Genomic DNA, 111334 nt, shown 5'->3' on the forward strand with positions numbered 1-111334 from the left:
CAGCCGCGCCCCCGCGTACTCCACCCCCACCGCGACGGCCTCCTCCTCGGCTTCTCTCACCACGAGCGCTGGCGCCATGCCGCCCGTCCTACCGCGCTGCCGAGATGTGTTGGATCTTGAGAAACGTTCCGTCCACCGACTGTCCGCCCCCGGAGCGCCCCGCTGGGCACTGCCCCTCCGCGCTGGGCAGGCGCGACGGAGCACCGTCCCGCCTGGCGCTCCCCGGAGCCCCTGCACGTGCCCTTCGTCCGCCGCCCGACAGCCCGCGCGTTCTGCCGAAAGAACCGGTTGCCTGCAGGGCTTGCTGCCAGGCGTGGCGCTGCCCAGCTTCCCTGGCACCATGGCCCTTCGACTCCAGCTCTCTCCGCGTGCGGCCCGGGCGCTCTCCCTCTGCCCTCCCGCGCTGCGCGAGCGCCTCGAGCGCGAGCTCGCGCAGCTGCTGTGTGGACGTGCCCTGGCGCTGCCTCCGGTGAGCGCGGGAGACCCGGTACTGCTCGGCGCGGGCATCCGCCTGCGCTACCGGCTGGACCGGGCCGCCGGCCGGCTGCACCTGCTGGAGCTGGGCGGACCGTGGCTCTCGGCCGAGCCCACCGCGCAGCTTCACGCCTGAGGCGGCGCGAGCTGCAGCGCGCCCAGCGTGGCCACCAGCGCGTCCAGGTCCAGGGGTTTGGGCAGCGCGGCGCGGATGCCCTGAGGCAGGGGCCGGCTCGGTCCCGCGCCCGACACCACCACCACCGCGAGCTGCTGGCACGCGAGCACGGGCTCGTCCCGCACGTGCTCCATCAGCTCCCAGCCGGTGAGCCGCGGCATCATCAGGTCCAGCAGCACCACGTCCGGGCGAGGCCCCGCGCGCAGCCGGGCGAGCGCTTCCAGCCCGTGCAGGGCGACGTCCACCGCGTAGCCCTGCATCTCGAGGAAGTCGACGAGCAGCTCGCGGCTGTCGGCGTGGTCCTCGACCACCAGGACCCGCAGGGTCCCGTCACTGCGCGGGCTGTCCACGTCCATCGCCTCCTCTGCCTCCCTGCACTGCGCGTCCGCCCCATGCGGCCCCGCGCCGCGGTGACGTTGCCCGTGCGTCACCCGCTCTCCTCCGAGGTGGGGACGCGACCGGGCGCTGGGGAGCGACAGTGGGCAGAGCGAGTGTTTGCCTGTTCGCCCTCGCGTGGTTCGGCGGGCAGGGGGGCTTGTGCCCGGGGGGGCCCGCAGCCTCTCAATGCGGGGGGCGAGGCGCGGGGCGTCCGCGAGGGGGAGCGCCGCACATGAGCCGCACACGCTCGATGGGGAAGACGGGGGGGGCTCCGGCGCTGCCCTGCGGCGTCCTGCTGGCCGTCCTACTTGCCGCTGCGCCGCGGGCCGCGCTCGCCCAGGCCACGGTGGACGGGAACAGCTCCACCGTCGAGCCGCCCGCGCAGGCTGCAGGAGGCAGCAGCGGCGCCACCGCCGGGCTGTCGCCGCAGGACGCCGCGGACGCGGGCGGTGCTGCTGCCGAGCTGCCGCCGCAGAGCGCCGCGGACGCGGGCAGCGCCACCGTCGAGCTGCCCCTGCAGGCCGCGCCGGACGGGGGCACGGAGCTCGGCGTGGCGGCAGCGGACGGCGGCTCGGGTCCCGTCGTGGTGCCGCCCGCGCTGCTGCAGGACAGCCCGGCGCACTACCCGCCCGAGCTCGCGGCCCAGGGCGCGAGCGGCGTGGTGCAGCTGGAGCTGCTGGTGAATGCGCAGGGCGAGGTGGCCGAGGCCAAGGTCGCGCAGCCCGTGCAGCCGCTGCTGGACGAGGCCGCGCTGCAGGCCGCCACGGGCCTGCGCTTCAGCCCCGCCACGGTGGACGGCGTGCCCAGCCCGGTGCGCCTCACCTTCGAGTACCGCTTCGTCGCGCCGCAGCCCGCGCCCGAGGGCTCCGGCACCCTGAGCGCCGCGGAGGCCCCGCGCCCCGTGAGCCTCAGCGGCCAGGTGCGCGCCAAGGGCAACCGCCGCCCGCTCGCCGGCGCGGTGATCGTCGAGGTCCCCATCGAGGTTTCCAAGGAGCCGCCCGCCGCGGAGCAGCTGCTGGGGGAGTCCGGCGCGGACGGGCACTTCGAGGTGCGGCTCGCCCCCGGCGAGCACACCCTGCGCGTGACGGCGCCCGGCTACCGCCCCGGCGTCTTCCAGGAGCGCGTGCGCTCGGGCGAGGTGCTGCAGGTGCTCTACGCGCTCGAGCCGCTCGTGGTGAACCCCTACGAGACGGTGGTGCGCGCGGAGCGGCCGCGCACCGAGGTGAGCCGCGTCACGCTGCACGACCAGGAGCTGCGCGAGGTGCCCGGCACCATGGGCGACCCCTTCCGCGTGGTGATGCTGATGCCCGGCGTGGGCAGCATGCTGTCCGGCGTGGCCTACCCGGTGGTGCGCGGCGGGCAGCCCTCGAGCACGGGCTACTTCCTGGACGGCATCCGCGTCCCGCTCCTCTTCCACCTCTTCCTCGGTCCGGCCATCCTCCACCCGGACTTCATCGACACCATCGACTTCTACGCGGGCAACCCCCCGGCCCAGTACGGCCGGCAGATGGGCGGCGCCATCGACGGGCGCCTGAGCCGCCCGCACGACGACCGCGTGCACGGCAGCGCCTACGCGGACCTCATCAACGCGGGGCTCTTCATCGAGTACCCCTTCCAGTCCACCGGCACCAACGTCTCGCTCGCCGGGCGCTTCTCGTACACGCCCTGGCTGGTGGGGCTCGCCGCCACGAAGATGCAGGCGGCGCCCCCGCCGGGCCAGCTGCCGCAGAAGGTGGTGCTGGACTTCTACGACTACCAGGCGCGCGTGGAGCAGCGCATCCGCGGCGGCGGGCGCCTGCGCCTCTTCGCCTTCGGCTCCTCGGACGCAGTGGGGCTGAAGGCCCAGGACGCGCTGAGCGACACCGCGATGCAGACGGTGCTCTTCCACCGCGTGGACCTGCGCCACACGCAGCCCGTGGGCCGGGGCGAGCTCGAGCTGGGCGTCACCTGGGGCCTGGACCGCTTCGGCATCGACAACATCCGCCGCAGCGAGGCGCCGGACGCGGGCGACGCCATGGGCTCGCAGTTCGCGGTGGACCAGTACACCTACGCGGCGCGCCTCGGCTTCACGCACCCGCTCGCCCAGCGCCTCTCCCTGCGCAGCGGAGCGGACGTGGAGCAGCGGCGCGCCGCCGTCTCGCTCGACACGCTGGTGTCCACCGGCACGGGACGCGAGCCGCGCCGCGTGTCGGAGGAGCAGCCTCGCGAGCTCGCCACCTTCTCGGGCGTGTGGAGCGAACTGCTGTGGGAGCCCACCGCGCGCCTCACCCTCACCCCGGGCCTGCGCCTGGACAACTACCACCTGGTGAGCCACGGCGGCCTGAACGCGCTCGCGGTGGAGCCGCGCCTCAGCGCGCGCCTGCGCGCGAGCGACACCGTCACGCTCAAGGCGGGCGCGGGCATCTATCACCAGACGCCCACCACCCTCATCAGCCTGCCGGTGGTGGACCTCGCGGGGCTGCCGCAGGGCCTGCAGCGCGCGCTGCAGCTCTCCGGCGGCGTCGAGTACACGGGCTGGCGCCTCCTCAACCTCAGCGTGGACGCGTACGTGAACCCGCTGGTGCGCACCGTGGAGATGACGCCCTTCGCGGACGAGACGCTGCAGGACCGCGTGGACCGGCCCGACCCCGGCGACGGCCGGCCCAACGACATCCCGGAGCTGCCGGACCTCTCCTCGCACGGGCTCGCCTACGGCGTGGAGCTGATGCTGCGCCACCCGCTGGGCGGCAACTGGTTTGGCTGGCTCAGCTACTCGCTCAGCCGCAGCACCCGCTTCACCCGCTTCTACCGCTACGACGCGCGCGGCCGCGTGGTGGGCGAGGCGAGCGAGGACCTGCCCTTCGCCTTCGACCAGACGCACATCCTCAACCTCGTGCTCAGCCGCAAGTTCGCCCACAGCTTCACCCTGGGCGGCGTGTTCCACTTCAACACCGGGCGCCCGGAGAACGGCCTGCTCGGCGCCGGCCCCAGCCAGCCCGGCTTCGACTCGGAGGGCAGCCCCGAGTGGGTGCCGCTGGACCGCGACCGCGCCGAGCGCCTGCCCGGCTTCGTCCGCCTCGACGTGCGCATCGCCAAGAGCTGGGCCTACGACGCCTTCACGCTCGAGGCCTACCTGGACATGCTCAACGTCACGCTGAGCCGCGAGGTGACCGGCTTCGACTACAGCGTGAACGCGCTCACCGGGCAGTACTCGAAGCGCCCCTCGGCCATCCCCGTGGCCATCCCCATCCTCGGGGTGAAGGGGCGCTACTAGCCGCCGCGCGACTGGGCACGAGTGGACACGCGCGGCCCGCGCGCGGGGGCAGCGCTGTTGCCCCCGCGTCAGTCCCTGCCCCCCGCCGGCGCGCGCCCCTGCACGTGCTGCTATGGCGAGGCATGCGCTCGCTGCCGAGCTCCCCCCTCCACGGCTCCCTCCCGCCCCTCGCCGCGCCTGCGTCACCGGCCGCGGAGGCGCGGCTGCGCAGCCTGCTGGAGGCCACCACCGCGCTGGTGTGGACGGCGGATGCGCAGGGGGCGCTCGTCGCGGACAACCCGGGCTGGGCCCGCTTCACCGGCCAGGGGCGCGCGGCGTACGAGGGCTGGGGCTGGCTGGAGGCCGTCCACCCCGAGGACCGCGCCCAGGTGACCCACGCCTGGGCGCAGGCGCTGCAGCAGGGCGCCCCCTTCGGCTGCGAGTACCGGCTGCGGCGCGCGGACGGCGCCTGGCGCTGGCTGAGCGCGCGCGCGGTGCCGGTGCTGGAGCCGGACGGGCGCGTGCGCGAGTGGGTGGGCGCGAACACGGACGTCACCGCGCACCGGCGCGCCACCTCCGTGCTCGCCTTCCTCGCCGAGGCGAACGCCGCCCTCTCGGCCTCCTTGCGCGTGGACGCCACGCTCGCGGCGCTGGTGCGCACCGCGGTGCCCTTCTTCGCGGACTGGTGCCACATCTTCGTGCGCAGCGAGGAGGGCCCGGCGCGCCTGGTGGCCGTGCACCACAAGGACCCCGAGGGCCGCGCCCTGCTCGAGGAGCTGCACCAGCGCTTCCCCTTCCCGGAGGACTGCCCCGCCGGCTACCCCGTGGTGCTGCGCACCGGCCAGTCCCGCCTCGCGCAGGCGCTCTCCGAGGAGCAGCTGGGCGCGATGGCGAGCGGCGGCGAGGAGCACCTCGCGCTGCTGCGCCGGCTCTCGCCGTGCTCCGCCCTCTTCGTGCCGCTCTTCATCGGCGGCCGGCCGGAGGGCGTGGTCACCTTCGGGCTGATGGACGGCGCGCGCCACTACACGCCCGAGGACCTGCTCGTCGCCGAGGAGGTGGCGCGCCGCGCGGCCACCGCGCTCGAGCACGCGCGCCTCTACGAGCTCGCCCAGGCGGAGCGCCGCCGCGCCGAGGAGGCCAACCGCGCGAAGGACGAGTTCCTCGCCACGCTGAGCCACGAGCTGCGCACGCCGCTCACGGCGATCCTCGGCTGGACCCAGATGCTGCGCAGCGGGGTGCTCGGCCCCGCGAAGCAGGCGCGCGCGCTGGAGACGGTGGAGCGCAACGCGCGCGCGCAGACCCAGCTCATCGAGGACCTGCTGGACGTGAGCCGCATCATCACCGGCAAGATGCGCCTGCAGCTGCAGCCGGTGGCGCTCGCGCGCGTGGTGGACGCGGCGCTGGAGAGCGTGCGCCCCACCGCGGACGCGCGCGACATCGAGCTGGTGGCGGCGCTCGATGGGCTGGAGGACCAGGAGGCCCAGGTGAGCGGGGACGCGGACCGCCTGCAGCAGGTGACGTGGAACCTGCTCTCCAACGCGCTCAAGTTCACCCCGCCCGGCGGCCGCGTGGAGGTCTCCCTTTGCGAGGAGGAGGACGGCACGCGCTGTCTGCAGGTGAAGGACAGCGGCCAGGGCATCCGCGCGGACTTCCTCCCCTACGTCTTCGACCGCTTCCGCCAGCAGGACGGCGCCGCCACGCGCGCGCACGGCGGCCTGGGGCTGGGGCTCGCCATCGTGCGCCACCTGGTGGAGCTGCACGGCGGCAGCGTGGCGGTGCACAGCGCGGGCGAGGGGCAGGGCGCCACCTTCACCGTGCGCCTGCCCGCGCCCCCGCGCCCCTAGTCCTTCGTGCGCCGCGGTCCGCCCCGACCCGGGCGGGGCGCGGCGGACCACGCCCGCCGGCCAGGCAGGCCGCGCGCGACGCGTGGGGGCCGGAGCGTTACACTGCGACGTGTCGCGGGTCGGGCCGGTCCCGCCGCAGGGGAAGCGTACGTGAGCGGAGCCGCAGAAGACTCGAGGGTGACGGGCAGCCTCTTTCGCAGCTACGTCGCGGGGCTGGACGCGATGGGCCTGCGCGCGCCGGTGCGCGCCGCCGTCTCGGCGCGCGTGCAGGCGCTGATGGACACGCCGCCCACGCACCGCGAGTGGCTCGGGGGCAACGAGCTGGCGGAGATCTTCCGCGCGGTGGTGGGCCAGCGCGGCATCGAGGGCATCCGGCAGCTCGGCTACGAGGCCACGCGCCTGTCCACGCTGCAGCACCTGCGGCCCATGATCCAGGCCACCGCGGCGCTGCACGGCAACACGCCGGACGTGCTGTTCAGCCACCTGGACGCGCTCTGCAAGCCCTTCTTCCGCGGGCTGCGCTTCGAGTACGCCGCGGAGGGCCCGCGCACGGGCACCCTCACCATGCGCTCCACCTACCCCATGGGGGTGGTGCAGTTCGCCGCGTGGGAGGGCGCGCTGCGCCACATCTTCGAGGAGCTGAAGGTGAAGAGCGGCGTGCTCGAGCCCGCGCGCGTCGCGCCGGACGGCCACAGCGGCACCATGCGCGTGCGCTGGTAATGACCGCGCGCCGCTCCGCACGTCAGGCCCTCGTCCAGGAGGCGCGCAAGGGCGGCCTCACCCTGGTGCTGGGTGCCGGGGTGAGCCTCGCGCAGGGCGTGCCCAGCTGGCCCGCGCTCGTCGCGAGCCTCTGGCAGGACACCTTCCCCCGCGAGCCCCTGCCGGACGCCCACGCGCTGCCCAACCTGCTGCCGCTCGCGCTGGAGCGGGTGGCGCGCGCGCGCGGGCAGGAGGACTTCACCCGGGCGCTGCGCGCGCGCCTCTACCGCGACGTGCGCCTGCCCTCGCCCGCGGCGCTGCGCGGGGGAGGCGGCGGCACGCTGGGGGCGCTCGCGCGCGCGCTGGTGCAGGAGCACGGGCGCGGGAGCCTGCGGCGCGTGGTGCGCGCGGTGAGCTTCAACGTGGACGACCTGCTCGAGCAGGCGGTGCGCGCGCTGCAGCCCGCGGGAAGCGCCCCGGCCGTGAAGCCCCTGGTGCGCGCGAGCCACCACCCCGAGCGCGGCCTGGGCGAGCAGCCGCTCCCGCTCTACCACCTGCACGGCTTCCTGCCCTCGGGCCCGGGCATGCGCGAGCGGCGCGGCGCGCGCACGCCCCGCTGGCACGAGGAGGCGCCGGACGCGCTCGTCTTCACGGACGCGCAGTACTGGGCCAGCGTCGCCGAGCCGATGAGCTTCGCCAACCGGGTGATGTCCTTCGTGCTGCACGACAGCCGCTGCGTCTTCGTCGGGCTGTCCATGACGGACCTCAACCTGCTGCGCTGGCTCGCGCTGCGCGCGAACGAGGTGGAGGCGGACAAGGCGGCGCAGTTCGCGCGCGCCCGCGCCTCCGGGCCCCGCGTGCTGCGCGCCCAGCGCCAGGCGCTGTGCCGCCACTTCTGGGTGCGCGCGCCGCCCGCGCCCGGTGAGGACGCCACCGCCTTCCTCGCGCGCTACCTGGACCTGCGCGGCGTGCGCAGCGTGGAGCTGCCCGGGGGCTGGGCCGAGCTGCCCGCGCTGCTGCACGAGCTGCTGCCCGCTGTCTAGCCACCCCCCGGTCCAGGAGCCCGTCCCACCCCTGTCCCGCGGGGCAGGGTGGGGGGGCTTCCCTTGGAGCGCAAAGGGAGGGCAGGCTTGGAGGCGGGTGCACGCGCAGAGGGGGAAGCGCAGCATGAGTCTGTCCAGGGTGCCAGGGCCCGGGCCGAGCCTGGCCCGGAGCCTACACGTGGAGCGCGCCGCGCCCTGCCTGCACTTCGAGGCCGTGCGCAGCGAGGACGGGCTGCTGCGGGACTTCGCCGGCACCCACCTCAACGCCGCCGCCGAGGCGCTGGTGCGCGACTTCCGCCTCGGGCGCCTGCACCCGCTGTGGTCCACCCCCGAGGCCGCCGAGCGCGGGGCGCCCCCGGGACTGCTCGACTTCCACGCGCTCGCACGGGTGGTGGACACGGGCGAGCCCTACTCGCGCGACCTGCGGCTGCGCGCCCCGGGCTCGGGCGCGGGCTCGGGAGACGCGTGGTACCGCGCCACGGCGGTGAAGCACGAGGACGGCTTCGCGCTGTGGCTCGCCGCCGCCCCGCCGGTGCGCGAGACGGAAGGGGCGCTGCTCGAGGCGCTCGCCGAGGAGCGCGAGGCGCGCAAGGCCGCGGAGGGGGCGCTGCAGGTGTACGACGCGCTGCTCGCGGACGCGCCGGTGGGCATGGGCCTGCTCGACCTGGACCTGCAGCACACGCTGGTGAACCCCGCGCTCGCGCACATGGAGGGGCTGCAGGAGGGCGAGGCGCTGGGGGCGCAGCTCGCTCCGCACCTGCAGCCGGTGCTGGTGCCCCTGTGCCGGCTCGCGCTCGAGGTGGGCGGCCCCGTGGTGGCGGAGCTCACCCCGGAGACGTGGAGCGGGGTGCCGGTGGGCGGCGACTGGCAGGTGGTGGCCTTCCCGGTGGGGCGCCACGGGCCGGGCAGCCCCGCGCAGGGCGTGGGCCTCAGCCTCACGGACATCAGCGAGCGCAAGCGCGCCGAGCGCGTGCTCAGCGCGCGCGAGGAGCACCTGCGGCTCGCGCTGCAGACGGCCAACATGGTCGCCTGGGAGTGGACCTACGAGCACAAGCGGGTGACCTGGAGCCCGCGCGCCGAGGCCTTCTTCGGCCTGGAGCCCGGCGGGCTCGGCGACAGCCTGCAGCAGTTCCTCAGCTGCGTGCACCCGGAGGACGAGGAGATGGTGCGCGAGGCCATCTCGCGCGGGCAGGAGGCGCAGGGCGCGTACGCGTTCCGCTTCCGCGGCGTGTGGCCCAGCGGCCGGGTGCGCACCTACGAGACCACCGGGCAGACCTTCCACGACGAGGACGGGCGCCCCGCGCGCATGGTGGGCGTGGTGCTCGACTGCACCGAGCGCGAGCGCGCCGAGGAGGCGATGCGCGCGGCCGCCGAGCGCTACCGGCTCGCCTCCAGCGCCACCCACGACGTGCTCTGGGAGCTCAACCTCGCCACCGGCAACGTGTACTGGGGCGAGGCCGGCTCGGACGTGTTCGGCTACCGCGTGGAGCAGGTGGGCCACGACCTGGGCTGGTGGCGCCAGCAGGTGCACCCGGAGGACCGCGAGCGCGCGGCGGCGAGCCTCGAGAACCTCATCGCGAGCCGCTCGGACACCTGGCGCGAGGAGTACCGCTTCCGGCGCGCGGACGGCGAGTACATCGACGTGCTCGACCGCGGCACCGTGGTGCGCGACGAGCAGGGCAATCCCTTGCGCGTCATCGGCACCATGATGGACATCACCGAGCGCAAGCGCGCGCTCGAGCACATGGCGCAGGAGGCGGAGTTCCGCGAGCGCTTCATCGGCATCCTCGGCCACGACCTGAGAAACCCCCTCAACGCCATCAGCCTCTCGGCGAAGACGCTCGCGCGGCGCGCGGGGCTGCCGGCGAGCGAGCTGCGGCTCGCGCAGCGCATCGACGCGAGCGCGCACCGCATGGGGCAGATGATCTCGGACATCCTGGACCTCACCCGCGCGCGGCTCGCGGGCGGCATCCCGCTGCACCTCGCGCCGGTGGAGCTTCACCCGGTGTGCAAGCAGGTGGCGGAGGAGCTGGCCACGGTGCACCCGCAGCGCCGCATCCACCTGCAGCTGGAGGGGGACGGGCAGGGGGTGTGGGACGGCTCGCGCTTGAGCCAGCTGCTGAGCAACCTGCTGGGCAACGCGCTCGAGCACAGCGGCCCGGACGCCGAGGTCACCGTGCGCTGCGGCGAGAGCGAGGGCGGGCAGGTGCTGCTCCAGGTCCACAACCCGGGGCCGCCCATCCCCAACGAGCTGCTGCCCAGCATCTTCGACCCCTTCCGCCAGGCTCCCAGCCTGCGCGAGACGGGCACGCGCAGCAGCGGCCTGGGGCTGGGGCTCTTCGTGGTGCGCGAGATTGCGCGCGCCCACGGCGGCAGCGTGGAGGTGCACTCCACGCGCGAGCACGGCACCACCTTCCGCGTGCGCCTGCCGAGAGATGCACGCCGGCCGAGCAGCGACTCCGTGCTCGACGCCTAGACCATGTCGGCCGCGCGCACCGCGGGCCGCAGCGTGAAGAACGCCACCTCGGGCTCGCTGCCGCGGCGCAGGTAGGGCCCGCCGAACCCGAAGCCGAGGCCGCGGTTCACGTAGAGCTGGTTGCCGCGCACCGCGTAGTGGCCGCGGATGTAGGGCTGGCCTGCGCGCTTGAAGATGGCCTCGGTGAGGCCGCGCACGACGAACTGGCCGCCGTGGGTGTGGCCGCTGAACTGCACGAGGCCCTCGTGGGGCGGGAGCTTCTCGATGGTGGGCGGGGTGTGCGCGAGCACGAGCCGGGTGCCGCTCGTGGGCGCGCCGCGGAAGGTGGCCTCCACGTCGTCGCGGCCGGTGAGCCCGTCGTCGATGCCCAGCACGCACGCGGGCGCGCCGCGCACGTGCACCACGCGGTGCTCGTTCTGCAGCACGGTGTAGCCCACGCCCTCGAGGCCGCGGCGCAGGGTGTGCGGGTCCACCCAGTGGTCGTGGTTGCCGAGCACCACGAACACGGGGCCCTTGAGCCCCTGCAGCAGCACGGGCACGCGCGGGATGGGCTTGGGGCTGTGGGTGACGTAGTCGCCGGTGAGGAAGACGAGGTCCGGCTGGCGGGCGTTGATCTCCAGCACCGCGCGGCGGATGCGCATGTCCGGCGTCGCCTGGCCGATGTGGATGTCCGAGATCTGCGCGATGCGCAGGCCGTCGTGCGCGGGGTGCAGCCCGGGCACGTGCAGCTCGTTCTCGGTGAGGGTGAAGCCGTGGCGCTTGCGCAGCCGCGGGGGCAGCTCGGTGAGGAAGGGGTCCGGCTTGTCGTCCAGCGCCCTGTCCAGCGCCTCATTGCGGCGCCGCAGGAGGTTCAGCGCCCCGCGGCGGGCCTCGTTGCGTCCATTCAGTCCGTCACCGTGTCGGCCTTCATCCGTGACTGCCTGGGCAGTCATTCCGGCGACGAAGGGGAGGCGGGAGGGCTTGAGCGGCATGCGGGGAGGTCTCCTGGGAGAGCGACGGGGAGGGCGCGGAGGGGCACGCACGCCGCCCTCCTGGGCAGCCGGCCTTGCGTGCCCCGGCTCGACGTGAGCCGGGGACACTCAGAAGGCAGGCTGCGCGCGCGAAATTCCCGTGCCTTCCAGCCCGCACCGGAGCAGAGCTGCGCCGGATGTGCGTGCCGCGCTGCGCTGCGCGGCCGGGAGGAGCGGACGCCATGCGACCTGACCCGGAGCGGGGAGCGAAACGGGCCTCGAAGGTGGCCTCGGTGCGGCTGTGCCGGAGCGCAGCCCTGAGCCTCACGCTGCTGCTGCCCGGGAGCGGGCGCGCCCAGGAGCCCGCGGCCCCTTCGGCGGCTGAGACCCCACCGGTGCCTGCCTCCGAGCTGCGCTTCCGCCACGAGCTGTTTCGCGACGCGCGCGTCACGGCCTACCGCGTGGACCTGCCGCCCGGCAGCGCCACGCGGCTGCACCGCCACGATCGGGACCTGCTGCTGGTCTTCCTCGACGAGGGCCGCGTGGTCGGCGGCATCGTCGGAGGCATGCCCCTGACCGAGGTGCTCTCCCCAGGAGACGTGCGCTACCACCGCGCGGGCTTCACCCACTCCAACCGCAACACCGACACGCGGCTCCTGCGCACGGTGGTGCTGGAGTTCGCCGAGCCGCAGGGAGACGAGCTGCCCGAGCCGGAAGGACAGCCCGTGCACAGCTGCAACCCGGGCACCGCGGCCGCCTGCGTGGACGAGGAGCCCCTGCTGTGCACCCGCGGCTTCTGCGTGCACGACGTGCAGCTGGCGCCCAGCGCCGTGCGCACCCAGCCACAGAGTCGCGGGCAGCTGCTGGTCGCCGTGAACGACGCCGCGCTCGAGGTCGCGCCGGAGGGGTCGGGTGCTGCGCCCGAGCCGCTCAGGCTCGCGGCCGGCGAGGTCGCGCCGGTGAAGGGCACGCGCTGGAGGAACGCGGGCGAGGAGACCGCGCACCTCGTGCTCGTCATCTTCCGCTGAGGCACTGCCAGAACGCCAAGAAGGGCACGCAGTGGGGAGGGAGTGTGGCCCCACTGCGTGCCCCGGGCTTGGCGACGGCAAGGTACTGCGGGTTGGGCGCCGCGCGCGGTGAGTGCGCGGCGCGGAGTGCCGCGGCTAGTAGCCGCGGAGGACGTAGAGCGTGCCGCCCGAGAGCACGAGGAGCATGGAGGGCGTCACGGTCGGGTCGTAGACGAGGCGCTTGATGTCGCCGCCGAGGCCGGACACGCGGGTGATCTGCTTGTTCGCGTCCATCCGGTAGAGGCCGTCGCCGGCGCCGATGAAGAGCGAGCCGTCATCGGTGGCCGCGAGCGACTGGATGTTGCTGGGCGCGCCGGGGATGCGCTCGCCGTGGGCATCCGCGAGCCGGGCACCGTCAGACGCGTCCTTGAGCCGCCAGAGGCCGTAGTCCTTGCTGCCCAGGTAGTAGCGGCCATCCTTCGTCTGTTCGAAGCCGCGCCAGAAGTCGAAGTCCTCCTGGCTGTTCAGCTCGAGCACCTGGCGGTTCTTGATCTTCTCCGGGTTGAGCGTGGCGTCCGCCTCGCGGTCCCAGGTCTTCAGGTCGCCGATGGGGCTGACGGTCCCCACGCTCCAGTCGGTGGCCATCAGCACGTCGCCGTCCTGCGCGATGCCGATGCCGTACGCGTAGCCGGCGCGCTGAGACTTGTCCGCCGTGTACCAGATGGGGTGGCGGTGGCTGTTGTAGACGAGCCCGGAGATGCGCGTGTAGCCGTGGTTCGTGCCGATGAACACGTCGCCCTTGGCCGGGCCGCGCATCGCGCGCACACAGGAGTAGACCGAGCGGTCCTCGTCGAAGTGGTGGTCGTTCGTGTTGCGCAGCCCCGTGGCCTGCTTGAAGGGGTTGTTCGTCACGTTGCGCCAGATGTGCTCCTCGAGCTTCGGCGCGTTGTCCGTGCCCATGCGCACGATGTCGAGGTCGCCCTGCTGGTACTCCTGGAAGCGCTCGGCGCTGTAGCGGCTCGGGTCGCAGTTGGTGTAGCCGCCCTCGAAGTCGCAGCCATCCGGGCTGTAGATGAACTGGCCGCCGGGGATGTCGTTGTAGCTGGCGGCGTAGCCCACGTACGCGCGGCCGGGAGCGCCACCGCAGATGACCGTGGAACTGAAGCCGCGGCCCGCCTGGCCGAGCCCGCTCACCCAGTTGGGGCGCGTGTCGCCGGGGCGCAGCACGCCGACGCTGCCGCCGTTGAGCAGCCAGATGTTGTAGCCCTCGTCGATGCCCACGTCGCGCACCGTGCCGAGGCCGAACTTCTGCGTGTAGTTCACCTGCGCTTCGGTGGGCCACAGGCTGGGGTCGCCCACGCCCGTGGCGAAGCCACCGTCGGTGCCCGCATCGGTGCCACCGCCGGTCCCGCCGTCCGTGCCGGCATCCGTGCCGCCGTCGGTGCCCGCGTCCGTCCCACCGTCCGTGCCGGCGTCGGTGCCTGCATCGATACCCGCATCGACGCCTGCGTCCGTGCCCGCATCGACGCCCGCATCGAAGCCAGGCTGGGGCTGGATGGGCGTCGGGGTCTGGTCCACCCCGTCATCGCCACAGCCCCATGCCGCGCCTACGAGCACCGCCGCCGCCACCGCTCCCACCAGTCGTCGCGTCACCGCTGTCCTCCCTTGGGCGCTGAGGCGTGAGCAAGGGACGTACCCACACCGCAGTGGTCAGAAGGGGACAGCGCAGGGGGAGGAGTGGAAGAGGGTTTCCCACCTGCGGACAACGCGAGGGCACGGCAGCGCAAAAGCGCGCCGGACCTGGGAAGCAATGGCGCTCAGGAGAGGCCGCTAGGGCGCGCTGCCGCCCGCGTCCGCCTTGCCCGCGCTCGACTCCGGGGCCTTCTTGACGGCCTTGGCCTCGATGCGCAGCGCCACCGGCTCCTCGCCCTCGAGCTGGAACTTGGCGCGCACCTCGGCGCCCTCGGGCAGGTCCTTCACGTCCACCGGCTTACCGTCGAGCGTGACCTGGGTGCGGTCGCGCACGCTGAGGCTCGCCGCCGGGAGCCCCTCGCGCTGCACCGTGAGGAAGGCCGCGCTCGGGCTCTTCACCGTGCCCTTGAGGTCGAAGGCCTGCGAGAGCTCCTTGTCGCTCGGCGCCCCCTGGGCGCTGGCGCTGCCCCCGTCGGTGCCGCGCACCTTGCGCTCCAGCTCCTGGATCTTGTGCGTCCCGGTGTGCAGCGCCGCGCCGAGGTCCGTGCCCCCGTCGCTCTTCTTCGTCCCGCCGTCCTGCGCCAGCGCACCGGCGGACATGCCCAGCACCAGCGCCATCACGAGCTTCCTCATGGCCCCATTCCTCCTTGCAGGGTCATGAGTGAGGCGCGGGGCGGCCGGGTGCCAGCAGCGCCCGCGCCCTCGCCCGAGCTGCGTGCGACCGGCAGGCGGGCAGCTCAGGCCGAGGCGTGCGTCAGCCCCTGCGCGCCGCACAGCCGGTCCACCGTGCCCAGCAGGTCGTCCAGGTCCAGGGGCTTGCGCAGGTAGCCCGCCACCCCGAGCGAGCGCGCCGCCTGCGGCAGCGCCGGGTCCGCGCTCGCCAGGAGCACCGGGATGCTGCTCAGCGGCGGCTCGCGCCGCTGCACGTCCCGGAACTCGAAGCCGTTCATCCGCGGCATCATCAGGTCCAGCAGGATGAGGTTCGGGCACCAGCCCTCGCGCAGCTGCTCCAGCGCCTCCTGCCCGTCGGCCGCGAGGCGCACGCAGTAGCCCGCCTCCTCCAGCACGTCCTGGAGGGCGTCACGGATGTCGAGGTCGTCGTCGACGACGAGCAGCGTGCACTGAGGTTGCGCCAAGGTGTTCCCCTCCGCCGACTCCAGAGGCCGGTCGTCTCTCGCTGCCCCGTCCGGACCCGACACCCGAGCGCGCTGCTGGCGAGAGCCGCGCCGTTGTCGCCCAAGGGCGTTTTCCGGATCAACGGTGCACGCCCCCCTGCTCGTTCCCCGCGTCGCTGCCCGGACACCGGATTGGTACCGGGGGGATCCCGTACAGGGTTTGCCGAACCAGTAGTGGACAGTGAGGGCGGGCGGGGAGGCGAGGGCTCAGTGGTTGAGCAGGCGGGCGAGGAACTCGCGGGCGCGCGGATGCTGCGGCGCCCTGAGCACCTGCGAGGGCGGGCCCTCCTCCAGCACGCGGCCGCCGTCCATGAAGAGCACCCGGTGCGCCACGTCCGCGGCGAAGGCCATCTCGTGCGTCACCACGCACATGGTCATCCCGTCGCGCGCGAGCTCGCGCATCACCTCGAGCACCTCGCCCACCAGCTCCGGGTCCAGCGCGCTCGTCGGCTCGTCGAAGAGCATCAGCTCGGGGCGCATCGCGAGCGCCCGCGCAATCGCCACGCGCTGCTGCTGCCCGCCGCTGAGCTGCTGCGGGTACGCGTCCGCCTTCGCCCCCAGGTGCACGCGCTCGAGCAGCTCGCGCCCCGCGGCTTCCGCCTCCTTCGGGCTCTGCCCCAGCACCTGCACCGGCGCGAGCATCACGTTCTGCAGCGCCGTGAGGTGCGGGAAGAGGTGGAAGCGCTGGAACACCATCCCCACGCGCCGGCGCAGCGCCTGCAGCGCCTTGGGGTCCGGCAGCACCGGCAGCCCGCCCACCGTGACGCTGCCGGAGGTGGGCAGCTCGAGGCCGTTGAGGCAGCGCAGGAGCGTGCTCTTGCCGCAGCCCGAGGGGCCCACCAGCACCACCACCTCGCCCGCGTTCACGGTGAGGGAGAGCCCCTGCAGCACCTCGAGGGTGCCGAAGCGCTTGTGCAGGTCCTTCACTTCGACGAGTGACATGGGAGCGTGCCTCAGTGCTGGATGCGCAGGCGGCGCTCGAGCCCGCCGGCGAGCCGGGTGAGGGGGAAGGTGACCAGCAGGTAGAAGAGCGCGACAGCGGGCCACACCGCGAGCGGCGCGGCGAGCTGGCTCGCGAGCTCCTGGCCCGAGCGCGTGAGCTCCGCCATGCCGATGATGGACACGAGCGAGGAGTCCTTGAGCAGCGCGATGGCCTCGTTGGTGAGCGGCGGCAGCGCGTGGCGGAAGGCCTGCGGCAGCACCACGTGGCGCATCCCCTGCCAGCGGCTCAGGCCCAGCGCCTGCGCGGCCTCGAGCTGCCCCGCGTCCACCGCGCCGATGCCCGCGCGGAAGATCTCCGCCACGTACGCCGCGCAGTTGAGCGTGAGCGCGAGCACCGCGGCCGCGAAGGGCGCGAGGTCCAGCCCCACCAGCTGCGGCAGCGCGTAGTACACGAAGATGATCTGCACGAGCAGCGGCGTGCCGCGAAACAGCTCCACGTAGCTGCTCGCGACCGCGCGGATCCACCCGCGGCGGCTGAGGCGCGCGAGCGCGAGCGCGAGCCCCAGCGGCAGCCCCAGCACCAGCGAGAGGAGGGTGAGCGCCACCGTGAGCACGAGCCCGCGCAAGAGCGTGCGCGCCATGCGCGCCCAGGGCAGCTGCGCCGCTCCCTGCGCCTGGGCGGCCTCCGCGGCGGCCGCCTTGCCGAAGTACTTCTCCTCGAGCGCCGCGAACTTGCCGTTCGCGCGCAGCCGCGCGAGCGCCGCGTTCACCTCCTTGTGGAGGTCCGTGCGGCGCGGGTCCATGGCGATGCCGTAGTGCTCCTCGGTGAGCAGCGCGCCCACGGTGGAGAGCCGCCCGAAGCCGTGCGCGATGAAGTAGCGCAGCGTGGGCGCGTCGCCGACCACCGCGGCGAGGTTGCCGTTGGCCAGGTCCTGCAGCGCGAGGTCGATGGTGGGGTACTGCCGCACGGTGACGGCCGGGTGCTTCTGCAGCACGAGCGAGGCCGTGGTGTTGATCTGGATGCCGGCCGTCTTGCCGTCCAGGTCGTCGATGCTCTTGACCTGCTGCTCGCCCTCGCGCACCGCCACCACCTGGCCCGCGGTGTAGTAGGGCTCGGAGAAGGCGAGGCGCGCGCGGCGCTCGTCGGTGATGGTGACGGCGCTCATCACCAGGTCGAACTTGCCGCCCAGCAGCGCGGGGAAGACGCCGTCGAAGCTGGTGTTCACGAACTCCGCCCGCCCGCCCATCTCCTCGGCGAGCGCGCGGCCCAGCTCCACGTCGAAGCCGGTGAACTGCCCGTCCTGCACGGACTCGAAGGGCGGGTAGGTCGCATCCACGCCGATGCGCACCGTGCGCCCGGTGTCCTTCGCCCCGCCACAGCCAGGCAGGAGGACGGCGGCGAGAAGCGACAGCAGCAGGGCGAGGATGGCGGGACGGCGGACGGCGGGTGAGGCCACTGCTCCTCCAGAGCCCCCGCTGCGGGACGCAGCGTACAGGCAGAGCCCCCGCTGCAGCACCGCGCGGGGCGGCGCACCCTACTGGATGCGGGAGCCCGCAGGCGCGTGCTTTTCACAGGGCCCGGTGCCTCCGGGGCTGCAACCCGGCGCCCGGCTGGGCATCCTCAGGCCACATGGGCGCGAGCGAGCAGGCAGCGAGGAGCACAGTGGAGCACGTGGTCGTCGTGGGCGCGGGGCCCGGGGGGCTCGCCGCGGCGGTCAACCTGGCGGGGCGCGGCCTGCGGGTCACCGTGGTGGAGAAGGACCCGGTGCCGGGCGGGCGCATGAAGGGCCTGAGCCTCGGGGAGAAGGGCGAGTACCGGGTGGACACCGGGCCCTCCATCCTCCAGCTGCCCGGGGTGCTGGAGAAGATCTTCAGCCGGGCCGGCAAGCGGCTCGAGGACTACGTCACCCTCACCCCCGTGCACCCCAACACCCGGGTGCACTTCTGGGACGGCACCCACCTGGACACCCACCGCGATCCGGAGGCCCTGGCGCGCGAGCTCGCGCGCTTCGGAGCGGACAAGCCCGAGGCCATGCGCCGCTGGTTCGCGGAAGGCCAGGAGAAGTACGCCATCGCGTACGAGAAGTTCATCGCCACGAGTGCGGGGAGCCTCGGCTACTACAACCCGGTGCGGCTCGCGCCCACGCTGCGCTTCAAGCCCTGGCAGACGCTGTACCGGCAGCTCGACAGCCACTTCCACGACGACCGCATCACTTACGCGCTCGCCTATCCGTCGAAGTACCTGGGGCTACACCCCACCACCTGCTCCTCCGTCTTCAGCGTCATCCCCTTCATCGAGCTCGCCTTCGGCGTGTGGCACGTGCAGGGGGGCTTTCGCGAGCTCGCGCGCGGGATGCAGCGCTGCGCCGAGGACCTGGGGGCGACGTTCCGGCTCGGCACGCCCGTGGAGCAGGTGTGGGTGGAGGCGGGAAGGGTGCGCGGGGTGAGGCTCGCCGGAGGAGAGCGGCTCGAGGCGGACGCCGTCGTGGTGAACGCGGACCTCGCCTACGCGGCGACGAAGCTGGTGCCCGCCGAGGCCCGCGAGGGCAGCCGCCTCACCGACCGCGCCCTGGAGAAGGCGAAGTACTCGTGCAGCACCTTCATGGCCTACTACGGCCTGGCCCGCTCCTACGCGGAGCTGCCCCACCACCTCATCTACCTGTCCGAGGGCGCGCGGCGCACCGACCGCGACGCGCTCGAGGACCGCACGGTGGACCTGGACGACCCGCCCTTCTACGTGTGCAACCCGGGCGCCTCGGACCCCTCGGGTGCGCCCGCGGGCCACAGCACCCTCTACGTGCTGGTGCCCACCCCGAACACGGCGGCGGATGTGGACTGGAAGGCCACCGAGGCCGCCCTGCGCGAGCGCATCCCGAAGATGCTGGAGAAGGTCGGCCTGAAGGGGGTGCGCGAGCACGTGCGCGCCGAGCGCTACTTCACCGCCGAGACCTGGCGCGACGACTTCAACGTGTTCCGCGGCGCCGTCTTCAACCTGAGCCACACCTGGGCCCAGCTGGGGCCCCTGCGCCCCAAGGTGAAGAGCCGCGAGGTGGAGGGGCTCTACTTCGTGGGGGGCGGGACGCACCCGGGCAGCGGGCTGCTCACCATCATGGAGAGCGCGAACATCGCCGCCGACTACCTCTCCCGGGAGGCAGGCAAGGGGGCGCTGCCCGAGTGGCCGTACGTCCCGCCGCTGGAGGGAGCGCAGGCGCCCGCCGGCATGCAGGCGGGCAGGCGCAGCGCGCACGGAGCGTGATACACCCCGCCGCCGAATGCACGAAGCACTCGAGCTCCTCCTCGCCGATGGCGTGATCGAAGAAGTCGTCGCCCGCCTCAAGAGCGGCAAGGAGGCGGACGTGTACATCGTCAGCCACGGCGGCCAGCTGGTGGCGGCGAAGATCTACAAGGAGCGCAACCAGCGCAACTTCAAGAACAACGCCGGCTACAAGGAGGGCCGCACGGTGCGCAACAGCCGCACCGCGCGCGCCATCGCCAAGGGCAGCAAGTTCGGTCAGGCCGCGGCGGAGGATGCCTGGAAGGCCACCGAGTCCGAGGCCCTGAGCAAGCTGCACGCGGCCGGCGTGCGCGTGCCCGCGCCGGTGATGTTCTACGAGGGCGTGCTGCTGATGCAGCTCGTCACCGACGGCGCGGGCCAGCCCGCCGCCCGCATCGTGGATGCGCTGCTGGACGAGGCGAGCGCCGGCGCGCTCTACAAGGACCTGCGCGCCCAGGTCGTGAAGATGCTGTGCTGCGACATCATCCACGGCGACCTGAGCGCCTACAACATCCTGCTCAGCGACAACGGCCCCACGGTCATCGACTTCCCGCAGATCGTGGCCGCCGCGGCCAACAGCCAGGCCGAGTTCTTCTTCCGCCGCGACCTGGACAACCTGCGCCTCTTCTTCGCGGGCTACGACCGCAGCCTCCTCGCGCGCGAGGGTGACGCTGCGGAGATCTGGCGCGCGTACACGCGCCGCGAGCTCGCCCCGGACTTCGAGCCCAGCGGCCGCGGCGTGCCCGGCGGCGGCGGACGCGCAGCGCACACGCGCGGGCCCGGCCGCACGCAGCGGCCCCCGCAGGACGTGCAGCACCCCGCGCCCGTGCGCGAGGCGGAGCCTGCGCCGGCCGTCGAGGAGGACGAGTTCGCCATTCTTCGCCAGGGCGGCGGCGAGCGCCCCAAGGTGGCGCTGATGAAGCAGCAGCCGCAGGGGCGCGGCCCTCGCCGCGGCCCCGGTGGTGGCGGCGGCAGGAGTGGCGGCGGCTTCGGCGGTGGCAGGCCGGGCGGTCCGCCGAGGGGCCCTCAGCAGCAGCAAGGGGGAGGCCGTCCCGCGGGGGGCCCGCAGCAGGGGCACGGAGGCGCTCGCGCGCAGCCCGCGCACGGCGGCCAACCGCAGCAGCACGCAGGGCCTCGCGCGCAGCCCGCGCGTGGCGGTGGGCCGCAGCAGCAGTCGCACGGCGGGCCGCCCTCGTCACAGCAGGCTGCGCACGGGGGTCGGTCCTCCCATCCGCAACAGGCGCAGGGCGGTCGCCCTCCGCAGCAGCAGCACGGAGGCGCTCGCGCGCAGTCCACGCACGCAGGCGGCAGGCCGCCGCAGTCCTCTGCGCACGCAGACGCCCGGCCGCACGGCGCCCCGCAGCACGCGGGCTCCCACGGGCGGAACGGGGCCGGTGGCGCGCACCCGCCGCGCAGCGAGCCGCATGCCGCCACCCACGCGGCGAGCATGCACGCGCCCGGGCATGCGCCGCGTCACCCGCGCGCCGAGGGCGGAGCGCGCACTTCCGACTCTGCACCGCGCGGTGGGGGGCGCCCGCAGCAGGGCCCTCGCGCAGGCGGCCACGCGCCCCACGAGCGCCAGGGTCCCGCACGCCACGACGCCCGCGGTGAGCGGCCTCGAGGCGGCGCGCCGCGCGGGCAGCGACCGGCCGCCCCCGCGGTCTCCTACGTCGCACGCGCCGTGACGCCCTCGGGCTCGTCCTCCGACGAGAGCTGAGCCGGGCGCCGCCGAGCTAGCGCGCCCCGGGCTTCGCCTTCGCGTCCGGGGCGGCCGGAGGAGGCGGCGGTAGCTCCAGGCGCGCGAGGTGCGCGGCCGTCGCGTCCCCGAGCACGTCGCGCTGCAGCCGGCGCGGGTCCCCGAAGAAGGCCCTGGCGAGCGCGCGGTCGAAGCGCCGCGCGCCCACCAGCGCGAGTGCCTGGTCCACGTCCGCCACGTTCTCCGCGAAGGTGACGCGCTCCTCGAGCCCCTCGGGCTCGCCGAGGCGCTTCTGGAAGTACTGCATGCCGAGGCTGCGCTCGCGGGCCTGGTGCGCCCCGGCCACCACCACCTGCAGCGCGGCGCGCTCCTTCGGCGTCATCCCGGCGAGCAGCTCCTCCACCTGCGCGTGCAGGGCCTCCAGCTGCACGCGCGTGGCCTCGTCCACCAGCCGCAGCAGCGCGGGGCCCGTGGCATGCGCGTAGGCGGCGAGCGCCTCGCGCGACGTGCGCCCTGCCTCCAGCACCCGGTCGGTCTCGGCCCGCGTGGCCTCGAGGAGCGCGCGCAGCGGCCCGGCCGCGGAGGCCTCCGGCGCATCCCGCTCCACCTTGCCGAGAGACGCATCCACCTGCCCGCGCAGGCGCGCGAGGCGCTCGCAGACGGACGAATCGAGCGGCCCGTCCCCCACGCCGTGCAGAAGCGAGAAGAGGGCCACGGGCGCGTGCGCACCCGACTTGAGCGCATGGTGCACGGGCGGGGTGAAGGGATGCTCCGAGCGCCGTCCTGCGCGGTCCACCACCAGCACGTCCCCGAGCAGCACGAGCACCGGGGCGCGCTCCTCCGCGCTGCTGCGCGCACCGTCGTAGGCCTCGTGGAAGGCGGCGTTGACGTCGTCCAGCGGGCTCCCGATCTGCGGCCAGGGAGGGGTTTCGTCGGGCATGCGGAAACGCCTATCACGCGCCCGGGGGCTTGCGAGCCTCACTTGAAGTTCGACGGATATCGAATTAGACAAGCGTCGAACATGAGCAAGGGACCTTTCGAAGCGCTCGCCGACCCCACCCGCCGCGCCATCCTGCGCCGGCTGCGCCGCGGCGCGCTCGCCGCGGGCGAGGTGGGCGAGGCATTCCACCTGAGCAAGCCCACGCTCAGCCACCACCTCCGGGTGCTGCGGCTCGCGGGGCTGGTGCGGGCCGAGAAGCAGGGAACGCGCGTGGTGTACACGCTGCAGACGGGCGCGCTGGAGGACGTGGCGAGCGAGCTGCTCGAGTGGGCGCAGGGCGTGCGCGAGGTGGCGCGCGGGACGGGGCGGCGGAGCACGGCGGCGCGGCGAGGTGGGTCGTGAGCGCGCGCGGCGGGGGCGGGTGGGACCGCGCGGCGCTGGGCGTGTGGACGGCGTCCTTCGCGCTGCTGCTCGCGCTGTGGGGCCGGCTGCCCGAGCGGGTGCCGGTGCACTTCCGGCTCGACGGGACGCCGGACCGGCTGGGCGCGCGCGCCGAGCTGCTCGTCGTGCCTGCGGTGGCGCTCCTCTGCTGGGTGCTGGTGCGCTTCGCGGCGCGCGGGCGGCTGGGTTTGGGGCGCGCAAACGTGGGCCCGGCGCTCGGCTTCACGGTCATGGTGGCGCTCGCCGCCGTGCAGGTGCTCACCCTGCGCGCGGCGCTCGGCGACGGGCGCGTGCCGCCCGGCTGGACGTCGACGCTCGTCGGACTGCTGCTGGTGGCGTTCGGCCAGCTGCTGCCGCGCACCCGGCGCAACGCGTGGGTGGGGCTGCGGCTGCCCTGGACGCTCGCCTCCGATGCGGCGTGGGCGCGCACCCACCGCTGCGCATCGTGGTCGTTCACGCTCGGAGGCCTGGGCGCGGTGGTGCTCGGGCCGCTGTGGAGCGCGGGGGCCGCCGCCGCGCTCGCGCTCGCGCTCCTCGTGCCCGTGGCGGTGTCGCTCCGGGCGACCGCGGATGCGCGGCCCTGAGCATCCTTCGAACTCTGGAGGTCCTGACGTGACGACGACTCCCCCTGCGACTCCCCCCCTCGCCGAGCTCGAGCGCCCCGGGCGCGGCCTGGGTACCTTCCTCGCGGTGAGCTTCGGGCTCGCCTGGGCCGCGGCCGCGCTGCTGTGGGTGCGGGGCGTGCGCCTGGACACCACGGCGGGGCGCCTCGCGCTGGGCGCGACCATGTTCACCCCTGCGCTGGGCGCGCTCGCGGTGCTCGGGCACCTGCGCCCCTTCCGGGCGCTCGCGCGCGCGAGCGGACTCGGCTTCGGAGGCGCTCGCGGCGCGCGCTACGCCGCGCTCGCGTGGCTCGTGACGCCGGTGCTGGTGTTCGCCTCCATCGCGCTCGCGGTGGTGCTGGGGCGCTTCCCGCTCGACTGGCCGGGCGTGAGCGCCTTCCGCGCGATGCTGGAGGCGGCGCCCGGCGGGAAGGTGGCGCTCGCCCGGATGTCGCCCGCGACGCTGGTGGCGCTGCAGGTGGCGGTGGGCGTGGTGGCGGGGCCGGTGCTCAACGCGGTCGTGGCCCTCGGTGAGGAGTGGGGCTGGCGCGGCTACCTGCTGCCCCGCCTGCTGCCGTGGGGGACGTGGCGCGCGCTGCTCGCGCACGGCGCGCTCTGGGGGCTGTGGCACGCGCCGGTGGTGCTGCAGGGCTACAACTACCCGCAGCACCCGGTCGCGGGCGTGGGCTTCATGGTGGTGAGCTGCGTGCTGCTGGGCGTGCTCTTTGGCTGGCTGCGGCTGGCGAGCGGCAGTGTGTGGCCGTGCGTCATCGCCCACGGCTCGCTCAACGCGCTCGCGCCGGCGGTGATGCTGCTGCCGCGCGCGGGCGCGGCGTGGGACACCGCCGAGGTGGGCGTGCTCGGCTGGCCCGGCTGGCTGCTGATGGCCGCGGGCGTGTGCGCGCTGGTGCTCACGCGCCGGCTGCCCTCGCCCTTCGCGCGCCCCACGCAATCGCGCGCACACCCGGTGGTATAGGGCAGGGAAGGAGGGCCCTCCCGCCCATGGACGCTCCGCTCACCCCGGCGCCGCTGCGCCAGCTCCCCGTCACGCTGCGGCCGGACCCGAAGCTGCTCAAGTACTACTTCTTCACCGCGCTGCTCGCCGGCCCCGCCTTCCCGGTGGCGATGCTGGTGCTCTACTTCCGCTACCACACGCTGCGCTACGACGTGGACGCGGAGGGCCTCACCATGCGCTGGGGCATCCTCTTCCGGCGCGAGGTGTCGCTCACCTACGCGCGCCTGCAGGACATCCACCTCACCAGCAACGTGGTCGAGCGCTACCTGGGGCTCGCCAAGGTGCAGCTGCAGACGGCCTCCAGCAGCGCGCAGGCGGAGATGAACATCGAGGGGCTCACCTTCTTCGAGCCGATGCGCGACTTCCTCTACGCCCGCATGCGCGGGGCGCGCGAGGAGCACGGGCCGCACGCTCCTCCCGGTGCACCCGCGCTGCCCGCCGCGGTGCAGGAGGCACCGCTCGCGCAGGTGCTGCGCGAGGTGGCCGCCGAGGTGCGCAGCTTGCGCGCCGAGCTCGCAGAGGTCCGGAGGCGCGGCGATGCTTGAGTCCCTCGTGCTGCGCGTGCTGCGTGTGCCGCCGGAGCCCTCGCCTCCCGCGGGTGAGGCAGGCAGCCTGCGCGTCTTTCGCGCCTCTCCGCGCTACCTGCGCTACCGCCAGGCGGGCTGGGTGCTCAAGCAGCTGGGCGCGCTCGTGGCGCTGCTCTTCGGTCTCTTCTTCCTCGAGATGCTCGCGCCCGGGCTGAGGAGACAGGTCGTGCCGGGCTCGATGCAGCGCGCCGCGGAGGTCGTCACCTGGAGCGTGGAGGGGCTCGTCTGGGCCTTCTACGTGGTGCAGCTGCCCTTCAGCTACGCGGTGATGCAACTGGACTACCGCTTGCGCTGGTACATGGTCACCGACCGCAGCCTGCGCGTGCGCGAGGGCATCCTGTCCCTGCGCGAGAAGACGATGACCTTCGCCAACGTGCAGCAGCTCTCCGTGCAGCAGGGGCCGCTGCAGCGGCTGCTGGGCATCGCGGACGTGCACCTGCAGTCGGCGGGCGGCGGCGGCGCGGGGCAGTCTGCGAACAAGGGCGAGGCGGGGCTCGGCGAGAGCCCGCACGAGGCGCGCTTTCGCGGCGTGGACAACGCCGCCCAGCTGCGCGACCTCGTGCGCGAGCGCGTGCGGCGCTACCGCGACGCGGGGCTCGGAGACCACGGGGACCCGGCGCCGGTGGCCCTGCACCTGGCCGCGTCCCAGGAGCCTGCGCTCGCGGCGGCCCGCGAGCTGCTCACGGAGGTGCAGGGACTGCGCGCGGCGCTGGCTCCGTCGCGCACCTAGGGCTCCCCGCGCTTCAGAGCAGGCGAGCAGGCTCGGGCCCTGTGCGTCCCGGCACCCACCTCGCGCGCGGCGCCGCGGCCTGTCACACTGGCACGTCCCTTCCGGACTGCGAGGTGCCCCATGCCCTTCTTCCTTCCTGCACTGGCGCTCACGGCGCTGGGCCTGGGCGTGAAGCACGCCCTGGACGGAGACCTCGCCTTCGCGCCCTCGGACCTGCGCTGGCGGAGGGCCTGGCTCGAGCACCGCGAGGCCGTGCGGCGGCTGCGCGAGGCGCGCGGCCAGCTGCGCACCGAGGCGCTCGCGCTCGCCGAGCTGCAGCGGCGCGCGGTGGACGAGACGGCGCGCCCCTTCCTCGAGCTGATGGAGCGTCTCGAGCGCTGGGAGTGTCTCGCGCCTGCCGAGCGGCTCCCGCGCGACGTGCACGCGATGCTCGAGCAGCTCTCGCACGAGCCGCCCCCCGACCGCCGCGACCTGCAGGTGGGCGCGGCGCTCCGCGGCGCGGGCGGTGCGCTGCCGCCCGCGCTCACGCCGCTGCTCACCTGGCTCGAGCGGGGCTGGGTGCACGTGGAGGCCCCCGTGAGGGTCGCGGGCGTGAGCGTGTTCGAGGCGGTGGCCTGCGGCGACGTGGCGCCGCCTGCCCAGGAGGCGGGCACACACGCGGTGCAGCTCGAGGGCGCGCGCGCCGAGCTCGCCCGCGTGCACGCGTACGTGGAGGCGCTCACCGCGCGGCTGCGCGCGAGCGCCGCGGCGCTCGCGGACGTGCACGGCTGTGCGAGCGCGCAGCTGGCGTACCTCGACCCGCAGAGCTTCGAGCCCGGCTGTGTGGAGGCGGGCTCGGACGACCTGCCGCGCGCCCGCCTGCGCCGGCTCGGGGTGCTGGTGGCCGCGCTCGCACGCGCGCTGCAGCGGCCGCTGCTGGAGGGCGACGGCACGTTGCTGCCGGCAGGGAGCCTCGCCGAGCAGGCCCTCGCCGTGCAGCCGTGCGAGCAAGCGCTCGACACGTGAAGTCCCCCGCTGCGGTGACCAGATTGACCTCCAACAAGCCGCACCAACCCGTACCAAGGAGGCTCAAATGGGTGAGTGGACCGACAAGGCCAAGGGCAAGGTGAAGGAGACGGTGGGCACCGCGACGGGCGACCGCTCGCTCGAGGCCGAGGGCAAGACGGACACGGCCAAGGGCAACATCAAGGGCGCCTTCGAGGATGCGAAGCACGCCGTGAAGGACGCGCTCGACGGCGACAAGAACCCCGACCGCCGCTAGCACCGGCCCCGGAAACACCGAAGGCCGCCCGGGCACCCCGTGCCCGCGGCGGCCTTGCCGTCTTCGAAGCGCTCCGGGTCGCTAGCGCGGGTTGCGCTCGCAGCAGGCCACCTCGAGGAAGGTGGTGCTCTTGCCGCTCGCCAGCACCCAGAGGCAACGCACGAGGCAGCTCGCACCGAACTCCCGGTAGATGAGCCCCAGGTGGCCGAGCACCTCGCGCCCCGTGATCACTCCCCGCATCGCCCGTCCTCCCGCCCGTGTCCGCGCGGCCGCCGCGCGGCCTCGCCTCTGAGGGCGCTCCACTGCAAGCGCCTTGCCGGGGATGCGCTCCGCCCGGAGCACTCTGCGGTGTCCGCCAGCGCACGCGCCAAGGGCGCGAGACGGCAGGGACTCCGGCTGCCCGCACGGGCGGTGTCGAGGGAGCGCGGCCGGAGGCCCGTTGGAGCGGAACCGGAAAATCTACAGCAGGCCTGGGGGCGAGCGCCCTGCGGGCTGGGCCTGCCCGCGTTAGACGTCTCTCTCCGTGTCCCCACCGCCCCTCCCCAAGACGCCGCCCCTCACCCTGCGCCAGCGCCTCGCGAGCGCGGGCAGCCTGGTGCGCCAGCTGCCCGGCACCTTCCGCCTCTTCTGGGCCGCCTCGCCGCGCGGCGCGGTGGTGCTCGGGCTGCTCACGCTGGTGGCGGCGGTGCTGCCGGCGGCCATCGCATACGTGGGCAAGCTCATCGTGGACGGGGTGGTGCAGGCGGCGCGCACGGGGGACCCGGCGCTGCAGGCGGGCGTGGCGCGCCTGGTGGGGCTGGAGTTCGCGCTGATGGCGGTGTCGGCCGCGGTGGAGCGGGGGCTCTCGCTCACGCGCGAGCTGCTGCGCGCGAACCTGGGCAACCTCATCAACCTGCGCATCCTCGAGAAGGCGATGGCGCTGGAGCTGCGCCACTTCGAGGACTCGGACCTCTACGACAAGATGCAGAACGCGCGGCGCGAGGCGAGCAGCCGGCCGCTCTCGCTGGTGCTGGACGCGTTCAGCATCCTGCGCAACCTCATCACCCTCTCCACCTACGCGGCGCTGCTGGTGTCCCTCAGCCCGTGGAGCGTGGGGGTGCTGGTGCTCGCCTCCATCCCGGCCTTCATCGCCGAGGCGCGGCTCGCGGCCGCCGGCTTCCGGCTCAACACCTGGCGCGCGCCGGAGGGGCGCAAGCTCAACTACCTGGAGTGGATCCTCACGCGCGACAGCCACGTGAAGGAGGTGAAGCTCTTCGGCCTCGGGCCGCTCATCCTCGGCCGCTACAAGGAGCTGTTCCAGAAGTTCTACGCCGAGGACCGCCGGCTCGCGCTGCGGCGCATGGTGTGGGGGCTCGTGCTGGGGATGCTCAGCCTCGCGGCCTTCTACGGCTGCTACTGGATGGTGGCCGGAAGGGCCGCGAGCGGGCGCATCAGCGTGGGCGACATGGTGCTCTACCTCTCCGTGTTCCGGCAGGGGCAGGCGGCCTTCCAGGGCATCCTCGGCAGCGTGGGCACCATGTACGAGAGCGCCCTCTTCATGACCAACCTCTTCGCCTACCTGGACGTGCCCACGGGCGCGGAGGCGCCGCGGGTGCTGCCGGCGCGCACGGCGCCGCGCGGGCGGGGCAACGCGCTCGAGCTGCGCCACGTGTCCTTCCGCTACCCGGGGCGCGACGCGTGGGCGCTGAAGGACGTGTCCCTCACCCTGCGGCCCGGCGAGAAGCTGGGGCTGGTGGGGGAGAACGGCGCGGGCAAGAGCACGCTGGTGAAGCTGCTGCTGCGCCTCTACGAGCCGACGGAGGGGGAGATCCTCTACGGCGGCGTGAACCTGAAGGACATGGACCCCGAGGAGCTGCGCAGCCGCTTCGGCGCCGTGTTCCAGGACTTCGTGCGCTACCAGTTCAGCGCGGCGGAGAACATCGGGCTCGGCCACGTGCCGGCGCTGGAGGACCGGCAGCGCGTGCGCCAGGCCGCGGAGGAGGGCGGGGCGAGCGCGGTGGTGGAGGCGCTGCCGCAGGGTTACGACACCATGCTCGGCGGCTGGTTCGAGAAGGGCCAGGAGCTCAGCGCGGGGCAGTGGCAGAAGCTCGGCGTCGCGCGCGCCTTCATGCGGGATGCGGAGGTGCTCATCCTGGACGAGCCCACCGCGAGCATCGACGCGGAGGCCGAGCACGCCCTCTTCGAGCGCTTCCAGCGCCTCGCGGCCGACCGCATCGCCATCGTCATCAGCCACCGCTTCAGCACCGTGCGCATGGCGGACCGCATCGCGGTGCTGCACGACGGGCGCCTGCTGGAGCTCGGCAGCCACGAGGAGCTGATGCGCCAGGACGGGCGCTACGCGCACCTCTTCCGCCTGCAGGCGCGCGGCTACCTGGACTGAGGCATCCTCCCTCTCCCACTGGAAGAGGATCGGGGTGAGGGCTCAATTCAGGAAACGTGACAGCAGGTCTCCTGTGCTCGCGGCGGGGGGAACGCGCGGCGCGGGGACGAGCCAGCCCTCCGCCCGCAGCGCGTCCCACGCGGCCTGCAGGCGCCGCCGTGACTCGGCCTGGAGGCGCTCCACGTCCGCGTAGGTCTGCGGCGCCTCCTCGGGGCCCTGCAGCGCCGCCCAGCGCGCCTCCGCGTCCGGCACTCCCAGGCGCTCCATGAGCAGGTACAGGGCCTGCGAGACGTCGGAGGCCACCGCGCCCTCCGTGTCTGCGAGGAGCGTCTCCATCACCCCCACGGCGACACGGTCGAAGGCCGGGTGCGGTACGCCGCGCGCGAGCGTCAGCACGCCCACGTAGGCGTCATCCGTCGTCGGCTCCTGCCGGAAGCCATCCAGGACGGCCCAGCGCTGGGCGCGGGTCAGCTCCGAGTGCTCCGGCGATTCGTCCAGGGAGCGGGGCGCACTGCCGATGAGCAGCGCCTGCAGGGCGTGGCGGCGCGTCGCCCGGCGCATCGCGCAGCGCACCAGCCACTCGCGCTCCTCCTCCTTCGAGGCGCCGCGGGCGCGCAGTTGCTGCAGCTCGGCAATGCGGTCGGCGACGACGGAGGTGTCCTGCAGGTTCTCGAGCTCGAGCGTCTCGGCATCGAGCCTGGGCTCCTCGCCGGCCGGAGCCTTCGCCGACGTGGAGACGATGAAGATGCGGATGACGGGCTCCGGCTCCGGCGTGAAGGCGTGCTCCTCGTGCGCGGAGTCATCCGCGTAGCGCCGGAAGCGCTCGGGAGCGGAGCCCTTGAGGGGGCGCAGCACGCGCCAGTGCTCGACCCAGAGGTAGTGCGACACGCCTTCCCAGTCGACGCAGAGCAGCTCGGTGCTGCGTCCCTCCAGTTGTGCCACGAAGACCGCCTGCGTCGAGCTGACCTGTGCAGCGAGCGAAGTGGGCGGGCTCACCTCATCCGCCATGGCGCGCCGAACGGGCAGCGCGAGTGACAGGACCAGCAGGCAGCGGAGGGTGTTGCGCATGCGTTGGAGGCTAGGTCCGCCCCTCGGGCGCGGCCTTCAGCCACGCCGCACGACTTCTTCACGGTTCGCGCATGCCGCTACGAGCGGGACGCAATGGTTACCTCGTCCGCATGCGGGCGCGAGGCTACCTGGGATGCGTGCGCCCGCGCTCCCCGGGAGCCGGACGTGCCTGGCGCGCGCGCAGGAGCGCCTGAACGCAGAGCGCGACGAAGCCCAGAAGCACGAGCCACAGGGAATCCTTCGTCAGGTACTTGCTCCAGAACTCCGCCTCCCATCCGAGCTCCACTGCCAGAGGGGGCTTGCCGTCGAACTCCGGACTGGCGATGGCGATGCAGACCGCCGTGACACAGAGCACGAGCGCTACGACCGGCACGAGGGAGAGCGCTCCGACGAGCAGCGGTGCGCGCCGCAGGGTGCGCGCCCACAGCAAGCCCACGAGCAGGGCGAGCACGGCTGTGCCGGCGAGCTCGCGGAGAATCGACGTTGCGAAGATGAGGTGCCCGGCGGCGATGCGCCCTTCCGTCGTCGTGGGCTGAAGGATGTATCCCCACGGCAGTGAGGTTCCATCTCCGTAGCTGAGATACTCGTCTACGCCGGTGGCGCTGAACTCCGAGCTCACGGCGAAGAGGAGCACCATCCCGAGTGCCCACCAGAGCACTCGTCGGCCCTGCAAGAAGCTCATGACACGGTCGCCGCGCACCGAAGGAGCATGGCAGGTGCGGCCGCCGCTTTCACCGGCCCGGCCCCGGCTCGCGCCTCCCTGTACTGGCGGAAGCGCTCAGCGTATCCGCGCCTCGATGCGCCGGTCCGGCACCAGCCACAGCAGCGCCACCGCGAGGTACATCGACCCCGCGAGCCAGGGGCGCACGAAGGCGAGCGCGATGCCCAGCACGTAGCCGGCGATGGACACCTTGCCCTTGAGGTCGCGGCCCAGCGCGGTGCTCAGGATGGAGTCCCGGCCGTTCACCACCACGATCTGGTGCTGCAGGATGGGCCAGGCGAGCGAGCACGCGAGCAGCATCACGCCGTACACCACCACCGGCCAGAGCGCGAAGTGGGTCTCGCCCATCCACGCCGTGGTCGCCGGGACGAGCGAGAGCCAGAAGAGCAGGTGCAGGTTCGCCCAGAGCACCCCGCCGCTCACCCGCTGCGTGACGTGCAGCATGTGGTGGTGGTTGCTCCAGTAGATGCCCACATAGATGAAGCTGAGCACGTAGCTGAGCAGCACCGGGAAGAGCGGTCGCAGGTCCTCGAGATGGTCCCCGTGCGGCACCTTCAGCTCCAGCACCATGATGGTGATGATGATGGCGAGCACCCCGTCGCTGAACGCCTCGAGCCGTCCCTTGCCCATCCGTGCCTCCTGCACGCCTGCGCGCGTGAGGGAGCGAGCCTAGCGCTTCAGCGCGCCGTAGCGGGCGAGCAGCTTCTCCGTGAGCGGACGGCGCAGGGGCGCGAGCCGATCCGTGTTCCCCTTCGCGTCCAGCGTGAGGGTGGCGAACACGTACTGCGCCCCGTCCTGCTCCACCTCGCCGACGAGCCAGCCCACGGCGCGGCCTTGCTCTCGGCCCAGGCCCGTCTTGCCCCGCAGCGAGAAGCCGGGGCGCTGCTCGAGCACGATGAGCTGGCGCACCAGCGCCGCGTTCGCGGGCTTCACCGGCAGCGTGCCTGCCTGCAGGCGGCGCAGGAAGGCCACCTGCTCGCGCGGGGTGATGAGCAGGGGCCCCTCGAGCCAGAAGGTGTCCACATGCTCGCCCACCTGCGCGTTGCCGTAGCCCAGCGCCTGCACCTTCTCGCGCATGCGCTCGAGCCCCACCCGCCGCGCCACCTCCTGGTAGAACCACACCACCGAGTCGCGCATCGCCGTGGGCAGCGTGTGGTCGCGGTTCCACTGCGGGACGGAGCGCTTCGTGCCGTCCCACTTCAGCGCGAAGTCCAGGCCCGGGATGACGCCCGTCTCCAGCCCGACGAGCGTGTTGGGAATCTTGAAGGTGCTGCAGGGCAGGTGCGCGCGTGCCGCCTCCCCGGGGTTCACCACCGTGAGCACGTTGCGCTGCACGTCCAGCAGTACGAAGGCGCCCTGCACGCCGGCGTCGCGGAAGAGGGCCGCGCCTCCTGCGTCCACCTCGACGCGTGGGTTACCCGGGATGTCGGAAGCGGTCGAGGGCGCGGGCGGCGCGGCGTGCGCGAGCCCCGCGGCGAGCAGCAGCGGGAAGAGGAGGCGGACGGAGGGCAGGGGGCAGGGCGTCATGGTGTGCGCGCAGTGTGCAGCAGCCGTGCCGGGCGCGTGCGCCTGGCGGCCGCAGAGAGCCGCCGTGGGTGCGCGGCGGTGGGGACACAGCTCCTGAGGCCGCAGAGACACGCGGTCGCTCGAGCCTTTCGCCACACGGTCTGGAACGCCTCCGCCGACGTGCCCGAAGCGAGCCCTCAGGGTGCGCCACCATCGGCCGGAATCGGCGCCAATACCCCTGCATCGGGCGGGTCCTCGAGGACGATGTTGAAAGTGTAGGCGACCCGTACAGGCTTCCCGTCGACGACGACAGGCTCGTGCGCGTCGCGGGTGAGCCGATCCGCCACCTGCGCATCACGTGCCGGGTCACCCGAGGACCGGAGTACGGCGCAGTCCTCGGCACGTCCGACCTCGGTGAGGGTGCAACCGACCACCAGCCTGCGCTGCGGCTCATGCATGCTCCCTTCCTGGAGGAGAAGAGCGAAGTAGCACTCCGGGCGGCACCGCGACGCATCCACGTCACCTGGCGAGTTTTCGCATCGTGCTCGCGTGGCGGGTCAGGACGGAGTCGATGGCACGCGAAACCTGCTTCCTGCGTCCTCCCGAGCGCACAGGCTGGATGACGAGGCACTCACCATCGGTGAGCAGCTCCAGCTCCGTTTCCCGGTCGATGCCGAGCAGCTCCAGCAAGGGCTTGTCGAGCACCAGGCCGAGGCTGTTCCCGATGGGCGTGAGCTTCTTTTTCAGCATCGCAACGCCTCCTGGCTCGTCATGACGTCGTTATAACGACGTTCCATCGTTGCAGCCAGGCGTTCCAGGCTCACGCCACGCGCCGCCGCCCGCCGCCCAGCAGCCGCGCGGGCAGCATCAGCACCGCGCGCAGCAGGCCGAACACCGCGTCCACGCTGAGGCCCAGGAGCCGGAAGGGCAGGGCGAGCAGCCAGACGAGGGGGTAGAGCACCAGCGCCATCAGCGCGAGGGGCCAGCACACCACCAGCAGGACCAGCCACAGCAGGAAGCCCATCATCGTTCGCTCCGGCGCCCGGGAGAGGAGCAGGGCGCTCCCGGAGTACGCGCGGGGGCAGCGGCGATTGCCACCGCCCCGGCACGGCCCGAGCCTACCCGCCCGCTCAGGCGCGGCTCACGTCCGCGAGCGGCAGGCGCACGATGAAGCGCGCGCCGGCGTCCGGCTCGCTCGCCACGCTGAGCGAGCCGCCCTGCCTGCGCACCAGGTCTCGCGCGATGGAGAGCCCCAGCCCCGTGCCGCGCCCTGGCGCCTTGGTGGTGAAGAAGGGCTCGAAGATGCGCTCCAGGTGCTCGTGCGGGATGCCGGGGCCGGTGTCCGAGATCTCCACCACCGCCTCGTCGCCCTGCGCGCCGCCGCGCACGGTGAGGGTGCGGCGCGGCGGGGGCAGGGGCTCCATCGCCTGCGCGGCGTTCACCAGCAGGTTGATGAACACCTGGCTCAGCCGCCCCACGCTGCCGGTCACGTAGAGCCGCGGCTGCACCTGGGTGCGCACCTCGGTGCACACGCGCAGCGCGCTCGCGCTCACGCGCAGCGCCGAGCGCACCGCCTCCTCCAGGTCCACCAGCGCGAGCGCGTCCGTGTCCGCGCGCGCCAGGCCCATCAGGTCGCGCACCAGGTCGCGGATGCGCAGCGCGCCGTCGCGCGCGTCCTGCAGCGAGTCGCTCACGTCCGCGAGCGTGGGGTCCGCGCGTGCCGTCAGCTCCTCGTGCGCGTAGCCGAGGTTGCTCAGCACGTAGGCCACCGGGTTGTTGATCTCGTGCGCCACGCCGGCCACCAGCACGCCCATGCCGGCGAGCCGCTCGGAGGCCACGGTGTCGCGCAGCAGGCGCGCGTTCTCCAGCGCGAGCAGCACCTGCGAGCCCAGGACGCTCGCGCGCTCCAGGTCCAGCGCGCAGAAGGAGCGTCCGCTGCGGCGGCCCAGGTTGAGCACGCCCACCAGCCGCTCTCCGGCGAAGAGCGGGAACACGATGCTCGACTTCACCCGCCCGGGCTCCGTGAGGCCGGCGAGCTCCGGGTGCTCCGGGAGCCGCCCCTGGATGATGCGCGGCCGGCGCTCGGCCGCCACCCGCTGCGCCAGCTCCGCGGCGACCGCCGCGCCGATGGCCACCGGCAGGTTGGGCCCGTACGCCACCTGCAGCCGCCCCTCCGTGTCCGGCAGCAGCAGGGACACCTCGTCCGCCGCGAGCGCCGTGCGCGCGAACTCCACGATGCGCCGCGGCAGCTCCGCGGGCTCCTGCGCCTGCAGGATGGCCTGGCTGCTCGCGTACAGCGCCGTGGTGGCGCGAAAGCGCCGGTGCTCCATCGCGCGCTGGATGCTCAGCTGCATCTGCAGCGGCTCGAAGGGCTTGCGCACGAAGTCGAACGCGCCCGCGCGCAGCACCTCCACCGCGAGCTCGAAGTCGCCGTAGCCGGACATGATCACCACCTCCACGTCCGGCGCGCTCGCCTTCACCCGGCGCAGCACGTCCACCCCGCTCATCCCCTGCGAGAGCCGCACGTCCGTCACCACCACGTCCACGTCGTGGGCCTCGAGCAGCTGCAGTGCCTCGGGGCCGTGGCTCGCGGCCATCACCTGGAGGCCCGCGCGCTTCAGGGCCTCGCACAGCGCGTAGCGGAAGCCCGGGTCGTCCTCGATGACCAGCACGCTGGCCGCCGACGGCTCGGAGGAAGGTTCCATGTGCACCAAAGTACCAGCCGCGCCCGGGCACTCGTTTGTGGGCAAAAAACCCCCACGGGGAACACTGCTTCCGGGGTGTAATCGAGACAACACCGCAGTGCGCGGCCTCCGGGCGGGACGCACTGCCAGCGACTGCCCGCCCGGACGGAGAGCAGAGGACCCGCACGATGCCGCACACCGCAGGCACTCCCCCCGAGGCGAGCGAGGCCGCCGAGCCGCGCCGCTGCCCCTGGGCGGGCAGCGCGCCCGACTACCGCCAGTACCACGACGAGGAATGGGGGCGGCCGCGGCTCGAGGACACCGAGCTGCTCGAGCGGCTGAGCCTCGAGGCGTTCCAGTCGGGCCTGAGCTGGCTCACCATCCTGCGCAAGCGCGAGGCCTTCCGGAAGGCCTTCCACGGCTTCGAGCCCGAGCGCGTGGCGCGCTTCGGCCCGCGCGACGTGGAGCGGCTGCTGGGCGATGCGGGCATCGTGCGCAACCGCCAGAAGATCGAGGCCGCCGTGACGAACGCGCGCGCCACGCTCGCGCTGCAGCGCGGGGGCGGCTCGCTCGCGCAGCTCATCTGGTCCTTCGCACCGGCCCGGCGCCCCGCGCCGCGCAGCCCCGCGGACGTGCCCGCCTCGACGCCGGAGTCGCGCGCGCTCGCCCAGACGCTCAAGCGCGAGGGCTTCTGCTTCGTGGGGCCCACCACCGCGTACGCGCTGTTCCAGGCGGTAGGGGTGGTGAACGATCACCTCGCGGACTGTCACGTGCGCGCCGCCTGCGCGCGCGACCAGGCCGCGGCCCGTGCGAAGCTGAACCTCAAGGGTTGAGACGCACGTGAGGGTCCCCTCTTCCTCTGGGAGAGAGAAGAGGGCTCCCGCCGCGTCACCCGCAGAGAGCGAGCACCCGCGCATGGCGCACACGCCGCTGTTCCGTCACCTCACCCGCGCGCTGCGCCAGGCCCACGCCGCCGAGCGCACGGGCCTGCCCGTGGACGCGCTGCTCGAGCGCCCCCTCTCGCGCCGCCGCGTGCTGCAGGGCGCGGGGGCTCTCGCGGCCCTCTCCGCGCTCCCGGCCTGCACGCGCGCCTCGCAGCACCCCGCGTCCGACGACCCCGTGCTCATCGTGGGCGCGGGGCTCGCCGGCCTCACGGCGGCGTGGCGGCTGCGGCAGGCGGGCGTCCCCGTGCGGGTGGTGGATGCACAGGCGCGGGTGGGCGGGCGCATGCACAGCCTGCGCGGGCACTTCGCGCCCGGGCAGGTGGCGGAGCTGGGCGGCGAGCTCATCGACACCGACCACACGACCGTGCAGCGGCTCGCGCGCGAGGTGGGCCTCACGCTCGAGGACTACCAGGAGGACGACCCGCGGCTCGCGAAGGACCGCTGGTACTTCGGAGGCCGCCTGCGCAGCGAGGCCGAGCTGGTGGAGGCCTTCCGCCCGGTAGCGCGCGAGGTGCTGCGCGCGCGCGAGGAGCTGGGCACGGAGGGCTTCGACTACCGTAGCCCGGGGCGTGCCACGCGGCTGGACCGCCTGCCGCTCGCGCAGTGGCTCGAGGCGTGCGAGGCGGAGGGCTGGGTGCGGCAGCTCCTGGACGTGGCCTACGCCACCGAGTACGGCCGGGCCACCTCCGAGCAGAGCGCGCTGAACCTGCTGGTGATGCTCAGCCCGGAGTCGCCGCCCTTCCACCTCTACGGGGACAGCGACGAGCGCTTCCACCTCCGCGGCGGCAATGATGCGCTGCCGCGCGCGCTCGCCGAGCGGGTGCAGGATGCGCTCGTGCTGGAGACGCGGCTGGAGGCGGTGCGCGAGGGGAGCGCCGGCGGCTACACGTGCAGCTTCCGGCGCGGCGGCCGCAGCCACACGCTCTCCGCGCGCACGCTGGTGCTGGCGCTGCCCTTCAGCCTGCTGCGCGACGTGGCGCTGGAGGTGGAGCTGCCGGCGGTGAAGCGGCAGGCGATTGCGCACCTGCGCTACGGCACCAACGCGAAGCTGATGGTGGGCTTCTCCGCCAGGCCCTGGCGCGCGCAGCACGGCAGCAACGGCAGCACGCTCACCGACCTTGAATACCAGGTCACCTGGGAGACGAGCCGGCTGCAGCCCGGGGCCGCGGGCATCCTCACCAACTTCACCGGCGCGGCCGCGGGGCTCGCGCTGGGGGAGGGCACGGCCGCGGCGCAGGCGCAGCGCTTCACGGCGGAGCTGGAGCGGGTCTTCCCCGGCACCGCCGCGCTGCGCACGACGGAGGCGCGCTTCCACTGGCCGAGCCATCCCTTCACGCGCGGCTCCTACTCCTGCTACGGGCCCGGCGACTGGACGGGCTTCGGCGGCGCGGAGGGCGAGCGCGTGGGAGGCCTGCACTTCGCGGGCGAGCACTGCAGCCGCATCGCCCAGGGCTTCATGGAGGGCGCGGCCGAGACGGGCGAGGCCGTCGCCCGCGCCATCCTCCAGGAGCGCCAACTTCGCGCGCCAGGTTGACGGTCTCTACACCGCGGGCCCTGCGACGACCGCTGCCGTCCCGAGCTGTGCCTCGCGCAGCCGCCCGCCCGCCCACGCGCACGGCAGCGCGCAGAGGATGTTCGCGAGCGAGTACCAGGCGGGCCCCTTGTCCCACATGGCGATGGCGCCGGCGGTGGCGAGCACCATGCCCACGCCTCCGAGCACCAGCGCGTGCTTCAGCGGGCGGCGCGGTGCGATGCGCGCTGCGACGTAGGCACCGGCCGCGTTGAGCGGCAGGCGGTAGGCGAACGCGAGGACGAAGAGCGGGTCCGACATCCGCACGTCGAAGGGCGGGTAGATGCCGAGCGCGTGCATCGCCCCGTCCACGGCGGTGGTGACGGCGAAGGTGAAGAGCAGGCCGGCGAAGACGGCGCCGATGCTGCGGCCGGTGCGCGGGGGAGCGGAGGAGGTCGAGGAGGTCATTGTCGGAGTCCTCGAAGGGCCTACTGCTGCGCGTGCACGTGGCTGGGGTCCATCCAGAAGATCTCCCAGTGGTGCCCGTCCAGGTCCTTGAAGCTGCGCTGGTACATGAAGCCGTGGTCCATGGGGTCCGCGGGCGTGGTGGCGCCGGCCTTCGCGGCCTTGTCGGCGAGCGCGTCGACCTCTGCCCGGCTGTCCACGCTGAGGGCGATGAGGGACTCGGTCACCTTCGTGGCGTCGGCGATCTCGGTCTTGATGAAGCCCTTGAAGAAGGGCTTCGCCAGCAGCATCGCGTAGATGTCCTCGCTGATGACCATGCAGGCCGCGTTCTCGTTGGTGAACTGCTTGTTGAAGCGGTAGCCGAGCTGGCCGAAGAACTCCATGGAGCGGCTGACGGACTCGACCGGCATGTTGACGAAGATCTTGCTGGGCATGGTGCGGACTCTCCTGAAAAGGTGGGGCGGCGCTGCCTCCACTCAGGCGACGCCCGAGCCTGCGCTGGATCGACACGCGGCACGATTTTTCTGACGCCGGGGCCAGGCCCCCGGCCCTGGAGCCCCATGGCCCGGCTGCACAGCGAGACCTTCATCGATGCCCCGCCCGAGCGCGTGTGGCAGGTGCTCACCGACTTCGCGGCGTACCCGGAGTGGAACCCACTGCTCGTGGAGGCGCGCGGAGAGCCGAGGGCCGGCGCGCGCGTGAAGGTGCGCGCGGCGCTCAAGCCCGGCGCGGGCCCGCGGCTGCGCTTCAGCGCCACGGTGGTGCGCGCGGACGCGGGCGAGGCGCTGGTGTGGAGGGGCGGCGTGCCGGGGGTGCTCTTCGGCGAGCACTTCTTCCACCTGCGCGCCGAGGGAAGCGGCACGCGCTTCGAGCAGGGAGAGGTCTTCACCGGCCTCTTCTCCCTGCTGCTCGGCGCGGGCGTGCGCCGGCGCATGGAGCGCGCGTACGCGGCGATGAACGAGGCGCTCGCGCGGCGCGTGGCCCGCTAGCGCGCCTTCACCAGGGTGAGCGTGGCCGGCACGCCACCCTCGCCATTCGCCGCGCACTCGTAGTGGAGCATGGCGTACTGCGCCCGCTTCTCGGCCTCGTCGCCCGTGGCGGAGCCCGCGAGCAGGTCCAGCACGTTCGGGTCGCAGCGGCCGTCGTTGCCTCCGCCAAAGCGCGCGGGGGCCTCGTACTCGTTCACCCGGCGGACCAGGAGGTCCTGGTCCGCGGGGAAGCTCTCGTTGCCGACCACGAGCACCTGGTAGCTCCAGCTGCGCGGGTCGCCGCCGCCCAGCTTCGCGGCGTCCACGCTGGCCTCGAGGGTGCGCCCCTCGACGCCCAGCTTCGTGGGGAGCACGACGTCCGCCCGCAGCGCTCCCGCCCTGGCCTTCACCTCGTCCTGGAGGCGCGCAGGCGACTGGGGCGAGAGGATCACCACCTTGTTCCAGCCGGAGCCGGGGGCGAAGCGCACGTTGAGCCCCGGCAGGCCCTCGGTGTGGCCTCCCTTCGGGCGCGTCTGGATGAAGACGAGCACCATCTGCGTGGAGAAGCCCGAAGCCATGCGCCACGGGTTCGTGAGCGGCGAGCGCAGCTCGACGCGGAGGGTGACCTTGCCCGCGCTGCGCGCTGCACTGAAGCCGGTGAGGTCGAAGCTGCCGGGCGTGTACGCCGCGTCCGTCGGGTACGTATAGGTGCCGGGGCCATTGTCGTCCCCGCTCGGGTCCGTGAAGGTGACCGACTGGGCCGCGGCCGGCAGGGCGAGCAGCGCGGCAGTGAGCGCGACCGCGCCCCGGAAGAAGTGCGCCATCGGTGAGGCCTCTCTCTCGGTGGGGGGACGCCCGACCCTAACACGCCCTCCGAGGTGCCCCGGGTGTCCGCACGTGGGACCGCGGTTCCCGCTTCCGGTCACCTCGGGCCTGTGCACGGCGGGAAAAGGAGGGAGAGTGGCCCTGGCACGCGCTTCGCTAATGGGCGGGCCCCGCTCACCCCCTCTCTTTGGAGACTGCCCGATGGAGTCGCTCCTACAGGACCTGCGCTACGCCGGGCGCTCGCTGCGCCGCAGCCCCGGCTTCACCCTGGCGGCGGTGCTCACGCTGGGGCTCGCGCTGGGGGCGAACACGGTGCTCTTCAGCGCCGTGCACGCGCTGCTCTTCGAGCCGCTGCCCTTCCCGCAGCCGGAGCAGCTGGTGCGCGTGTTCGACGTGCAGGCGAACGAGCGCGAGGCGAGCGTCTCCGAGGCCGAGGCGCTCGCCTGGATGGAGGACACCACGGCGGTGCAGGCGGTGACGGCCATCACGCGCGGCAGCGTGAACCGCACCGGCGGCGAGCTGCCCGAGCGCCTCGCGAACGCGCGCGTCACGCCCTCCTTCTTCCGCGCCGTGGGGGCGCCGCTCGCCGCGGGCCGTGGCTTCGAGCCGGGCGAGGAGCGCGCCGGCGCCGCGCCCGTGGCCGTCATCGCGCACCCGCTCGCCACGCGCCTCTTCGGCTCGCCCGAGGCAGCGGTGGGCCAGTCGGTGTGGCTGGACGGCGTGCCCACGCGCGTGCTCGGCGTGATGCGCGAGGGCTTCTTCCTCGGCGACTCGGGGCGCGAGGCGCAGGTGTGGCAGCCGCTCGACCTGAACGCCACGGGCGAGGAGGTGCGCGGCCACCACTACCTCACGGTGCTCGCGCGCCTGAAGCCCGGGGTGAGCGAGGCGCGGGCGCGCGAGGTGCTCTCCGCGCGCAGCCGCCAGGTGTGGGAGGGACAGCTGTCCGCGGGCGAGCCGATGCACGGCGCCTGGGCCGTGTCCTGGCAGGCCTACGCCACGCGCAACGCGCGCCCCGTGCTGCTCTCGCTGTGGGCGGCGAGCGGCTTCGTGCTGCTCATCGCCGCGGCGAACGTGGCGAACCTCCTGCTCGCGCGCGCGTTGGGCCGGCGGCGCGAGGGCGCGATCCGCGCGGCGCTGGGCGCGAGCCGCCGGCGCCAGGTGCAGGCGGCGCTGGTGGAGAGCGTGCTCCTGAGCGCGATGGGCGGCGTGCTGGGGCTGCTGCTCGCGCTGTGGGGCACGGACGTGATGCGCGGCGCCCTGAACATGCCGGCGGGCGCGCCCGGCCCCTCGGTGCAGCTGCCGATCGTGCTCTTCGCGGCCGCGCTCTGCCTCGGGGTGGGGGTGCTCTTCGGGCTCGCCCCCGCGCTGGAGACGACGCGCGGGCCGCTGCTGCCGGTGCTCGGCGCCTCGGGCACGGGCTACACCGGCGCGCGCCACCCGCTGCGCGCCGCGCTCGTCGTCGTGCAGCTCGCGCTCGCGGTGGTGCTGCTCGCGGGCACGGGCCTCATGCTGCGCACCCTCTCGGCGCTCGCGGACGTGCGGCTGGGCTTCGAGCCCGAGGGCGCGGTGGCCACGGCGCTGCAGCTGCCCAAGGCGCGCTACGCGGACGCCGCCTCGCGCCAGGCGGCCTGGGACCGCGTGCTCTCCGCCGCCGCGAGCCTGCCGGGCGTGCAGGCCGCGGGGCTGGTGGAGAGCCTGCACCTGGGCGGCAGCACCACGCGCACCAGCTTCGGGCTCAACGGCGCGGAGGACGACGGCTCGCGCGTGGCGGAGTACCGCAGCGCGAGCCCGGGCGCCTTCGCGGCGCTGAAGGTGCCGCTGCGCCAGGGCCGCCTCTTCACGCAGGCGGACCGCGCGGGCAGCCCCCCCGTCGCCGTGGTGAACGAGGCCTTCGTGCGCAAGTACCTCGCGGGGCAGTCGCCGCTCGGCGCGCGCCTCGCCATCTACGAGGGCGAGCCCCCCCGCGAGGTGGTGGGCGTGGTGGGCGACGTGCGCCACGTCTCGCTCACGCAGGAGCCTGCGCCGGCCATCTATGTGCCGGTGCTGCAGACGGGCAACGCGGGGAGCTACCTGCTGCTGCGCGCCGCGCCCGCCCCCACGCTCGCGCAGGTGCGCGAGGTGCTGCGGCAGGTGGACCCGGAGCTGCCGGTGGAGCGGCTCGAGCCGCTGGGCGACACGGTGGCCCGCGCGCGCAACCGCCAGGCGACGATGATGCGGCTGATGGGCGGGCTCTCGGTGCTCGCGCTGGCGCTCGCCACGCTGGGCGTCTGGGGCGTGGTGTCCTACGGGGTGCGCCAGCGCACGCGCGAGCTGTCCATCCGCCGGGCGCTCGGTGCGCCGAGCGGCGCGGTGGTGCGCCTCGTCGTCGGGGGAGCGGCGCGGCTCGTCGGGCTCGCGCTGCTCGCGGGGCTGCCCGCGGCGGTGGCGCTCGCGCTCGGGCTGCGCAGCCTCCTGTACGGGGTGAAGCCCCTGGACGTGCCCACGCTGCTCGCCGTCGCGCTGCTCATGAGCGCGGTGGGGCTCGCGGCCGCGTGGGTGCCCGCGCGCCGGGCGGCCCGCGTGGACCCGGGGCTCGCGCTCAAGGGCGAGTGACGTCCCTGCCGCCGGCCGGGCGGACGGCGGAGGGCCCGGCCGGGTGCTCGCGTGCTCCTCGCGCCGCCCCCGCATGGCCATGCTCGTGCTGCCCGCGGCTCGACTCGCGGAGGCAGGCGAGAGGCGTCACATGGTCGATGTCGCCGACGAGGTCACCCGAGTCATCCCCGGCTTCCTGCGTGCGCTGGACCTGCTCGGCGTGCTGGCCAACGCGCTGCTCGGGGGCGTGGTGGCGCGCCAGCACCGCTTCGACGCCGTGGGCTTCGGGACGCTCGCCTTCCTCTCGGGCCTCGGCGGAGGCGTCATCCGCGACGTGCTGCTGCAGCAGGGCCCCCCCGTCGCCCTGACCGACCCCGCGTATCTCGCGACCGTGCTCGGGGGCGCGGTGGTCGCCTTCCTCATCCCCATCGATGGACGGCTCTGGCAGCGCCTCTTCCCGCTCGCGGACGCGCTGGGGCTCGGCTGCTGGGCGGCGGCCGGAACCGAGAAGACGCTGCTGGTGGGGCTGGGCTGGCTGCCGGCGGTGCTGCTCGGAACGGTGTCCGCCGTGGGGGGCGGGGCGGTGCGCGACGTGGTGCTGCGCCGCGTGCCGGCCGTCTTCGGGGGCAATACCCTCTATGCGACGTGCGCGCTGGCCGCGAGCAGCCTCCTGGTCCTCCTTCGCGCGTGTGGTGTGACGCGCGGGGGGCCCTTGGTGTCCACGGTGTTCGGCGCGGCGCTCTACCTGGTGGCGCGCTGGCGCGGATGGACGCTGCCGGCGGAGCTGTCCATCGGCCGCACACGCAGAAACGGACCCGGAGAGGAGTGACCATGAGCGCTTCCACATCGAAGGTCTCCACCGTGCTCGGAGGGCTGTCGGCGGCGCGCGCGGGCCTCGAGGACGTGTACCGCGACCTCCACCAGCACCCGGAGCTCTCCCACCAGGAGCGGCGCACGGCGCAGCGGGTCGCCGAGGGGCTGAAGCGCGAGGGCTACGAGGTGCACGAGGGCGTGGGCGGCACGGGCGTGGTGGGCGTGCTGCGCAACGGCGAGGGCGCGACGGTGCTGATGCGCGCGGACATGGACGCGCTGCCCGTGCGCGAGGCCACGGGCCTGCCGTACGCGAGCACCGCCGTGGCCACCGACGGCGCGGGCGCGCAGGTGCCCGTGATGCACGCGTGCGGCCACGACGTGCACGTCACCTGTCTTCTCGGCGCGGCGCAGCTGCTCGGCCGGGGCCGGCCGCAGTGGCGCGGGACCGCCGTGGCCCTCTTCCAGCCCGCCGAGGAGGCGGGCGACGGAGCGCGCGGCATGGTGGAGGACGGGCTCGCGAAGCTCATCCCGCGCCCGGACGTGGCGCTCGCGCAGCACGTGCTGCCCTTCCCGGCCGGAGCGGTGGGCATCCACCCGGGCCCCTTCCTCTCCGCGGCGGACAGCCTGCGCATCACCGTGCACGGGCGGGGCGCCCACGGCTCCATGCCGCAGGCCGCGGTGGACCCGGTGGTGCTGGCCGCGATGATCGTGCTGCGCCTGCAGACGATCGTCTCGCGGGAGGTGACCCCCGGAGAGTTCGCGGTGCTCACGGTGGGCAGCGTGCAGGCGGGGACGAAGAGCAACGTCATTCCGGACAAGGCCGTCATCGCGCTCAACATCCGCACCTACGCCGAGAGCACGCGCCAGACGCTGCTCTCCGCCATCAAGCGCATGGTCGTCGCCGAGTGCCAGGCCTCGGGCTCGCCGAAGGAGCCGGAGTTCGAGCTCTACGACCGCTTCCCGCTGACGACGAACGACGCCGAGGCCACGGAGAGGACCGCCCGCGCTTTCTCCGCCGTATTCGGCGACAAGGCCCGGACGCTCGACCGCCAGACGGCGAGCGAGGACTTCAGCGACCTCCCCGCTGCGCTCGGCACGCCGTACACGTACTGGGGCATCGGCGGGATGGACCCTGCGCGCTACGCCGCGGCCGCGAAGGCAGGCCGCATCGCGCAGGACATCCCGGTGAACCACTCGGCCACCTTCGCGCCGGTGCTGCAGCCCACGCTGGATGTGGGCACCACGGCCATGGTCACCGCCGCCATGGCCTGGCTGTCCGCCTGAACGTGCGTCGGAGCGCGAGGGAGGGGGGCGCCACCCGCCCGGAGCGGAGGAGGCGCGGGGGGAGGGGGCTGCCTCCTCGTGGCCGACCAGCTGGTGGAGCAGGGCGGGCGCGTGTTCTTCTCCGCCGAGCAAGGCCGCCAGGGCCGCCAGCTCTGGACGCTTCCCGTCGCGGTGCTCACGGACTTCACCGCGCCCGACCCTCGCTGCCCGGCGGACGTGGTGCTGGACTCGCCCGCTGCCGAGGGTGCGGTCGCCACGTACGCGCCGTCGCAGAGCGCGGAGGCGGTGCAGCTGTCCTACAGCCAGGTCTCCGGCTCCCGCTTCGTGGTGGGGACGACGGCCGCGGAGGTGACGGCCCGCGACCTCAGCGGCAACAGCGCCCGGTGAGGCGCACGGCGAGGTTCTCCTCGGGGTGGTCCCAGGCCACGAGCTGCCCCGCGTTCATGGCCGCGACGCGCTTGCGCGTGAGGGACTCGCAGTCCCAGCCCGGCAGGTCCGTCGCGTCCGTGCGCACGTCGACGAGCGCCATGTGCGCGGCGTCGTCCGAGATGCGCAGGACGATGTCCTGCGCGAGAGAATCGAGCGGGTCCGCGGGCAGGCTCTTCTTCTTGAACAGGCCGAACATGCGCCCGCCCTACCCCGTGCAGGCGCTGCAGCTCAGGGCTGCGGCGCGGGAGGCGGGGTGCTGGGCACACTCTCCACGGCGACCCGCAGCTGCGGCAGCTCGGGGCGGAAGGGATCGTCGAGCACGGGCGTGTCGCCCCGCAGCCGCTTCTTGAGGCGCCGCACCTCCACCTGCTCCTGCTTCGCCTTGGCCACGAGCACGTCGGCCTCGGCGTTGCGCTTGCGCACCTCGGCCTCGCGGACGCCCTGCAGGTAGGGCTCGCACGCGTCGCAGGGCGAGAGGCGGGTCTGCAGGTGGATGCCGGGAGTGGGAAGCACCACGTCACTCACGCCACAGGGCGCATCGAGCGCGGTGTTCTGGCCCAGCACGCGCTCGAAGTACTGGCGCAGCGCGGGGGAGAGCGTGCGCTGCAGCGGGTAGGCGAGCAGCGCGCCCTCGCGGCCCAGCGGCCTCAGCTCGATGCCGGGCAGCTCGTAGCCCCGGCTGCGCAGCAGCTCGCGCTGCATGGCCAGGGGCATCGCGAGGAACACCCGCATCCGGTAGTACTCGCGGTGCTCGTTGAGGTGCGCGAGCAGCGCCTCCTCGCGCTCGAGCGAGGCCGCCACCGTGGTGACCGGGTAGGCCGAGGCGACGGGGTCCTCGGCCGCCTCCTTCGCCGGCGACTGCACCGCGGCCACCAGCTCCTTGAGCGCCGCGGCCAGCCCCGCGTCCTGGCCGCTGAGGGACCACCAGCTGCGCAGCTGCGAGACGACCGCCGTCTTCCCACCCTGCGGCGCGGGGAAGCCCTCCTGGAGGTAGCGCGAGAAGATGCGGTCCTCGAGCGGGAGGCGCCACTTGAACACCAGCTTGTCCGGCCGCAGGTCGTCCGGGTTGCTTCCACCCAGCGCGCCCAGGAGGCTGCGCGTGGCGAGCAGCGTGTCCGAGCGGTCCAGCGTCGCCGGCGAGACGAGAAGCTCGTAGAGCGCACGGGACTCCTCGGCGAGCGCCAGCGTGTACAGCCACCGCTGCACGTCCGGCGCCAGCTTGGTGGGGTCGAAGACCGTGGCGTTGCTGTTGCCGCCGTGGTTGCCCAGGAGCGCGTCGATCCACGCCAGGGCCGTGCGGGGGTTGGCGGCGCGCAGGTCTCGCGCCGCGCCCTGCACCTTCGTCAGCGCGTCGGACACCGCGGGCGAGAGGAGCAGGGTCTTCGCGTCGCCGCACAGGCAGCGCTCGCACGCCACCTGACAGGCGAAGTCGCGTGCGGCGAGCAGCCGCGCCGCCGCGAAGCCCCCCTTCAGGGAGGCGTCCAGCAGCGCGGGTGAGAGGAGGCTCTCGTACTGCCGCAGCCGCGCCCGGTTGAAGGTCGTGAAGGGCAGCGGCAGCTCGACGAGCACGCAGGGGCGCGCCTCCGCCCGCAGGATGGTGGTGGTGATGCGGTAGTGGGACAGGACCTCGAAGGAGTCGACCGCCAGGCAGCGGCAGGTGTTGGGGTTGCGCACCCGGCGCGTCACCCGCTCCTCGCTCCCGATGTCCGAGCCCTCGCTCACCTTCACCTGCCGCGTGGCCTTGAGCTGGGCGGTGGACTTGACCACCACCTCGTGCAGGCCCGTGGTGGTGCTGCGCGCGGTGTCCGTGACCGAGCCTCCGTCGCTGAGGCCCCCGTTGACCCCCACGGTGAGCCCGTAGCCGGAGTAGCTGAGGTTGCCGCCCAGGTTGTTGCTCAGCTGGGAGGTGCGCACGAGCTCCTTGAGCACCTCGGTGGTGTCGCGCGAGGTGTCCGTGAACTCGCCGGTCGTCGTGGCCTCGGTGGAGGCGGTGTCCTCCGCGCTCGTGGTGTGCTTCTCCCAGGAGTGGACCTCGAGCGTCAGCTCCTCCTGGGGCGCGAGCGCCGCGGTGTGCAGCAGGGCGCCGCGGCTGTAGCCCAGCAGCTCCCACTCCTGCCGGATGGGCACGTAGAGGGCGACGGGGAGCGCGGCGAGCGCGGGCGCGGGGATGCCCTCGCCGGGCGGCGGCCTCGCGCTCCCGTTGGACTCGGAGACGGGCGCGGGCGTGCTGAGCGCCGCGTACTGGGCGAGCACGGGGCGTGAGGCCACGTCCAGCTCCACCGGCGCTCCGCCCACCTGCGTGCGCGTGTGCCCGGTGGCGAGCAGCTCGCGCCGCTGCGCCACGCTGAGCTTCACCTCCACGGAGCGACCGCCGCCCAGGCCCAGCACTGGACGCGCCAGGAAGGCGGGGAGGTCCGCGACGGCGAGTGACAGCGGACCGTCGTCGGCACCCGCCGCGGCCACCACCACCTCCACGTGGCGCTCGTGCCCCGCGCCGTCCACACCCCGCACCACCGCGGGCTGGCCACCGAGCAGCGCCCGGGCTGCGTCGGCGCTCAGCCGCAGGCGCAGCTGCTCCCCGTCCACCTCCAGGTGCTCCGAGGCCAGCAGGTCCGCGGCGGAGGCGACCTCCACCCGCGGCACCAGCGGCAGCAGGGACCTGCCGGGGCCGCCCTCGGCCAGGTGCTCCACGCTCACGCCGCCGCTCGCCGAGGCGTACGAGTGGAGGGTGCCGTCCGCGCGGCGGTGCAGCCCGCGGTCCACGTAGGTCGCCACGGTCGCCTTCGTGCCGCCGAAGGGGTTGAGCAGCACCGGCACGTCCAGGTCGCCGAGCCGGACGCTGAGCGGGATGAGCTGGCTGAGATCGTACCGGTCGACAATGGTGCCGACGGGCAGCGTGCGGTCGCACTCGTTGGCGAAGAGCTCGGGAACCAGGGCCATGGGCGCACCTCCCCGGGAGTTCACAAGCTAGTACCCGGGCGAAGCTCGCGAAGATTCCTGCTCTCGAGGGAAGCGCGATGGTGGACCTGCAGGAGCTCGTCGTCGTCGTACCGCCGTCCGAGCCCGGCGCGCTCGACACGGATTCGCTCGACGACGCGACCGCCGCGGCGCTCGAGGTGCCGGACCCTGCACTGGAGTCGCAGCCCGCCCCCGGCGAAACGCTCTGGATGGCGCTGCCCGTGGCCGGCACCCCGGTGCGCCTGGAGGTGCACCCGCTCGCGCTCGAGGGGCTGGTGGTGGACCGCTACTGCGCCGGCGGGTGGCGCGCCGTGAGCGAGCTGCGCGAGGCGGTGACCCAGGCGCTGCGGGCCGCGGACCCGTTCGAGGGGCGCTCCGAGGGGGAGGTCGAGCGCTCGGTCGCGCACGCCGTCGCCTTCGCGCGCCGGCTCGCAGCGGCGGTGGAGCTGCTCGAGCAGCTCGTGAAGGAGGCGCTGGTGCGCATCGCGGCGGACGCCCTGGCTGCCGCACGCGCGCGGATGGCGAAGCTCTCGCCCGTCCTGCAAGCACAGCGAGAGCGCTACGGGCTGGCGCCCGTGGAGGGGGCCGGCGGCGGCGAGGGGCGCTCCGGCAGCGACGCGCTCTACGCAGACAACCCGACCGTCGTGGTGCTCGGCGACCCCGCCCCGGCAAAGGCGCTCGCCCGCGCCGTGCAGGAGCTGGTGGCCGCCCACCGGGCCATCTACCTGACGCGCGCGGCCGAGCGCGGCTCGCAGCCGGGAGGCCTCGAGGCGGCGGGCGGAGCGCCGGGGCAGGACACCGCCTCCAAGGTGGACCCGATCGACGCGGCCGCCGAGGCGCGCATCGCCGAGGTCGAGCGCGCCTTCGTCGAGCTGAGCGGGCGGGTGACGCGGGGGCCGGAGGGCCACCTCCTCGCCCCCGCCGTGTTCGCGCTCGTGCGTGGGGAGCAGGTCTACGTGCGCGGCGAGGTGAGCGAGCAGGCCATCTGGAGCAAGGCGTACGTGTACCTGCGGGACGTGCCCCGGCTCCTCGACGCGGCCCTGCCCAAGGAGGATGGCGGCTACCCCTTCGCGGCGCTGCGGGAGCGGCTCGCCATCCCGCTCGCGGCGCTGCAGCTCGAGCGCCCGGCGGGGGCGCTCGACTCGCCCGAGCTGCGCGCCTCGCTCTGGGCCTCCGAGCGGCAGCGCGGCTACGCCTACGAGCCGCTGGACGACGAGGCGCTCCTCGTGGCCCTGCACCGCGAGTACGCGGACCGGATGCTGGCGCGACCACCGCCCCGCGCCGAGGCCTCCCAGGAGGACTCGAGCGGCGAGCTCGAGGGGGCCTTCCGCTACCGCGTGCTCACCGAGCTGCTCAGGGTCCGCGACACGCGCGACCGCATCCGGGCCCTGCAGGCGGCCGCCGGGCAGAAGGCGCAGGAGACGCTGGACCGGGTCGCCGGCGTGCTCGGCCTGCTCGGGCTGGCCTTCCCGCCAGCCGAGGCCGCCAGCGCGCTGCTCGGCCTCTACGCCGCCGCCGGCAGTGCGCTCACGGCCATGCGGGAGATCGACGCGGCGAACCGGGCCATCGACGCGCAGGCAGCGGGGGCCCTGCTGGCCGGCGACAGCGCGCGCTACGCGCTGCTCATCTCCTCGCGGCCCTCGGTGGCCGGGGTGCTCCTCGAGATGCTCGGAGACCTCGCGGCCTTCCACGCCATCGGCCAGGTGTCGCGGGAGCTGGGCGTGGGGCTGCAGGTGTTCTTCGACCTCCAGGCGATCGCGCCGAGCCTGGAGGAGGTTCTCGGCACGGGCTCGGAGGGGTGATGGCAGCGAAGGCGCGCAGGAAGCGCATCCTCGATCAGCAGCAAGCGGAGATCGGCGCAGTGCTCCTGCGCGAGCTGCGCGAGCTTGCGCCGTCCGAGCTGCGCGCGAGCCTCGCCGCCGCGACGAAGCAGGACGTGCGCGACTTCGACGAGGTGGTGCGCGAGCTGCGCAAGTCCGCGCGGCGGGAGGGCCTCAACCGCGCGCTCGCGCAGCACGTGCTGCAGGACCCGGTGTCGTCGATTCTCGGCCGCGTCGAGCGGGAGGGTGCGGCCGGTGCGAAGAGCAAGAGCGCGCGGGAGGCGAGCGCGCTCGCGGGCGCGGCCGAGCTCAAGCCGCGCTACGCCGTCGTCTCCCCCGCCACGGTGGCCCGCTTCGTCGAGGTCATCGAGGACAAGCACCCGGACATCGTGCGTGAGCTCAAGCGGCTGGGGCTGCGGACGGAGGAGGGGACCGAGCTGCTGCTGCGCATCCTCGACTACTCGAAGGAGCGCCGAGCGGCGGGCTTCAAGCGGCGCGTGCGCGGCCGCGGCGGCATCCTCTACGAGATGCTGCTGTCCTTCCAGCCGGACGTGGTGGCAAAGGAGCGCGCCGCGGCGAGCGTGAACGCGAGCGAGTGGATCCTGCGTGAGCCGGAGCGCTTCGGGACGGACAAGAAGGGCGCTCCAGCGCTCGTCGAGCGCGCGCAGGAGCGGCTGCGCGACGCGGAGGGTGCGAAGTCCGGCCTCGGGCGGGGGCTGCTGCGGGAGGACGGAACGCCCCGCTTCGGGGAGCTCGAGCGGCTCGAGGAGAACCTCTTCCTGCTGCGCCTCACGGACGTGCGGGACGAGAGTGGGCGGCTGATGAGCGACCACTTCCGCGTGCTGCTCTCCTTCTCTCGAGACCGCAAGACCCTCGAACTGGTGCCCGTGGGGGTGGGCGAGTCCAAGTTCCAGAGCAAGGTACGGGAGATCATCCCCCAGCTGATCCGCAACCTCGAGCGCGCGCAGGAGACCCTGCGCGCCTCGAACCTGCCCCACCTGGAGGGGGTCGACATCCAGGTGCGCTGGGGCAAGGCGCTGGTGGTCGTCGCGCAGTCCGAGAAGGCCGTCTCACCCCGGCAGCTCGCGGGGCTCGAGGACAAGGTGCGCGAGGCCACCGGCGCGCTGCAGCTGAAGGTGAGCGTGGCGGAGGGCGCCACCGCGAAGCAGGCCCAGGCGTCGAAGGACGTGGTGGATAAGTTCATGCGCCTCGCCGCCCTGAAGAACCTCGGCGTGGAGGAGTGAGGCTAGCGCCCCGAGCGCCAGCGCAGCCCCAGGCGGAACATCCGCGGCGCGCCCACGGTGTCCACGCCCGCGCGGCCCACGAGGTACTCGCGGTCGAAGAGGTTCTCCACCGCGCCGAACAGCTCGAGCCCGCGGTAGAGCCTGCGCCCCAGCGACAGGTCCACCAGCGCCACGCCGCCCATGCCGGACTCGTTGAGGTCGTCCTCGAACTGCGGCCCCGTCACGCGCAGCTGCGCGGTGGCGGTGACGAGGCGCGGGTCGTCGAAGGCGAGCTGCAGCGTGGCGCGGTGGCGCGGGTCCTGCGGGAGCTCCTTGCCCACCAGCGCCTCGTTGCCCGGTGCCTCCAGCACGCGCGAGTCCACGAAGGTGTACGCGGCGAGCGCCGTCCACACGCGCAGGAAGCGCGCCTCGGCGCCCAGCTCCACGCCCTGCACGCGCGCGGCCCCCAGGTTCTGGCGCTGGCGCGTGCTGCCGTCCGGCAGGGGCTCGGCGAGGGTGACGTTGGTGATGGGGTCCTCCAGGCGGTTCCAGAAGCCCGTGGCCCGCAGGGTGAGGAGCGCGAGCGGCTGCAGCTCCGCGCCCGCCTCCGCGCCGACCAGCCGCTCGGCGCGCAGGGCGTCGTTCGCCGCGGTGAGCACCGTGCCCACCTGGAAGGGACGGTAGAGCTCGTTGAGGGTGGGCGCGCGGAAGGCTCGGTACGCCGAGGCCCGCAGGCGCAGCGGCTCCGCCACGTGCACCAGCACGCCCACGCGCGGGCTGAGCTGCGACTCGCCGCGGTCCTCGAAGGCGGTGTGCGCGCTGTCGCCCGCGCGCGTGGTGAGGGTGCGCTCGCCCTGCAGGTTGCGCCAGCTGTCCACCCGCAGCGCGGCGCTCAGCTGCACGCGCTCGGTGGGCGCGTAGAGGTCCTGTAGGAACACGCCGCCGAAGAGCTGCGTGCCGCCGGCATCGCGCGCCACCGTGGCGTCCGGTGCGCTGCCCGGCGGCAGCAGCGTCTCCTCGGAGTGGCCCGCGATGCGGCGGAGGTCCAGCCCCGCCGCCACCTCGTGCGTGCCACCCAGCTGCGCTGCGGGCGCCGTCCACACGAGGCTCACACCCTCGTCGTCCGTGGGCACGCGCTGCTCGGCCGAGAGGCTCTCGCTCGCGCGTCCCGGCGCGAGCCGCGCCCGCTCCTGCTCGAAGCGCTGCACGTGCCCGAACAGCTGCAGCGCGAGCTGCCCCGCGCCCCCCGTGTCCAACTTCGCCCCCCCACCCCAGGTGCCCACCCGCACGCGCGCGTTGGTGTACTGCGTGCCGCCGTCCTGGCGCTCCTGGAAGAAGCCCGCGCGCGCATTGAGCGTGAGGGCCTGCGAGGCGGGCGCCTCGAGCTGCGCGTTGAGCGTGGTGTGGGTGCCGCCCGCGTCCGAGTCCACCGCGCCGCGCTGGGACGGAGCCACCACCGGGTAGCCCTGGCTGGTGAGGCCTTCCGTTTCCACGCCCAGGCCCACCTTGCCGAGCCTCCCCGTGGCGCGCGCCGCGAGGAAGCCCGTGCCGAAGCGGCCCACGCTCAGCTCGCCGTCGAGCGTGCTCTCGGTGAGGGGCCGCGAGACGAGCTGTACCACGCCGCCCATCGCGCTGCTCCCGTACAGCGCGGAGCCTCCGCCCGGGGCCACCTCGATGCGCTGCAGGCCGAGCCGCGGCAGCGCGCGCCAGTACACCCAGCCGCCGAAGGGGTCGTTCACCGGCACGCCGTCCAGCAGCACGAGGCTGCGCGACACGCCCGAGGGGCCGACGCCGCGCAGGTTCAGCCCCTGCGCGCTCGGGTCCGAGACGAGGCTGCTGTTGCGCCGGAAGGTCGCGACGGAGGGCAGGGTGCGCAGCAGGGCGTCGGTGGTGAGGGTGGGGCTGCGCTCGAGCTCCTCGCGCGGCAGCACGGTGACGGTGCCCGGCACGTCGCGCGCGGGGCGCGGCAGGCGCGTCGCGGTGACGGTGGTGCCGAGCGAGGGCTCTGCGTCAGGCGAAGCGCTCGCCGGGTCCTCCCCCTCCCCCTGGGAGCGGGTCGGGGTGAGAGTGCCGGGCGAAGCTGCGTCACCCTCCTGCGCGTGCGCCTGCGTCGCGCCCAAGAGCGCCAGCACCGCCACGAACCCGCGGCTCCACGTCACACGAGGCCTCCAGCTCTTCTCCCAGAGGGAGAGGGGACATTGCTCACAGCGTGTACAAATACGCGACGATGTGGCGCGCGTCCTCGTCCGGGAGGTTCATGTCAGGCATGCCACTGTCGGGCACTGCCTCCTGCTTGTGCTGGCTCCACTGCAGCAGGTTGTCCGGGCTGTTGCTCAGCACCCGCGAGATGGCCGTGCTGCCCGAGCGGGCGGGCGCTCACCCACGAAGCGGGTAAAGAGTCCCCGGCCCGTCTCGGCATCGCGCACGGTGAGGTCGTCGGAGGTCTCGTCGCTCACGTCCACGCGCACGCCGCGCGCCGCCGGGTCGGGTGTAAGCGTCGCGACCTCCGCATGCAGGGCGTCCGAGAGTGGCGCGAGACCCACGGCATCGAGGAGGAGAGGCCGGGGAGGGGACGGAGCTTCTCGGGGTGGGTAAAGCCGTCCACTGCCGCGAGACGCCAGTCTCGAAAGGAGATGCCCCTCCCGGGCGCGGACCGGCGCGCGATGCAAAAAGGTAAAATCCTATTTTACGTTTTTGCGCGCCGCAGCCGTCCGCTCCCGAGGGGGCCCGCACGAAGGGTGAAGCCTCCGCCGGAGCTGGGAGGCCCGCGCGGAGAACTGACGTTTCGTTCCACGCAGGGACCGGGCTGAAGTGAAGCTTCATTCCAGGCGGGCGTGCGCGGGCGCGGACGCCCGCGTGTCACCCCTGAGCGCTGCGGACCGGCGGTGCCCTCCCGCGTAGGACCGCAGCGGCTCGTCACCCTTCCGGTCCTGACGCCCCTTCCTGCTGCTGCGGGGTGCACTCCTCGCAGTGCGCACTCGCGTCGAGTAGACGGTAGGAGGCGGGCGCGCTTCGCGCATCCCTCTCATGACGCGTCATGGAGCCCTCCGGTGCGACGACTGCCTCGCTGGACCTGTGCTGCCGTACTGCTCGTGACCGCCTGCGTCCGCTCCGCTCCGCGCGAGGAGCGCATGGCGGAGCCGCCAACGGCCGAGTGCGCCGAGCTGCCAGCGGAGAGGGATGTGCCGCACCTGCCCGACGGAGGTCTGGATGAGGCGGCGGCGGCCGACGCGGGCTTCGGCTGGATGGACAAGGAGGACATCCGCCGAACGGCTCGCGCCCACCTCGGCGAGGTGCACAGCTGCTCCGACCAGCTCGAGGTGCGAGGGACGCCTTTCATCGGACGTATCGCAGTCCGCTTCGTCATCGGCAACGAGGGAGACGTCTGTGCTGCGAGGATTGCTGAAGCGAAGCCTTCGCAGCCGCTGCTCGAGCAGTGCCTCGTGCAGGCCGCACGAGGCTGGCGTTTCCCCCGGCCGAATGGGCCAGGCTCCGTGACGGTGACCTACCCGTTCGTCTTCGGTGCTCCGTGACCGGGCAGTGCCCGCTGAACCCCTGACACACACCTTGGGCTCCGCAGCTTCGAGGCCGTGACGGGCCCCAAGCCCGAGGGCTGGCTGGTGAAGACGCTGGGCCTGCTCAGCGCGTGGGCGCTCACGTCGCGGCGCGCTCGAGCGGTGGGCCCTTCTGCCCGCCCGGCAGGTGGTCGCGGATGACGCCGAGGAAGTACTCGCGCCCGTAGTACTGGGCCATGCGCCCCAGCTGCTTTCCGTCGCGGAAGAGGAAGAAGGTCGGAATCCCGAACAGGCCGAAGCGCCGGGCGAGCTCCTCGTACGCGTAGGCATTCACCTTCACCACCCGCATCGGCGCTCCGTCCAGCTCGGCGAGCAGCGCGGGCTCGGCGGCGGCGAAGGCCTCGCAGTTGGGGCAGTCGGGTCCCCAGAAGTCCACCAGCACCAGCTCGCCGCGCGGCTCGAGGACGAGCGCGTCGAAGGTCTCGGGGGTCGCTTCGTAGCTCTTGGGATGCGCCATGCGCGCTCGGATGCGCGCAGCGCCCGCCCGTCGCACCGCCGCTGCGCTCGCGCGTCCCGCTCCGTCCGGCAGGGGAGCTGGCAGGCTGTCAGCGGCCCCGGACGGGCGGGGCCGCGGCAGCGCGCGTGGCATTGCCACCCGAGATGCCGCGGCGGCAGCGGCGCTCCCACTAGCCCTCGGGCAGCTCGTCCGGGCGGATGGGGTGGATGCGCTCGTGGGACTGCACCGTCAGCTCGCGGTCCTCGTCCTCGTCCGAGTCCCCGAAGGTGAACTCGCGGATCTGGTCCGGGAGGATGTCCCGGAACTCGGGCTCCTCCTCGAGCGGGGGCGTGGCCGCGAGGTCCTGGTCGGTGATGTTGATCTCCTCCTGCCCGCTCTCCGGGTCCACGTGTCGCCGGCTGGTGGACTCACCGACATCCTCGGAACCCATCTTCCTGAATCGCATGGCGCCTCCTGTGCGCGTGTTCCCATCCCTGTGAGGACAACAGCCTTCAGGGGTGAGGGTGCGGAGGCAGAGGGGCTGCGGCAAGGAAGAGCCCGGCTGCCTGCCCGGGGGCCGCGCCCAGCCCTCAGCGCCGCTGGGGCGGCGGCGTGCGGCCGGTGGGGAAGGCGGGCTCGGCGTGCAAGAGCACCATGGCGAGCGCGAGCGGGCGGCTGACCAGCTCGCGCAGCGCGTAGCGGCGCGTGCCCTGGCGCCCCTCGTCCGCCGCGACGCCCCAGGCCTCCACGCCGATGGAGTTGGCGATGAAGAGCGCGCGCGGCAGGTGGAAGGCCTGCGTCACCAGCAGGGCGCGGCGCACCTCGAAGACGCGGTGGGCGCGCACGCAGCTGTCGTAGGTGGAGAGCCCCGCGAAGTCCGCCTCGACGTCCGCCTCGGGCACGCCGCGCGCGCGCACGTACGCCACCATGGCGCGCGTCTCGTCGTGGCGCCGGTCGCTGTTGTCCCCGCTCACCAGCAGCCGCTTCACCTTGCCGCTGCGGTACAGCTCCACCGCCTTGTCCAGGCGCTCGGCGAGCACCGGCGAGGGCTCGCGCACGGCGGCCAGCCCCGCGCCGAACACCAGCGCCACGGGCGCCTCGGGCGCGCGCGCGGCCGGCAGGATGCGCCCGCGGTAGCGCAGGCTCACGTAGAGCGAGGCGCCGAGCGAGAGCACGACGCACAGGAGCAGCACCCGCACGAGCGCGCGCACGAGCCCGCGCGCCACCCGCCCCGCCACACCCGCCCGCTCACGCCCCTTCACGGCCACCTGCGCTCACCCCTTCGCGTCTCGCCAGAGGGGGCCATCTTGGCGCGCGCGGGGGCCGCTGAGAACCGTTTCTCCGCCTGCCTGGCTGCTACGGATGCGCGGGCTGGGCCTCGGCCGGGGCGCCCGCGGCCTTGAGCGCGTGGCGCTCGATCATCTCGAGCAGCTGGCGCGGGTCCACCGGCTTCTTGAGGAAGGCCGCGACGCCGTAGTTCGCGCCGTACACCGCCAGATCGCGCGCGTTCATCACCGCCATGCCGGCCGAGACGATGACGATGGGCACCTCCTGCAGCGCCTCGCTCGCCTTGCGCACGTTGAGCAGCTTGTGCCCGTCCATGATCGGCATCGCCATGTCCAGGAGCACCAGCGCGGGGCGCGGCCCGCGGGTGAGCGCGTCGAGCGCCTGCTTGCCGTTCGCCGCGCAGCTCACGGAGAGCCCCTGCAGCTCGAGGAAGCCGGCGAGCGAGTCGCGGATGTCGGGGTCGTCTTCGACGACGAGGATGGGGCCTGCCAGCGGAGACATGGGGACTCCAGGGCGTCCAGAGAGGTGCATGTAGGCTAGGGTCGCCCCCCGGGCTGCACCACCGCCCCCGCCCGGCGCGCGCGCTGCCTCGGCCCCCTGCCTGCTGCCCATTAGCAAAGCTGCGAAGGCGCGGGTTGACCCCAGCGGGGCCCACCTGTAGAACGCGCGCGATTTTGGCAAGCGCGGAAGAAGCCTCAGGCAAGCCCGCGTTTTCACAGGACCAACGGGGTTCCCATGGCGTCCCTACGCGACATTCGTAAGCGCATCCGCTCGGTGAAGAACACGAAGCAGATCACCAAGGCGATGAAGATGGTGGCCGCCGCGAAGCTGCGCAAGGCGCAGGACGCGATCATCGCGGCGCGCCCCTACGCGCAGACGCTGGATCAGATCATCGGCGACCTGGTGGCCCGCTCGGGCGACGAGGCGCTGGCCCACCCGCTGCTCACCCAGCGCCCCGCGCGCCGCGTGGAGCTGGTGGTGCTCACGAGCGACCGCGGCCTCGCCGGCGGCTTCAACTCGAACGTGATCCGCCGCACCAGCCGCTTCCTCAACGAGAACGGCCGCGACCTCGAGCGCATCGAGCTCGCCACGGTAGGCCGCAAGGGCCACGACTTCTTCCGCAACCGCGGCACGCCCATCCGCAAGGACTTCCCGGGCCTCTACGCGAAGCTCAACTACCGGCTCGCCGCGGACATCGCCGAGGAGTTCAGCGCGAACTTCCTCAACGGCGAGGTGGACGCGGTGTACCTCGTGTACAACCAGTTCGGCTCCGCGATCAGCCAGACGGTGACGCTCGAGCAGGTGCTGCCGCTGCAGACGCTCGCGGCCCCCGCCGCCGCCCAGGCCGCCACCGCGCCCGGCGCCGCCACGCAGACCGCGCCCGCGCGCAACCTGGTGGACTTCAAGTACGAGCCGGACCGCCAGTCCGTGCTCGACCGGCTGGTCCCGCAGGCGGTGGCCATCAAGGTCTACCGCGCGCTGCTGGAGAGCGTGGCGAGCGAGCACGGCGCGCGCATGAGCGCCATGGAGAACGCGACCACCAACGCCACCGACATGATCAGCTCCCTCACCCTGGTCTACAACCGCACCCGCCAGGCGGTGATCACCAAGGAGCTGATGGAGATCGTGTCCGGCGCCGAGGCGCTCAAGTAGTTGACCCTTCTGAAGGCCCCCGGTAAGGGGCCCGCACTCCTCACCCCCGTACGAGACAAGATTCCATGAGCGCTCAAGTTCCGATGGCAGGCAAGATCACCCAGGTCCTCGGCCCCGTGGTGGACGTGGAGTTCCCGCCCGGCGGGCTCCCCGAGGTGTACACCGCCCTCAAGATCTCCAACCCCACGCTCGCCGGCGGCGCGGACAACCTCACCGTCGAGGTCGCGCAGCACCTCGGTGAGAACACCGTGCGCTGCATCGCCATGGACAGCACGGACGGCCTCGCGCGCGGCATGGCCGTGCGCAACACCGGCGCTCCCATCCAGGTGCCGGTGGGCTCGGCCACGCTCGGCCGCATCCTGAACGTCACCGGCGAGCCGGTGGACGAGAAGGGCCCGACCAACGCCACCCAGACGCTGCCCATCCACCGCGCGCCCCCTCCCTTCACGGAGCAGGACGTGCGCGTGCAGATGTTCGAGACCGGCATCAAGGTCATCGACCTGCTCGCCCCCTACACCCGCGGCGGCAAGATCGGCCTCTTCGGCGGCGCCGGCGTGGGCAAGACGGTGCTCCTGATGGAGCTCATCCGCAACGTGGCCGTGGAGCGCGGCGGCTTCAGCGTGTTCGCCGGCGTGGGTGAGCGCACCCGCGAGGGCAACGACCTGTACCACGAGATGCAGGAGTCGGGCGTGATCAACACGGCCGACCTGACCAAGAGCCAGACCGTGCTCGTGTACGGCCAGATGAACGAGCCGCCCGGTGCGCGCGCGCGCGTGGCGCTCTCGGCGCTCACCATCGCGGAGTACTTCCGCGACGTGGAGGGCCGCGACGTGCTCCTCTTCGTGGACAACATCTTCCGCTTCACCCAGGCGGGCTCCGAGGTGTCGGCGCTCCTGGGCCGCATCCCCAGCGCCGTGGGTTACCAGCCCACGCTCTCCACCGAGATGGGCATGCTGCAGGAGCGCATCACCTCCACCACCAAGGGCTCGGTCACCTCGGTGCAGGCGGTGTACGTGCCCGCGGACGACCTGACGGACCCCGCGCCCGCCACGACCTTCGCCCACCTGGATGCGACCACGGTGCTCAACCGCGCCATCGCCGAGCTGGCGATCTTCCCCGCGGTGGACCCGCTCGACTCCACCAGCCGCATCCTCGACCCGGGCGTCATCGGGCAGGACCACTACGCGGTGGCCCGCAAGGTCCAGGGCATCCTGCAGAAGTACAAGGAGCTGCAGGACATCATCGCCATCCTCGGCATGGACGAGCTCAGCGAGAGCGACAAGCAGGTCGTCGCGCGCGCCCGCAAGATCCAGCGCTTCCTCTCCCAGCCCTTCCACGTGGCCGAGGTCTTCACCGGCAAGCCGGGCCGCTACGTGAAGCTCCAGGACACCATCCAGGGCTTCAAGGAGATCGCGGACGGCAAGCACGACGACATCCCCGAGGCCGCCTTCTACATGGCCGGGGACATCAACGAGGTGCTGGAGAACGCCCGCAAGCTCGCGGCCTAGTCGCTCCCGCCTGACCGTGCTCACCCGGCTCACGCTCGTCGCCGCAGTGCTGCTGCTCGCACTGCCCGCCCCGGCCCAGACGGCCGGGGCGGCGCCGCGCGCGAGCCGCGCCCGGGTGAGCGCGAACGGGCTGTACACCGTGCGCCTGGTGGAGACGGCGCCGGGGCAGTGCCGGCTGGAGGTGGGCAGCGACGCGCCCCAGGGCAGCTGGAGCGTGGAGCGCTGCGTGGGCAGCGCGGACGACCTCTACTTCGTGGCCAACGACGGCGCGACGGTGTGGGTGCTGCGGCCGCTCGCGGAGAAGCCGGCGGGCACGGAGCAGCAGCACGTGAAGAAGGGCAAGGCGCCCGCGTGGGCGGCCGCCCGGGTGGCGTGGGAGGTGGTGCGGCCGGGGGAGCTGCGGCAGGAGCTGCGGCTCTCGGGGCTGGTGCCCACGAAGAGGCTCTCCGAGGTGCGGCAGTTCCGCGCGCACTTCGGCTGGCTCGAGGGCACGCTGGGCATCCCCGGCAAGGGCCCGCGCCTCACGGACGCGGGCGAGGTGGAGTTCGAGACGGTGGACGGCAAGACCCACCGCCTGAAGTTCTAGAGACGTTCCCAGAGATTTCGAAGCACGGAAGGAAAGCCGCGATGGCCAAGCTGACGGTCGAGATTGTCACCCCCGAGAAGCGCGTGCTGTCCGTGCAGGCGGACGAGGCGGTCGTCCCCGGCGCGCAGGGCCTGTTCGGCGTGCGCCCCGGCCACACGCCCTTCCTCAGCCTGATGGAGCCCGGCGTGCTCACCCTCACCGAGAGCGGGCGGCGCGACAGCTACTTCGTCGCCGGCGGCTTCGTGGAGGTGGGTGACGACCGCGTGCTGGTGCTCGCGGACGCCGCCGAGCAGGTGAGCGGCATCGACGTGGAGGCGGCGCGCCGCCGGATGAGCGACGCGCAGGAGCGGCTCAAGGGCCTCTCCAGCGACGACGCGCGCTTCCACGTGGAGGCGGCTGCCGTGCGCCGCGAGACCGCGCGCATCGCGGCGGCCGGCACGCGCTAGGCCTCGCCGTGGCATCGCCCCTCTTCGAGCTCTTCCACCTCATCTCGGATCCGCCGAGCGCGAAGGCCCGCCTGTACGTGGTGGACCACGCGCTCGAGGACCGGGTGCGCTTCCGCAACCTCACCTATCCCGAGGTGGAGGCGGACTTCCGCGCGCGCGGCGGGCACAGCACGCCCGCGCTGTGGGACGGCACCGAGCTGCACCAGGGCGCCGAGGCCGTGGTCGCGCGGCTGCAGGCCGCGGTGAACCTCGGCCGCGACGGGTAGCGCTCCGGCGCTCGCGCTGCGAGCGGGTGATTCCCGCCCCACGCCCTGCGCACCGCGCCGCACGCTGCACGAGCAGCCGCGACGCGCGAACGCAAGCTGTCTTCTCGTCGCAGCGTTTCAACGTCATGCAGCGCGCAACACCCGCGCGCGTGGAACGGCACTTCGTCCCGCGCGCAAGGGCTTGCGCAATTTCGCTCCGCGTACCTTCTCTTTCTCGCGCCGAAACGGCATCAGTGCGTTCCCGCGGGCGCCGCGCCTCGGGTATCTTGAACCTCCCCATGCCGCTGACCCCGCACGAGCGCCAGGACAGGTTCCACGCGGCGTTCCTGGGCCTCGCCATCGGGGATGCGCTGGGCTTCCCGCTGCGCGGCATCCCGCCGGCGAGCCTCGCGCGGCTGCCGAACCTCGCGGAGGACTTCGCGCCGCGCCCGCGCGGCAAGTTCGCGAAGGGGCAGTTCTCGGACGACACGCAGCTCCTGCTCGCCGCGGCCGAGAGCGTGATTCGCGAGGGCAAGGTGGACGGGCGCAGCGTCGCGGCGCACCTCGCGTGGCTGTGGCAGGAGGGCGTCATCCTGCAGCCGCCGCGCAGCCTCTCGGAGAGCCTCGAGCGGCTCGCGGGCGGCACGCCGTGGATGAGCGCGGGCGCGCCGGTGGGCGTGAAGTGCCCCTCGGTGCTCAGCCGCGCGCTGGTGGTGGGGCTGCTCGAGAGCGGCGGCCGCGCGCGCCTGCCGCACGACGCGGGCGTGCTCACCATCGTCACACACAAGGACCCCGCGTGCGCCGCCGCGGCCTCCGCCTTCGCGCAGGCCATTGCGCTGGGCTTCGCCCAGGAGCCGCTCACCCCCGCGGACTTCTGCGAGACGCTCGCGCTCGCGGCGAGCGCGCACGACCAGGCGCTGGGCGAGGAGCTGCGCCACCTGCCGCGGCTGCTCACCTGGGAGCCGGCGCGCGCGCTCGCGGCGCTGCGCAAGGTGGGTGTGCCGGCGAGCCAGCTCAAGGGTGTGGACGGGCTGCCGCAGCACGTGGTGCCCGTGCTGCTCACCGCGCTCTACGCCGCGCTGAAGGAGCCGCACGACTTCCGCCGCGCCGTGGCGCTCACCCTGCGCTGTGGCGGTGAGGCGGACGTGGCGGCGGCCCTGTGCGGCGCGCTGCTCGGCGCGCACCTGGGCAGCGGCGCCCTGCCTGCGCGCCTGCGCAAGCAGGTGCTCTACGCGGACAGCCTCCTGGATACGGCGGAGCGCCTCTGGCAGGCGCGCCAGGTGCGCGAGACGCTCGCCACCGCGCTCGCCTTTCAGGGCCGCATCGGGCGGCGCTAGCCGCGTTCCCGGCCGGCCCCGCCCGTCCTCCTGGAGGGCAGCCGGGCGAGCGTGCGCACCCCATGGGACTTTTATCCGGCCTGCGCCGTCCGCACCTTCCCGGGGCAAGGCGGGAGCGCGCATGCCCCTGACCCTCTCGGGAGGGCGAGCGTGGCCTGCCCATCGGGGAGGCGACCTGTGGAACTCGAATCAGAGCGGATGGAGCGAGAGCAGCTGCGGCACTTGTCCACCGCGGACCTCATCAAACACGCGCTCACGGAGGCGCGCCTGCTGGTCAAGGCGGAGGTCCTCCACGCGAAGAAGGAGCTGAAGGAGGAGGCCAAGGCGGCGCGCACCAGCGGCATCCTGCTGGGAGCGGCCTTCGTGCTGGTGCTCTGCGCCCTCTCGGCGCTCTTCGTCGCGCTCGGGCTCGCGCTGCCGGTGGGCCCCGCGCTCGGCGTGCTCATCGTGGGCGTGGCGCTCCTGCTCGTCACCGGGCTGCTCGCCTTCGTCGGCGTGAAGAAGCTGCCGAAGAAGCCGCTGCCCCACACCCAGGCCCGCCTCCGCACGGACCTCACCCTCACCCGCGAGACCCTGCAATGACCGATCGCGAGCAGACCGAGAAGGCCGCAGACCGCATCCGCGAGGAGTTCCTGCTCACGCTCCAGGAGCTGGACCGCCGCCGCGACCACGCCTTCGACGTGCGCTACCAGGCCGCGCAGCACAAGGACGCGCTCGTCATCGCCGGCAGCGCCGTGGCGCTGCTCGCGCTCACCAGCGTGGGCGTGGCCATCTACCGCTCGCGCCACCGCGAGGAGCGGCTCTTCAAGAAGCGCATCGAGGGCGTGCGCCGCGCCTGGAGCCACCCCGAGCGCCTCGCGACCTCGCGCGAGGAGAAGCCGCTCGCGGTGGAGCTGGGCACCAAGCTGGTGGTCATCTTCGGCACCGCCCTGGCCACCGCGCTCGCCAAGCGCTCCGTCAGCTCGCTCGTGCCGCCGCAGGGACAGCGCACCGCCTTCGTGCCGGTGGAGCAGAAGCAGCCGTCCACCGCGCCCCACACCCACTAGCGCAGGCTCGTCCGTACCGCGGGCGCGCGTGGACCGCTCCCCTCCGGGGGCGGGCCGCCGCGCCCGCGAGCCGTTCGTGCGGGAGAGCGCCCCCCCCCGTGAGGGCGCCGGGGTCCTGGAAACGCCCCCGAAACCCCCCCCGAAAATCCCCCGGAAAATGCCCCTGTAGGGCGCCGAAACACCTTTCCGCAGAGGGGTGCGAAGCTCCTCCGGAAACCCACACATCCCCACGTCTCACATCCCGCAAGCACCCGGAATCACGGCGGCCCACCGCGCCCGTGAGCCGGGCAGGCAGGGAAGCGCGGCAACGTGCTGGAATATCGATTCTGGCCGCCGCCTTTTTTTGCCCGCTTGCGAATGCTCATCCCGATGCTCATGGTCCTGGGTTCCGCTGCCGCCGCGGCTCCCTCTTCCTCTCCCTCGAGCCCGACCGTTCCGGTGGTCGGCGTCCCCTTCGCCTGTGGCCGCATCTACACGGTGAGCCAGGGTCACGACACGGGCAGCCACCTCAGCAACGACACCTACGCGTGGGACTTCCGGATGCCGGTGGGCACGCCGGTGGTCGCGGCGCGCGACGGCGTGGTGCGCATGGCGCGCGGCGACAGCACCCAGGGCGCGTGCGACCCCTCCATGGCGCAGTACGCGAACTACATCATCATCGACCACGGCGACGGGCTGGAGACGCAGTACCTGCACTTCAGCGCGGTGACGGTGGCGGTGGGCGAGCACGTGAAGCAGGGGCAGCTGATCGGCTTCTCGGGCAACACCGGCTGGAGCTGCGGCCCGCACCTGCACTTCAAGGTGGCGAAGGCCTCGGGCCCTACCTGGAACAACCCCAGCGTGCCGGCGAGCATCGAGGGCTACGGCGATCCCGTGCGCGACACGCTCATCGCGGCGCCGCTGTGCAAGGACACGGACCGCGCGATGATGGCGGCGCGCACCGAGACCGCGGACCCCTCGCTCGCGCAGCAGACCTCACTGCCCACCGCGGCTGACGGTCAGCAGGCGGCGGGCGGCATCCCGCGCGGGGCGCAGGCCATCGTCGACGGCGTCACCCAGGCGAAGCCCCAGGGCGCCGAGGGCCGCAGCGAAGCGCCCGCGTCCGGCGGTGCCCGCGCGCCGGGCAGCACCGGCCAGGCTGAGGCTCGCGAGCAGCGCGCCGACGCCCGCGAGTAGCAGGAACAGGGCCGCTGCGTTGAGGAAGTACTCGCTTCCCAGCAGCGGCCCCTGCACGTAGGCGCGCACCACGCGGTAACCCACGTGCGCGAGCAGCGCGAAGAGCGGCAGGTTGATGAGAGGTAGGAGCGCCCAGCGCGCGCCGCGCCACCAGCGCGCCACCGCCTCTCCCACCGCCGTTCCCTCCGTGAAGCGCCACGCGCCCGAGCGCGCCGCCGCGAGCTGGGCGAGCACCTCGCCCACCGCCGGCACCCCCACGCTCTCCGGCGCGAGCCCCGCCGCGTGCGCGAGCGCGCGCGCCTCCGCCACGGTGGTGCGCGCCGCCGCCTCCACCGTGCCGTCGTCCTCCAGCGTCTCCACCACCGCGCGCTCCGCGGCTCCCGCCCGCGTGCGCTCGCGCACCGCGTCCAGCGCCGTGCTCGCCGCCGCCACCGCGAGCCCCACCGGCAGGCTGCGCCGCGCGAGCAGCGTCGCCGCGCCCACGCCGGTGGCCCCGAAGCTGGTGAGCCGCATCCCCCACGCCGCCGGGCCCCAGAAGCGGCTCGCCGCCTGGCGCCGCACCTCGTGCGCGAGGTGCCCGCGCGCCTGGACGAGCCGCGCCTCGAAGTCTTGCTCCAGCGGCCCCTGCGCCTGGGCGAGCCCGCGCGCGAGCGCCTCCTTCAGCCGCGCGAGCAGCCCTTCCGTCTCCTGCAGCGCGGCCTCCACGCGCCCCGTGAGCTCCTGCAGCAGCCCCGCCGCGTTGCTCTTGCGCACGCGCGCCGCCACCGCCTGGGTGGCGAGGCTCTTGAGGTGGAAGAGGAAGGGGCCGAACTCACCGGAGGGGTCCTCGCCGCGCTGGGCCGCGCGCGCGCTCACCGCGAACACCGGCACCTCCTCCTGCGCGAGCCCGAGGCGCTCGGAGGCGAGGCGGCGCGCCTGGGCCTTGAGCGTCTCGCGCGCCTCCTTGCCCAGCTCGTCCGCGAAGTTGAGCACGAAGACGAGCGCGCGGCGGCGGGCGAACTCCTGCAGGAACTCGAGCTGGCTCGCCTCCGCGACGCTGCCGCGGTGCATGACCACCAGCGCCACGTCCGCGTGCTCCAGTGCGCCGCGCGCGATGTCCCGGTGCGAAGTGGCCACGCTGTTGAGGTCGGGCGTGTCGATGAACACCTGGCCGCCCCACATCGCGCCAGGGCCCGCGACGTAGCGCACCGTGCGTGCGCCCAGCGCCTCGAGCGCGTCCGCGCTCGCCGCACCTCCCTCGGGCGCGTACACGGTGAGGGCGGAGGAGGTGGGGCGGCTCTCGCCCTCGCGGCTCAGCGCCTGGCCCGCGAGCGCGTTGAGCAGGGTGCTCTTGCCCGCGCCCGTCGCGCCGACGAGCGCCACCGCGAGCGGAGCATCCCGGCCGGCGAGCCCGCGCGCGTAGTCGAGGCGCAGGCGCTCGAGGCGCGAGGCCTGCCCCGCGAGCGAGGGCAGGGTGCAGGCGGCAGAGAGCAGCGGCGCGAGGTCCTCGGGGTCCGGGAGGGGCGTGTCCACGGGGGGCAGCCTCGCCACGCGCCGAGACCCTGACCACCCCGCGTCCAAAAGGACCCGCCCCTCTTGCGGTACGCTGTGCACTTCTTGATAGAAGGCCGGCCCGTCCCCGTCCCCCGAGGCTCCGCATGGTGTCCCTGCTGCTGGCCGCGCTGCTCGCGCAGGCCCCCGTCGCCAACCCGCGCCAGCAGGGCGTGCCCGTGGGCAAGGGGCGCACGCTGCCCACCGTGCGGCTCACGGCGCCCACCGGCGGCTGGACGGTGGACCGCATGCTGACGGTGGCGGGCAGCGTGAGCGACACCACCATCGACCCGGTGGTGCTGAGCATCAACGGCGACCGCTACCTCATGCGCACCTTCAGCGGGCGCTTCGAGCGCAAGTTCCCCGCGGCGAGCGGCAAGAACGTGGTGACGGTGCTGGCCACGAACCAGGCGGGCACGGCGCGCGCGCAGGCCACGGTGTACGCGCAGGTGCCGCCAGTGCCGCTCAAGGCGGTGCTCACCAGCGACACCGAGGGCGTGTACACGGACCTGCACGTGTACGAGCCCACGAAGGAGAGCGTGGCGCCCGCGCCGGACGGCAAGGGCACGGTGCTGGACCTCAAGAAGATGGCGCACGTGTACTGGGCGGACACGAACAGCCCGAGCGGCGGCACCTTCTACCTCAACGAGCAGGGCGGCGACTTCGACGACCCGGCCTACGGCCCCTACCTCTACGTGCACCGCGCGCCGCCGCGCGGCCTCTACCTCATCGCCACGAACTACTGGCCGAGCGGGGACAAGGCGCACACCGTGGCCACCCTCAACGTCGCGCTCTACGAGGGCACGCCCTCCGAGGTGCGGCGCATGGTGCGCGTGCCGCTCGCGACCCGCGGCACCACGCGCATGCTCGCGTGGGTGAACGTGCTCGGGGACGGCAAGGCGGAGGTGTACGCGCCATCGCAGGACCCCGCGCCCACCTCCGATGCCTGGCCGCGCAACCTCCAGCAGGCAGTGGACGCGCTCACCAGCGGCGGCGTGGACAGCGGCGACTAGTCCTCCTCCGGCCCCATGCACGCCCTCCCGCTCCTCTGGTTGCTGCTGCTGCAGCAGGCGCCTGCGCCTTCGCAGGCGGTGCGCCTGCGCGACGAGCTCGCGCGCGTGGCGCTCGCGCAGGTGCGCGCGCAGGACCCGGCGTGGCAACCCTCGCAGCGCGACTGCGCGGGCCTGGTGCGCTTCGCCTTCCGCACGGCCTACCGCCGCGCTGCCCCAACGCGCCTCGCGCAGCCCCTGTGGCGCGATGCCGCCGGCGCCCCGAGCGACTTCGCGGACGCGGAGACGCTGCTCTCGCGCTCCTTCGCGCCGCTCGGCCGCGGTGAGGCGGCGCGAGAGGGCCTGCGCTCCGGAGACCTCGTCGCCTTCCGCATGGAGCGCGACGCGGGGCCCGTCTTCCACCTGATGCTGGTGGTGCGCCCCGAGGACCGGGCGCATGCGCCGGCGCGCGTCGTCTACCACCCGGGGGAGCGGGGCGCCGCCGTGCGCACCGGGCGCCTCGACGCGCTCGCCACCGAGGCGCCGCGCGAGTGGCGCCCCGTGCCCGAGAACCCCGCCTTCGTCGGCTTCTTCCGTCTCAAGGAGTGGATGTGATGCAGACCCGCCTTCCTCCCGCCCTGCTGGCGGCGCTCGCCGCCGGCGCGCTCGTCGCCGTGGGCGCGGGCGCGTACCTCCTCGGCCGCCACCGTGGGGGCACGCCCTCGGACACCTCGAGCCAGGGGGCCACGGCCTCCAACCAGGGCGGGCTGCTGCAGGCGCTGCCGCCGGTGTCCGGCGAGCCGCAGCCGATGGAGCCGCCCGAGGAGGCGCAGGAGGCCGCGCTCTGGGTGGACGTGTACGCGCCCGCGAAGGTGCGCGCGGCGCTCGCGAAGAATGCGTGGCTCACGCAGCAGCTGCAGGCGCCGCTGGGCCGCGGCTTCGTGGGCGGCTGGGCGGCCTTCCTCGGCACGCGCGGCGAGGACCTGGGCGGCTCCTTCAAGGGCGCGGTGCTGGACCTGCTCGCGGAGCAGGTGCTGGCCTCGCCCTTCCGCCTCCTCTGGCTCTCGGGCGACGCGCGCAACGGCACGCCGGTGCTGCTGCTGCCCGAGCCGGAGCGCGCGGCCGTCGCCGCCTACGAGTCGCTGCGCACCGTCTCGCGGCGCAACGCGCTGCTCGCCAAGGCGTGCCCGGGCGGGAAGGGCACGGCGCCCGCCGAGGGCTTCCGCATCGAGCGCCTCCTCGTCGCGGAGCAGTCGGTGTGGGCCGCGCGCTCTGGAGATCGCCTGGTGCTCGGCCGCACCGCTGCCTCCGTGCTGCAGGGGCTGTGCACGCCGCTGCCCGGGCTCGAGGCGCCGGCGAAGGACGTGGACGTGGAGCTGGGCTTCGCGCCCGAGCCGCTGGGCCGCGAGCTGCAGCTGCTCTCGCACGTGGCGGGCCTCGAGCACACCACGCTGCGCTTCGGCGTGGAGGGAGAGCGCCTCGTCGCGCGCGGGCTCGCGGGGCGCGCGCTGAAGGGTGAGCGCCGCCTCGATGCGGCCCCGCTCTCCGAGGGGCTCCTGAAGCTCGTGCCCGAGGAGACGCCGGTGCTGCTCGCGGTGCAGCTGCGCCTCCCCGAGTCGCTCGAGCCCGAGGCGCTCAAGGCCTTCTGGTCCGGCGAGGGGGCCGCGCCCAAGCTGCGCACCCGCGAGGTGGCCTTGCTCTGGACGCCGCGCGGCTCGCCCGAGGCTGCGACGGAGGTCGCGCTCGTCTGGGGACGCCCCGAGGACGGGCCCGCGCTCGAGCAGCTCTTCTCCGGGCCCAACGCCCTGGTGCGTGCGCCGCTGTGCGGCCACCTGGTGCTCGCCTCCACGCCCGCGGTGCTGGAGCGGGTGCGCCGCGCCTGCGAGGGCCGCTCGCCGAGCCTCTTGCACGCCTCGGCGCCGCTGGTGCGCGGCCTGCGCGAGAAGGGCTCGGTGGCCTTCGGGGTGAACACCGGGCGGCTGCTCGGGGGACTGCTCGCGGACGGGTATGTCGCAGGGAACGACGCCGCCGAGAAGAAGCCCGCGCGCGCGGCGCCGCCGGAGATCGAGGCGGCGCGGCGCGAGCTGGAGACGCTGCCGTACGTGGGACTGCGCGGGACGCTCGAGGGCAACACGCTGATGCCGGGAGGGTTTGGTTCATGAGGTGCACTGCTCGCATCGCGGCCCTGGCCGCGCTGGTGCTCACGGCCGGCTCGGCGCTGGCCAAGCCGCTCTACATCACCGTGCCGCGCGCCTACGGGACGCAGGAGCCGGTGGCGGTGGACGTGGCCTTCGAGTCGCGCGGCCCCGTGGAGCTGCGCGTGCTCGAGCCCTCGGACGTGGACGCCTTCCTGCGCGCGCAGGGCGACCTGCGCCGCGCCTACCAGGTGCCGCCCACCACGCAGAACCCGGGCAATGCGCTCACCCGCGGGCTCAACGCGGTGCGCGCGCCCGGCAGCTTCCTCCTCTTCGCGCTCGGCGAGGACCTGCGCCGTGCCGTCGCCCCGGGCCTCCCCGCGCGGCCGCCCCCGCCCTCGCCGCGCCCGCTGGTGCGCCTCGCCGAGGGCAGCGAGAAGCTCGTGGGCATCCCGCCGGGTTTCCGCGTGGTGCGCAGCCAGTGGCTCAACCTGGACCTGGGCGGCAATGACGGCGCCTTCAGCGTGCCGGGCTTCGACACGGCGGGCGAGGAGGGCGGCTACCAGGAGCGGCGCGTCTCGCTCGCGCCGCTGCCCGCGGGCACCTACGTGCTGCAGCTGGTGCAGGGGCGCATCGAGGGCCAGGTGGTGCTCGTCGTCACCGACCTCACCGTGCAGCTGAAGCAGACGGACGGGCGCGTGCTGGTGCGCGTGGCGGGCCGCGACCAGCGCCCCCGCGCGGGCGCGAAGGTGCAGCTGTACCTGCCCACGGGCAAGGGCCCCGCGGGCACCACGGACGCGCAGGGCGAGGTGACGCTCCCGGTGAGCGAGCCGCGCCTCATCGCCACCGCGTCGGTGGGCCGCGACACGGCGCTGGTGGACACGGACTTCTACTCCTCGCTCGCCGTGACGCCGGACGTGTTCCTCTACAGCGACCGGCCCATCTACAAGCCGGGCGACGAGGTGAAGTTCCGCGGCCTCCTGCGCCAGCCGGACAGCTTCCTCGCGCGCCTCTTCACGCCGCGCCAGCGCAGCGTGACGGTGAAGCTCACCTCCGCGGAGGGCCGCAGCGTGCAGACGCGCGCGAGCGTGGACGCCTTCGGCTCCTTCGCGGGCAACCTGCAGCTGCCCTCCGACCTCGGCACCGGCGTGCTCAGCCTCATGGCGCAGGTGGACGACCGCCAGCACGGCGGCGAGGCGCGCGTGCAGGACTACGTGAAGCCGACCTTCTACGTGGAGCTGCAGCCCGAGCGCGAGACGGTGGTGCCGGGCGAGCCGCTGCGCGCCACGGTGCGCGCGCGGCGCTACGCGGGCGGCGTGCCCGCAGGCGCGCGCTACGAGGTGTTCCTCTACCGCACGCTGCTCGATGCGCCGGCGTGGGTGGACGACGCGGGCAAGGGCGGGCAGGGCAGCGCCGTCACCTACGGCAGCCCCTCCACGAGCGAGGGCGCCCTCAGCGTGCCCGAGCGGCTCTACTCCTCGGTGGCCGCGCGCGAGTCGGACGGCGAGGACCCGTGGGCAAGCGCCGCGGTCTTCGACGCGAACGGCGAGGCGCAGGTGGAGCTCGCGGTGCCGCCGCTCGCTCCGGGCGAGGAGCGCCTGCCCTACCGCTACGCGCTCACGGTGCGCGCGCGCGACGACCAGGAGACCTTCGCCAACGCGAGCGCCTCCTTCTTCCTCTCCAAGGTGGAGGTGATGGGGGCGGCGCGCTTCTCGGCCGCCGTGGTGAAGAAGGACGCCGAGGCCTTCCTCGAGGTGCGCGCCACCACGCTCTCCGGCAAGCCCTACGGGGCGACGCCGGGCGAGGTGGAGTTCGTGCTGCGCCGCGCCGACGGGAGCGAGAAGTCGCTGGAGAAGCGCACCTTCACCACGGACGCGGCGGGCGTGCGGCGCGAGCCGGTGCCCACCTCGCGCGCGGGCGCGGTGCTCGCGCGCGTGACGGTGAAGGACAAGCGGGGCGAGGCCTGGACGGGCGAGGCGCAGCTGCTCGTCATCGGCGCGCCGGACGAGCCGGTGGCGCGCGTGCCCAACCTCACGCTCGCGGCGCTCTCGGGCACGCTCGCGCCCGGGGACACGGCGGAGCTCGTCGCGCTGCTGCCCGAGGGCTGGGGCCCGGAGGGCAAGGACGCGGGGCCCGTGTGGGTGACGCTGGGCGGCGCGGGGCTGTACGGCACGCAGCTCGTGCAGCTCGACGGGCGCACGCTGGTGCACCGCTTCGACGTGGAGAAGCGCTTCGGCAGCGCGGTGTACGCGTCCGTGGCCTACCCCACGGCGCAGGGCCGCTGGGAGGAGCGCACGGTGGGCTTCCGCATCGTGCCGCGCGAGCGCACCCTCACGGTGAGCCTGCAGCCGCGGCGCGCCGAGGCCGCGCCGCTGGGCGAGCAGGTGGTGGACCTGCGGGTGACGGACAGTGAGGGCGAGGGCGTCGTCGCCCAGGTGTCCGTGGGCGTGGTGGACAAGGCCGTCTACGCCATCCAGAGCGAGTTCCGCCCCGGCATCCTCGACTTCTTCTACCCGGTGGGCCGCAACAACGTGGCCACCTTCCTCTCTGCCGAGTTCCAGGGCTACGGCTACGGCGAGGCGCTCGCGCGCGCACTGCGCGGGCTGCCGCCGGACCACGCCTTTGCCTCGGTGAAGCCGCCCACGCGCCAGGCGCGCGACCTGGACCGCGACACCGCGTACTGGAACCCCTCCGTCGTCACCGACCGCGAGGGCCGCGCCACCGTGCGCTTCACCCTGCCGAGCAACCAGACGCTCTGGGTGGTGACGGGCGTGGCGGCGGACACCTCGGGCCGCTTCGGCGAGGGCACCGCAGGCTTCGCCACCCGCGGCAGCCTCAACCTCTACACCGCGCTGCCGCAGTTCCTGCGCGAGGGCGACGAGGCGCTCGCCAGCGTGCGCCTCTCCGCGGGTGAGGCGAGCAAGGCGCCTCAAGGCCTCCAGATCAAGCTCGCGGCCGCGGGCGTGCTGCAGGGCGCCGGCGTGCAGCAGGCGGTGCAGCTCGCGCCGGGTGCGGAGCAGGTGCTGCCCATGAAGCTCAGCGCGAAGGGCGCGGGGGCAGGGGAGCTCTCGGTGCAGGTGGCCGGCGGCAAGGAGCCGCTCGCCGAGCGCCGGCAGCTTCCCGTGCGCCCTGCGGTGCTCGAGGCGCCGGTGCAGGTGTCTCGCTGGGGCGGCGGCGCGCTCGCGCTCCCGGCCGCCGCGAGCGCACGCCTCTCGCACGTGGAGCTGGTGCTGCAGCCCTCGCTGGTGGACGCGGCGCTCGCCAACGTGCGCGAGCTGCTCACCTACCCGTACGGCTGCCTCGAGCAGCTCGTCTCCACCACCGTGCCCAACGTGGCCCTCTTCCGCACGCTGGAGAAGGCGGGGGCGCTGGACGGGTTGGATCCGCAGAGCCAGGCGCTGCTCGCCGAGGCGCGCAGCCGCGCGGTCGAGGGCACGCACCGCATCCTCGAGCTCGAGGTGCGCGGCGGTGGCTTCACCTGGTTCGACGGCTACAGCGAGCCCAGCCTGCCCATGACGCTCGTCGCGCTGGACGGGCTCGCGTACGCGGTGGAGGCGGGGCTGGTGGACCGCAACGAGCCGCGCATCGTGGAGAGCGCGCGCTGGCTCGAGGCGCAGGAGAACCTGCCCACGGAGCTGGATGCGACGCGCGCCTGGGTGCTCTCGCGCCTGGACGGCCCGCGCGCGGCGCCCCGCGTGCGCGCGCTGGTGCAGGCGGCCCAGCCCGGCGACCTCTACCCGCTCGCGCTCGCGGTGCTCGCCGCGGAGCAGGCCGGCGTGCGCCGTGAGCCCGCGCTCGCCTCGCGCCTCGAGCAGCTGGTGGCCCTGAGCCGCGAGGGCTTCGCCAAGCCCGCGCTGCTCACCCAGCCGGACGAGGCGCTGTGGCGCTACCCGCTGCGCCGCGTGGGCCTCACCGCGGTGCTCGGCCACGCGGCCTCCTACGGCCCCATCGACGTGGACGCCGTGCGCCGGCAGCTGCTCGAGCTGCTGAGCGAGCCCGGCCTCTCCACCTTCGACCGGAGCACCGCGCTGCTGCACTCGCTGTGGCTCGTGGAACGCGATGCGAAGCAGCTGCGCCGCCTGCCGCCGCCCGAGGTGAAGGGCGTGGGCAAGCCCGTGCACTTCAGCGCCCGGGGCCTCGGCCTCGTGGCCACCCTGGAGCCCGGCACGCGCAGCGTGGAGCTCGCGGACTTCCCCGGCGTGGCCAGCCTGCACGCTGTCGCGTCCACGCCGCTTCCGGACGTGAAGCCGGAGAGCGAAGGCATGAGCCTGTCGCGCGCCTACTACGCCCTGCGCGAGGGGACGCGCGTGCGCCTGAACGCGGGCGACAGCGTGCACGTGGGCGAGGAGGTGTACGTGGAGCTCACGCTGGATGCGCGCGAGGACAGCCGCGACCGCTCCGCCTACTACGTGGTGGAGGACGCGGTCCCCGCGGGCTTCGTGCCGCTGGGCGAGGACAAGGCCTTCCGCGCCGAGCCCTACTCGCTGCCGCTCGCCCCCGAGGCCCTCAAGCGCCGTTCCTTGAGCCCCGAGCGCGCCACCTTCTTCTTCGAGGAGCCCGCCTGGTGGAGCCAGAGCCCGCGCACGGTGGGCTACGTGCTGCGCGCGCAGTTCGCCGGCACCTTCTCGGCGCCCCCCGCGCGCATCGAGGACATGTACGTGGCGCGCGTGCACGGCCGCACCGCGGCGGACGTGCTCAAGGTGGTGCCCAGCGCGAGCAGCGCCACCGCCGCGGGCCAGGACGGAGGCTGAGGCCGTGACGGGTGGGGCCGCGCTGCTGGTGCTCGCCACGCTGGCGGCCACGCCTGCGTTCCAGACGCGCGGTGACCTCACCCCCGAGCCCGCGCTGCGCAGTGAGGCCGCAGCCGCGTGGGCCTCGCTCGAGGCGCTCTACGCCGCGCAGGCCGGCGGCCTTCCCGCGGGGCGCCCGGGAGACATCCTGCTCGTGCGCGGAGAGGCGCTCTCCCCCTCGCGCAACGGGCAGGGGCGGCCGGGCCGCGTGGAACTGAGACAGGCGGCGCCGGGCGTCCTGGACTCACGGCTGCGCGTGGCCCTGCGCCACGAGCTCGTGCACCAGTTGCTGTGGTGGGCGTGTCCGCAGGCCTCCGGCGACCGGCTCTTCCACGAGGCGCTCGCGCTGCAGCTGAGCGGCGAGCTGGAGGCCTGGCGCGAGGCGCCCTACCAGTCGCTCACGCACGCGGCCGCGGAGCTCTCTCGCGCCTCGAGCGTGGACACGCCGCGCGCACGCGCCGCCCTCGCGCGCGTGCTGGGCGAGACGCCCGGCTTCCCGCCCGCCCTCACGCGTCGCCTGCGCCAGTGCCACGACGGCGCGCGCTGGGCCGTGGACGTGTCGGTGGACGAGCTCGCGGGGACCGAGGTGGGCGCGGTGGCGGGGGCCACGCTGGTGCTCAGCCGCCACTCGGGCGAGGTGCTGCTGAGCGAGGGCGAGGTGCGCCGCGCGATGCCCTTCGGCTCCACGCTCAAGCCCTTCCTCGCCGCGGGCAGCCCCGGAGCGCCGCCCGTCCTCGCGCCGCGCCGCGAGGTGGCGGAGTGGGCCTGCGGCGAGCGGCTGCCGTCGCGCGTGGACCTGCGCGAGGCGCTGCTGCGCTCGTGCAACGGCTACTTCCTCGACTGGGACGGCGCCTCGCTCGGGGCGTGGGGCGCGGTGCTCGAGGCGGTGGGGCTCTCGGCGAAGCCCGTGGACCGCGCCGAGATCATCGGCCTGCGCGCCACGCTGCGCCTCTCCCCGTGGGGACTCGCGCAGGCCTACCGCCTCCTCGCCGAGGCGCGGCCCGAGCTGGTGTCGTTGCTGCGCGACAATGCCGTGCGCGGCACGCTCGCGGGGCTCCCGGTCTCCGCGCAGCTCTCCGGCGTGGCGACGAAGACGGGCACCGTGCGCGACGCGGCGAGCCGGCCGCGGCTCGGGTGGATTGTCGCCGTGGACGAGGACGTGGTGGCCGTGCTCGCGCGCCCGGGCCTCATGCCGCGCGACTTCGCGCAGGAAGTCCCCCGGCTGCTCGCCCGGGTGCGCGCGCGGCGCCCGGGGCTCGGGGCCGCGCAGGTGCAGGTGCTCGGGCTCCTGCCGCCCGAGGCGCCCGAGCTGCGCTGCCGCGGCGCGGGCTTCGCGCTGGAGGGCGGCGTGCCGCGCGCGCTCTCTCTGGAGTGGGGCAGGCTCTCGGACGCGGTGGCCGGGGGCGAGGCCGTGTGCCTCGGCCAGCCCTGGCAGGTGCGCTTCGCCCAGGCGCCGCAGGGGCGCGACTACGCGGGCGTCTTCTCACGCTCGCCCGCGCCGCCCTACCGGCTTCCCGAGGGCAGCGCCGCGCTGAGCCCGAGCGCCCTGCGCGCGCGGCGCGGCTCGGACTTCATCTTCCGCACCACGCTCCTGCAGTACGCAGCGGGCGTGGTGGCGGCCGAGGACGCGGCGCTCGAGGGCGCGGCGCACGAGGCGCTCGCGCGCGTGGCCGCCCACAACGCACAGCACGCGCAGAGCCGCCACCCGGGACGCCCCGTGTGCGACACCACGCACTGCCAGGCCTTCCAGGGCACGGTGCGCGTGCGGCCCGAGGACGAAGTCGCCCTCCGCGCTCCCGCACTGCGCTGGAGCCGGTGGCTGCCCTTCTCGCAAGGGGGCACCGAGCCCTGGCGTGAGGTGCGCCCGCTGAGCCAGGTGCAGTCGGTGCTGGGGCAGGGCGCGACGTCGCTGCGCTTTGCCGCAGGTCGCGTCTCGTGGCTGCACACGGTGCGCGAGGGCGGCAGCACCTTCGACGCGCCGGAGTCGCGCCCCTGCGAGCTGCTGCGCTCGGCGCTTCGCCTTCCGAGTTGCCCGAGCACCGCAGTGCTCCAGGGCGCACAGGTGCTCTTCACCGGCGAAGGTCGCGGCCACGGCGAGGGACTCGACGTGGAGGCCGCGCGCGCGAGCCACGACGACGCCCAGCACCTCCTCGAGCACGCCTACGGCGACTGACCGAGGCCGCTGCACCACGAGGATAGTGGGCGAAGGTGTCCCCTCTCCCTCTGGGAGAGGGTCGGGGTGAGGGATGGGCCGCGCCCTACCACGCCCGCCCGCGCGGCAAGTCCTGTAGCCGCGGACTCGAGACGTGCAGCAGTTGGTAGTGCTCCCCCGCGGCATCTTGCGGCGCCTCTCCGCTCCACAGCGTGAAGTGCACGAGCTCCCAGGCGGTGGGATCCACGAGCGCAGCGGCCGAGTGCACGCCACGCGCGGAGGCCTGCGCAGCCAGACCCTCCACCGCCTCGTGCGCGGCATCTGCGAGCGGCCGCTCCGTGCCCAGCCGCACGGTGGTGCGCGTCGCCGCCACCGGTGTGACGTCGAAGCCGGGACCGGGCGCGAAGCCGAGCCCGGTCCAGTGGCGCACGGTAGGCCTGCCGAAGTCGCTGATGATGCCGGCGAAGCCCGGCCCGAAGAGGAACTCCTTCATGCCGGCCACGTCCGCCCACAGGTAGAAGGGCGCGTACTGGTTCACGGGCGAGCCGTGCACGCCCTTCTCGCGGATGGCGTAGGCCTTGATGCCGAGTCCGCGGAACGCATCCGTGCGCGCGCCGCGCGTGGCCACGCGGTGGCGGATGATGCCCATGTCGTAGTCGGCGGGCAGGGTGAGCTCGTACTGCATGGCGTGCATGGGCCTCTCCGGTGTGGCTGTCCGGAGCCTCCTTAACGGGCCCCGGGCCGGCCCGCAGGTGTCTCGCGAGCGCCGGGGCGTCACGGGTTCATCACACGCGCGTGGGACCTTGCTCGCACCTGGCCGAGCACCCCGAGGACCCACCGCGATGATCCAGTTCACCCGCAACTACAGCGACCGCTCGAACGACAGCGGCTTCCAGTTCGAGTTCTTCTGCGACAAGTGTGGCAACGGGCACATGAGCCCCTTCGTCACGAGCAAGTTGAGCCTCGCCTCCTCGGTGCTGAAGGCGGCCGCGAGCCTCTTCGGCGGAGCGGCCTCCAGCGCCGCCTACGCGGGGGACCACCTGAAAGACGCGATGCGCGGCAAGGCCTGGGACGAGGCCTACTCCGAAGCCGTGAAGGGCGGCCGCGAGCACTTCGAGCACTGCACGCGCTGCGGCAAGTGGGTGTGCCCGGAGGCATGCTGGAACGCGGCGCGCGGCCTGTGCGAGGAGTGCGCGCCGGACCTCGCCGAGGAGGCCGCGAGCATCCAGGCGCACGTGGCCGTGGAGCAGACCTGGGAGAAGGCGCGCGGGGAGAACCAGGTGGCGCACCTGGACATGAAGGCGCCGCGCACCGTCGCGTGTCCGCACTGCAGCGCCCGGGTGGAGGGCGGCAAGTTCTGCCCCGAGTGCGGCAAGGGCCTCAGCACCCAGGTGGCCTGCGGCGGCTGCGGCGCGCAGGTACCGGCCGCGGCCAGGCTCTGCCCCGAGTGCGGTCAGCCCCCGGTCAAGCCGGGCCGCGGATGAGGCGCGCCCGCCTGCGCCCGAGCAGGGTAGGGCGCTCCGCAGGACGGCGACGACGCGCGGCCGCACGGGTCGCTCGCGCGGCCGCACCGCCCGTGCCTACCGTTCCCCCGCCATGTACATCCCCGCCCACTTCCGGGTCGACGACCCCGCGCTGCTCCTCCCCCTCATCGAGCGCTACGGCTTCGCCACGCTCGTCACCGTAGAGGAGGGCAGCCCCTTCGCGACCCACCTGCCCCTGCTGCTGCGCCGCGGGCCGGACCGGCTCGTGGGACACATGGCGCGCGCAAACCCGCAGTGGCGCGGGCTCGCGCAGCAGCGCGAGGTGCTCGCGCTCTTCCAGGGGCCGCACGCCTACGTCTCGCCCTCCTGGTACGCGAGCGCGCCCAACGTGCCCACCTGGAACTACGCGGTGGTGCACGCGTACGGCGAGGCGCGGCTCATCGAGGAGCCCGCGCAGGTGCACGCACTGCTGCAGGACACCGTGACCCAGTACGAGTCCGGGCGTGAGCGGCCGTGGCGCCTCGAGGAGGCCGCGGACTACGCGGAGCGGCTGGTGAAGGGCATCGTCGCCTTCGAGCTGCGGCTCACCCGGCTCGAGGGCAAGTTCAAGCTGAGCCAGAACAAGGGCGCCGAGGACCGCGCCGGCGTCATCGCGGCGCTCGAGGCGAGCGAGGATCCACTAGAGCGCGAGCTGGCGCGGATGATGAGGCGCGTGGGCTGAGGCTCTTCAGGAGAGCCGCGAAGGCCACGACATGCGACGACGCGGATCGATGCTGTCGCAGCAGATGGAGTCCATGCCGCAGGTGAACGCGCACATCGCCCTGGGCACGCGTCCTCGCTGCAGGTGGGGCGTCGGGACCGGAAGCGTGACGGAGCGCTTCGGCCCCTCGCGATGGGGCGCTGCCAGTCTGCGGCGTTCAGGGGTGACACGTTGGCGGCCCGGTCCTGCGCGGAATGGAAGCTCCGTTCTACGCGCGGGCCTCCCGGCTCCAGGTGCCAGCTTCACTCTACGTGCGGGCCCCCTCGGGAGCGGGCGGCCGGCTCACGCAAAAACGTAAAATTGGATTTTACGTTTTTGCATCACGCGCCCATGTGCTCCCGAGAGGGTCGTCTCGTTGCGAGACAGGTGTCCGAGAGCGGCATCTCCTTTCGAGACGGGCGCCCCGGGATGGCTTCACCCAGCTCGAGAAGCCCCGTCCCCTACCCAGCCTCTCCTTCTCGAGGCCGTGCCCCTCGCGCCACTCTCGCGCGTCCTGCGAGCCGTCAGAAGGGCATGCGCGTCACTCACTCCACTGCTTCGCGTTGTCGCGGCTCACCGGGAAGAAGGCAAACACCGGTCGCTCACTGCGCGAGCACAGCACGCCGCACCAGTGCGCGCAGGCTCTGCGCGGCGGGGTCTGCGTGCGTGCGCTCGTGCCAGCACAGGGCGATCTTCACTGCGTACGGGTGCAGCGGCGCGTCCACCGCGTGCACGCCGAGGCGCGCCCCCTGCGCGCTCACGAGTGATGCAGGCAGCGTGGCGACGAAATCAGTCGCCGCCACCACCGCAGCTGCCGCCGTGAAGCTGGGAACGGTGAGCGCCACCTCGCGCGGGATGCCGGCGCGCGCGTAGGCCGCGCCGATGAAGTCGCGAAAGCTGCGGCCCGGCACCATCTCCACGCCCACGTGCCGCAGCGCCCCGAGCGCCCGCGCACTCAGCCGCTTGCCCAGCGCCGGGTGGCCGCGGCGCGCCACCAGCACGGTGCGCTCCTCGAGCAGCGGCTCGAAGTGCAAGCCGGCGCCGCGCCCGGGCAGTCCGATGTGGAGGTCCACCTGCGAGGAGGCGAGGTCGCCCAGGGACACGAGCGAGTCGATGCCCACCACGGAGAGGCGCGCGAGCGGCATCTGCTCGGCCATCGCCGCGGCGATGCGCGGCACCCAGGTGACCTGACCCGCGTCCGCCACGGCGAGCGTGAAGCTGCGCGTGCAGCTGCGCGGGTCGAAGGGGGCCGCATGCACCGCGCGCTCCAGCTCGCGCAGGCCCTGCGCAATGACGGGTGCGAGTGCGAGCGCGCGTGGCGTGGGCACGATGCCCCGGCCCTGGCGTGTCACCAGCGGGTCTCCGAGCGCGGAGCGCAGGCGCGCCAGGCCGTTGCTCACCGCGGAGGGCGTCACGTGCAGCCGCTCGGCGGCCCGCACCACGCTGCGCTCGGAGAGCACGGTGTGCAGCACCAGCAGCAGGTTCAGGTCCAGGGACGCGAGAGGAATGCTCACGGCGCGTGAGCATACCTGTCACGAATCATCACGGCGAGAGAGGGCCGTGCGGGCACATGTTGGGAGCATGCACAGAGCGCTCATCGGGCTCTTCGCCGGCACGCTCGCCGCGTGCCACCCGCAGTCCCCCTCTCACCGGAGCAATGCCATGCCCCCTGCCATCCACCGCCTCGACGTCCTCGACTCGTTCCTCTCCTACCGCGAGGCCGGCCGCGGCTCGCCCATCGTGCTGCTGCACGGCAACCCCACCTCCTCGCACGTGTGGCGCAACGTGATTCCGCAGCTCGCCGGGCGCGGGCGCGTCCTCGCGCCGGACCTCATCGGCATGGGCGGCTCGGGCAAGCCGGAGCTCGCCTACCGCTTCGAGGACCACGCGCGCTACCTCGACGCCTGGTTCGAAGCGCTCGGCCTGCGCGACGTGCTGCTGGTGGGCTACGACTGGGGCGGGGTGCTCGCGCTGGACTGGGCGCGGCGCCACCCGGAGCGCGTGCGAGGCGTGGTGGTGTTCGAGACCTTCCTGCGCCCCATGCGCTGGAGCGACTGGTCGGGCGAGGGCGAGAAGCTGTTCCGCGCGCTGCGCACCCCGGGCGTGGGGGAGCAGCTGGTGCTGGAGCAGAACGCCTTCCTCGCGCGCTCGCTCGAGCACGGCGTGCGCACGGGCCTCTCGGAAGAGGACCGGCGCGCCTACTACGCCCCGTACCCGGACGCGGCCTCGCGCCGCCCGCTGCTGCAGTGGCCGCGCGAGATCCCCATCGACGGCACGCCTGCGGACGTGGCCGGGGTCATCGAGCGCTACGACACGTGGCTCGCCGGGCCCTCTGCGCCCCCGGCGTTGCTGCTCACCTTCGGGGACGAGGGTCTGGTGAAGCCCGCGGACGTGGCGTGGGCGCGCAGCACGCTGCCCGCGCTGGAGATCGTCCCGCTCGTGCCGGCAGGACACCACGCCGCCGAGGACGCCCCCGGGGAGCTCTCGCGCGCCGTGCTCGGCTGGATGGACCGCCACGGCTGGTGAAGCGCACCTGTAGCGCGCCTGTGGGCCCGGCGGCCACCTCTGCGAAGTGTGGCCGATCCGACATCGCGCGGGTCTCTCCCGGAGTACAGCAGCCGCGCGGACGGCCGGTGTCCGCGCTCCCTCCCGAGGTCCTCCCCATGCGTGCCATCCACTTCCTCCCCCTCGCCGCCCTCGTCCTCGCCGCCTGTGGCGACAGCGGCTACGAGGGCTCCGTCGGCCAGCGTTTCGACCTGAAGGACGGCGACCGCTCGGGCACCACGCTCGCCCGCGAGCGCGACGTGGACGGGCTGCTGGACACGCAGTGGAACGACTTCCTGGACCGCGCCGAGGCGCAGCTGGGCCATGCGCCGGAGAAGGTGGAGCTGCGCGGGGTGAGCCTGCAGCTGGACGCGGCGAACTCCCAGAACGTGAGCACGCTGGAGGACGCGCTGAGCGGTGACGTGGTCGCCTACCTGAAGGACCCCTCCACCGGCCGCATCGTGGACGTGGCCCACGTGAAGGACCCCAAGGGCACCGGCCGCGTGGAGCTGGACCTGCTGGATGCGGATCTCGCCGCGCTGCAGGCGCGCCTGCTGGACGGCAACTTCAAGGTGGGCCTGCGCGGCTCCACCCCCAAGCCCGCCGGCAGCAACTTCACGCTCGCGCTCTCCGTCACGCTCGACGCCGCGGCGCTCTAACCCAGCTGCGCCGCGGACGCCTCGAGCGCCGCGGCGCTCTGCTCCCAGCGTGCCGCCTGCGCGTCCAGGCGCTGCAAGAGCGGCGCGAAGAGCCGCTCCTCCAGCGCCTTCGCCAGCGTGGCGCCGTGCGCGTCCGCCCACCGCTGCGTGACGGTGTGGCGGATGTCCGCGCCCAGCAGGTCCACGAAGCGCTCGAGCAGCGGCGTGGACAGCAGCGTGCCCGCCCAGATGACGGCGTCGTGGCCGAGGCCGCCGCTCGCCACGGTGACGATGGCGGCCGCGCCCGAGGGCACCGAGTACACGAGCGTGGTGAGCGCCTGCAGCGCCTCCTCGCGCATCCCGCCGGTGAGCTCCTGCGCGATGAGGCCGCGGCAGAAGGCGTAGAGGCTCGCGCGGTCCTCAGCCGGAGCGCGCGCGGCCTCCAGCCCCAGCGGTCCCTCCAGCCGCGCGAGCGTCGGCGGCCCGAAGGCCTCCTGCAGCAGCGCGCGCGTGGCCGCATCCCCGCGCCACGCGGCCACCTCGGGAGCGAGCGCTTCGATGGCGCGGCGCACCCCGTCCTTCAGCGTGTCCTCGGTGAGGTCCACGGGGGAGAGCTGCTCGCGCTCGGGCCCCACGAAGGACTCGCGCACCTTGCGCGTGGCGAAGGTGAGGGCGGCGGCGAGCCCGCGGAAGGGCAGCCGCACGTAGCGGTGCAGCGCGCTGCGCGCATCCAGCTCGTCGCGAAACGCATCCACCAGCACGTCCGCCGGCACCGCCTTGATGGCGGCGCGCGCACCCACCGTCTGCAGCTCGTGGCGCAGCCGCTGCCGCAGCCGCTCCGGCTCGTGCGCCGCCTCGCGCGCGGCGCGGGCGAGCAGGTCCATCTCGGCACGCGCGTCCTTGAGCGAGGCCTCCAGCGCGCGTGCCTTGAGCGCCCGCGCGTGCTCCGCCTCGCCCAGGAGCTGCGAGAGCGCGGGGCCGCCGTCCAGCGGGTGGGTGGCGAGCGGCCGCAGCCCGGCCTCCACCTCCGGCTGGTGCGGCGCGAGGTAGCGCGCGAGCGGCGGGTGTCCCACGTCCTGGGCGAGCTTCTCCAGGTGCCCGCGCGCCACCTCCTCGCGCGTGCTCTCGTTGTAGACGACCACGTAGGGGCGCCCGTGGCCCACGCCCGCGCGCAGGAAGTCCACCAGCGCGGCGTTCTGGTAGGTCTGCCGGCTCACCACGAACACCAGCACGTCCACGGTGACGAGCAGCGCCTCGGCGCGCTCGCGGTTGTCGCGGTACACGCTGTCGAAGTCCGGCGTGTCCATCACCAGCAGGCCGCGCGGCACCGCCTCCGAGAGCACGAGGAAGAGCCGCCCCGGCGGGCCCGCCTGGTCCACCGGTGCCACCTGCCCCTCGAGCACCGGCACCACGTCGTAGCGGCGGGTGAGGAAGTCCTTGAGCGCACCGGTCCACGTGTCCGGGTGCGCGGCGGCGAGGCACTGCTTGGTGAGGCCGCCCTCGGGGCGCGCGGGGCTGAGGGAGGCGCCCACCAGAGCGTTGAAGAGGGTGCTCTTGCCCACGTTGTTGGGGCCCGCGATGGCCACGAGCAGCAGCGGCGCCTCGCTGCTGCCGAGGCGCGGCAGCAGGTCTCGGCGCAGGCGCTCGGCGAGCCGGCGGGCGGCGTCCGCGGCGGCGGGGTCGGGGAGGGCGTCGGGCTCGGGCAGGGCGTCGCGCGCGGCCTCGAGGGCGGCGCGCAGGCGGGAGAGGTCGGTCATGGGCGCGGGTGCCACCATCGTTCTCGCCTCCGCGTTGCGCCAGCCCCGTGCGAAGCGCGCCGTGCGGCAGCGGACGCCCTCCCCGGCTCAGGGGACCTGCGCCGCGGCGCGCCGCTCGACATCGAGCAGCTCGAAGGCCTCCACGGGCGTCTCGCGCATGCCGCCGTCGGTGAACACCAGCACCGCCTCGTCGGGGCGCGGCGCACCCACGGGCGTGCCGAGCCGGTAGCGCACCTGCGCGCCGTCCGTCACCAGGTGGCGCAGCACGCCGTCCACCGCGGCGGTGCCCGAGAGCTGCAGGAGCTCGCGGCTCTTCTTGTCGCGCGTGTGGCCCACCACCTGGGTGAGGCCGAGCGGCAGGCGGCGCGGGTCGAAGCGCCGGCGCGGCGTGCGCTGCACCTCCTGCGCATCCTCCGGCTGCAGGGTGGGGCGGTGGTAGAAGATGCCGCGCCCTTCCCCCACCGCGACGCTGCCCGGCTGGTGCAGCACCGGGATGACCAGGGGGCCCGAGCGCCACGCGTCCACCGCGGCGTCCAGCGCGGCGTTGAGTGCGGCGGCCACCCGGGGCGCGCTCGCCCACGCCTCGCGCGCGAGCCCCAGCGCCTGCAGGTCCGTGTCGGTGACGCCCGCGTGCAGCACGAGCAGGTCCCCGGCCGCCGCGTGCGCCACGCGGAAGCGGCGCGCGCACAGCAGCGCCTCCACCCACTGGCGCTGCGCCTCGCGGAAGGTGGAGAAGTCGCGCGCGACGAGCTCCGCGTTGGGCACCTCGGGGTGGCGCGCGAGGAAGGCCTCCTCCAGGGCCGCGTCCGGCTCGCCCCCGGCGTAGGCCCGGTCCGCCTCCACCTGCGCCGCGGCGAAGGTGGCGTCCGTGAAGTGCGCGAGCTCGCCCACCCGGCCCAGGTCGTGGTTGCCCAGCAGCATCACCGCCTGGTCCGCCGGGTGCGAGGCGAGCCACGCCACCAGCAGCAGGCTGCTCTGCGCCACCTGCGCGCGCTCGGCGCGCCCGCCCCAGTCGAAGTGGTCTCCGACCGAGAGCAGCTGCACCTCGGGGCGCAGGGCGCCATCGGGCGCGAGCACCCCGTGGCGCTCGAGCAGCGCGAGGAAGCGGCGCACGTCCGCCTGCGGGTCGCCGATGACGAGCCGGTGCGTGCGCGCGGGCGCCGTCCCGGCAGCGCTCTGCGAGAGGGCCGCGCGCGGACCGCGCGCGAGCGCCGCCTCCGCGCGGGCGAGGGCGGCGTCGACGGGAGAGGGTGTGCTCATGGCGCGCATCCTAGGCCCGCGCGCCGGGGCTGCACGCGCGGACTCAGGCCCTCACGCGCGCGCGCCGGAAGTGCGGCACGTGCGCGTGCGGCAGGTGGGGCGGGTGCGCCTGCCAGTACACGAAGAGGCCGAGGTACGCGTACGCCACCGCGAAGAGCAGGATGAGGGCCGCGTACCAGCTCGGCGTGTCCGTGCCGAAGGCGACGAGCCCCACCACGCCCAGCACCGCCGCGAGTATCCAGGGCGCCCGCCTGCGCGCCGGCGCGTCGCTGAAGGCCATGCCCAGCGACACCACTGCGGAGAGCAGCACCAGCACCGCGACCGGGGTGCTGATGCGGCCGAACAGCCCCTCCATGCCCACCCAGGTGAGCGCGAAGCCGATCGCCCCCATGCCACCCGTCATTGCACCGCGCATGTGTGCCTCCTCTCGGTGGAGCGCATGCTCGGGGCGCCCCGCTCCCTGCTGCGAAGGTGGGTGGCGCGCTCCCGGACGGCGAGCAGGAGGCCAGCGGGCGCTCCACCGTCCTCCCGCTGAGCACTAGTGCCGGCGCAGCCAGCGGCCCGAGTTGCGGCGCGGCGCCGGATGCGACGGGTGCGCCATCATGTCCTCACGGAACACCGAGGGGGCCTCCTCGTCGTGGAAGCGCAGGAAGCGCGGCAGGTGCAGGTCGTCGCGCGCGGTGCAGAGCACGCCCGTCACCGCGCCGAGCAGCAGGCCCACCGCGTTGAGCACCACGAAGCCCTCGAAGCCGATGCCCGAGAGGAAGCGGTGCAGCCCCGCGCCCGGGAAGGAGTAGAGGAGGAAGAGCACCCCGGGCACTGCGATGGAGGCCGCGATCGCCGCCGGCAGCGCGCGCCGGAAGTTGCCGGCGCGGAAGCCGCCCGCCACCCCGCCGAGGAAGCCGTTGAGCAGCGGCGCGAAGAAGAGCACCAGCGCCGGCACCACCATGTACGTCACGTCCACCACGTGCTGCCAGGTGCTGGTGATGCCCAGCTCCGGCTCGATGAGCCGCACGTCGGCAGGGGGCGGGGGTGGGAGCACCTCCTCGTTCGGCAGCCGCTCCGCGATGAGGCGCGTGTCCATGGACAGGCGCTCCTCGTCGGGCGTCACGTGGAAGCGGGTGTGCTTCTCGTCAGTGGGTTCGTAGGTGGGCATGGGGGCTCCGGGAAGAAGAGGGGTGCGGCGACCGCGCCACCCTCTGAAGCTAGGGATGGCGGCGGCCGCGGCAGAGGGGCGGAGGGAGGGATGGCCCCGCCTCCTGCCTGCCCGGCTTGCCCGCACGCCCGGGCGGAAGGACCCTTGAGGCATGTCCAAGGCATTCACGAAGGAGGACGGGGGCGGCGAGGAGGGGCTGGTGCCGGTGCGCCCGCGCACGGCCTCGGACGCGCCGCGCTACATCACCCCCGAGGGCTACCGCGCCCTGCAGGAGGAGCTCGCCGGGCTGCTCTCGCCGCAGGACGCCGCGGACGCGGGCGCGCTGGATGCGGCGGTGCGCAAGCGCGAGCGCGAGCGGCGCGCGCACGAGGTGGCGGACGCGCTGGAGGAGGTGACGGTGGTGCCTCCGCCCGCCGAGCCGCACGGGCGCATCTTCTTCGGCGCGTGGGTGACGCTGGAGGACGAGGACGGCGAGCTGCAGACCTGGCGGCTCGTGGGCCCGGACGAGGCGGACGCGCGCGCCGGGCGCCTGAGCGTGGAGAGCCCGCTGGGCCGCGCGCTGCTCGGGCGCGAGGAGGGCGACAGCGTGGAGGTGGAGCGGCCGCGCGGGCGCACCGAGTACGCGGTGGAGCGCGTGGAGTACCGGACGTCCGGCGCCCGGGACGAGGGCGCGGGGGCAGGCGCGCCGGGCTAAGACGGCGGGGCACTCGTCCCGCACAGGAGCCCGCCCGCATGAAGGCCCTCGCCCTCGCCGTCACGCTGCTGTCCGCGCTCGCGCTCGCCCAGGACCGCGACCTCGCCAAGGTGCAGCTGAAGAGCACGCCGGTCGCCGGCCGCGTGCACCTGCTGCAGGGCGAGGGCGGCAACATCGGCGTCTCGGTGGGGCCGGACGGGCTGCTCATCGTGGACGACGAGTTCGCGCCGCTCGCGCCGAAGATCCGCGCCGCGCTGCACCGCCTGGGCAAGGGGCCGCTCGAGTACGTGCTCAACACGCACTTCCACGGCGACCACACCGGCAGCAACGCAGTGTTCGGGCGCGAGGCGAAGATCATCGCGCACGACGCCGTGCGCACGCGCCTGCTCAGCGGCCGCAAGACGCCCGGCGCGGAGACGCCGCCCGCGCCCCCCGCGGCCCTGCCCGTCATCACCTACGAGCAGGGGGTGAAGCTCTGGTTCAACGGCGAGGAGATCCGCATCACCCACCTGCCCGCGGGCCACACGGACGGCGACAGCACGGTGCTCTTCGTGAAGAGCAACGTGCTGCACATGGGCGACCTCTTCTTCGTGGACCACTTCCCCTTCATCGACGTGACGGCCGGAGGGAGCGTGGAGGGCTACGTGAAGAACGTGGAGACGGTGCTCGCCTCGCTTCCTGCGGACGTGAAGATCATCCCCGGCCACGGGCCGCTCTCGGGCCGCGCGGACCTCGAGCGCTTCGCCGCGATGCTGCGCGAGACGAGCGCGCTGGTGCGCCAGAAGAAGGCCGCGGGGATGAGCCTCGAGCAGGTGAAGCGCGAGGGCCTGCCCGAGAAGTACAAGGGCTTCAGCTGGGAGTTCATCAGCACCGAGGGCTGGCTCGAGACGCTCTACGAAGGCGTGAGCGTGAAGAAGACCTAGCCGCGGCGCTTCGGCGGATAGGGCGTGCCGTCGCGGTGGCAGTAGCCGCGCCCCTCGGGCTCCGCGACCATGTCGATGTCCGAGTAGGTGCAGCGGTCCTGCTCGAACGAGGTCCCCACCTCGAGCACCTTCGCCGGGCGCTGCGAGCGGTTGATGAGGTGGTGGCCATCCGGCTCGCCGTGGCGGAAGGCGGCGCAGTCGCCTGCGCGCAGCAGCTCCTCGCCCGCGTCGGTGACGAGCGTGAGCTCGCCCTCCACGACCATGATGAACTCGTCCTCGTGGCTGTGCCAGTGGCGCTGGCTGCTCCAGGCGCCGGGCTCGACGACGGTGAGGTTCACGCCGAACTGCGTGAGCCCCGCGCTGCGCGCGAGCCGCTGCGTGCGCTGCGCGTTGCACGGCGCATCGAAGGGGGCGGGGTAGCTGCTGCCCTCCTGGGAGGGGATGGCGGAGAGGTCGAGCTTCTTCATGCGCGCACACTGCCAGCGTGCAGGCGGTTCCGCACAGCGAGATGCTCCGACTTCCGGCGCAGGCTTCCGTTCGACAGCGGTCGGATCCCCGCATAGCCTCGCGCGAGCGACTTCCCTCCCTGCCCGGAGGTTGGTCGAGTCCTGATCACTCTGGACCGGAGGATTCCCGCATGGCTTCGATGAAGACGTTCCGCCTGACCCTGTCTCTCGCTGCCGCGCTCGGCGTGGCCACCTCGGCGCGCGCGCAGGAGACCACCACGACGCAGACCGAGACGACGACGCAGACCCAGCCGTCGACGACGTCCACCGAGATGTCCACGACGTCCACGGACATGACGATGCACTCCGATGGCGGCCGCATGGGCCCGGAGATCGCGATCAGCGGCAACCTCGGCCTCGGCGTGGGCTACGTCTACAAGAACGCGCAGACGGCCTCGGGCGAGGAGAGCCTGAAGATCACCGACTCGGCGAAGTTCTCCATCCCGGTCCTCGTCGAGCTGGGCTACCGGGTCACGCCGCGCTTCTACATCGGCGCGTTCGGCAGCTGGGAGAAGGTGTTCACGAAGGAGAACCCGCTCTCGTGCCCGAGCGGCTTCGACTGCAACACCCAGCAGTGGCGCGTGGGCCCGGAGTTCCGCTACCACTTCTCGCCGGAGGCGGGCTTCGACCCGTGGATCGGCCTGGGCGTGGGCCTGGAGATCCTCAAGAGCCACGTGAAGGGCACCACGAACATCCCGGTCGCCCCCGGCGTGACCGTGCCCGCGGACGTGGACACGCACGTGACGGATCGCGGTCCCACCTTCGCGCGCCTCGCCATCGGCGGCGACTGGCACCTGAGCCGCGCGGTGGCCCTGGGCCCCATCGCCACCGTCTCCTACGGCAGCTACACCGTGCGCACCGGCGACCAGAAGGTGACGCTGCCCGTGATCGGCACCCGCGACAACGCCCTCACCCCCGTGGACAACGGCCCGCACGCCCTGTTCACCGTGGGCCTGCGCCTCGCCTTCCTGCCGCTCTGAGCGCAGGCGTCGGACGGGGGCCGGGGCTCCAGCGCCCGGCCCACCTGGCGCTCAGAGCGCCTTGCCTTCGATGATGCGCAGCAGCTGGGCGAAGTTGGAGAGGGCGTGGGTGGCGGGCTCCTCGCGCCGCGCCTCGCCCCCCTCCAGCACGCCGGCCGCGTGGCGCCGGGTGACGGCCGGGGCGCTGATGATGTCCAGGCGCTCGCGGTACTCGCCGGACACGTAGGTGCCGTACTCGGCCCAGCAGTCCAGCGCGCCCACGGCCTTCGCCACCGCGACGTCCTTCCTGAGCGAGTCGCCCACGTAGAGCGTCTGCTCGGGTGGAACGCCGAAGCGCTCGCAGATGCGCAGGAGCCCCCGCGGGTTCGGCTTCTCCCAGTCGCGCGGCAGCTCTTCCACAACGCACTGCGCGCGGTAGGCGCCTCTCGCCTCGCGCTGCTGGATGGCCGCGGCCACCAGCGCCTCGCCCTCCTCGCTCGCGGGGAAGGCGAAGCCGGGAAGCGTGTAGAGCCCCTGCAGGTAGCGGTCGAAGCCGAGCGTGCGCACGCGGTACTCGGCGGGGTTGCGCGGCGCGTCCGTGAGCGCGACCACGGGCAGCCCGCGCGCGTGCAGCGCCTCGAGCGTGGCGACGACGCCGGGGTAGGGGCGCAGGTACTTGCGGCGCGCGAGCGCGAAGGCCTCGCGCGCCGGCTCGATGACCAGCTTGTCGAAGGAGCCGAACTCGCAGAACTCGCGGTACAGCGAGCTCTCCTGCAGCGCGAAGGGGTACTCGTTGGACTCGTACTTCGCGTACACGGCCTTGAGGCTCTGCACCACGCGCAGCCGCGGCCAGCCGGTGGCGCGCTGCACCGCCTCCACGAGCGCCTCCACGGCGGGAACGATGTAGTCCACCCACGAGTAGAGGGTGCCATCCATGTCGGTGACGACGAGGCGGATCATGGCGCGCGGGTCTACACCGCTTCGCGCCGCTGCGCACCCGCGCGCCCCGTGTCCCACCGGTGTCCCACATGGGCCCGTGCGCGCCGCATTCCCCGGCTGAATTTTCCCGCGCCTGCCCCGTCGGTAAGCACAGAACACGGAGGCAACACCATGAACCTCAAGCCCGGCATCCTGACTCTCCTCGTTGGCACGGTCCTCTTCGGCGCGGGCGCTGCGCTCGCGGACGACCACGGCGCGAGCCGCGGCGGCGACCGCGACGAGGGCCGCCGCGAGTGGCGCGACCGCCGCGATGACCGCCGCGACGACCGCCGCGGCCCGGGCGCGGTGATCAACGTGCGCGTGGGTGGGGGCGTCGTCTACCACCGCCCGCCGGAGCCCGCGCCCCGCCCGGACGGCCGCTACGAGCTGCGCACCACGCAGCGCTGGGTGTCCGGCTACGAGGAGCGCGTGTGGGTGCCCGAGGTGTGCACCACGGAGCAGCACCACCACATGCGCCGCACCACCTGCCGCGACGGCTACTACGACACCCGCTACGTGGACGGGCACTACGAGCCGGCCGAGGAGTGGGTGTGGGTGCCCTACCCCCCGCGCCCCTACGGTCGCCCCGGCATCACGGTGACCGCGCGCTTCTAGGCCTCGCCTGACGCCCACACTCCCGGCCCCACCTCCGCCCGCACGCGGAGCGTGGGGCCGCGGCTTTTCCGGCCCCAGCCCGCGGGGCAGGCCGGCTTCTGGGCAGGGGCCGGGGTGGGTGTAGAGTGGCCCCCGCTCGTGCCGTTCCACGCCTCCACGCCCGGTGTCCTCCTGCTGCCTCCCGGCGCGCCCTCGCACGCGCGGGCGGCGGCGGCGCTCGAGCGCGCGGGGCTGCGGCAGGTGGAGAGCCTGGAGGCGGCGGGCCTGGTGCTGCTGGACCTGGAGGCGGCCGAGGGGCTCCCGGCGCTCGCCGCGCTCTCTCACCGCCACGACGTCTCGCGCCTCAGCCTGGTGCTCTGGGGCGCGGGGCCCCAGCTGCCCGAGGAGCAGCTGGGCGGCCTGTATGTGGCGGAGGTGGTGCTGCGCGGCCCGTCAGAGTCGAACGACCCGGACGACGCGGAGCTGGCGCTGCGGCTCGCGCGCGCCGCCGAGCGCCACCACGAGCGCAGCGAGCAGCGCCAGCGCAGCCGCGACCTCGGGCTCCTGCTGGAGCTCACGGCGGACTTCGCCGGCACGCTGGACCTGCAGGCGCTCCTGCACGGCATGACGCGCCGGCTCGCCGAGGAGATGGACATCGCGCGCGCCTCGCTGCTGCTGCTGGACCCGGCGGGCGAGGCGGCGATCGTGGTGGCGGCGAGCGACGACGCCTCGCTCAAGGACCTGCGCATCGAGCTGAGCCGCTACCCGGAGGTGCGCGAGGTGGCGCGCACGGGCAAGCCGCTCATCCTGGAGGATGCGCCCGGGCACCCGCTGCTCGAGGGCGTGCGCGCGCACGTGAGCGCGCGCGGCATCGACACCATCGCCGCGCTGCCGCTCACCATCCGCGGGGAAGTGCTGGGCGTGCTGCTGCTGCGCCGCTCCGGCAGCCAGCGCGGCTTCGGGGGCCGCGAGCTCGAGTTCCTGCTCACCGTGGCGCACGCCACCGCGGTGGCCCTGCGCAACGCCACGCTGGTGCAGAGCGTGCGCGGGCAGAGCGAGCTGGAGAAGAGCGCGCGCATCGCGGCGGAGGAGCGCGCGGCCGCGCTCAACACCTACCAGCTCTTCTTCGCCAGCGTGAGCGAGGGCGTGGTCATCCTGGACGAGGGCGCGCGCGTGCTCTCGCTCAATCCGGCCGCGGCGCGCCTGCTGGACGCGCCGGCGCAGGTGGTGCGCGGCCAGCACGTGGGTGAGCTGGTGTTGCCTGGGGACGAGACGCCGCTGATGGAGCTGCTGTGCGCGGCGACCCGCGGCGAGGTGCGCACGGAGGTGGACGTGGTGGCGCGCACCCGGCGCGGCCGCCAGCTCACGCTCTGCGTCAGCGCCTCCCCGCTGCACGACGGCAACGCCGCCGCGGTGCTCTCCTTCCGGGACGTGACGCTCGCGCGCCAGCTCGCCGACGAGCTGCGCAAGACGAAGGACTTCCTGCAGCGGCTCATCGACTCGTCGGTGGACGCGATCATCGCCGCGGACCTGCAGGGCAACGTCATCCTCTTCAACCCCGGCGCCGAGGCCATCTGCGGCTGGACGGCCGCCGAGGCGCTCGCGGGCATCCACGTGAACCAGCTCTACCCGCCCGGCGTGGCCAAGCAGGTGATGGCCATGCTGCGCAGCGAGGAACACGGGGGGGTGGGCCGGCTCGTCGCCAGCCGCCAGCACATCCTCACCCGCTCGGGTGAGGCGGTGCCGGTGAGCATGACCGCCTCCATCGTCTACGAGGACGGGCGCGAGGTGGCCACGGTGGGCATCTTCACCGACCTGCGCGCGCGCGTGGACCTGGAGAAGAAGCTCACGGACGCGGAGACCCGGCTCGAGCAGAGCGAGAAGAACGCGGTCATCGTGGCGCTCGCGGGCACCGCCGCGCACGAGCTCAACCAGCCGCTCACCAGCGTGATGGGCTACGCGGAGCTGCTCAAGCGCAAGCTGAAGGAGGGCGACTTCGCCTACCGCCCGGTGGACATCATCTACCGCGAGGCGGAGCGCATGGCGGACATCGTGCGCAAGATCGGCAAGATCACCCGCTACGAGACCAAGGCCTACGTGGGCGCGCAGCAGATCGTGGACCTGGACAAGGCGTCGGATGAAGACTGACGCCCTGCGCCGCGCCCATGTTCCTCCGGCCGCGGCTCTGGCCGCGGCGCCGCCCGCACACGCGGCGCTGGAGGCCTTCTTCGCCTCGCTCGAGGAGCCGGTGGCCCTGCTGGACCGGCAGGGCGCGCTGCTGTGCGCGAACCCCGCGCTCACCCGCGCGCTCGCGCAAGGCGGCCACACGCTCGCGCAGCTCGCCGGCGCGCTCGCCGAGCGCGCCCCGCTCTCGCTCGAGGGCTACGGCGAGGAGTGGGAGGCGCCCCTGCCCGGGGGCCGGCGCCTGCCGCTCACCCTGCAGCCGCAGGGGGAGTTCGTGGTCGTGCGGCTCGCCGTCACGCTCGCGAGCAGCGTGGAGCGCGCGCTGCGCGAGCAGCAGCGGGTGGAGAGCGCGCTGCTGGAGCTGGGGCGCAAGCTCGCGGCCGCCCAGGGCGAGGAGGAGCTGGTGGCGGCGGTGGCGCGCGGCGTGAAGGCGCTGTTCCCCGGCCGCCTCTTCTGCCTGCGCATCCTGGACGCGCACTCCGGTGCCCTCACCTCGCTCTACGCGGAAGGAAGGCTGCGCTCCGAGGTGCAGGGCCCCGTGGTGCTCAAGCGCAGCGCCGTGCAGCGCACCCAGCTCGCGCTGGAGCGGCTCGCGCCGGGCGCAGCCCAGCTGGTGGAGGCGGATGCGGAGCTGCCCCTGCTCTTCGAGGGCAGCGTGGGCAGCGTGAGCGCGCCGCTGGTGGCGAGCGGCGAGCTGTTCGGCGCCATCCAGCTGGAGTGGCCCGCGCCGCTGCTCGGCGAGGCGCTGGGCGACGAGCGCGTGCTGCCGCAGCTCGCGAACCAGGTGGCGGTGGCGGTGCGCAACGCGAAGCTCATCGACGAGCTCACCTTCGTGCGCAAGTACCTGGAGGAGCTGCTCGAGCGCGCCAACGCGCTCATCGTCGTGTGCAACCGCGAGCGCAAGATCGTGGTCTTCAACCAGGCGCTCACCAAGCTCACCGGCTTCACCAAGGAGGAGGTGCTGGGCCAGGACCTGCTCTCCTTCGTGCCGGAGGGCGAGCGGCTGCGCATGGGCGGGGTGGTGAACGAGGCCATCCGCGGCCGCCAGGTGGATGGCTTCGAGACCCGCATCCGCACCCGCGCGGGCGAGGTGCGCGCCTCCTTCGCCACCTCCAGCGTGCTCAACGCGCAGGGCGAGGTCGAGGGCGTCATCGCCATCGGGCAGGACATCACGGCGGTGCGCGAGCTGGAGCGGCGCATCATCCAGGCGGAGAAGCTCGCCTCGCTGGGGCAGCTCGCGGCCGGCGTGGTGCACGAGATCAACAACCCGATGACCGCGGTGTCCTGCTACGCGGAGGCCCTGCTGCACGGCGCCCGCGCGCGCGGCCCCGAGGCCGAGGCCGAGCGCGAGAAGCTCTCGCGCATCCTGGAGAACAGCCAGCGGGTGCTGCGCTTCACCCGCGACCTCGTCACCTACGCGCGCCCCGCGCGCGACAAGCCCGAGCGCGTGAGCCTGCAGGCGGTGCTGGAGCAGGCCGCGGGCTTCTGCGAGCACGTGCTCACCCGCGCGCGCGTGCAGGTGCTGCGCGACTACCGCGCCCAGCCCACCCTGCGCGGGGTGCGCGGCAACCTGGTGCAGGTGTTCGTGAACCTGCTCACCAACGCGGCGCACGCCATGAGCGGGGGCGGCAGCGTCACGCTCTCGGTGAGCACCGAGGGCAGCGAGGCCGTGGTGCAGGTGCAGGACACCGGCGCCGGCATCGCGCCCGAGCACCTCGGGCACGTGTTCGAGCCCTTCTTCACCACCAAGCCCGAGGGCAAGGGCACGGGGCTCGGGCTCTCCATCGTGCAGGGCATCGTGGAGAGCCACGGCGGGCGCATCGGCGTGGAGAGCCCGCCGGGCGAGGGCGCCACCTTCACCGTGCGCCTCCCGCTCGCGGACTAGTCCTCCCTCTCCCCCTGGGAGAGGATCCCCCCCGCGCAGGGGGGCAAGCCCCCCGGGGTGAGGGATGGCCGTCCCCGAAAAGCAACGCGGCCGCCGGATGACCGGCGGCCGCGCGAAGGAAGCAGGAGGACGCGAGGGCTACGGCTGCGCCGCCTCGACCAGCTCCGTGATCTCCATGCTGCGGCCCAGGTGCTGCTCCTTCTCCTCGCCCGGCTGGTCGGCCTCGTAGACCTGCAGCACGTAGGTGCTGCCGGTGTTGAAGCCGGGCTGCCTGAAGGGGTTGAGCACACTGAGGCTGGACACCGCGCCGCCACTGAAGCGCGCGGGCCAGCTGGTGAGCTTGAGCGCGCAGCCGCCGATGATGAGCATGCCCACCGGCACGTCGTTGCTGATGATCTTGCAGATGCCCTCCGCGGTGAAGTGGCCGGCGGGCAGGTCGAAGGCGACGTAGAAGTTCGGGCTCTTGTCCAGAGCCGTCGGGAAGGTGAAGTCGTTGATCCGCACGCAGGCGGTGGCCTTGCCGATGCGCCGCTGCAGCCGCGGCGCGACGCGCGCGTCCACCGGGCTGGTCTGCTGCCACCAGAGGCTGCCGCCCAGCTTCACGTTCGCGACGAAGGACGCCTGGGCGCACACGGCGGGGTCCGGCGGGGTGGAGGCGTCCTCCACCGAGCGGAAGATGTACGTGCGCTCGCCGGCGAGCGCGGGCTGCGCGGCGAGCAGGGTGCAGAGCGAGACGGCAGCGGCCACAGCGGTGCGGAGGGTCGAAGTCGTCAGGTGCATGAGGTCTCCAGTGCAGCGTGCAGCGTGGGGTACGTCAGTCGAGTCGGGGGGCATCACTCCCAGGAGATGTCGTAGTCCGCGTCCACCACGCCGGTGCGCTTGCCCTTCACCTGCACGCCCTTGGCGCCCAGGGTGGTGAGCACGGTGTGCAGCACGCCCTCGTGGTAGGGGTGGGGCATGAAGTCGCGCTTCATGGCGATGGTGCACTGCTTGGGGCTGCTCCAGAGCACGGTGCGCTCGCCGTAGGTGACGCAGGCGCGGAAGCCCGAGGGCAGGTTGCTCACCAGCCGCTTGGGGTCCGTGTTCGCGAGCAGCAGCAGCGTCTTGCCGGCGGTGGAGACGAGGAAGTCGTCCACGGCCTGCTTGCCGAGCAGCTGCAGCACCTTCTCGCCCGAGCCCAGCTTCGGCCCCAGCTCCTGGATGGCCTGCAGGCACAGGCGCTGGAAGCCGGTCACCGGGTAGTTGAAGAAGTCCACCGGCTTCTTCTCGCCGCCGGCGGCGCGGCAGCGCTCGGAGGCCTCGGGGCCGGCCATGTGGCGCACGGCGTTGAGGGCGCCGTTGTAGAAGAGGCCGCGGCACTGGTCGCTGGGCTCCGCCTGGGCGGAGCGCTCTGCGAACTCATCGGTGAGGGGGGTGGGGAAGCGGGGGGCGGTCATGGTGATCCTGGGGGCCAGAGGAACTGCGGGGGCGGAGTCTGCGGCAGGGTGGGGGTGAAAGTCGACCCACCGGACTTTCCCCCAGTGGCGGAGGTCCCTAGAGGCGGATGAGCTGCGAGGCGTAGTGCACGTTGGCGCCCACCGCGGCGGTGACCACCAGGTCTCCGCTGCCCAGGCGCACGCGGCCCGCCTCGAGGTCCTCGGCGAGCAGGATCAGCTTCCCGGCGGCAGAGGTGTTGCCGTAGCGGTCCACGTTGCAGGCGACCTTGTCCTCGGGCAGCCCCGCGCGGCTGGTGTACGAGTCCATGAGGCGCTTGTTGGGCTGGTGGAAGTAGTAGCGCTTCACCTGGTCGCGCAGCTCGGGGTGCTTCTCGAAGGCGCCGTCCACCGCGTGCTGCATGTGCGTGGGGTAGGAGCGGGCCACCGCGTAGCCGTCCACCACGAAGGCCATCTCCACCGGCTTCATCCGGCCCTGGTAGGGCAGGTTGAGCTGGCCGCCGCCGCGGCGCGCCACCAGCTCGCCGTGCTCGTTGCCGCTCAAGCTGTGCAGGATGCCCTCGTCCGGGCGGCCTCCGCCGCGCAGCACCACCGCGCCCGCGCCATCGCCGAACACGTACATGGAGAGGTACGCGTTCACGGGCCGCTTGCCGGGGGCGAGCTGCAGCTCGCTCGTGAAGACCTCGCGGTTGGTGAGCGAGCTGGTGAAGGCGGAGCCGATCACGGCGATGGTCTTGTACGCGCCCGCGGAGATCATCCGCTGGGCCATGTCCATCATGTAGGGGGTGCCCGCGCAGCCGTCGTCGAGCACCAGCGCGAACGCGTCCGTGCGCATGCCCAGCGTGTGGTGCAGGCTCATCGCGTCGTGGCTGAAGTTGAGCCGGTCCGGCGTGCAGGTGACGAGGAAGAGCCCGTCCAGCTCCTTCGCGTCCACGCCCGCCATGGCCAGCGCGCGCTCGAGCGCCACCTGCGCCATGTCCACGCCGTTGCGCGGGAAGAAGTGCTTCGCGTCCTCGGGCGGGGGGAGGGCCTGCCCCGTCGCGTCGTCGAAGTCCCAGAGGAAGCGCCGCTCGCGGATGCCCGTCTTCTCCTCGATCCGCTCTGCGCTCCAACCCGGGATGGCTCGTGCGATCCGCTCGTTGCTGATGACCCGCGGAGGCACGTACGCCCCAGCTCCGATGATCCGTACGCCGCCCATGTGGAAATCTCCTGCCCCGGTAGAATCCAGAGTTCACCGGGTTGGTGGCTTTCTGGCAGGAACCAGGCCAAGCTTCGGCCCGGGCGAAGGTCGCGGAATGACGCAGGGGGCCGAAGCGCGCGCGCATCGGTCCTGAAGCGGGCGCGCGGTGCCCATCCGGGGGGAGGAAGCGGGAGGAACGCGTGCAATCGCAGGGCTTTGGGCTGGGGCTTCAACCATGAAGCAGCCCCCTTCAGTGCTGAAGCAGGGGGCAGCGGAGGCCGGGTACGGCGGCCTGTGGCGGCGGCGCACACCGCTGCACGTGCAGGTGATGACGGATCCACCGCTGCGCGGCTGCTGGTCGGTGAACCTGAGCGCCACGGGCATCGGGCTGATCGCCGCGCCGCGCGGGCCCGAGGAGGGGCCGCGCGAGGGCAGCGTGCTGCAGCTCAGCTTCAACCTGCCGGGGGACGCGCTGCGGGTGCGCGCGCTGGGCGAGGTGCGCTGGCGCCACGACGTGCCCGCGGGCCCCGAGAGCGCGGCGGCGGCGAGCCTGGGGGTGCACTTCACGCGCTTCGCCGAGGACGACCAGGTGCTGCTGGTGCGCTACCTCAGCGGGCACCGGCTGCAGGTGGCGGTGGTGGGGGCGGGCGCCCAGGAGGAGGCGCGGGTGCGCGCGGCGCTGGAGCCGCACGCGAGCGTGCACGTGTGCGCGGACGAGGCGGCGCTGGAGGCGGTGCTCGAGCGCGGCGACCTCTCCTGCGTGGTGGTGTGCGGGCCCAGCGAGGAGGTGGCGGCGGCGCGCGTGGAGGCGCTCGCGGCGCGCCGCGCGCCCGAGGACTCGCTGCGCGACCTCGCCCCGCGCGTCGTCTACTGCGCGCCCTCGCGGCCCGAGCGCCTGGTGGCGCTGTTCAACGCGGACAAGGTGTTCCGCGCGCTCGCCCCGCACCCCGAGGGGCCGGACCCGGAGGCGCTCACGCGCGCCGTGCTCGCCGCCTGCCGCGAGCACGGGGTGCGCACCGAGCAACACCGCATGGGCATGGAGCTCGAGCGCCACCTGCACCGCCAGCGCCACGCGCTGGGCGCGGGCGGCGAGCCGGGTGCCCTGCCGCGCGCGGTGCCCGAGGCGGGTGAGGAGCCGGGCTTCGCGTCCCCTGCGATGCGCCGCGTGCGCGAGCTGCTCGCGCTCGCCGCGCCGCACCGGGTGGCGGTGCTGCTGCAGGGCGAGACGGGCACGGGCAAGGAGGTGCTCGCGCGCAGCCTGCACCAGCTGAGCGGCGACGCGAGCGGCCCCTTCGTGGTGCAGGACTGCGGCGCGCTCACCGAGACGCTGCTGGAGAGCGAGCTGTTCGGCCACGTGAAGGGGGCCTTCACCGGCGCGGTGGCGGACCACCCCGGCCTCTTCGTGCTCGCGCACGGCGGCACGCTGTTCCTGGACGAGATCGAGAACACGACGCCCAACCTGCAGGCGAAGCTGCTGCGCGTGCTGGAGACGGGGGACGTGCGGCCGGTGGGCGGCGTGCGCTCGCGCCGGGTGGACGTGCGCGTGGTGGCGGCGAGCAACCGCGACCTCGCCGAGGAGGTGCGCAGCGGGCGCTTCCGCGCGGACCTCTTCTACCGCCTCAACTCCTTCACCCTGGACCTGCCCCCGCTGCGCACGCGGCCCGAGGACGTGCTGCCGCTCGCGCAGCACTTCCTCGAGCTCTTCAACGCCCGGCTGGGGCGCTCGGCGCGCGGGCTCTCGCCGGAGGCGGCGGCGGCGCTGCAGGCCTACGGCTGGCCGGGCAACGTGCGCGAGCTGAAGAACGCGATGGAGCGCGCGGTGCTGCTCTCGCGCGACGGGGAGGCGCTGGGCCCCGGGCAGCTGCCGGACGTCGTGGCGCGCGCGGCCGCCGCAGCGCCCGCGCAGGCCGCGCCCTCCACCGGCACGGGCTCGCTGCGCGCGCGGCTGGACGCGCTGGAGCGGGCGCTGATCCGCGAGGCGCTCGCGCGCCACGGCGGCGTGCTGCGGCGCGCGGCCGCGGAGCTGCAGACGGACGCGGTCACCCTCGGCCGGCGCGCGCGGCGCCACGGCCTGTGGGGCGAAACACCCGGGACGCCCGAAGGCGACGCCTCATAGCCGGCGCACGAGGGGGCGCAGCCGCGTGAAGGTCCCCTCTCCCCCTGGGAGAGGGTCGGGGGTGAGGGAGGTGCGACCCGATGCCGCGCCCTACCGCACGCGGCCCGCAGGCGGCAGCGGCGGCGGCGCGGGCGCTGCGGCCGGCCCCTCCGCGTCATCGAGCTCCCGGCTGAACTCCTCGCGGGTGAGCAGCCCCTTGCGGGCCATGATCCGCATCAGCGCCCAGAACTTGCGCTCCAGCTCCTCCACGTCGCTCGTCTCGCGGGCGGCGCCGGCCTCGCCCAGGAGGTACGCGAGGTCCGCGCCCAGGCCCTTCGCGCTCGAGGCCGCCGCGGGCACGGGGCGCGCAGGCGCCGCGGCGCCCGGACGCAAGTCCGCCGCGGGCCGCTGGGCCTCGCGCGCGGCGCGCCGCTGGGCCTCGCGCCGCTCGATCAGCGCGGCGAGCGCATTGCGCTCGGTGATCTCCCCGGCGGGCAGCGCCTCGCCGACGATGACCGCCGGCTCCTCGTCCCCGTGCACCACCTCGGCGACGTCCAGCGTCGGCAGCTCGCCGGAGCCCACCTGCAGCGGCGCGCCGCCCGGGCCCACCACCTGGCCCGCGCCGGCGGCCGAGTCGGGGCCGACCTTGTGGTAGTAGCGCAGGATGGCCTGGCGCACCTCGGAGAGGGGGGCCACGTGCGCGGCCACCTTGAGGCCGGTGGTGAACTCGATCTCCTCGAGCGCCGGCACGTTGAGCGGGTCGCTCATGGCCACGAGCAGGTGGCGCCGGCCGCGCAGGGTCTCCAGGGCGTAGGGGAACAGGTCGTGCTGCTCGCAGAAGCGGGCGCGCAGCATGTGGATCGCGCTCCACTCGGGCTGGACCTCCGAGAGCTGCGCCGCCGGAAGCCCCAGCGCCTCGCTCAGCACCTGCGCGAGCGTCGCGTCCGTGATCGCGCCCTGCGCGATCAGCACCGCCCCCAGCCGCTGCCGCCGCACCCGCTGCTCCGCCAGCCCCGCCTCCAGCTGGGCCGGGGTGATCGCCCCCCGCCCCAGGAGCAGCTCCCCGATGCGCTTCCTCGCCATGGGGCCGGCCATAGCACCCGTCCGGAGCAGGGGTCAAAGCGGCAGGCAGGCACAAGCGGCTGCGCCCACTGCCCTGTTTTGCGGCCTGCCAACCCCCCACGAATCACAAATTTCCCGTGTAATTTCACCAGTTAACGACCCGTGCCTACCTTGACACTCCGAGGGGGCATTCCTACAGTCTGGCGTCCTTGAAGATGCGTTTCGCTGCCCCCCGCGCCTTATTCCAGGCCGCTGGACGGCAGAGGAACGTGGCCCTGCCGCCCGGCGGTGGGCCAGCCGTGCTTACTGGAGGCAATACGCGATGAATCTGGGGTTCCTGACGCAGCTTTCCCTGCTGGCCGCCGCCGGCTCCGACCGTTCCTTCTTCGACGAGCTCGCTCGTCGCTGGGAGGCAGGCCAGGCCGGCATGTACCCCATCGCGATCTGCATGGTCATCGCGCTCGCGATCATCATCGAGCGCAGCCTGGTGCTCTTCGCCAAGGCCTCCATCAACAAGGAGGGCTTCCTGCGCGGCCTGAAGAAGCACATCTACGCGGGTGACCTGGACAAGGCGATCAACTACGTGGCGGGCCAGAAGCCCACCCCGCTGACCAACGTCATCAAGGCCGGCCTGATGAACGTCCCGAAGGGCCAGGACGAGGTCCAGGCCGCGCTGGACGAGGCGAGCCTGCGCGAGACCCCGCGCATCGAGGCGCGCACCGGCTACCTCGCCATGCTCGGCAACGCCGCGATGCTCGCGGGTCTGCTCGGTACGGTGAACGGCCTCATCACCTGCTTCGAGGCGGTGGCGACCGTGAACCCGGCCGACAAGGCGACCATTCTCGCCAACGGCATCTCCGAGGCCATGAACTGCACGGGCTTCGGTCTGCTCGTCGCGATCCCCTCGCTGGTGGCCTTCTCCATCCTCATGGGCCGCACCCAGAGCATCATCAACGACATCAACGAGACCAGCGTCTCGGTGCTCAACCTCATCGTGAACAACCGCGAGAAGTTCAAGAACGCCACCGTGGCGGTCGCGGCGTCCCACGACGAGGAGTAGCAGCACCGCAGCACCCCTCCGGTAGCGCGCGGGGCCCCTGTCGCGGGGGCCCCGTTCCCGGCGGGCGCAGCGCAAGAGCAGCAGCGGTCAGCAGCAGTCGGGGTCTGGTGCAGTCACGTGGCGCGCCCAGCGGGCAGCGCCCAGCGGTAGCGGGAAAAGGGAGTGTGGCATGGCTGGCGGAATGGACATCGGGGCGAGTGGCAAGGGTGGCAAGAAGCCGCTCGATACCGCCATCAACCTGGTCCCCTTCATCGACCTGATGGCAGTGACCATCAGCTTCCTCATCATGACGGCCGTGTGGACGCAGATCGGCCGCCTCCAGGTCTCGCAGGCCGGCGGCGCGGACATCGAGCAGCCGCAGGAGGACACGACGAAGACCGTGACCCTCACCCTGGTCGTCACCCAGGAGGAGATGCGGCTCACCGCGGATCAGACGACCTACGACCCCATCAAGATCTCGCGCCTGGACGGCGGCAAGCTCGACCTCTCGAAGGTCACCGAGCGCATCAAGGAGATCAAGAGCAACCTGCCGGACCAGGTGGCCATCACCGTGCAGCCCGAGGACAAGGTGAAGTACGACGACCTCGTGCGCATCATCGACGAGTGCATCGGCGCCGGGCTCCCCCAGGTGAGCCTCGCCGCGACGCAGGCCTCCTAGCCCTCCCGTACCTTTCAGAGCGAGCAACCGACTCCCATGTCCATCCAGGTTCCCGGTAAGCGGTACGGCAAGCGCCTCCAGCACTCGAAGGTGTTCGGGCACGGCGCGCACGGCAAGAAGAGCGGCTACGCCGACCTGCTCATCACCCCGCTCGTCGACATGTTCGTGATCATCGTGCTCTTCCTCATCGCGAACTTCAGCGCGACGGGCGAGGTGCTGATGATGACCAAGGACATCCAGCTTCCCGAGGCGGCGAACGTCAAGGAAGTGGAGATGCACCCGGTGGTGATGGTCTCCCCCGAGCAGGTGAGCGTGAGCGGCACCGTCATCGGGCGCGTGGACGACCTGGTGAAGGACGACAGCTACCTCTCCATCCCCGCGCTCGAGGAGAAGCTGCGCGAGATGAAGAAGCAGTACGAGGACCTGCACGCCATGGCCAAGGACGACGCCAACGGCTTCAAGGGCGACGTGAACATCCAGGGCCACAAGGACGTGGACTTCGGCATCATCAAGCGCGTGCTCGCCTCGTGCGCGAACGCGGGCTACTACAACACCAACTTCGCGGTCATCAACAAGGGCAGCGGCGAGCCGGCGCCCCAGGCCTCGGCGGGCGGCAGCGCCACCGGCGGCAGCGCCGCAGCCTCGGCCACCCCGCAGTAGCGCTCCGAGCGCACGCAGCACCCGACGCCTCGGTCCTCGACGGACCGGGGCGTTCGTGTTCTCTGGGCCCCTCCATGCCCGACTCCGCCCGCACCGCCCCCCGCTTCGCCGCCGCCCTCTTCGACCTGGACGGCACGCTCGTGGACTCGCTCGAGGACATCGCCGGGGCGATGAACTGGGCGCTCGCGCAGCACGGGCTGCCCACCCACCCGCACGAGGCCTACCGCCACTTCGTGGGCGAGGGCGTGCGCGTGCTGGTGAGCCGCGCGAGCAACGAGGCCCCCGGGGCGCTGCAGGCGGCGCTGCTGGAGAGCTACCGCGCGCACTACGCCGAGCACCTGCTGGACCACACGCGCCCCTTTCCCGGCGTGCGGGCGCTGCTCGAGCGGCTGGTGGCCGCGGGCACGCGGCTCGCGGTGCTGAGCAACAAGTCGGACGGCTACACGCGGCAGCTGGTGGAGGCGCTCTTTCCCGGGGTGCCCTTCGGGGCGGTGTACGGCGAGCGGCCGGGGGTGGCGCGCAAGCCGGACCCCTCGGCCGCGCTCGCGCTCGCGGCGGAGCTGGGGGTGGCGCCCGCGGCCTGCGCCTTCGTGGGCGACACGCCGGTGGACATGAAGACGGCGCGGGCGGCCGGCATGCACGCGGTGGGGGTGACCTGGGGCTTTCGCGGCGAGGCGGAGCTGCGCGCGCACGGGGCCCAGGCGCTCGCGCAGAGCGCGCAGGAGCTGGCGGCGGCGCTGCTGTGAAAAAGCCGCGCGGGCCGGCCCCGAGGAGAGGGCCGACCCGCGCGGGTGCTGCAGGGTGGGGGCGCTGCGTCAGCCGTAGCGCAGGCCCCGCTCCTTGTCCTCGGCGCGGTTGTGCGCCGTGGCGGCCGCGATGAGGTGGCACACCCAGCCGAAGCAGCCGCCGGTGCCGATCCACAGGCCGGGGGTGACGATGAGCCAGAAGAGCCCGCGCAGGATGTCTCCGTTGTAGATCTGCCCCACGCCAGGGATGAGGAACGAGAGCAGGGCTGCGACGCCGGGACGCGACATGGTCGGGTGACCTCCTTGCCCCTTCCTACGGGCGGGCCCCAGGCCCATTGCATCCGGGCGCCGGGCGCCCCGCGCGGGGGGGCTCCCCCCTCGGCAGGGCGGCCAGGCGTCCGGGCCTGAGGCCGCGATTTTGGCCCGGACCCCTTCCGCCTCTACGATGTGCGCTTCTTCCGCCCGGTCCGGGCGGATGGACGGGGGCTCCCCACCATCCTGCAGCTCGCCCACATCCTGAAGCCCCCGCGGCTGCGCTACGGGCTTGCGCTGCTCGGGACGGCGCTCGCGTACTGGCTGACGGCGCGGTTCGGGCTCGCCTTCGCCACGGTGCACGGCGCGGTGAGCCCGGTGTGGCCGCCCACCGGCCTGTCCGTCGCGCTGCTGCTGCTGGGCGGGCCGCGGCTCGCACCGGGCATCTTCCTGGGCGCCATCGCGGCGGACCTCGTGCCCGCGGACGGGCACTGCCCGCTCGCGCTGGGCATGGCGGTGGGCAACGCGCTCGAGCCGCTGGTGGCCGTGTGGCTGCTGCGGTGGGCGCAGCTGGACCTGCGGCTGGGGCGCACCCGGGACGTGCTCCGCTTCGCCGTGGGCGGCGCCGCGCTGCCGGCGCTGGTGAGCGCGGGCATCGGCGTGAGCACCCTCTTCCTGACGGGGGCGATGCCCGCGGGCCAGGCGCTCACGGCGCTGTGGGTGTGGTGGCTGGGCAACGCCATGGGGGCACTCATCGTCACACCTGCGCTGCTGCAGCTCGCGCGGCTGCGCAGCTGGGGGCTCGCGGGCAGGGGGCCCGAGACGCTCGCGGCGCTCGCGCTCACGGCGCTGGTGGGGCTCGCGGTGTTCCTGCGGCCCACCGGCGGGGGCAGCGCGGTGCTGGTGCCCGCGTTCCTGCTCTTTCCGCTGTGCGTGTGGAGCGCGCTGCGCCTGGGGCCCGAGGGGGCGGCGCTCGCGAACCTCATCCTGGGCGCGCTGTGCATCGGCGGCACCGTGCAGGGGCTGGGGCCCTTCGGCGGCCAGGCGCACACGCAGGACCTGCTCCTCCTGCAGCTGTTCCTCGGGGTCATCGCGGGCACGGCGCTGCTGGTCGCGGCGGCCACCAGCGAGCGCCAGCGGGTGGCGGCGCGCTTCGCGCTCTTCGCCACCACGGTGCGCAGCGTGCAGGAGGGCGTGGTCATCAGCGAGGTGCTGCCGGCGGGCGGCGGCCTGCGCATCGTGTTCGCGAACGAGGCGCTCGCGGCGCTCCTGGGCTACCGCCCGGAGGAGCTGGTGGGGCGCACGCCGCGCTCGCTGCTGGGCCTCGCGCTGGACCCGGAGACGCGCGCGCGCCTGGACCGTGCCCTGGCGGAGGGCAGTCACCTGCGCGTGGAGGTGACGCTGGCGCGCAAGGACGGCACCCTCGTGCAGACCGAGCAGCAGCTCTCGCCCGTGCGCGACGCGGACGGGCGGCTCACCCACTTCGTGGCCACGCACCGCGACGTGACGGCGCTCAAGCAGCTGCAGGCGCGGCAGCTCGCGAGCGAGCGCATCGCCTCCATGGCCACGCTCGCGGCCGGGGTGGGGCACGAGATCAACAACGCGCTCGCCTACCTCAGTGCGAGCCTGCAGGTGGCGCAGCAGCGGCTCGCGCGCCAGAACGCGGGCGAGGAGGTGCGCGGCCGCGTGGAGGACGCGCTGGAGGGCGCCGAGCGCATCGGGCGCATCGTGCGCGAGCTGCGCATGTACAGCCGCGGCGGCAGCGAGGACCGGCGCGCGCCGCTCGAGCTCCCGGTGCTGGTGGGCCCGGCGCTGCGCATGGCGAGCCACGCGCTGCAGGCCAAGGCGCAGCTGGTGCAGGAGCTGGAGCCCGCGCCGCGGGTGCTGGGGGACGAGGCGCGCCTGGGCCAGGTGCTGCTCAACCTCCTGATGAACGCGGGGCAGGCGGTGAGCGGGCCGCCCGAGCGCAACGTCATCCGCGTGCGCACCGGCACCGACCCCCAGGGCCGCGCGCTGCTCGAGGTGGAGGACAGCGGCGTGGGCATCGCGCCCGAGGCGCTGCCCCACCTCTTCGAGCCCTTCTTCACCACGAAGGCGGAGGGCGGCGGCACCGGGCTGGGGCTCGCCATCTGCCGGCAGATCGTGGAGGCGCACGGCGGCGAGCTGCGCGTGCGCAGCACCCGCGGCCAGGGCAGCGTGTTCTCCGTGCACCTGCCGCCCGCGCCCGCCCCGGCGCAGGCCGCCGCTCCGGCGAGCGCCCCGGCCTCCGGCGCCCAGCAGCCCGGGCCCGGACCCGCCTCCCGGCGCGGGCGCATCCTCATCATCGAGGACGAGGTGCGGCTCGCCCAGTCCATGCGCCTGCTGCTCGAGCCCGCGCACGAGGTGGTCACCACCACGCGCGGCAGCGAGGCGCTCACCTGGATGGAGCACGGCCAGCGCTTCGACGTGGTGCTCTGCGACCTGCACATGCCGGAGACCACCGGCATGGACGTGTACATGGAGCTGCACCGCAGCGCGCCCGCGCTCGCCGAGCGGCTCGTCTTCCTCTCCGGCGGCGCCTTCACCCCCGCGGCGCTCGACTTCATGTCGCGCGTGAAGAACCCCGTGCTGCAGAAACCCGTGCGCCCGGAGGCGCTGCTCGCCGCGGTGGACGCGGCACTCGCCCGCCCGGCTCCGCGCAGCTAAGCTGTGCCCTGCAGACCCCTCCCATGACGAAGTCCCCGAAGCCGCAGCTCCTGTCCCGTCGGCCCCGCCCCGGCCTGCTCCTCGCCCTGGCGCTCGCGCCCGCGGGCGCGGCGCGCGCGGCCCCGCGCGGCCAGCCCCTGGGCGTGCCCAGCCGCAGCGCGCCGGACGCCGAGGCGCCCGCCGCCGAGGCACCCGAGGCGGGGACCCTGGGCGCGGCCCCGGGCCGGGCCCCCGCGCCGGAGCTGGGCGTGCCCGAGGAGAGCAGCCGCCCGGTGCGCATGCCGGGCCCCTCGCGCCGGCTCGTGCAGGCCACGGACTCCAGGCCCCCCGGCGCCCCCGGCCCGGCGCCGGCCCGCCCGCCCGCGCCCGCCGCGGAGGCCCCGGCGCCCGCCGCGTACGGCGCCGGCCGCAAGCTGCCGCCCCCCGAGCTGCGCCGCAGCGTGGCGGCCGCGGTGGGCGGGCTGTTCCCCTTCTCCGTCGGGCCCACGATGCCGCGCTTCTCGCTGCAGCTGAGCGGCCCCTGGCTGAAGGAGGGGCTGGGGGTGGCGCGCGTGGAGTGGCTCGCCACGGCGGCCTTCGGCTACTCGGGGCGCGAGACGGTGAGCTTCAGCGGCACCTCGCAGGACGACACGCTGGCCACCGAGCTGATGCCCGGCGCGCGCCTGCTCTACCCGGTGCACCCGCGCCTCAACGTCTCGCTCGAGGTGTCCGCGGGGCTCTCGCTCGCGCACCGCAGCGCGACGCTGCACACGCTCACCGGCGCCACCCACCACAGCGACCTGGACTGGGGCGCGGTGGGGCGCGTAGCGATCGGCGGCCAGATCCCGCTGGACGACCGGCTGCGGCTCTTCATCGAGCCGGTGGCCGTGCAGACCTACGTGGCGAGCGGCGAGGGCCCTGCCTGGAGCATGCAGTTCGGGCTCGCCTACACGTACTGAGCAGGCGCTAGACGCGCAGCCAGCGGCGCGCGCTGGGGCCGACGAAGCGCATGAAGCCGGCCACCACGAAGAAGCGCACCGTGCGCCCGATGACGAGCGCGAGGAAGAACTGGGGCAGGGGCACGCCCACGGCGCCGCTGCCGATGGCCACGATCTTCAGCGGGGTGGGCAGCACCGAGCAGAGCGCGGCGAGCATCCAGATGTTGCGCCCCAGCAGCTCGGCGACGGTGGCGTGGATGCCGAAGCGGTCCACGCGGAAGTTGGGGTCGAAGTGCAGGAAGTTGATGGCGCCGCCGTGCAGCAGCGTGCCCAGCCAGTACCCGATGAGCCCGCCCACGATGCTCGCGGCGATGCCCACCAGCGAGTAGCGCACCCAGCGGTTCGGGCGCGCGAGCACCATGGGCACCAGCAGGGCGAAGGGCGGGATGGGGAACACCGAGCCGTCCACCACCGAGACCGCGGCCATCGCGAGCAGCGCGTGCGGGCTCGCGCTCATCGCCTCCACGCGCAGGTAGAGGCGGCGGTACCAGGAGGGCCGGGGAGCAGCGTCGGGGGAGGTGGCGTCGGAGGGGGAGGAGCTGAAGTCCGGCATGAGGCGGCGCACCCTAGCGGAAAGCAGGGGCGCTGCCAGCCCTCCCACCGCCCTACACGTGCCGTCCTGTCCGCAAGGCGGGCGGGCGCGCGCGCAGCGGCCGCGCGCGGGGTTAACTTGGAGGCCCATGACCTCCCAAGAACGCGTGGAGCGCGCCGCCGCCGTGGCCCTCAAGGTCTTCCCGCTGCCCTCGGCCGTGCTCTTCCCGCACTCGGTGCTGCCGCTGCACATCTTCGAGCCGCGCTACCGCGAGCTGGTGCGGGACGCACTCGCGGGCGACGGGGTGATGGCGCTCGGGGGGCTGCAGCCCGGCTGGGAGCGCGACTACGGGGGCAGGCCCCCGCTCGCGCCCCTGCTCTGCGTGGGCACCATCCTCTGGCACGAGGAGGTGGAGGAGGGGCGCTACAACCTGCTGCTCCAGGGCGTGTGCCGGGGCCGCGTGCTGGAGGAGCTGCCCGCGCGCAAGCTCTACCGCGAGGTGCAGGTGCAGCTGCTGCCGGACGCGGCCTACAACGGGCCCGAGGAGGAGGCGCTGCGCCAGGCGGTGTTCGAGCTGGCGGGGCGGGTGCCCCCCTCCTTCGCGGAGAACCTGCTGCCGGTGGCGGCGCGCGCGGCGGGCGGCACGCTCGCGGACGTGGTGGCCGCGGCGCTGGTGCCCGAGACCGAGCGGCGCCTGGAGCTGCTCGAGCAGCTGGACGTGGGCGCACGCCTCGCCGCACTGATGGATGACGTGAGCGAGCTCATCGCCCGCTTGAGTCCGGTGCCGCAAAGCGGGCCGCTCAACTGAGGCGCGCGGGCCCGGCGCCCGCTACGCTCCCTCAGGAGAGACACTGGTTCTCCCACCCTGAGAGAGGAGCGCGTCCTTCCCATGCGGCTCGTGAAGCTCGGCCTCGCCAACGTGAACACCACCGTGGGCGCCTTCGCGCGCAACACCGACCGGGCGCTCGCGCTCGCGCGCGAGATGGCGGCCGCGGACTGCACCGTGGCGCTGTTCCCCGAGCAGCTCATCGGCGGCTATCCGCCCGAGGACCTGGTGCAGTGGCAGGGCTTCGTGGAGCACCAGTGGCCGCAGCTGGAGCGCTTCGCGCGCGAGACGGCGGGGCTCCCGTGCGTCTTCGCCATCGGCGTCACCGTGGCGCACGGGGGCTTGCGCCTCAACTGCGCGGCCATCGTCGCGGGAGGCCGCGTGCACGGCCTCGTGCCCAAGGAGCAGCTGCCCACCTACAGCGTCTTCTACGAGGGGCGCACCTTCGCGCGCGGCTACCCGGGCATGGCCGAGAGCCACCGCGGCGTGCCGCTCGGTGACCTCTGCTTCCGCTTCGACTTCGGCACGCTCGCCCCCGAGGTGTGCGAGGACGTGTGGAGCCCCGAGGGCCCCATGCGCCGGCGCACCTACTCGGGCGCGGAGCTGGTGGTGAACCTCAGCGCGAGCCCCTTTCGCGTGGGGCACGTGGACACGCGGCGCGAGACGCTCGCCACGCGCTCGGGCGACTACCAGTGCACGCTCGCGTACGCGAACGCGGTGGGCAGCAACGACGGCCTCATCTTCGACGGCGGCGGCTTCGTGCACCAGAACGGCCGCCAGGTGATGGAGGCCGAGCGCTTCCGCGAGGGCTGGCAGGCCTGCGTGGTGGACCTGGACCGCACCGTGCGCATGCGCGGCGAGAACAGCACCTGGCGCAGCGACCGCGAGGCCTGGGCGAAGGCCGGCAAGCTCGTGCCCACCGTGGACTGCGCGCAGAGCGTGGACACGAAGGCCCCGCGCGCGCGGCTGCAGTACCCGGTGCCCGCGGGCCGCAGCTTCTTCCTGCCGGGGCCGGACGCGCGCCGCAGCCCCCGCGCCGCGCTGTGCGAGGACATCCTGGACGCGCTCGCGCTCGGGGTGGGCGACTACTTCGAGAAGACGCGCGCCTTCAAAGTTTTGGGCATCTCGCTCTCCGGCGGGCGCGACTCGCTGCTCACCCTGCTCATCGCGCACCGCTACGCGAAGCGCGTGCGGCCGGAGAACCCCGGCAGCCTCATCCGCGCCTTCTACCAGCCCAGCCGCTACAGCTCGGACGAGACGCGCGAGGCGGCGGAGACCATCGCGCGCGAGCTGGGCGTGCCCTTCCAGGTCATCGCGATCGAGGAGGCCTTCGGGCGCGAGGCGGACGTGACGCGCCAGATGCTGGGCGGCGAGCCCTTGAGCGCGCTCACCGAGCAGAACATCCAGGCGCGCCTGCGCGCGCAGCGCATGTGGAACTGGAGCAACACCTCGGGCGGGCTCTTCCTGCAGACGGGCAACATGAGCGAGAAGGCGGTGGGCTACACCACCATCGGCGGCGACCTGATGGGCGCGCTCGCCGTCATCGCCAACGTGCCCAAGACGGTGGTGATGTACCTGCTGGACTACCTGCTGGAGACCACGGGCCTCGAGGGCATCCGCAAGGTGCTGGCGAAGCCGGCCGGCCCCGAGCTCGCCCCCAACCAGGTGGGCGAGGAGGAGCTGATGCCCTTCCCGGTGCTGGACGCCTGCTTCTTCCTCTTCGCCGGCGAGAAGCTCACCCCCGCCGAGATGCTGCAGGCGCTCGCGCCGATGTTCCCCGAGCTCCCGCCCGCGCGGCTGCAGGGCTACGTGGACAAGTTCGTCCGCCTCTTCCTGCAATCCATCTACAAGTGGGTGCAGAGCCCGCTGTCCCTGCACATCGGCAACCTGGACCTGGACCGCGAGCGCGCGCTGCAGCTGCCGGTGGTCAGCAGCGCCGAGTGGACCCGCGAGCCCTGAGCGGCCTGCCCGGTCGCCGTCCGGGCGACCCCTCCCGCCCGTCCTTGTCGCATGTGCACCACAGGACAACCTTCAGGTCAGTCCACGACACCTGGAGGCAGCACCATGAAAGCGGCAATTCTCGCAGGCGCCGTCGCGGCCCTGCTCTACGGAACGGCGGCGCGCGCGGGCAACGGTGACCCGCCGTCCCAGGCGAGCGGCAGCACGCAGGCGCAGCCGAGTGAGCCCGAGCGCAGCCTCGATACTGCGAGCACCCAGACGGGCACCGGTGGCTCGGGCAGCACGCAGGTGCAGCCGGCTACTCCGCCCAGCAGCACGTCTACCCAGACCACGACGACCCAGACGACGACCACGACGCAGCCCTCGCCCGCCACCGGTGCGGCCCCGGCCGCAAGTACGCAGACGGGCGGCACCGGCGGCAGCGGCGTGGCCACGGATCGCCCGGTGACGACCCAGCCCGTGCCCGCTCCGCCTCCGACGACTGACTCGGGCGCCGCGGCCATCACCACCACGCCCACCGACGCGCAGCCCTACGAGCCGAAGAAGCACGCGGACATGAAGGGCCTCACGGTGACGCTGGGCGCCGGCGTCGAGGGCTACACCCAGGCGCTCGCGCCCGAGGTGTCTCCCGGTCCCGCGGTGGCGGTGAATGCGAACTTCCGTCCCACGCGCGTGCTGGGCCTCGAGCTCGGCTACTCGGGCGCGGTGAACGAGATCAAGCACGAGGACAACGTCAACGGCGCGGACATCGTGCGCAACGGCGGCCACGCGGCGCTCACCGTGGGCCTCACCACCACCTCGGTGCAGCCCTACGTGCTCGGCGGCATCGGCATCAGCGACTACAACGTGCGCGACGACCGCAGCGCCCGCTTCCGCGACGACACCGTGGGCAACGTGCCAGTGGGGCTGGGCCTGCGCACCCACATGGGCAACTTCACCGCGGATGCGCGCGCCGGCTACAACTTCCTCTTCGACCAGGAGTTCGCCCGCCGCGTGCCCTCCGACAACGTGGGCGACGTGGAGTTCAGCAACACGGGCCGCTACGACGCCACGCTGAACTTCGGCCTCACCTTCTAGGCCGGACTGCCTCCCTCGATGGCGCCGCGCTCCCATCCCGGCTCCTGCCGGCTGGAGCCGGCGCCATCGGCGCTTCAGGCGGCCCTCCCCGGCGCCCGCCTGCCTGGCTGGCCCGCGTCGAGCGCCGGACGGCCCCGC

103 protein-coding genes and 1 pseudogene are annotated in these 111334 nt (G+C 73.8%); 61 read left to right on the top strand and 43 right to left on the bottom strand.

All coding sequences use genetic code 11. The features are described 5' to 3' along the window. The first annotated feature begins 340 nt into the window (after window positions 1–340). Window positions 341–610, top strand: coding sequence for a hypothetical protein (locus tag FGE12_RS26610; protein WP_153869437.1), 270 nt, complete (start codon window positions 341–343; stop codon window positions 608–610). Here FGE12_RS26610 and FGE12_RS26615 read toward each other — a convergent pair. Beyond that, window positions 601–1005: a response regulator gene (locus tag FGE12_RS26615; RefSeq protein ID WP_153869438.1), complete on the bottom strand. Its 405-nt coding sequence runs from the start codon at window positions 1003–1005 to the stop codon at window positions 601–603. The genes FGE12_RS26610 and FGE12_RS26615 overlap by 10 nt on opposite strands. Window positions 1006–1259: 254 nt before the next feature. Here FGE12_RS26615 and FGE12_RS26620 point away from each other — a divergent pair, with 254 nt between their 5' ends. From FGE12_RS26620 to FGE12_RS26640, 5 genes are all read left to right on the top strand, one after another. Further along, window positions 1260–4280, top strand: a complete 3021-nt coding sequence (locus FGE12_RS26620) for a TonB family protein (RefSeq protein WP_228531138.1) — start codon at window positions 1260–1262, stop codon at window positions 4278–4280. Between the two features lie 122 nt (window positions 4281–4402). After that, the gene (locus FGE12_RS26625) at window positions 4403–6103 is read left to right on the top strand and encodes an ATP-binding protein (RefSeq protein ID WP_153869439.1); all 1701 of its coding nucleotides are present in this window, start codon (window positions 4403–4405) and stop codon (window positions 6101–6103) included. 177 nt (window positions 6104–6280) lie between these two features. Then, complete coding sequence (locus FGE12_RS26630; RefSeq protein WP_153869440.1) at window positions 6281–6823, top strand: hypothetical protein; 543 nt, start codon at window positions 6281–6283, stop codon at window positions 6821–6823. Beyond that, window positions 6823–7845, top strand: coding sequence for an SIR2 family protein (locus tag FGE12_RS26635; protein ID WP_153869441.1), 1023 nt, complete (start codon window positions 6823–6825; stop codon window positions 7843–7845). Before FGE12_RS26630 ends, FGE12_RS26635 begins: the two co-directional genes overlap by 1 nt. A 178-nt stretch (window positions 7846–8023) precedes the next feature. Beyond that, the gene (locus FGE12_RS26640) at window positions 8024–10321 is read left to right on the top strand and encodes a PAS domain-containing protein (protein WP_153869442.1); all 2298 of its coding nucleotides are present in this window, start codon (window positions 8024–8026) and stop codon (window positions 10319–10321) included. On the opposite strand, the gene FGE12_RS26645 is transcribed toward FGE12_RS26640, so the two are convergent. Next, window positions 10318–11292: a metallophosphoesterase gene (locus tag FGE12_RS26645; protein ID WP_228531139.1), complete on the bottom strand. Its 975-nt coding sequence runs from the start codon at window positions 11290–11292 to the stop codon at window positions 10318–10320. The genes FGE12_RS26640 and FGE12_RS26645 overlap by 4 nt on opposite strands. Before the next feature lie 221 nt (window positions 11293–11513). Between FGE12_RS26645 and FGE12_RS26650 the strand changes: the two genes are divergently transcribed. Further along, window positions 11514–12299: a hypothetical protein gene (locus FGE12_RS26650; RefSeq protein WP_153869443.1), complete on the top strand. Its 786-nt coding sequence runs from the start codon at window positions 11514–11516 to the stop codon at window positions 12297–12299. Window positions 12300–12434: 135 nt separating this feature from the next. Here FGE12_RS26650 and FGE12_RS26655 read toward each other — a convergent pair whose 3' ends face one another. The 5 genes from FGE12_RS26655 to FGE12_RS26675 form a co-directional block, all read right to left on the bottom strand. After that, window positions 12435–13931 (bottom strand): hypothetical protein, encoded by a 1497-nt coding sequence (locus tag FGE12_RS26655; RefSeq protein ID WP_194798308.1) that lies wholly within the window; start codon window positions 13929–13931, stop codon window positions 12435–12437. Between the two features lie 177 nt (window positions 13932–14108). Further along, complete coding sequence (locus tag FGE12_RS26660) at window positions 14109–14603, bottom strand: hypothetical protein (protein WP_153869444.1); 495 nt, start codon at window positions 14601–14603, stop codon at window positions 14109–14111. 104 nt (window positions 14604–14707) lie between these two features. Further along, window positions 14708–15106, bottom strand: coding sequence for a response regulator (locus FGE12_RS26665; RefSeq protein WP_153869445.1), 399 nt, complete (start codon window positions 15104–15106; stop codon window positions 14708–14710). A 246-nt stretch (window positions 15107–15352) separates the two neighbouring features. Then, window positions 15353–16087: an amino acid ABC transporter ATP-binding protein gene (locus FGE12_RS26670; RefSeq protein ID WP_153869446.1), complete on the bottom strand. Its 735-nt coding sequence runs from the start codon at window positions 16085–16087 to the stop codon at window positions 15353–15355. Window positions 16088–16098: 11 nt separating this feature from the next. Beyond that, window positions 16099–17544, bottom strand: a complete 1446-nt coding sequence (locus FGE12_RS26675; RefSeq protein WP_194798309.1) for an ABC transporter permease subunit — start codon at window positions 17542–17544, stop codon at window positions 16099–16101. A 173-nt stretch (window positions 17545–17717) separates the two neighbouring features. Here FGE12_RS26675 and FGE12_RS26680 point away from each other — a divergent pair, with 173 nt between their 5' ends. Together FGE12_RS26680 and FGE12_RS26685 are read left to right on the top strand one after the other, a co-directional pair. Next, entirely contained in the window at window positions 17718–19343 is a 1626-nt protein-coding gene (locus tag FGE12_RS26680; protein ID WP_153869448.1) for an NAD(P)/FAD-dependent oxidoreductase, read from the top strand. 16 nt (window positions 19344–19359) lie between these two features. Continuing rightward, window positions 19360–21078 (top strand): RIO1 family regulatory kinase/ATPase, encoded by a 1719-nt coding sequence (locus tag FGE12_RS26685; RefSeq protein ID WP_153869449.1) that lies wholly within the window; start codon window positions 19360–19362, stop codon window positions 21076–21078. A gap of 16 nt (window positions 21079–21094) precedes the next feature. Here the strand turns inward: FGE12_RS26685 and FGE12_RS26690 are convergent, their stop codons facing one another. Continuing rightward, a complete protein-coding gene (locus FGE12_RS26690; protein WP_153869450.1) occupies window positions 21095–21997 on the bottom strand; it encodes an ATP-binding protein in 903 nt (300 codons plus the stop codon). An 81-nt stretch (window positions 21998–22078) separates the two neighbouring features. Here FGE12_RS26690 and FGE12_RS26695 point away from each other — a divergent pair, with 81 nt between their 5' ends. The 7 genes from FGE12_RS26695 (at window position 22079) to FGE12_RS26725 (ending at window position 26633) form a co-directional block, all read left to right on the top strand. Beyond that, entirely contained in the window at window positions 22079–22399 is a 321-nt protein-coding gene (locus FGE12_RS26695; RefSeq protein WP_153869451.1) for a metalloregulator ArsR/SmtB family transcription factor, read from the top strand. Further along, window positions 22396–23022, top strand: coding sequence for an SdpI family protein (locus FGE12_RS26700; protein WP_153869452.1), 627 nt, complete (start codon window positions 22396–22398; stop codon window positions 23020–23022). The genes FGE12_RS26695 and FGE12_RS26700 overlap by 4 nt, the downstream gene beginning before the upstream one ends. A 28-nt stretch (window positions 23023–23050) precedes the next feature. Further along, complete coding sequence (locus FGE12_RS31085) at window positions 23051–24016, top strand: CPBP family intramembrane glutamic endopeptidase (protein WP_153869453.1); 966 nt, start codon at window positions 23051–23053, stop codon at window positions 24014–24016. Between the two features lie 26 nt (window positions 24017–24042). Continuing rightward, on the top strand, window positions 24043–24600 hold the full coding sequence (locus tag FGE12_RS26710) for a PH domain-containing protein (protein ID WP_153869454.1): 558 nt from the start codon (window positions 24043–24045) through the stop codon (window positions 24598–24600). Continuing rightward, window positions 24593–25372, top strand: a complete 780-nt coding sequence (locus FGE12_RS26715) for a PH domain-containing protein (RefSeq protein ID WP_153869455.1) — start codon at window positions 24593–24595, stop codon at window positions 25370–25372. The genes FGE12_RS26710 and FGE12_RS26715 overlap by 8 nt, the downstream gene beginning before the upstream one ends. A gap of 120 nt (window positions 25373–25492) precedes the next feature. Further along, the gene (locus FGE12_RS26720) at window positions 25493–26377 is read left to right on the top strand and encodes a hypothetical protein (protein WP_153869456.1); all 885 of its coding nucleotides are present in this window, start codon (window positions 25493–25495) and stop codon (window positions 26375–26377) included. A gap of 67 nt (window positions 26378–26444) precedes the next feature. Next, window positions 26445–26633 carry a CsbD family protein gene (locus FGE12_RS26725; protein WP_153869457.1) on the top strand — a complete coding sequence of 63 codons (189 nt, stop codon included), beginning with the start codon at window positions 26445–26447 and terminating at the stop codon, window positions 26631–26633. An 81-nt stretch (window positions 26634–26714) separates the two neighbouring features. On the opposite strand, the gene FGE12_RS30135 is transcribed toward FGE12_RS26725, so the two are convergent. Then, window positions 26715–26873, bottom strand: a complete 159-nt coding sequence (locus FGE12_RS30135) for a hypothetical protein (protein WP_194798310.1) — start codon at window positions 26871–26873, stop codon at window positions 26715–26717. 283 nt (window positions 26874–27156) lie between these two features. Here FGE12_RS30135 and FGE12_RS26730 point away from each other — a divergent pair, with 283 nt between their 5' ends. Continuing rightward, window positions 27157–29013 carry an ABC transporter ATP-binding protein gene (locus tag FGE12_RS26730; protein ID WP_194798311.1) on the top strand — a complete coding sequence of 619 codons (1857 nt, stop codon included), beginning with the start codon at window positions 27157–27159 and terminating at the stop codon, window positions 29011–29013. A 42-nt stretch (window positions 29014–29055) separates the two neighbouring features. Here FGE12_RS26730 and FGE12_RS26735 read toward each other — a convergent pair whose 3' ends face one another. The 8 genes from FGE12_RS26735 to FGE12_RS26770 all read right to left on the bottom strand — a co-directional run bounded on the left by FGE12_RS26735 (window position 29056) and on the right by FGE12_RS26770 (window position 35013). Continuing rightward, on the bottom strand, window positions 29056–30081 hold the full coding sequence (locus FGE12_RS26735; protein WP_153869458.1) for a hypothetical protein: 1026 nt from the start codon (window positions 30079–30081) through the stop codon (window positions 29056–29058). 124 nt (window positions 30082–30205) lie between these two features. Next, window positions 30206–30718, bottom strand: coding sequence for a hypothetical protein (locus tag FGE12_RS26740; RefSeq protein ID WP_153869459.1), 513 nt, complete (start codon window positions 30716–30718; stop codon window positions 30206–30208). 141 nt (window positions 30719–30859) lie between these two features. Further along, window positions 30860–31432, bottom strand: coding sequence for a TMEM175 family protein (locus FGE12_RS26745; RefSeq protein WP_153869460.1), 573 nt, complete (start codon window positions 31430–31432; stop codon window positions 30860–30862). Between the two features lie 39 nt (window positions 31433–31471). Beyond that, window positions 31472–32329: a penicillin-binding transpeptidase domain-containing protein gene (locus tag FGE12_RS26750; RefSeq protein ID WP_153869461.1), complete on the bottom strand. Its 858-nt coding sequence runs from the start codon at window positions 32327–32329 to the stop codon at window positions 31472–31474. A 176-nt stretch (window positions 32330–32505) separates the two neighbouring features. After that, on the bottom strand, window positions 32506–32766 hold the full coding sequence (locus FGE12_RS26755) for an energy transducer TonB (RefSeq protein WP_153869462.1): 261 nt from the start codon (window positions 32764–32766) through the stop codon (window positions 32506–32508). 61 nt (window positions 32767–32827) lie between these two features. Further along, complete coding sequence (locus FGE12_RS26760; RefSeq protein ID WP_228531140.1) at window positions 32828–33058, bottom strand: AbrB/MazE/SpoVT family DNA-binding domain-containing protein; 231 nt, start codon at window positions 33056–33058, stop codon at window positions 32828–32830. A gap of 70 nt (window positions 33059–33128) precedes the next feature. Further along, window positions 33129–33335 carry a hypothetical protein gene (locus FGE12_RS26765; protein ID WP_153869463.1) on the bottom strand — a complete coding sequence of 69 codons (207 nt, stop codon included), beginning with the start codon at window positions 33333–33335 and terminating at the stop codon, window positions 33129–33131. A gap of 103 nt (window positions 33336–33438) precedes the next feature. Then, window positions 33439–35013: an ATP-binding protein gene (locus FGE12_RS26770; RefSeq protein ID WP_153869464.1), complete on the bottom strand. Its 1575-nt coding sequence runs from the start codon at window positions 35011–35013 to the stop codon at window positions 33439–33441. A gap of 167 nt (window positions 35014–35180) precedes the next feature. Here FGE12_RS26770 and FGE12_RS26775 point away from each other — a divergent pair, with 167 nt between their 5' ends. Continuing rightward, window positions 35181–35825: a DNA-3-methyladenine glycosylase I gene (locus tag FGE12_RS26775; RefSeq protein ID WP_153869465.1), complete on the top strand. Its 645-nt coding sequence runs from the start codon at window positions 35181–35183 to the stop codon at window positions 35823–35825. A gap of 82 nt (window positions 35826–35907) precedes the next feature. Then, entirely contained in the window at window positions 35908–37470 is a 1563-nt protein-coding gene (locus FGE12_RS26780) for an FAD-dependent oxidoreductase (RefSeq protein ID WP_153869466.1), read from the top strand. 6 nt (window positions 37471–37476) lie between these two features. Here the strand turns inward: FGE12_RS26780 and FGE12_RS26785 are convergent, their stop codons facing one another. Both FGE12_RS26785 and FGE12_RS26790 read right to left on the bottom strand, forming a co-directional pair. Then, window positions 37477–37914: a hypothetical protein gene (locus tag FGE12_RS26785; protein ID WP_153869467.1), complete on the bottom strand. Its 438-nt coding sequence runs from the start codon at window positions 37912–37914 to the stop codon at window positions 37477–37479. A 20-nt stretch (window positions 37915–37934) separates the two neighbouring features. After that, on the bottom strand, window positions 37935–38345 hold the full coding sequence (locus FGE12_RS26790) for a VOC family protein (protein WP_153869468.1): 411 nt from the start codon (window positions 38343–38345) through the stop codon (window positions 37935–37937). A gap of 126 nt (window positions 38346–38471) precedes the next feature. Between FGE12_RS26790 and FGE12_RS26795 the strand changes: the two genes are divergently transcribed. Further along, complete coding sequence (locus tag FGE12_RS26795) at window positions 38472–38900, top strand: SRPBCC domain-containing protein (RefSeq protein ID WP_153869469.1); 429 nt, start codon at window positions 38472–38474, stop codon at window positions 38898–38900. Here FGE12_RS26795 and FGE12_RS26800 read toward each other — a convergent pair. Then, complete coding sequence (locus FGE12_RS26800) at window positions 38897–39703, bottom strand: glucodextranase DOMON-like domain-containing protein (protein ID WP_153869470.1); 807 nt, start codon at window positions 39701–39703, stop codon at window positions 38897–38899. The two genes, FGE12_RS26795 and FGE12_RS26800, sit on opposite strands and share 4 nt — an antisense overlap. A gap of 202 nt (window positions 39704–39905) precedes the next feature. On the opposite strand from FGE12_RS26800, the gene FGE12_RS26805 reads away from it, so the two are divergent. The 4 genes from FGE12_RS26805 to FGE12_RS26820 all read left to right on the top strand — a co-directional run bounded on the left by FGE12_RS26805 (window position 39906) and on the right by FGE12_RS26820 (window position 44759). Further along, window positions 39906–42296, top strand: coding sequence for an ABC transporter permease (locus tag FGE12_RS26805; RefSeq protein ID WP_194798312.1), 2391 nt, complete (start codon window positions 39906–39908; stop codon window positions 42294–42296). Window positions 42297–42426: 130 nt separating this feature from the next. After that, a complete protein-coding gene (locus tag FGE12_RS26810; RefSeq protein ID WP_153869472.1) occupies window positions 42427–43104 on the top strand; it encodes a trimeric intracellular cation channel family protein in 678 nt (225 codons plus the stop codon). A 2-nt stretch (window positions 43105–43106) separates the two neighbouring features. Further along, window positions 43107–44372 (top strand): amidohydrolase, encoded by a 1266-nt coding sequence (locus FGE12_RS26815; protein WP_153869473.1) that lies wholly within the window; start codon window positions 43107–43109, stop codon window positions 44370–44372. 78 nt (window positions 44373–44450) lie between these two features. After that, window positions 44451–44759 carry a hypothetical protein gene (locus tag FGE12_RS26820; RefSeq protein WP_153869474.1) on the top strand — a complete coding sequence of 103 codons (309 nt, stop codon included), beginning with the start codon at window positions 44451–44453 and terminating at the stop codon, window positions 44757–44759. On the opposite strand, the gene FGE12_RS26825 is transcribed toward FGE12_RS26820, so the two are convergent. Then, window positions 44737–44997, bottom strand: coding sequence for a hypothetical protein (locus FGE12_RS26825; RefSeq protein WP_153869475.1), 261 nt, complete (start codon window positions 44995–44997; stop codon window positions 44737–44739). The genes FGE12_RS26820 and FGE12_RS26825 overlap by 23 nt on opposite strands. Before the next feature lie 32 nt (window positions 44998–45029). Next, entirely contained in the window at window positions 45030–47741 is a 2712-nt protein-coding gene (locus tag FGE12_RS26830; protein ID WP_153869476.1) for a hypothetical protein, read from the bottom strand. A 77-nt stretch (window positions 47742–47818) separates the two neighbouring features. On the opposite strand from FGE12_RS26830, the gene FGE12_RS26835 reads away from it, so the two are divergent. After that, a complete protein-coding gene (locus tag FGE12_RS26835) occupies window positions 47819–49561 on the top strand; it encodes a hypothetical protein (RefSeq protein WP_153869477.1) in 1743 nt (580 codons plus the stop codon). Next, window positions 49561–50823, top strand: coding sequence for a hypothetical protein (locus tag FGE12_RS26840; RefSeq protein WP_153869478.1), 1263 nt, complete (start codon window positions 49561–49563; stop codon window positions 50821–50823). Before FGE12_RS26835 ends, FGE12_RS26840 begins: the two co-directional genes overlap by 1 nt. A 2-nt stretch (window positions 50824–50825) precedes the next feature. Here the strand turns inward: FGE12_RS26840 and FGE12_RS26845 are convergent, their stop codons facing one another. Together FGE12_RS26845 and FGE12_RS26850 are read right to left on the bottom strand one after the other, a co-directional pair. After that, window positions 50826–52961, bottom strand: coding sequence for a TonB-dependent receptor (locus FGE12_RS26845; protein ID WP_370459160.1), 2136 nt, complete (start codon window positions 52959–52961; stop codon window positions 50826–50828). A gap of 43 nt (window positions 52962–53004) precedes the next feature. Beyond that, the gene (locus FGE12_RS26850) at window positions 53005–53142 is read right to left on the bottom strand and encodes a hypothetical protein (RefSeq protein WP_153869479.1); all 138 of its coding nucleotides are present in this window, start codon (window positions 53140–53142) and stop codon (window positions 53005–53007) included. Between the two features lie 710 nt (window positions 53143–53852). Here FGE12_RS26850 and FGE12_RS26855 point away from each other — a divergent pair. Further along, window positions 53853–54335, top strand: a complete 483-nt coding sequence (locus tag FGE12_RS26855; protein WP_153869480.1) for an AgmX/PglI C-terminal domain-containing protein — start codon at window positions 53853–53855, stop codon at window positions 54333–54335. 121 nt (window positions 54336–54456) lie between these two features. Here FGE12_RS26855 and FGE12_RS26860 read toward each other — a convergent pair whose 3' ends face one another. From FGE12_RS26860 to FGE12_RS26875, 4 genes are all read right to left on the bottom strand, one after another. Then, the gene (locus FGE12_RS26860; protein ID WP_153869481.1) at window positions 54457–54834 is read right to left on the bottom strand and encodes a co-chaperone YbbN; all 378 of its coding nucleotides are present in this window, start codon (window positions 54832–54834) and stop codon (window positions 54457–54459) included. Window positions 54835–55003: 169 nt separating this feature from the next. Continuing rightward, the gene (locus tag FGE12_RS26865; protein ID WP_153869482.1) at window positions 55004–55279 is read right to left on the bottom strand and encodes a hypothetical protein; all 276 of its coding nucleotides are present in this window, start codon (window positions 55277–55279) and stop codon (window positions 55004–55006) included. Between the two features lie 124 nt (window positions 55280–55403). Beyond that, window positions 55404–56075 carry a vancomycin high temperature exclusion protein gene (locus FGE12_RS26870; protein WP_370459161.1) on the bottom strand — a complete coding sequence of 224 codons (672 nt, stop codon included), beginning with the start codon at window positions 56073–56075 and terminating at the stop codon, window positions 55404–55406. 94 nt (window positions 56076–56169) lie between these two features. Then, window positions 56170–56601, bottom strand: a complete 432-nt coding sequence (locus tag FGE12_RS26875; RefSeq protein ID WP_228531141.1) for a response regulator — start codon at window positions 56599–56601, stop codon at window positions 56170–56172. Window positions 56602–56835: 234 nt separating this feature from the next. Between FGE12_RS26875 and atpG the strand changes: the two genes are divergently transcribed. The 9 genes and pseudogenes from atpG to FGE12_RS26920 form a co-directional block, all read left to right on the top strand. After that, a complete protein-coding gene (atpG, locus tag FGE12_RS26880) occupies window positions 56836–57753 on the top strand; it encodes an ATP synthase F1 subunit gamma (RefSeq protein WP_153869484.1) in 918 nt (305 codons plus the stop codon). A gap of 65 nt (window positions 57754–57818) precedes the next feature. Next, window positions 57819–59261 (top strand): F0F1 ATP synthase subunit beta, encoded by a 1443-nt coding sequence (gene atpD / locus FGE12_RS26885; protein ID WP_153869485.1) that lies wholly within the window; start codon window positions 57819–57821, stop codon window positions 59259–59261. A gap of 16 nt (window positions 59262–59277) precedes the next feature. Next, window positions 59278–59847, top strand: coding sequence for a hypothetical protein (locus FGE12_RS26890; protein ID WP_370459162.1), 570 nt, complete (start codon window positions 59278–59280; stop codon window positions 59845–59847). 41 nt (window positions 59848–59888) lie between these two features. Then, window positions 59889–60293: a F0F1 ATP synthase subunit epsilon gene (locus tag FGE12_RS26895; protein WP_153869486.1), complete on the top strand. Its 405-nt coding sequence runs from the start codon at window positions 59889–59891 to the stop codon at window positions 60291–60293. 8 nt (window positions 60294–60301) lie between these two features. After that, a complete protein-coding gene (locus FGE12_RS26900) occupies window positions 60302–60559 on the top strand; it encodes a hypothetical protein (RefSeq protein ID WP_194798313.1) in 258 nt (85 codons plus the stop codon). 278 nt (window positions 60560–60837) lie between these two features. Then, on the top strand, window positions 60838–61875 hold the full coding sequence (locus tag FGE12_RS26905) for an ADP-ribosylglycohydrolase family protein (protein ID WP_153869487.1): 1038 nt from the start codon (window positions 60838–60840) through the stop codon (window positions 61873–61875). A 222-nt stretch (window positions 61876–62097) separates the two neighbouring features. Then, window positions 62098–62457, top strand: coding sequence for a phage holin family protein (locus tag FGE12_RS26910; RefSeq protein WP_228531142.1), 360 nt, complete (start codon window positions 62098–62100; stop codon window positions 62455–62457). Then, window positions 62454–62921, top strand: a complete 468-nt coding sequence (locus FGE12_RS26915; RefSeq protein WP_153869488.1) for a hypothetical protein — start codon at window positions 62454–62456, stop codon at window positions 62919–62921. Before FGE12_RS26910 ends, FGE12_RS26915 begins: the two co-directional genes overlap by 4 nt. Before the next feature lie 375 nt (window positions 62922–63296). Next, window positions 63297–63722, top strand: a pseudogene (locus FGE12_RS26920) (M23 family metallopeptidase); the annotation flags it as partial. A 174-nt stretch (window positions 63723–63896) separates the two neighbouring features. Here FGE12_RS26920 and FGE12_RS26925 read toward each other — a convergent pair. Beyond that, the gene (locus FGE12_RS26925) at window positions 63897–65609 is read right to left on the bottom strand and encodes a GTPase (RefSeq protein WP_194798315.1); all 1713 of its coding nucleotides are present in this window, start codon (window positions 65607–65609) and stop codon (window positions 63897–63899) included. Window positions 65610–65734: 125 nt separating this feature from the next. Between FGE12_RS26925 and FGE12_RS26930 the strand changes: the two genes are divergently transcribed. Genes FGE12_RS26930 through FGE12_RS26950 form a run of 5 tightly spaced genes read left to right on the top strand, consistent with a single transcriptional unit; the run spans window position 65735 to window position 75714 of the window. Continuing rightward, on the top strand, window positions 65735–66640 hold the full coding sequence (locus FGE12_RS26930) for a DUF2135 domain-containing protein (RefSeq protein WP_153869489.1): 906 nt from the start codon (window positions 65735–65737) through the stop codon (window positions 66638–66640). Between the two features lie 15 nt (window positions 66641–66655). Beyond that, the gene (locus tag FGE12_RS26935; RefSeq protein ID WP_153869490.1) at window positions 66656–67231 is read left to right on the top strand and encodes a DUF1175 family protein; all 576 of its coding nucleotides are present in this window, start codon (window positions 66656–66658) and stop codon (window positions 67229–67231) included. Next, window positions 67231–68778, top strand: a complete 1548-nt coding sequence (locus FGE12_RS26940) for a hypothetical protein (protein ID WP_194941166.1) — start codon at window positions 67231–67233, stop codon at window positions 68776–68778. Before FGE12_RS26935 ends, FGE12_RS26940 begins: the two co-directional genes overlap by 1 nt. After that, a complete protein-coding gene (locus FGE12_RS26945; RefSeq protein ID WP_153869491.1) occupies window positions 68775–73502 on the top strand; it encodes an MG2 domain-containing protein in 4728 nt (1575 codons plus the stop codon). Before FGE12_RS26940 ends, FGE12_RS26945 begins: the two co-directional genes overlap by 4 nt. Window positions 73503–73506: 4 nt before the next feature. Continuing rightward, on the top strand, window positions 73507–75714 hold the full coding sequence (locus FGE12_RS26950; RefSeq protein ID WP_370459163.1) for a hypothetical protein: 2208 nt from the start codon (window positions 73507–73509) through the stop codon (window positions 75712–75714). A gap of 85 nt (window positions 75715–75799) precedes the next feature. Here FGE12_RS26950 and FGE12_RS26955 read toward each other — a convergent pair whose 3' ends face one another. Continuing rightward, on the bottom strand, window positions 75800–76387 hold the full coding sequence (locus FGE12_RS26955) for a DUF4865 family protein (RefSeq protein WP_153869492.1): 588 nt from the start codon (window positions 76385–76387) through the stop codon (window positions 75800–75802). Between the two features lie 148 nt (window positions 76388–76535). Here FGE12_RS26955 and FGE12_RS26960 point away from each other — a divergent pair, with 148 nt between their 5' ends. Then, complete coding sequence (locus tag FGE12_RS26960) at window positions 76536–77177, top strand: zinc ribbon domain-containing protein (RefSeq protein ID WP_153869493.1); 642 nt, start codon at window positions 76536–76538, stop codon at window positions 77175–77177. A 112-nt stretch (window positions 77178–77289) separates the two neighbouring features. Continuing rightward, window positions 77290–77898, top strand: coding sequence for an FMN-binding negative transcriptional regulator (locus FGE12_RS26965; RefSeq protein WP_153869494.1), 609 nt, complete (start codon window positions 77290–77292; stop codon window positions 77896–77898). A gap of 620 nt (window positions 77899–78518) precedes the next feature. Here the strand turns inward: FGE12_RS26965 and FGE12_RS26970 are convergent. Beyond that, on the bottom strand, window positions 78519–79430 hold the full coding sequence (locus FGE12_RS26970; RefSeq protein ID WP_194798317.1) for a LysR family transcriptional regulator: 912 nt from the start codon (window positions 79428–79430) through the stop codon (window positions 78519–78521). 148 nt (window positions 79431–79578) lie between these two features. Between FGE12_RS26970 and FGE12_RS26975 the strand changes: the two genes are divergently transcribed. Further along, entirely contained in the window at window positions 79579–80442 is an 864-nt protein-coding gene (locus FGE12_RS26975) for a haloalkane dehalogenase (RefSeq protein WP_194798318.1), read from the top strand. Between the two features lie 137 nt (window positions 80443–80579). Continuing rightward, window positions 80580–81119, top strand: a complete 540-nt coding sequence (locus FGE12_RS26980; protein WP_153869496.1) for a hypothetical protein — start codon at window positions 80580–80582, stop codon at window positions 81117–81119. Here the strand turns inward: FGE12_RS26980 and FGE12_RS26985 are convergent. The 4 genes from FGE12_RS26985 to FGE12_RS27000 all read right to left on the bottom strand — a co-directional run bounded on the left by FGE12_RS26985 (window position 81116) and on the right by FGE12_RS27000 (window position 85271). Further along, a complete protein-coding gene (locus FGE12_RS26985; RefSeq protein WP_153869497.1) occupies window positions 81116–82855 on the bottom strand; it encodes a GTPase in 1740 nt (579 codons plus the stop codon). The genes FGE12_RS26980 and FGE12_RS26985 overlap by 4 nt on opposite strands. 87 nt (window positions 82856–82942) lie before the next feature. Next, entirely contained in the window at window positions 82943–84115 is a 1173-nt protein-coding gene (locus FGE12_RS26990; RefSeq protein ID WP_153869498.1) for a metallophosphoesterase, read from the bottom strand. Window positions 84116–84158: 43 nt separating this feature from the next. Then, window positions 84159–84530, bottom strand: a complete 372-nt coding sequence (locus FGE12_RS26995) for a hypothetical protein (RefSeq protein WP_153869499.1) — start codon at window positions 84528–84530, stop codon at window positions 84159–84161. Between the two features lie 123 nt (window positions 84531–84653). Then, entirely contained in the window at window positions 84654–85271 is a 618-nt protein-coding gene (locus FGE12_RS27000; RefSeq protein WP_153869500.1) for a hypothetical protein, read from the bottom strand. A gap of 151 nt (window positions 85272–85422) precedes the next feature. Here FGE12_RS27000 and FGE12_RS27005 point away from each other — a divergent pair, with 151 nt between their 5' ends. Both FGE12_RS27005 and FGE12_RS27010 read left to right on the top strand, forming a co-directional pair. Then, entirely contained in the window at window positions 85423–85965 is a 543-nt protein-coding gene (locus FGE12_RS27005) for a GreA/GreB family elongation factor (protein ID WP_153869501.1), read from the top strand. A 38-nt stretch (window positions 85966–86003) separates the two neighbouring features. Beyond that, window positions 86004–86888: an MBL fold metallo-hydrolase gene (locus tag FGE12_RS27010; RefSeq protein WP_153869502.1), complete on the top strand. Its 885-nt coding sequence runs from the start codon at window positions 86004–86006 to the stop codon at window positions 86886–86888. Here the strand turns inward: FGE12_RS27010 and FGE12_RS27015 are convergent. Next, window positions 86885–87355 (bottom strand): cupin domain-containing protein, encoded by a 471-nt coding sequence (locus tag FGE12_RS27015; RefSeq protein WP_153869503.1) that lies wholly within the window; start codon window positions 87353–87355, stop codon window positions 86885–86887. The two genes, FGE12_RS27010 and FGE12_RS27015, sit on opposite strands and share 4 nt — an antisense overlap. A gap of 170 nt (window positions 87356–87525) precedes the next feature. Between FGE12_RS27015 and FGE12_RS27020 the strand changes: the two genes are divergently transcribed. Next, entirely contained in the window at window positions 87526–88374 is an 849-nt protein-coding gene (locus tag FGE12_RS27020; protein WP_153869504.1) for a hypothetical protein, read from the top strand. A gap of 51 nt (window positions 88375–88425) precedes the next feature. Here FGE12_RS27020 and FGE12_RS27025 read toward each other — a convergent pair whose 3' ends face one another. After that, the gene (locus FGE12_RS27025) at window positions 88426–89313 is read right to left on the bottom strand and encodes an HAD family hydrolase (RefSeq protein WP_153869505.1); all 888 of its coding nucleotides are present in this window, start codon (window positions 89311–89313) and stop codon (window positions 88426–88428) included. 150 nt (window positions 89314–89463) lie between these two features. On the opposite strand from FGE12_RS27025, the gene FGE12_RS27030 reads away from it, so the two are divergent. The 3 genes from FGE12_RS27030 (at window position 89464) to FGE12_RS27040 (ending at window position 93994) form a co-directional block, all read left to right on the top strand. Beyond that, window positions 89464–89946, top strand: coding sequence for a hypothetical protein (locus FGE12_RS27030; protein ID WP_153869506.1), 483 nt, complete (start codon window positions 89464–89466; stop codon window positions 89944–89946). Between the two features lie 138 nt (window positions 89947–90084). Beyond that, window positions 90085–92073, top strand: coding sequence for a PAS domain S-box protein (locus tag FGE12_RS27035; RefSeq protein WP_370459166.1), 1989 nt, complete (start codon window positions 90085–90087; stop codon window positions 92071–92073). Beyond that, a complete protein-coding gene (locus FGE12_RS27040) occupies window positions 92063–93994 on the top strand; it encodes an ATP-binding protein (protein WP_153869507.1) in 1932 nt (643 codons plus the stop codon). Before FGE12_RS27035 ends, FGE12_RS27040 begins: the two co-directional genes overlap by 11 nt. Before the next feature lie 138 nt (window positions 93995–94132). On the opposite strand, the gene FGE12_RS27045 is transcribed toward FGE12_RS27040, so the two are convergent. From FGE12_RS27045 to FGE12_RS27055, 3 genes are all read right to left on the bottom strand, one after another. Next, window positions 94133–94774 (bottom strand): hypothetical protein, encoded by a 642-nt coding sequence (locus FGE12_RS27045; protein ID WP_194798319.1) that lies wholly within the window; start codon window positions 94772–94774, stop codon window positions 94133–94135. A gap of 53 nt (window positions 94775–94827) precedes the next feature. Further along, window positions 94828–95430, bottom strand: a complete 603-nt coding sequence (locus tag FGE12_RS27050) for a DUF2378 family protein (protein WP_153869508.1) — start codon at window positions 95428–95430, stop codon at window positions 94828–94830. 97 nt (window positions 95431–95527) lie between these two features. Next, the gene (locus FGE12_RS27055) at window positions 95528–96625 is read right to left on the bottom strand and encodes a 3-oxoacyl-ACP synthase III family protein (protein ID WP_153869509.1); all 1098 of its coding nucleotides are present in this window, start codon (window positions 96623–96625) and stop codon (window positions 95528–95530) included. 217 nt (window positions 96626–96842) lie between these two features. On the opposite strand from FGE12_RS27055, the gene FGE12_RS27060 reads away from it, so the two are divergent. Beyond that, on the top strand, window positions 96843–98723 hold the full coding sequence (locus FGE12_RS27060) for a sigma 54-interacting transcriptional regulator (RefSeq protein WP_153869510.1): 1881 nt from the start codon (window positions 96843–96845) through the stop codon (window positions 98721–98723). Window positions 98724–98813: 90 nt separating this feature from the next. Here FGE12_RS27060 and FGE12_RS27065 read toward each other — a convergent pair whose 3' ends face one another. Beyond that, window positions 98814–99785, bottom strand: a complete 972-nt coding sequence (locus FGE12_RS27065) for a general secretion pathway protein GspE (protein WP_153869511.1) — start codon at window positions 99783–99785, stop codon at window positions 98814–98816. A gap of 301 nt (window positions 99786–100086) precedes the next feature. Here FGE12_RS27065 and FGE12_RS27070 point away from each other — a divergent pair, with 301 nt between their 5' ends. From FGE12_RS27070 to FGE12_RS27085, 4 genes are all read left to right on the top strand, one after another. Next, window positions 100087–100824 carry a MotA/TolQ/ExbB proton channel family protein gene (locus FGE12_RS27070; protein WP_153869512.1) on the top strand — a complete coding sequence of 246 codons (738 nt, stop codon included), beginning with the start codon at window positions 100087–100089 and terminating at the stop codon, window positions 100822–100824. Between the two features lie 169 nt (window positions 100825–100993). Beyond that, a complete protein-coding gene (locus tag FGE12_RS27075) occupies window positions 100994–101482 on the top strand; it encodes a biopolymer transporter ExbD (RefSeq protein ID WP_153869513.1) in 489 nt (162 codons plus the stop codon). A gap of 36 nt (window positions 101483–101518) precedes the next feature. Beyond that, on the top strand, window positions 101519–102142 hold the full coding sequence (locus tag FGE12_RS27080; RefSeq protein ID WP_153869514.1) for a biopolymer transporter ExbD: 624 nt from the start codon (window positions 101519–101521) through the stop codon (window positions 102140–102142). A 74-nt stretch (window positions 102143–102216) separates the two neighbouring features. Beyond that, complete coding sequence (locus FGE12_RS27085; RefSeq protein ID WP_153869515.1) at window positions 102217–102888, top strand: HAD family hydrolase; 672 nt, start codon at window positions 102217–102219, stop codon at window positions 102886–102888. A gap of 69 nt (window positions 102889–102957) precedes the next feature. Here FGE12_RS27085 and FGE12_RS27090 read toward each other — a convergent pair whose 3' ends face one another. After that, window positions 102958–103176 carry a hypothetical protein gene (locus tag FGE12_RS27090; protein ID WP_153869516.1) on the bottom strand — a complete coding sequence of 73 codons (219 nt, stop codon included), beginning with the start codon at window positions 103174–103176 and terminating at the stop codon, window positions 102958–102960. A 159-nt stretch (window positions 103177–103335) separates the two neighbouring features. Between FGE12_RS27090 and FGE12_RS27095 the strand changes: the two genes are divergently transcribed. Together FGE12_RS27095 and FGE12_RS27100 are read left to right on the top strand one after the other, a co-directional pair. After that, window positions 103336–105825, top strand: coding sequence for an MASE1 domain-containing protein (locus FGE12_RS27095; RefSeq protein WP_153869517.1), 2490 nt, complete (start codon window positions 103336–103338; stop codon window positions 105823–105825). Between the two features lie 23 nt (window positions 105826–105848). Next, entirely contained in the window at window positions 105849–106763 is a 915-nt protein-coding gene (locus tag FGE12_RS27100; RefSeq protein WP_153869518.1) for a hypothetical protein, read from the top strand. 7 nt (window positions 106764–106770) lie between these two features. Here the strand turns inward: FGE12_RS27100 and FGE12_RS27105 are convergent, their stop codons facing one another. After that, the gene (locus FGE12_RS27105; RefSeq protein WP_153869519.1) at window positions 106771–107355 is read right to left on the bottom strand and encodes a YqaA family protein; all 585 of its coding nucleotides are present in this window, start codon (window positions 107353–107355) and stop codon (window positions 106771–106773) included. A gap of 127 nt (window positions 107356–107482) precedes the next feature. Between FGE12_RS27105 and FGE12_RS27110 the strand changes: the two genes are divergently transcribed. The 3 genes from FGE12_RS27110 to FGE12_RS27120 all read left to right on the top strand — a co-directional run bounded on the left by FGE12_RS27110 (window position 107483) and on the right by FGE12_RS27120 (window position 111196). Continuing rightward, entirely contained in the window at window positions 107483–108142 is a 660-nt protein-coding gene (locus FGE12_RS27110) for an LON peptidase substrate-binding domain-containing protein (RefSeq protein ID WP_153869520.1), read from the top strand. Window positions 108143–108223: 81 nt separating this feature from the next. Further along, window positions 108224–110119 carry an NAD(+) synthase gene (nadE, locus tag FGE12_RS27115; protein WP_153869521.1) on the top strand — a complete coding sequence of 632 codons (1896 nt, stop codon included), beginning with the start codon at window positions 108224–108226 and terminating at the stop codon, window positions 110117–110119. A 105-nt stretch (window positions 110120–110224) separates the two neighbouring features. After that, window positions 110225–111196 carry a hypothetical protein gene (locus tag FGE12_RS27120; protein ID WP_153869522.1) on the top strand — a complete coding sequence of 324 codons (972 nt, stop codon included), beginning with the start codon at window positions 110225–110227 and terminating at the stop codon, window positions 111194–111196. Window positions 111197–111334: the final 138 nt, after the last annotated feature.

Origin of the sequence: Aggregicoccus sp. 17bor-14 (assembly GCF_009659535.1) — a bacterium.
GTDB lineage: Bacteria > Myxococcota > Myxococcia > Myxococcales > Myxococcaceae > Aggregicoccus.

Coding starts and splice junctions, on each gene's coding strand:
- FGE12_RS26610 (WP_153869437.1), top strand. CDS start 341: ATGGCCCTTCGACTCCAGCTCTCTCCGCGTGCGGCCCGGGCGCTCTCC.
- FGE12_RS26615 (WP_153869438.1), bottom strand. CDS start 1,005: ATGGACGTGGACAGCCCGCGCAGTGACGGGACCCTGCGGGTCCTGGTG.
- FGE12_RS26620 (WP_228531138.1), top strand. CDS start 1,260: ATGAGCCGCACACGCTCGATGGGGAAGACGGGGGGGGCTCCGGCGCTG.
- FGE12_RS26625 (WP_153869439.1), top strand. CDS start 4,403: ATGCGCTCGCTGCCGAGCTCCCCCCTCCACGGCTCCCTCCCGCCCCTC.
- FGE12_RS26635 (WP_153869441.1), top strand. CDS start 6,823: ATGACCGCGCGCCGCTCCGCACGTCAGGCCCTCGTCCAGGAGGCGCGC.
- FGE12_RS26645 (WP_228531139.1), bottom strand. CDS start 11,292: ATGCCGCTCAAGCCCTCCCGCCTCCCCTTCGTCGCCGGAATGACTGCC.
- FGE12_RS26650 (WP_153869443.1), top strand. CDS start 11,514: ATGCGACCTGACCCGGAGCGGGGAGCGAAACGGGCCTCGAAGGTGGCC.
- FGE12_RS26660 (WP_153869444.1), bottom strand. CDS start 14,603: ATGAGGAAGCTCGTGATGGCGCTGGTGCTGGGCATGTCCGCCGGTGCG.
- FGE12_RS26670 (WP_153869446.1), bottom strand. CDS start 16,087: ATGTCACTCGTCGAAGTGAAGGACCTGCACAAGCGCTTCGGCACCCTC.
- FGE12_RS26680 (WP_153869448.1), top strand. CDS start 17,718: ATGGGCGCGAGCGAGCAGGCAGCGAGGAGCACAGTGGAGCACGTGGTC.
- FGE12_RS26685 (WP_153869449.1), top strand. CDS start 19,360: ATGCACGAAGCACTCGAGCTCCTCCTCGCCGATGGCGTGATCGAAGAA.
- FGE12_RS26690 (WP_153869450.1), bottom strand. CDS start 21,997: ATGCCCGACGAAACCCCTCCCTGGCCGCAGATCGGGAGCCCGCTGGAC.
- FGE12_RS26695 (WP_153869451.1), top strand. CDS start 22,079: ATGAGCAAGGGACCTTTCGAAGCGCTCGCCGACCCCACCCGCCGCGCC.
- FGE12_RS26710 (WP_153869454.1), top strand. CDS start 24,043: ATGGACGCTCCGCTCACCCCGGCGCCGCTGCGCCAGCTCCCCGTCACG.
- FGE12_RS26715 (WP_153869455.1), top strand. CDS start 24,593: ATGCTTGAGTCCCTCGTGCTGCGCGTGCTGCGTGTGCCGCCGGAGCCC.
- FGE12_RS26720 (WP_153869456.1), top strand. CDS start 25,493: ATGCCCTTCTTCCTTCCTGCACTGGCGCTCACGGCGCTGGGCCTGGGC.
- FGE12_RS26725 (WP_153869457.1), top strand. CDS start 26,445: ATGGGTGAGTGGACCGACAAGGCCAAGGGCAAGGTGAAGGAGACGGTG.
- FGE12_RS30135 (WP_194798310.1), bottom strand. CDS start 26,873: ATGCGGGGAGTGATCACGGGGCGCGAGGTGCTCGGCCACCTGGGGCTC.
- FGE12_RS26735 (WP_153869458.1), bottom strand. CDS start 30,081: ATGCGCAACACCCTCCGCTGCCTGCTGGTCCTGTCACTCGCGCTGCCC.
- FGE12_RS26740 (WP_153869459.1), bottom strand. CDS start 30,718: ATGGTGCTCCTCTTCGCCGTGAGCTCGGAGTTCAGCGCCACCGGCGTA.
- FGE12_RS26745 (WP_153869460.1), bottom strand. CDS start 31,432: ATGGGCAAGGGACGGCTCGAGGCGTTCAGCGACGGGGTGCTCGCCATC.
- FGE12_RS26750 (WP_153869461.1), bottom strand. CDS start 32,329: ATGACGCCCTGCCCCCTGCCCTCCGTCCGCCTCCTCTTCCCGCTGCTG.
- FGE12_RS26755 (WP_153869462.1), bottom strand. CDS start 32,766: ATGCATGAGCCGCAGCGCAGGCTGGTGGTCGGTTGCACCCTCACCGAG.
- FGE12_RS26760 (WP_228531140.1), bottom strand. CDS start 33,058: ATGCTGAAAAAGAAGCTCACGCCCATCGGGAACAGCCTCGGCCTGGTG.
- FGE12_RS26765 (WP_153869463.1), bottom strand. CDS start 33,335: ATGATGGGCTTCCTGCTGTGGCTGGTCCTGCTGGTGGTGTGCTGGCCC.
- FGE12_RS26770 (WP_153869464.1), bottom strand. CDS start 35,013: ATGGAACCTTCCTCCGAGCCGTCGGCGGCCAGCGTGCTGGTCATCGAG.
- FGE12_RS26775 (WP_153869465.1), top strand. CDS start 35,181: ATGCCGCACACCGCAGGCACTCCCCCCGAGGCGAGCGAGGCCGCCGAG.
- FGE12_RS26780 (WP_153869466.1), top strand. CDS start 35,908: ATGGCGCACACGCCGCTGTTCCGTCACCTCACCCGCGCGCTGCGCCAG.
- FGE12_RS26785 (WP_153869467.1), bottom strand. CDS start 37,914: ATGACCTCCTCGACCTCCTCCGCTCCCCCGCGCACCGGCCGCAGCATC.
- FGE12_RS26790 (WP_153869468.1), bottom strand. CDS start 38,345: ATGCCCAGCAAGATCTTCGTCAACATGCCGGTCGAGTCCGTCAGCCGC.
- FGE12_RS26795 (WP_153869469.1), top strand. CDS start 38,472: ATGGCCCGGCTGCACAGCGAGACCTTCATCGATGCCCCGCCCGAGCGC.
- FGE12_RS26800 (WP_153869470.1), bottom strand. CDS start 39,703: ATGGCGCACTTCTTCCGGGGCGCGGTCGCGCTCACTGCCGCGCTGCTC.
- FGE12_RS26805 (WP_194798312.1), top strand. CDS start 39,906: ATGGAGTCGCTCCTACAGGACCTGCGCTACGCCGGGCGCTCGCTGCGC.
- FGE12_RS26810 (WP_153869472.1), top strand. CDS start 42,427: ATGGTCGATGTCGCCGACGAGGTCACCCGAGTCATCCCCGGCTTCCTG.
- FGE12_RS26815 (WP_153869473.1), top strand. CDS start 43,107: ATGAGCGCTTCCACATCGAAGGTCTCCACCGTGCTCGGAGGGCTGTCG.
- FGE12_RS26825 (WP_153869475.1), bottom strand. CDS start 44,997: ATGTTCGGCCTGTTCAAGAAGAAGAGCCTGCCCGCGGACCCGCTCGAT.
- FGE12_RS26830 (WP_153869476.1), bottom strand. CDS start 47,741: ATGGCCCTGGTTCCCGAGCTCTTCGCCAACGAGTGCGACCGCACGCTG.
- FGE12_RS26835 (WP_153869477.1), top strand. CDS start 47,819: ATGGTGGACCTGCAGGAGCTCGTCGTCGTCGTACCGCCGTCCGAGCCC.
- FGE12_RS26840 (WP_153869478.1), top strand. CDS start 49,561: ATGGCAGCGAAGGCGCGCAGGAAGCGCATCCTCGATCAGCAGCAAGCG.
- FGE12_RS26860 (WP_153869481.1), bottom strand. CDS start 54,834: ATGGCGCATCCCAAGAGCTACGAAGCGACCCCCGAGACCTTCGACGCG.
- FGE12_RS26865 (WP_153869482.1), bottom strand. CDS start 55,279: ATGCGATTCAGGAAGATGGGTTCCGAGGATGTCGGTGAGTCCACCAGC.
- FGE12_RS26875 (WP_228531141.1), bottom strand. CDS start 56,601: ATGTCTCCGCTGGCAGGCCCCATCCTCGTCGTCGAAGACGACCCCGAC.
- atpG (WP_153869484.1), top strand. CDS start 56,836: ATGGCGTCCCTACGCGACATTCGTAAGCGCATCCGCTCGGTGAAGAAC.
- atpD (WP_153869485.1), top strand. CDS start 57,819: ATGAGCGCTCAAGTTCCGATGGCAGGCAAGATCACCCAGGTCCTCGGC.
- FGE12_RS26895 (WP_153869486.1), top strand. CDS start 59,889: ATGGCCAAGCTGACGGTCGAGATTGTCACCCCCGAGAAGCGCGTGCTG.
- FGE12_RS26905 (WP_153869487.1), top strand. CDS start 60,838: ATGCCGCTGACCCCGCACGAGCGCCAGGACAGGTTCCACGCGGCGTTC.
- FGE12_RS26915 (WP_153869488.1), top strand. CDS start 62,454: ATGACCGATCGCGAGCAGACCGAGAAGGCCGCAGACCGCATCCGCGAG.
- FGE12_RS26930 (WP_153869489.1), top strand. CDS start 65,735: ATGGTGTCCCTGCTGCTGGCCGCGCTGCTCGCGCAGGCCCCCGTCGCC.
- FGE12_RS26935 (WP_153869490.1), top strand. CDS start 66,656: ATGCACGCCCTCCCGCTCCTCTGGTTGCTGCTGCTGCAGCAGGCGCCT.
- FGE12_RS26940 (WP_194941166.1), top strand. CDS start 67,231: ATGCAGACCCGCCTTCCTCCCGCCCTGCTGGCGGCGCTCGCCGCCGGC.
- FGE12_RS26945 (WP_153869491.1), top strand. CDS start 68,775: ATGAGGTGCACTGCTCGCATCGCGGCCCTGGCCGCGCTGGTGCTCACG.
- FGE12_RS26955 (WP_153869492.1), bottom strand. CDS start 76,387: ATGCACGCCATGCAGTACGAGCTCACCCTGCCCGCCGACTACGACATG.
- FGE12_RS26960 (WP_153869493.1), top strand. CDS start 76,536: ATGATCCAGTTCACCCGCAACTACAGCGACCGCTCGAACGACAGCGGC.
- FGE12_RS26965 (WP_153869494.1), top strand. CDS start 77,290: ATGTACATCCCCGCCCACTTCCGGGTCGACGACCCCGCGCTGCTCCTC.
- FGE12_RS26975 (WP_194798318.1), top strand. CDS start 79,579: ATGCCCCCTGCCATCCACCGCCTCGACGTCCTCGACTCGTTCCTCTCC.
- FGE12_RS26980 (WP_153869496.1), top strand. CDS start 80,580: ATGCGTGCCATCCACTTCCTCCCCCTCGCCGCCCTCGTCCTCGCCGCC.
- FGE12_RS26985 (WP_153869497.1), bottom strand. CDS start 82,855: ATGACCGACCTCTCCCGCCTGCGCGCCGCCCTCGAGGCCGCGCGCGAC.
- FGE12_RS26990 (WP_153869498.1), bottom strand. CDS start 84,115: ATGAGCACACCCTCTCCCGTCGACGCCGCCCTCGCCCGCGCGGAGGCG.
- FGE12_RS26995 (WP_153869499.1), bottom strand. CDS start 84,530: ATGCGCGGTGCAATGACGGGTGGCATGGGGGCGATCGGCTTCGCGCTC.
- FGE12_RS27000 (WP_153869500.1), bottom strand. CDS start 85,271: ATGCCCACCTACGAACCCACTGACGAGAAGCACACCCGCTTCCACGTG.
- FGE12_RS27005 (WP_153869501.1), top strand. CDS start 85,423: ATGTCCAAGGCATTCACGAAGGAGGACGGGGGCGGCGAGGAGGGGCTG.
- FGE12_RS27010 (WP_153869502.1), top strand. CDS start 86,004: ATGAAGGCCCTCGCCCTCGCCGTCACGCTGCTGTCCGCGCTCGCGCTC.
- FGE12_RS27015 (WP_153869503.1), bottom strand. CDS start 87,355: ATGAAGAAGCTCGACCTCTCCGCCATCCCCTCCCAGGAGGGCAGCAGC.
- FGE12_RS27020 (WP_153869504.1), top strand. CDS start 87,526: ATGGCTTCGATGAAGACGTTCCGCCTGACCCTGTCTCTCGCTGCCGCG.
- FGE12_RS27025 (WP_153869505.1), bottom strand. CDS start 89,313: ATGATCCGCCTCGTCGTCACCGACATGGATGGCACCCTCTACTCGTGG.
- FGE12_RS27030 (WP_153869506.1), top strand. CDS start 89,464: ATGAACCTCAAGCCCGGCATCCTGACTCTCCTCGTTGGCACGGTCCTC.
- FGE12_RS27040 (WP_153869507.1), top strand. CDS start 92,063: ATGAAGACTGACGCCCTGCGCCGCGCCCATGTTCCTCCGGCCGCGGCT.
- FGE12_RS27045 (WP_194798319.1), bottom strand. CDS start 94,774: ATGCACCTGACGACTTCGACCCTCCGCACCGCTGTGGCCGCTGCCGTC.
- FGE12_RS27050 (WP_153869508.1), bottom strand. CDS start 95,430: ATGACCGCCCCCCGCTTCCCCACCCCCCTCACCGATGAGTTCGCAGAG.
- FGE12_RS27055 (WP_153869509.1), bottom strand. CDS start 96,625: ATGGGCGGCGTACGGATCATCGGAGCTGGGGCGTACGTGCCTCCGCGG.
- FGE12_RS27060 (WP_153869510.1), top strand. CDS start 96,843: ATGAAGCAGCCCCCTTCAGTGCTGAAGCAGGGGGCAGCGGAGGCCGGG.
- FGE12_RS27065 (WP_153869511.1), bottom strand. CDS start 99,785: ATGGCGAGGAAGCGCATCGGGGAGCTGCTCCTGGGGCGGGGGGCGATC.
- FGE12_RS27070 (WP_153869512.1), top strand. CDS start 100,087: ATGAATCTGGGGTTCCTGACGCAGCTTTCCCTGCTGGCCGCCGCCGGC.
- FGE12_RS27075 (WP_153869513.1), top strand. CDS start 100,994: ATGGCTGGCGGAATGGACATCGGGGCGAGTGGCAAGGGTGGCAAGAAG.
- FGE12_RS27080 (WP_153869514.1), top strand. CDS start 101,519: ATGTCCATCCAGGTTCCCGGTAAGCGGTACGGCAAGCGCCTCCAGCAC.
- FGE12_RS27085 (WP_153869515.1), top strand. CDS start 102,217: ATGCCCGACTCCGCCCGCACCGCCCCCCGCTTCGCCGCCGCCCTCTTC.
- FGE12_RS27090 (WP_153869516.1), bottom strand. CDS start 103,176: ATGTCGCGTCCCGGCGTCGCAGCCCTGCTCTCGTTCCTCATCCCTGGC.
- FGE12_RS27100 (WP_153869518.1), top strand. CDS start 105,849: ATGACGAAGTCCCCGAAGCCGCAGCTCCTGTCCCGTCGGCCCCGCCCC.
- FGE12_RS27105 (WP_153869519.1), bottom strand. CDS start 107,355: ATGCCGGACTTCAGCTCCTCCCCCTCCGACGCCACCTCCCCCGACGCT.
- FGE12_RS27110 (WP_153869520.1), top strand. CDS start 107,483: ATGACCTCCCAAGAACGCGTGGAGCGCGCCGCCGCCGTGGCCCTCAAG.
- nadE (WP_153869521.1), top strand. CDS start 108,224: ATGCGGCTCGTGAAGCTCGGCCTCGCCAACGTGAACACCACCGTGGGC.
- FGE12_RS27120 (WP_153869522.1), top strand. CDS start 110,225: ATGAAAGCGGCAATTCTCGCAGGCGCCGTCGCGGCCCTGCTCTACGGA.